At 70.2% G+C, this 115,343-nt stretch carries 89 protein-coding genes and 1 tRNA gene (2 of these 90 running past the window's edge); 52 read left to right on the top strand and 38 right to left on the bottom strand.

Going from position 1 to position 115,343, the window contains the following annotated elements:
* The 5 genes in view from OWM54_RS37590 to OWM54_RS37610 are tightly spaced (at most 8 nt apart) and all read left to right on the top strand, a layout consistent with a single transcriptional unit that may run on beyond the window.
* On the top strand, positions 1–332 hold the end of the coding sequence (locus tag OWM54_RS37590; protein WP_324289170.1) for an ATP-binding cassette domain-containing protein. Its footprint begins 2,404 nt before the window's first position; only the last 332 of its 2,736 coding nucleotides appear in the window; its start codon lies off the left edge, out of view; the stop codon is at positions 330–332.
* Positions 329–2,440 carry an ABC transporter ATP-binding protein gene (locus OWM54_RS37595; RefSeq protein ID WP_223747488.1) on the top strand — a complete coding sequence of 704 codons (2,112 nt, stop codon included), beginning with the start codon at positions 329–331 and terminating at the stop codon, positions 2,438–2,440. Before OWM54_RS37590 ends, OWM54_RS37595 begins: the two co-directional genes overlap by 4 nt.
* Complete coding sequence (locus OWM54_RS37600) at positions 2,437–3,930, top strand: TolC family protein (protein WP_267700495.1); 1,494 nt, start codon at positions 2,437–2,439, stop codon at positions 3,928–3,930. The genes OWM54_RS37595 and OWM54_RS37600 overlap by 4 nt, the downstream gene beginning before the upstream one ends.
* 6 nt (positions 3,931–3,936) lie before the next feature.
* On the top strand, positions 3,937–5,685 hold the full coding sequence (locus OWM54_RS37605; RefSeq protein ID WP_267700496.1) for a hypothetical protein: 1,749 nt from the start codon (positions 3,937–3,939) through the stop codon (positions 5,683–5,685).
* Positions 5,686–5,693: 8 nt separating this feature from the next.
* Entirely contained in the window at positions 5,694–6,707 is a 1,014-nt protein-coding gene (locus OWM54_RS37610; RefSeq protein WP_141330216.1) for a phosphotransferase enzyme family protein, read from the top strand.
* Positions 6,708–6,758: 51 nt separating this feature from the next.
* On the opposite strand, the gene asnB is transcribed toward OWM54_RS37610, so the two are convergent.
* From asnB to OWM54_RS37625, 3 genes are read right to left on the bottom strand one after another with little or no spacing between them, the layout of a single operon-like run.
* Entirely contained in the window at positions 6,759–8,516 is a 1,758-nt protein-coding gene (asnB, locus tag OWM54_RS37615) for an asparagine synthase (glutamine-hydrolyzing) (protein WP_267700497.1), read from the bottom strand.
* Between the two features lie 16 nt (positions 8,517–8,532).
* The gene (locus OWM54_RS37620; protein ID WP_223747492.1) at positions 8,533–10,515 is read right to left on the bottom strand and encodes a glycosyltransferase; all 1,983 of its coding nucleotides are present in this window, start codon (positions 10,513–10,515) and stop codon (positions 8,533–8,535) included.
* A 30-nt stretch (positions 10,516–10,545) separates the two neighbouring features.
* Positions 10,546–12,318 carry a DUF692 domain-containing protein gene (locus tag OWM54_RS37625; protein ID WP_267700498.1) on the bottom strand — a complete coding sequence of 591 codons (1,773 nt, stop codon included), beginning with the start codon at positions 12,316–12,318 and terminating at the stop codon, positions 10,546–10,548.
* A 527-nt stretch (positions 12,319–12,845) separates the two neighbouring features.
* On the opposite strand from OWM54_RS37625, the gene OWM54_RS37630 reads away from it, so the two are divergent.
* On the top strand, positions 12,846–13,679 hold the full coding sequence (locus OWM54_RS37630; protein ID WP_267700499.1) for a hypothetical protein: 834 nt from the start codon (positions 12,846–12,848) through the stop codon (positions 13,677–13,679).
* 63 nt (positions 13,680–13,742) lie between these two features.
* On the opposite strand, the gene OWM54_RS37635 is transcribed toward OWM54_RS37630, so the two are convergent.
* The 3 genes from OWM54_RS37635 to OWM54_RS37645 form a co-directional block, all read right to left on the bottom strand.
* The gene (locus tag OWM54_RS37635; RefSeq protein WP_267700500.1) at positions 13,743–15,737 is read right to left on the bottom strand and encodes a S8 family serine peptidase; all 1,995 of its coding nucleotides are present in this window, start codon (positions 15,735–15,737) and stop codon (positions 13,743–13,745) included.
* Between the two features lie 143 nt (positions 15,738–15,880).
* Positions 15,881–17,350, bottom strand: coding sequence for a GTPase HflX (hflX, locus tag OWM54_RS37640; RefSeq protein WP_267700501.1), 1,470 nt, complete (start codon positions 17,348–17,350; stop codon positions 15,881–15,883).
* Between the two features lie 58 nt (positions 17,351–17,408).
* Positions 17,409–17,789, bottom strand: coding sequence for a hypothetical protein (locus OWM54_RS37645; protein ID WP_267700502.1), 381 nt, complete (start codon positions 17,787–17,789; stop codon positions 17,409–17,411).
* 571 nt (positions 17,790–18,360) lie between these two features.
* Here OWM54_RS37645 and OWM54_RS37650 point away from each other — a divergent pair.
* The 3 genes from OWM54_RS37650 (at position 18,361) to OWM54_RS37660 (ending at position 24,405) form a co-directional block, all read left to right on the top strand.
* Positions 18,361–19,167 (top strand): hypothetical protein, encoded by an 807-nt coding sequence (locus OWM54_RS37650; RefSeq protein WP_267700503.1) that lies wholly within the window; start codon positions 18,361–18,363, stop codon positions 19,165–19,167.
* Positions 19,164–21,647: a kelch repeat-containing protein gene (locus OWM54_RS37655; protein WP_267700505.1), complete on the top strand. Its 2,484-nt coding sequence runs from the start codon at positions 19,164–19,166 to the stop codon at positions 21,645–21,647. The genes OWM54_RS37650 and OWM54_RS37655 overlap by 4 nt, the downstream gene beginning before the upstream one ends.
* 154 nt (positions 21,648–21,801) lie before the next feature.
* Positions 21,802–24,405 carry a type VI secretion system Vgr family protein gene (locus OWM54_RS37660; RefSeq protein WP_267700506.1) on the top strand — a complete coding sequence of 868 codons (2,604 nt, stop codon included), beginning with the start codon at positions 21,802–21,804 and terminating at the stop codon, positions 24,403–24,405.
* A 9-nt stretch (positions 24,406–24,414) separates the two neighbouring features.
* Here OWM54_RS37660 and OWM54_RS37665 read toward each other — a convergent pair whose 3' ends face one another.
* The 8 genes from OWM54_RS37665 to OWM54_RS37700 all read right to left on the bottom strand — a co-directional run bounded on the left by OWM54_RS37665 (position 24,415) and on the right by OWM54_RS37700 (position 38,525).
* On the bottom strand, positions 24,415–25,227 hold the full coding sequence (locus OWM54_RS37665) for a HEAT repeat domain-containing protein (protein ID WP_267700507.1): 813 nt from the start codon (positions 25,225–25,227) through the stop codon (positions 24,415–24,417).
* A 35-nt stretch (positions 25,228–25,262) separates the two neighbouring features.
* The gene (locus OWM54_RS37670; protein WP_267700508.1) at positions 25,263–28,664 is read right to left on the bottom strand and encodes an RHS repeat-associated core domain-containing protein; all 3,402 of its coding nucleotides are present in this window, start codon (positions 28,662–28,664) and stop codon (positions 25,263–25,265) included.
* A 53-nt stretch (positions 28,665–28,717) separates the two neighbouring features.
* Positions 28,718–29,623: a PAAR domain-containing protein gene (locus OWM54_RS37675; RefSeq protein ID WP_267700509.1), complete on the bottom strand. Its 906-nt coding sequence runs from the start codon at positions 29,621–29,623 to the stop codon at positions 28,718–28,720.
* Complete coding sequence (locus tag OWM54_RS37680) at positions 29,616–30,863, bottom strand: tetratricopeptide repeat protein (RefSeq protein WP_267700510.1); 1,248 nt, start codon at positions 30,861–30,863, stop codon at positions 29,616–29,618. Before OWM54_RS37680 ends, OWM54_RS37675 begins: the two co-directional genes overlap by 8 nt.
* A 202-nt stretch (positions 30,864–31,065) precedes the next feature.
* Positions 31,066–32,844, bottom strand: a complete 1,779-nt coding sequence (locus OWM54_RS37685; RefSeq protein ID WP_267700511.1) for a tetratricopeptide repeat protein — start codon at positions 32,842–32,844, stop codon at positions 31,066–31,068.
* Between the two features lie 133 nt (positions 32,845–32,977).
* Complete coding sequence (locus OWM54_RS37690) at positions 32,978–34,240, bottom strand: TolC family protein (protein ID WP_267700512.1); 1,263 nt, start codon at positions 34,238–34,240, stop codon at positions 32,978–32,980.
* Positions 34,237–37,407 (bottom strand): efflux RND transporter permease subunit, encoded by a 3,171-nt coding sequence (locus OWM54_RS37695; RefSeq protein WP_267700513.1) that lies wholly within the window; start codon positions 37,405–37,407, stop codon positions 34,237–34,239. Before OWM54_RS37695 ends, OWM54_RS37690 begins: the two co-directional genes overlap by 4 nt.
* Complete coding sequence (locus tag OWM54_RS37700) at positions 37,350–38,525, bottom strand: efflux RND transporter periplasmic adaptor subunit (protein WP_267700514.1); 1,176 nt, start codon at positions 38,523–38,525, stop codon at positions 37,350–37,352. Before OWM54_RS37700 ends, OWM54_RS37695 begins: the two co-directional genes overlap by 58 nt.
* Before the next feature lie 138 nt (positions 38,526–38,663).
* Between OWM54_RS37700 and OWM54_RS37705 the strand changes: the two genes are divergently transcribed.
* A complete protein-coding gene (locus tag OWM54_RS37705; protein ID WP_267700515.1) occupies positions 38,664–40,163 on the top strand; it encodes a sensor histidine kinase in 1,500 nt (499 codons plus the stop codon).
* Positions 40,160–41,509, top strand: a complete 1,350-nt coding sequence (locus OWM54_RS37710; protein WP_267700516.1) for a sigma-54-dependent transcriptional regulator — start codon at positions 40,160–40,162, stop codon at positions 41,507–41,509. The genes OWM54_RS37705 and OWM54_RS37710 overlap by 4 nt, the downstream gene beginning before the upstream one ends.
* Positions 41,510–41,516: 7 nt before the next feature.
* Here OWM54_RS37710 and OWM54_RS37715 read toward each other — a convergent pair whose 3' ends face one another.
* Positions 41,517–42,167, bottom strand: coding sequence for a DUF4349 domain-containing protein (locus tag OWM54_RS37715; protein ID WP_194869249.1), 651 nt, complete (start codon positions 42,165–42,167; stop codon positions 41,517–41,519).
* Positions 42,168–42,281: 114 nt separating this feature from the next.
* The gene (locus OWM54_RS37720; protein ID WP_223747511.1) at positions 42,282–42,482 is read right to left on the bottom strand and encodes a hypothetical protein; all 201 of its coding nucleotides are present in this window, start codon (positions 42,480–42,482) and stop codon (positions 42,282–42,284) included.
* Positions 42,483–42,625: 143 nt separating this feature from the next.
* Here OWM54_RS37720 and OWM54_RS37725 point away from each other — a divergent pair, with 143 nt between their 5' ends.
* The 6 genes from OWM54_RS37725 to coaBC all read left to right on the top strand — a co-directional run bounded on the left by OWM54_RS37725 (position 42,626) and on the right by coaBC (position 50,205).
* Complete coding sequence (locus OWM54_RS37725) at positions 42,626–43,237, top strand: hypothetical protein (protein ID WP_223785542.1); 612 nt, start codon at positions 42,626–42,628, stop codon at positions 43,235–43,237.
* A gap of 52 nt (positions 43,238–43,289) precedes the next feature.
* Complete coding sequence (locus OWM54_RS37730; RefSeq protein ID WP_141326421.1) at positions 43,290–43,802, top strand: FHA domain-containing protein; 513 nt, start codon at positions 43,290–43,292, stop codon at positions 43,800–43,802.
* A gap of 61 nt (positions 43,803–43,863) precedes the next feature.
* Complete coding sequence (locus OWM54_RS37735; RefSeq protein WP_141326419.1) at positions 43,864–45,150, top strand: Stp1/IreP family PP2C-type Ser/Thr phosphatase; 1,287 nt, start codon at positions 43,864–43,866, stop codon at positions 45,148–45,150.
* Between the two features lie 100 nt (positions 45,151–45,250).
* Positions 45,251–45,784: a hypothetical protein gene (locus OWM54_RS37740; RefSeq protein WP_267700517.1), complete on the top strand. Its 534-nt coding sequence runs from the start codon at positions 45,251–45,253 to the stop codon at positions 45,782–45,784.
* Between the two features lie 143 nt (positions 45,785–45,927).
* Positions 45,928–48,906, top strand: a complete 2,979-nt coding sequence (locus OWM54_RS37745; RefSeq protein ID WP_267700518.1) for a carboxypeptidase regulatory-like domain-containing protein — start codon at positions 45,928–45,930, stop codon at positions 48,904–48,906.
* 66 nt (positions 48,907–48,972) lie between these two features.
* Positions 48,973–50,205 carry a bifunctional phosphopantothenoylcysteine decarboxylase/phosphopantothenate--cysteine ligase CoaBC gene (coaBC, locus tag OWM54_RS37750; protein ID WP_267700519.1) on the top strand — a complete coding sequence of 411 codons (1,233 nt, stop codon included), beginning with the start codon at positions 48,973–48,975 and terminating at the stop codon, positions 50,203–50,205.
* Positions 50,206–50,208: 3 nt separating this feature from the next.
* Here the strand turns inward: coaBC and OWM54_RS37755 are convergent, their stop codons facing one another.
* The gene (locus tag OWM54_RS37755) at positions 50,209–50,646 is read right to left on the bottom strand and encodes a PaaI family thioesterase (RefSeq protein ID WP_223785546.1); all 438 of its coding nucleotides are present in this window, start codon (positions 50,644–50,646) and stop codon (positions 50,209–50,211) included.
* 259 nt (positions 50,647–50,905) lie between these two features.
* Here OWM54_RS37755 and OWM54_RS37760 point away from each other — a divergent pair, with 259 nt between their 5' ends.
* The 3 genes from OWM54_RS37760 to OWM54_RS37770 all read left to right on the top strand — a co-directional run bounded on the left by OWM54_RS37760 (position 50,906) and on the right by OWM54_RS37770 (position 54,225).
* Complete coding sequence (locus OWM54_RS37760) at positions 50,906–51,976, top strand: uracil-DNA glycosylase (RefSeq protein WP_267700520.1); 1,071 nt, start codon at positions 50,906–50,908, stop codon at positions 51,974–51,976.
* 25 nt (positions 51,977–52,001) lie between these two features.
* Positions 52,002–53,009: an alpha/beta hydrolase gene (locus tag OWM54_RS37765; protein ID WP_267700522.1), complete on the top strand. Its 1,008-nt coding sequence runs from the start codon at positions 52,002–52,004 to the stop codon at positions 53,007–53,009.
* 184 nt (positions 53,010–53,193) lie between these two features.
* Entirely contained in the window at positions 53,194–54,225 is a 1,032-nt protein-coding gene (locus OWM54_RS37770; RefSeq protein WP_223747518.1) for an L-erythro-3,5-diaminohexanoate dehydrogenase, read from the top strand.
* 22 nt (positions 54,226–54,247) lie between these two features.
* Here the strand turns inward: OWM54_RS37770 and OWM54_RS37775 are convergent, their stop codons facing one another.
* Positions 54,248–54,868, bottom strand: coding sequence for an ankyrin repeat domain-containing protein (locus OWM54_RS37775; RefSeq protein WP_267700523.1), 621 nt, complete (start codon positions 54,866–54,868; stop codon positions 54,248–54,250).
* 81 nt (positions 54,869–54,949) lie between these two features.
* The gene (locus OWM54_RS37780; protein ID WP_141324215.1) at positions 54,950–56,482 is read right to left on the bottom strand and encodes a catalase; all 1,533 of its coding nucleotides are present in this window, start codon (positions 56,480–56,482) and stop codon (positions 54,950–54,952) included.
* A gap of 260 nt (positions 56,483–56,742) precedes the next feature.
* On the opposite strand from OWM54_RS37780, the gene OWM54_RS37785 reads away from it, so the two are divergent.
* The 10 genes from OWM54_RS37785 (at position 56,743) to OWM54_RS37830 (ending at position 64,880) form a co-directional block, all read left to right on the top strand.
* Positions 56,743–58,293 carry a lysine 5,6-aminomutase subunit alpha gene (locus tag OWM54_RS37785; RefSeq protein ID WP_141324214.1) on the top strand — a complete coding sequence of 517 codons (1,551 nt, stop codon included), beginning with the start codon at positions 56,743–56,745 and terminating at the stop codon, positions 58,291–58,293.
* Complete coding sequence (locus OWM54_RS37790; protein ID WP_046714529.1) at positions 58,290–58,766, top strand: hypothetical protein; 477 nt, start codon at positions 58,290–58,292, stop codon at positions 58,764–58,766. Before OWM54_RS37785 ends, OWM54_RS37790 begins: the two co-directional genes overlap by 4 nt.
* Before the next feature lie 4 nt (positions 58,767–58,770).
* Positions 58,771–59,556 (top strand): OAM dimerization domain-containing protein, encoded by a 786-nt coding sequence (locus OWM54_RS37795; protein WP_141324213.1) that lies wholly within the window; start codon positions 58,771–58,773, stop codon positions 59,554–59,556.
* Positions 59,553–59,951, top strand: coding sequence for a hotdog fold domain-containing protein (locus tag OWM54_RS37800; RefSeq protein WP_141324212.1), 399 nt, complete (start codon positions 59,553–59,555; stop codon positions 59,949–59,951). Before OWM54_RS37795 ends, OWM54_RS37800 begins: the two co-directional genes overlap by 4 nt.
* Complete coding sequence (locus tag OWM54_RS37805) at positions 59,948–60,775, top strand: 3-keto-5-aminohexanoate cleavage protein (RefSeq protein ID WP_141324211.1); 828 nt, start codon at positions 59,948–59,950, stop codon at positions 60,773–60,775. The genes OWM54_RS37800 and OWM54_RS37805 overlap by 4 nt, the downstream gene beginning before the upstream one ends.
* Before the next feature lie 153 nt (positions 60,776–60,928).
* A complete protein-coding gene (locus tag OWM54_RS37810) occupies positions 60,929–61,705 on the top strand; it encodes an SDR family NAD(P)-dependent oxidoreductase (protein ID WP_267700524.1) in 777 nt (258 codons plus the stop codon).
* Positions 61,695–62,489: a class I SAM-dependent methyltransferase gene (locus OWM54_RS37815; RefSeq protein ID WP_248545269.1), complete on the top strand. Its 795-nt coding sequence runs from the start codon at positions 61,695–61,697 to the stop codon at positions 62,487–62,489. The genes OWM54_RS37810 and OWM54_RS37815 overlap by 11 nt, the downstream gene beginning before the upstream one ends.
* A gap of 102 nt (positions 62,490–62,591) precedes the next feature.
* Positions 62,592–63,125 carry a hypothetical protein gene (locus OWM54_RS37820; RefSeq protein ID WP_248545268.1) on the top strand — a complete coding sequence of 178 codons (534 nt, stop codon included), beginning with the start codon at positions 62,592–62,594 and terminating at the stop codon, positions 63,123–63,125.
* A 136-nt stretch (positions 63,126–63,261) separates the two neighbouring features.
* Positions 63,262–63,660 carry a hypothetical protein gene (locus OWM54_RS37825; RefSeq protein ID WP_267700525.1) on the top strand — a complete coding sequence of 133 codons (399 nt, stop codon included), beginning with the start codon at positions 63,262–63,264 and terminating at the stop codon, positions 63,658–63,660.
* Positions 63,661–63,989: 329 nt separating this feature from the next.
* Entirely contained in the window at positions 63,990–64,880 is an 891-nt protein-coding gene (locus tag OWM54_RS37830) for a hypothetical protein (RefSeq protein ID WP_267700526.1), read from the top strand.
* Between the two features lie 54 nt (positions 64,881–64,934).
* On the opposite strand, the gene OWM54_RS37835 is transcribed toward OWM54_RS37830, so the two are convergent.
* Positions 64,935–66,491 (bottom strand): ChaN family lipoprotein, encoded by a 1,557-nt coding sequence (locus OWM54_RS37835; protein ID WP_267700527.1) that lies wholly within the window; start codon positions 66,489–66,491, stop codon positions 64,935–64,937.
* 117 nt (positions 66,492–66,608) lie between these two features.
* On the opposite strand from OWM54_RS37835, the gene OWM54_RS37840 reads away from it, so the two are divergent.
* On the top strand, positions 66,609–69,590 hold the full coding sequence (locus OWM54_RS37840) for a TonB-dependent receptor plug domain-containing protein (protein ID WP_267700528.1): 2,982 nt from the start codon (positions 66,609–66,611) through the stop codon (positions 69,588–69,590).
* Positions 69,590–70,429, top strand: a complete 840-nt coding sequence (locus OWM54_RS37845) for a 5'-nucleotidase C-terminal domain-containing protein (RefSeq protein ID WP_046714520.1) — start codon at positions 69,590–69,592, stop codon at positions 70,427–70,429. Before OWM54_RS37840 ends, OWM54_RS37845 begins: the two co-directional genes overlap by 1 nt.
* A gap of 26 nt (positions 70,430–70,455) precedes the next feature.
* Here OWM54_RS37845 and OWM54_RS37850 read toward each other — a convergent pair whose 3' ends face one another.
* Both OWM54_RS37850 and OWM54_RS37855 read right to left on the bottom strand, forming a co-directional pair.
* Entirely contained in the window at positions 70,456–70,734 is a 279-nt protein-coding gene (locus OWM54_RS37850; RefSeq protein WP_141324203.1) for a TIGR04563 family protein, read from the bottom strand.
* A gap of 7 nt (positions 70,735–70,741) precedes the next feature.
* Entirely contained in the window at positions 70,742–70,945 is a 204-nt protein-coding gene (locus OWM54_RS37855) for a TIGR04563 family protein (protein ID WP_015350409.1), read from the bottom strand.
* Between the two features lie 499 nt (positions 70,946–71,444).
* Here OWM54_RS37855 and tilS point away from each other — a divergent pair, with 499 nt between their 5' ends.
* The 8 genes from tilS to tsaE all read left to right on the top strand — a co-directional run bounded on the left by tilS (position 71,445) and on the right by tsaE (position 81,121).
* Entirely contained in the window at positions 71,445–72,761 is a 1,317-nt protein-coding gene (gene tilS / locus OWM54_RS37860; RefSeq protein WP_267700529.1) for a tRNA lysidine(34) synthetase TilS, read from the top strand.
* 176 nt (positions 72,762–72,937) lie between these two features.
* On the top strand, positions 72,938–74,854 hold the full coding sequence (gene ftsH / locus OWM54_RS37865; protein WP_223747530.1) for an ATP-dependent zinc metalloprotease FtsH: 1,917 nt from the start codon (positions 72,938–72,940) through the stop codon (positions 74,852–74,854).
* Positions 74,855–74,985: 131 nt separating this feature from the next.
* Positions 74,986–76,224, top strand: a complete 1,239-nt coding sequence (gene folP, locus OWM54_RS37870) for a dihydropteroate synthase (RefSeq protein ID WP_267700530.1) — start codon at positions 74,986–74,988, stop codon at positions 76,222–76,224.
* 230 nt (positions 76,225–76,454) lie between these two features.
* On the top strand, positions 76,455–77,849 hold the full coding sequence (gene glmM, locus OWM54_RS37875; RefSeq protein ID WP_141324199.1) for a phosphoglucosamine mutase: 1,395 nt from the start codon (positions 76,455–76,457) through the stop codon (positions 77,847–77,849).
* Positions 77,850–77,957: 108 nt separating this feature from the next.
* Entirely contained in the window at positions 77,958–78,683 is a 726-nt protein-coding gene (locus tag OWM54_RS37880; protein WP_141324198.1) for a pyridoxine 5'-phosphate synthase, read from the top strand.
* Between the two features lie 6 nt (positions 78,684–78,689).
* Entirely contained in the window at positions 78,690–79,070 is a 381-nt protein-coding gene (gene acpS / locus OWM54_RS37885; RefSeq protein WP_141324197.1) for a holo-ACP synthase, read from the top strand.
* A 4-nt stretch (positions 79,071–79,074) separates the two neighbouring features.
* Positions 79,075–80,610 (top strand): NAD(P)H-hydrate dehydratase, encoded by a 1,536-nt coding sequence (locus OWM54_RS37890; RefSeq protein ID WP_223785558.1) that lies wholly within the window; start codon positions 79,075–79,077, stop codon positions 80,608–80,610.
* 31 nt (positions 80,611–80,641) lie between these two features.
* Positions 80,642–81,121, top strand: a complete 480-nt coding sequence (gene tsaE / locus OWM54_RS37895; protein WP_267700531.1) for a tRNA (adenosine(37)-N6)-threonylcarbamoyltransferase complex ATPase subunit type 1 TsaE — start codon at positions 80,642–80,644, stop codon at positions 81,119–81,121.
* A 2-nt stretch (positions 81,122–81,123) separates the two neighbouring features.
* Here tsaE and OWM54_RS37900 read toward each other — a convergent pair whose 3' ends face one another.
* The 5 genes from OWM54_RS37900 to OWM54_RS37920 form a co-directional block, all read right to left on the bottom strand.
* Positions 81,124–81,984: a class II glutamine amidotransferase gene (locus OWM54_RS37900; protein ID WP_223785560.1), complete on the bottom strand. Its 861-nt coding sequence runs from the start codon at positions 81,982–81,984 to the stop codon at positions 81,124–81,126.
* Between the two features lie 88 nt (positions 81,985–82,072).
* A complete protein-coding gene (hutI, locus tag OWM54_RS37905) occupies positions 82,073–83,338 on the bottom strand; it encodes an imidazolonepropionase (RefSeq protein ID WP_267700532.1) in 1,266 nt (421 codons plus the stop codon).
* A gap of 4 nt (positions 83,339–83,342) precedes the next feature.
* Complete coding sequence (locus tag OWM54_RS37910) at positions 83,343–84,083, bottom strand: hypothetical protein (RefSeq protein ID WP_267700533.1); 741 nt, start codon at positions 84,081–84,083, stop codon at positions 83,343–83,345.
* Between the two features lie 14 nt (positions 84,084–84,097).
* A complete protein-coding gene (hutU, locus tag OWM54_RS37915; protein WP_267700534.1) occupies positions 84,098–85,753 on the bottom strand; it encodes a urocanate hydratase in 1,656 nt (551 codons plus the stop codon).
* A 180-nt stretch (positions 85,754–85,933) separates the two neighbouring features.
* The gene (locus tag OWM54_RS37920) at positions 85,934–87,091 is read right to left on the bottom strand and encodes a BON domain-containing protein (protein ID WP_267700535.1); all 1,158 of its coding nucleotides are present in this window, start codon (positions 87,089–87,091) and stop codon (positions 85,934–85,936) included.
* Between the two features lie 233 nt (positions 87,092–87,324).
* Here OWM54_RS37920 and OWM54_RS37925 point away from each other — a divergent pair, with 233 nt between their 5' ends.
* Both OWM54_RS37925 and OWM54_RS37930 read left to right on the top strand, forming a co-directional pair.
* On the top strand, positions 87,325–89,703 hold the full coding sequence (locus OWM54_RS37925) for an FdhF/YdeP family oxidoreductase (protein WP_267700536.1): 2,379 nt from the start codon (positions 87,325–87,327) through the stop codon (positions 89,701–89,703).
* Positions 89,704–89,718: 15 nt separating this feature from the next.
* Positions 89,719–92,655, top strand: a complete 2,937-nt coding sequence (locus tag OWM54_RS37930) for a hypothetical protein (RefSeq protein WP_267700537.1) — start codon at positions 89,719–89,721, stop codon at positions 92,653–92,655.
* Between the two features lie 3 nt (positions 92,656–92,658).
* Here OWM54_RS37930 and OWM54_RS37935 read toward each other — a convergent pair whose 3' ends face one another.
* Positions 92,659–94,050, bottom strand: coding sequence for an MBL fold metallo-hydrolase RNA specificity domain-containing protein (locus tag OWM54_RS37935; protein ID WP_267700538.1), 1,392 nt, complete (start codon positions 94,048–94,050; stop codon positions 92,659–92,661).
* 34 nt (positions 94,051–94,084) lie between these two features.
* Between OWM54_RS37935 and OWM54_RS37940 the strand changes: the two genes are divergently transcribed.
* Entirely contained in the window at positions 94,085–95,464 is a 1,380-nt protein-coding gene (locus tag OWM54_RS37940) for a sigma 54-interacting transcriptional regulator (RefSeq protein WP_267700539.1), read from the top strand.
* Here the strand turns inward: OWM54_RS37940 and OWM54_RS37945 are convergent, their stop codons facing one another.
* The 3 genes from OWM54_RS37945 to OWM54_RS37955 form a co-directional block, all read right to left on the bottom strand.
* Positions 95,465–96,796 carry a serine/threonine-protein kinase gene (locus tag OWM54_RS37945; protein WP_267700540.1) on the bottom strand — a complete coding sequence of 444 codons (1,332 nt, stop codon included), beginning with the start codon at positions 96,794–96,796 and terminating at the stop codon, positions 95,465–95,467.
* Positions 96,797–96,849: 53 nt separating this feature from the next.
* Positions 96,850–101,151, bottom strand: a complete 4,302-nt coding sequence (locus OWM54_RS37950) for a protein kinase domain-containing protein (protein WP_420715363.1) — start codon at positions 101,149–101,151, stop codon at positions 96,850–96,852.
* Positions 101,152–101,445: 294 nt separating this feature from the next.
* Positions 101,446–101,721, bottom strand: coding sequence for a helix-turn-helix domain-containing protein (locus OWM54_RS37955; RefSeq protein ID WP_267700542.1), 276 nt, complete (start codon positions 101,719–101,721; stop codon positions 101,446–101,448).
* A gap of 248 nt (positions 101,722–101,969) precedes the next feature.
* Between OWM54_RS37955 and OWM54_RS37960 the strand changes: the two genes are divergently transcribed.
* From OWM54_RS37960 to OWM54_RS37985, 6 genes are all read left to right on the top strand, one after another.
* Positions 101,970–102,377, top strand: a complete 408-nt coding sequence (locus OWM54_RS37960) for a (deoxy)nucleoside triphosphate pyrophosphohydrolase (RefSeq protein ID WP_141328948.1) — start codon at positions 101,970–101,972, stop codon at positions 102,375–102,377.
* A gap of 37 nt (positions 102,378–102,414) precedes the next feature.
* Entirely contained in the window at positions 102,415–103,311 is an 897-nt protein-coding gene (locus OWM54_RS37965; RefSeq protein ID WP_267701202.1) for a hypothetical protein, read from the top strand.
* A 149-nt stretch (positions 103,312–103,460) separates the two neighbouring features.
* Positions 103,461–105,506: an ATP-dependent zinc metalloprotease FtsH gene (gene ftsH, locus OWM54_RS37970; protein ID WP_223785584.1), complete on the top strand. Its 2,046-nt coding sequence runs from the start codon at positions 103,461–103,463 to the stop codon at positions 105,504–105,506.
* Positions 105,507–105,614: 108 nt separating this feature from the next.
* Positions 105,615–105,857 carry an RNA polymerase sigma factor region1.1 domain-containing protein gene (locus tag OWM54_RS37975; RefSeq protein ID WP_046714502.1) on the top strand — a complete coding sequence of 81 codons (243 nt, stop codon included), beginning with the start codon at positions 105,615–105,617 and terminating at the stop codon, positions 105,855–105,857.
* A gap of 98 nt (positions 105,858–105,955) precedes the next feature.
* A complete protein-coding gene (locus tag OWM54_RS37980; RefSeq protein WP_223747547.1) occupies positions 105,956–106,591 on the top strand; it encodes a nucleotide exchange factor GrpE in 636 nt (211 codons plus the stop codon).
* Positions 106,592–106,652: 61 nt separating this feature from the next.
* Positions 106,653–108,110 (top strand): trypsin-like peptidase domain-containing protein, encoded by a 1,458-nt coding sequence (locus OWM54_RS37985; protein WP_141328950.1) that lies wholly within the window; start codon positions 106,653–106,655, stop codon positions 108,108–108,110.
* Between the two features lie 22 nt (positions 108,111–108,132).
* Here the strand turns inward: OWM54_RS37985 and OWM54_RS37990 are convergent, their stop codons facing one another.
* Complete coding sequence (locus tag OWM54_RS37990) at positions 108,133–108,771, bottom strand: DUF6066 family protein (protein WP_267700543.1); 639 nt, start codon at positions 108,769–108,771, stop codon at positions 108,133–108,135.
* Positions 108,772–108,939: 168 nt separating this feature from the next.
* Between OWM54_RS37990 and OWM54_RS37995 the strand changes: the two genes are divergently transcribed.
* Positions 108,940–109,299, top strand: coding sequence for a PilZ domain-containing protein (locus OWM54_RS37995; RefSeq protein WP_046714499.1), 360 nt, complete (start codon positions 108,940–108,942; stop codon positions 109,297–109,299).
* 160 nt (positions 109,300–109,459) lie between these two features.
* On the opposite strand, the gene OWM54_RS38000 is transcribed toward OWM54_RS37995, so the two are convergent.
* Positions 109,460–111,010 (bottom strand): Glu/Leu/Phe/Val family dehydrogenase, encoded by a 1,551-nt coding sequence (locus tag OWM54_RS38000; RefSeq protein WP_223747550.1) that lies wholly within the window; start codon positions 111,008–111,010, stop codon positions 109,460–109,462.
* Positions 111,011–111,323: 313 nt separating this feature from the next.
* Here OWM54_RS38000 and OWM54_RS38005 point away from each other — a divergent pair.
* A tRNA-Thr gene (locus OWM54_RS38005) sits at positions 111,324–111,395 on the top strand.
* A gap of 637 nt (positions 111,396–112,032) precedes the next feature.
* Entirely contained in the window at positions 112,033–112,614 is a 582-nt protein-coding gene (locus tag OWM54_RS38010; RefSeq protein WP_267700544.1) for a hypothetical protein, read from the top strand.
* A 75-nt stretch (positions 112,615–112,689) separates the two neighbouring features.
* On the opposite strand, the gene OWM54_RS38015 is transcribed toward OWM54_RS38010, so the two are convergent.
* The 5 genes from OWM54_RS38015 to OWM54_RS38035 form a co-directional block, all read right to left on the bottom strand.
* A complete protein-coding gene (locus tag OWM54_RS38015) occupies positions 112,690–113,031 on the bottom strand; it encodes a hypothetical protein (RefSeq protein WP_267700545.1) in 342 nt (113 codons plus the stop codon).
* Positions 113,032–113,163: 132 nt separating this feature from the next.
* Positions 113,164–113,487, bottom strand: coding sequence for a hypothetical protein (locus OWM54_RS38020; protein ID WP_141328936.1), 324 nt, complete (start codon positions 113,485–113,487; stop codon positions 113,164–113,166).
* Between the two features lie 118 nt (positions 113,488–113,605).
* Complete coding sequence (locus OWM54_RS38025; RefSeq protein ID WP_223785570.1) at positions 113,606–113,929, bottom strand: hypothetical protein; 324 nt, start codon at positions 113,927–113,929, stop codon at positions 113,606–113,608.
* Positions 113,930–113,972: 43 nt separating this feature from the next.
* Positions 113,973–115,112, bottom strand: a complete 1,140-nt coding sequence (locus OWM54_RS38030) for a hypothetical protein (protein WP_141328932.1) — start codon at positions 115,110–115,112, stop codon at positions 113,973–113,975.
* Positions 115,113–115,164: 52 nt separating this feature from the next.
* On the bottom strand, positions 115,165–115,343 hold the 3' portion of the coding sequence (locus OWM54_RS38035; protein ID WP_223747556.1) for a hypothetical protein. Its footprint extends 727 nt past the window's final position; only the last 179 of its 906 coding nucleotides appear in the window; its start codon lies off the right edge, out of view; it ends in the stop codon at positions 115,165–115,167.

Raw genomic sequence — 115,343 nt, forward strand, 5'->3', positions numbered from 1 at the left:
TGCTCGCCGAGTCCCGGCGGCTCTGGAAGGACATCACGCTCCTCTGCGTCACCCACGACGTCGAGCACACCCAGGAGTTCGATCGCGTGCTCGTGGTCGAGAACGGCCGGATCCTCGAGAACGGGTCGCCGAAGGAGCTGCTCGCGAACCAGGAGTCGCGGTACGCCGTGCTCCTTCGCGCCGACCAGGAGAATCGCACCCTGCTGTGGGGCGGCGGGCGCTGGCGCCATTGGTGGCTGTCGGGAGGCCAGCTGGTGGAGAAGCCAGCGCCCAAGCCGGTGGAGACGCCTGCCGCGAAGCCCGGCTCGGGCGGGTTGGAGCTGGTGGGATGACGCGCGCGAACTCCGACCTGTTGTGGCCGGTCGAGCGACTGCCGGACGCGCTGGAGCAACTGGCGCAGCGGCAAGGCTATGGCAGGGCCGGGGGCGAGATATCGCCGCCCGCGGCGGCCGTCGAGCCGAGCCGGGTCTGGATGTTCGCGCTCGGAGACCGGCTCGGCGTGGAGCTCGAGCCGATCACACCGCTCTACCATGAGCTGCCCGACGTCCTCGCGCGCGCCGCGCCCTGCATCCTCCAGGTCCGGCGAGACGGCGTCCCGTCCTATCTGGTGCTGCTGGGGACACGGCGCGGGAAGCTGCGCCTGCTCGCGTGCGACGGCACCGCCGTCCTGGTCCCGAAGAAGAGCGCGCTCGCGCTCCTGCGCGAGGAGCAGGAGGCCACCGCCGCGGAGGTCGACCAGCTGCTCGGCGGCGTGGAGATGTCGCCCCGCGCGCGCGAGCACGCCCGCTCACAGATGCTGCTGCAGCGGCTCGGCCAGGCGCAGCTGCGCACCGGCTGGATCATGCGCCCCCGGCGCACCGCGAGCCGGCGGACGCTGCTCGGCGACATCCCGTCGCTCATCGCCGGCATCCTCGTGAGCCACACGCTGCTCTCGCTGGTGCTGGCCTTCTCGTTCTGGCTGCTCGGCCGGGCCGCGCTCCAGGCCCACCTGGAGACCGGCTGGTTCCTGGGGTGGATCGCCGTCATCGCGTGCGCGATTCCGCTGCGCATGCTCGAGGTGTGGTGGCAGGGCGTGTTTTCCATCCGGCTCGGGACGCTGCTCAAGCAGCAGCTCCTCACGGGAACCCTCAAGCTGACCCCCGACGAGGTGCGGCTGGACGGCATCGGCCGTCATTTCGGCCGCGTCGCCGAGTCCGAGGTCGTCGAGCAGCTCGCGGTCGGCGGCGCCCTGCTCGCGGTGTTGTCGCTCGTCGACCTGGTCCTGGCGGGGGGCATCCTCGTGCTCGGGGCGGGAGGGTGGCCCCAGACGCTGGTGCTCGTGCTGTGGGTCGTGGTCGCGTTCGTCCTCGCGCGCCGTCACTACGGCGTCCAGCGGGCGTGGTCGAGCGCGCGCGTCGAGATCACCCACGACCTGCTCGAGCGCATGCTCGGCCATCGCACGCGGCTGGCGCAGCTCCCCCTCGAGCGCTGGCACGATGGCGAAGACATCCGCTTGAGCGCCTACTCCGAGGTCTCGAAGGTCATGGACCGCCGGACCATGCAGCTGACCGCGCTGCTGCGCGACGGCTGGTTGGTGCTCGCCCTGCTGACCTTGCTGCCGGCGTTCAGCACCGGGACGGCCAATGCCAGCGCGCTGGCGGTGTCCGTGGGCGGCATCCTGCTCGCGCTGCGGGCCTTCGACGAGGTCGCCGTCTACTTCCAGCAGGTCTCCCAGGCGGCGGTGTCGTTCGAGCAGATCCGCGACCTGCTGGCCGCGGTGGGCCGCCCCGAGCTCGAATCGAAGGTCCCCCTCGAGATGGAGGGAGGCAAGCCCACGGACGCCGACAGTGGGACGCTCATCGAGGCGCGGGGCCTGACCTTCCGGCACGACGCGCGCACCCGGCCGGTGATCGAGAACTGCTCGTTCCAGATCGCGAAGGACGACCGCATCCTGCTGGAGGGCCCCTCCGGCGGTGGCAAGTCGACGCTGGTGTCGCTGCTCACGGGCCTGCGCTCGCCGCAGGGCGGTGTGATGCTGCTGCACGCGCTGGACCGCGCGACGTTCGGCGCCTCGGGCTGGCGCAAGCGTGTCACCGCCGCGCCGCAGTTCCACGAGAACCACGTCCTGTCCGGCAGCTTCGCGTACAACCTCCTGCTCGGGCGCGAGTGGCCGACGTCGCCCGAGCTGCGGGCCAAGGCCGCCGCGCTGTGCAAGGAGCTCGGGCTGGACGAGCTGATCGCCAAGATGCCCGCCGGCCTGGAGGAGATGATCGGCGAGACCGGCTGGCAGCTCTCGCATGGCGAGAAGAGCCGGCTCTACATCGCGCGCACGCTCTTGCAGGGGGTCGAGCTGGTCATCCTCGACGAGAGCTTCGCCTCACTTGATCCGGAGACCATGAGGGTCGCGCAGCGCTGCGTCCTCAACCACGCGAAAGCCCTCGTGGTCGTCAGCCACCCATGAGACTTCGACTCCCGCTCGCCCTCCTCGCGACGACCTTCTCCGGTTGTGGGCTGGTCCGTCCCGTCGTCGTCACCCCGCCACCGGCGCCGAGCAGCTACTCGACCGCCATCGAGCCGCGCACCGAGCCGCCCGCGCCGTCCACCGCACCCGAGGGCGGGGTTCCAGACCCGCGGCCGTCGAAGGAGGGCGGGCCCGCGCGGCCCGCCGAGCACGTCACCCAGGACGAGGTCTGGTGGTCGGCGTTCGCCGACCCGGCGCTCGACGCGGCCATCCAGGAGTGCTTCAGCAACAGCCTGGTCCTGCACGACGTGCGGGACCTCATCTACGAGAACCAGCTCGACCCCAACGTGCCGCAAGGTTGGTGGTACCCGCTCCAGGTCGGCGTCCTCAACCCGGCGGGGCTGAGTCAGGTCGTCGCCATCGTCCCGCCCGCGCCGGCGACCCAGGCCCGGTACAGCATCGCCACCGCCGATGTCGGTCTGACCTACCAGGTCGACCTGTTCGGCAACCTCGCCGCGCAGCGGAGCGCGGGCTTGAACTTCGCCGAGCAGCAGCGTCAGCTCACCGAGGCCCGCGTCCAGGACCTCGCGCAGCGCATCGCCCAGGTCTGGTTCGACATCCTCGAGGCCCGCGCGCTCAGGGACCTCACTCAGCGGCAGATCGACTACAACAAAGAGCTGCTCCGCCTGATTCAAGCGCGGTTCGAGCAGCACCTCACGCCCCGGCTCGCGGTGCTGCAGCAGGAGCAACTGCTCTTGAACCTCGAGGCGCAGGTGCCGCTCATCTCCGCCCGGAACGCGCTCTTGAACTCGGAGCTGAAGGCGCTGCTGGGCCGGGTCCCCAGCCCCGCGGACGACATCGTTCCCCTCGAGCGACAGCTTCCAGATCTCCCGCCTTCGCCCAACCTCGGAACGCCAGGAGACCTGAACGCGAACACGCCGGAGATGCGGCTCCAGGAGCTGCGCGTCGCCGAGGTCGAGCACCGCATCAACGCGAACCGGGCGAGCTGGCTTCCGGTGATCCAGCTGGTGGGCAGCGTGGGCGCCGCGAAGGTCGGCCTCTCGGAGCCGGTCCTCCACCAGTCCGTCGTCGGCGTGAACCTGACCTGGGCGATGTTCGATGGCAGGCGCTTCACCGAGCACAAGCGACTGCCCATCCAGCTCCACCGTCGCCACGTCCAATACGAGCTCGCGCTGAACACGGCGATCGGCCGGGTGCAGGATGCCGTGGTCCAGGAGGAGACCGGGGCGACGAGCCTGCGCGCCCTGCGTGCGCAGGTCCTGCTGGGGCAGCAGCTCCTGGACGAGGCGAGGCGGCTCTTCGAGCAGGGGCGCTCGGACTACCTGACGGTGCTCTCCGCCCTGACGAACCTGGTCGGGCTCGAGCGCGCGAGTCTGCAAGCACAACGGCTGCTGCTCAACCATCGCGTCGCGGTCTATCGTTCGCTCGGCGGCACCTGGTCGCGCGACGTCACACTGAAGCGGGAGTGAGAAGCCATGGCACAGCTGCAAGCGGATGAGATGCTCTACATTCCCAATCGAAGGCGGCTCACGCACGACCGGCTCGACGCAGGCGATGGCCAGAAGGTCCTGCACCTCTTCTATGGCGAGGTGGAGCTCATCTTCGACGAGCCGGACATCGCGCCTTTGGGCGAGAAGCTGCTCCAGGTCGAGCAGTTCCAGGCCTCCGACGCCATGGCGTGGTCGGACGGCGCGCCCCATTCCTGGGAGAAGATCCGGGACCTGCTCGAGATGTTGATGGAGCAGCGGGTGTTGCGGCGGGTCTCGGATGGGCCCGCGAGCCGCGCCGCGGTGTCCTATCCCGAGCGGTTGGGGGAGGTGCCCGCCGGGCGTGAGCCGCTCACGTTCAGCGCCCACGACAATCGTTGCCCTGTGCTGACGGAACAGGCGTTCGGACGGGCCTTCGAGCTGTCGAACCTCGAGGTCGTCGTGCCGGTCTACCGCGTGGCGCATCCGGCGGTCGACGGTGATGGCCGGCAGGTGGGCGAGAACAACGTCACACCGCGCACGTTGTTCCTCGACCTCCCGACCGTGCGCAAGCAGTGCCACTACGCGGGGAGCCGCTATCAGAGCGAGCTCCCGATGAACGTGACGGCGATGAAGGCCATGGCGCGTCAGTGGCCGGAGCTGCTCTCGCTGACCGAGCAGTTCCGCCGGGCCTTCCTCGCGCGCATGCCGCCTCGGACCCCAGGCGTGCTCACCGCGGGCGAGCTCCACATGCAAGTCGTCTGCACGCTCGCGTCGGTGGGGTACGTGATGGTGCGGGGAGTCGATCCGGCGCGGAACGGCGAGCTCGACAGCGGACTGGCGGCCATGTTCCGGTTGATCGACGGCGTCCGCCTGGTCACCAACGACCTGGTGCGCGACGCCCCCGAGCAGCCCGTCACCGCGCAGACCATCGTGGACTACGCCGAGCGACACGCGGTCTTCCATGGTCCGCACGGCGTGTGCGCCGGACCGCCGGCGCTGATCAACGAGTACATGCAGGTGTTGACCGGCCTGGCCCCGGCGCCCATCGATGTCCAGCCCGACATCGCGGCGCGCCTGGGCGATCTCGACGCCGCGCTCGATTACGGTCTGCTCGGGCAGCGCGTCGAGGCGGTGGTCCGCTTCCTCGGGGCGAGCCAGGGACTGCTCCACGAGCGGCTCCGGGCGGCGTTCGCCGGGCACCTCCCGCGCACCGCGCTGCAGGAGTTCGTGGAGGCGCCCATCGACGTCGCGCGCTACCCGCTGCTCCGGGACGATTTCCCGCTCGCCGAGACCTACCAGCGGGAGATCAACCTCAGCCGCTGGTTGTTCGCGCGCATCGGCGAGGCCCTGCCGGGCACGCCCCAGGGTGCCTCGCTGGACGTGCTGGCGAAGCTGGACCCCGCGGAGCAGGCCACGAGCCAGCGGCGACTGGCCGAGTTCTTCGCGCATGGGCTGCCGGCGGACAAGGTCGTGGCGGAGCCGCTCCGCGGTGAGCTCGCGGGGGTCGTCGCCAGCGCGTTCGCCCTGGAGCGTCGGTGCCTGGGCGTCGTCGAGCGCGAGCAGTCGATGTTGAACCAGCGGCTCCGGCGCTCGGACCACCCGCTGACGGGCGCGGACCTGGCCGCGTTCACGCGGCCGCGCAATGGCCCCCCGTTGGCGGAGACCCTCGCGCGCGGCCTGGGCATCTCGGTCACCAGCCACGCTGCCTCGACCGTGCTGAGCCACGGTGAGAGCAGCCTCACGTTGAAGGACTAGAGGGTTCGATGCATCCAGAGCTCGTCCGCCGCTTCCATGAACCGATTCGCGATGAGGCCGCGCGCCGGTACGGCCTTTCGCCCGAGCAGCTCACCGAGCTCACGGCCTTCGAGAACTTCGTCTACGAGGCGGAGAACGAAGACGGCGAGGGCTTGATCCTGCGCATCTCGCACAGCACGCGGCGAACCCTCGACTACACGCTGGGGGAGGTCGAGTTCGTTCGCTACCTGGCCGCCGCGCGCATCCCCATCGCCTCGCCGGTCCTCTCCGAGTCGGGGCAGTTCGTGGAGCGCATCGAGGACCGCGAGCCCGGCAGCTACTTCGTCGCCACCGCGTTCGAGCGCGCGCCGGGCATCGTCTTCGACGACGCGCCTCCGCTCAAGGAGCGCTACTGGAAGCCCCCCCTGTTCCGCGACCTGGGCCGGCTGTTCGCGCGGCTCCACAACCGCGCCCAGACCTACGCGCCCTCGAACCCCCGGCTCAAGCGCCAGGAGTGGCATGAGTACGACGTGGTCGACATCGACCGGTTCGCGCCCCCCGAGGAGAAGCTCGTCCGCGAGCGCACCGCGGCGATCATCGCGCGACTGAACCAGCTGCCGCGAACTCCGGAGAGCTACGGGCTGATCCACGCCGATCTCCACATGCACAACTTCTGCTTCGCTGAAGGGAAGATCACCGCGTTCGACTTCGACAACTGCGAGTACGCGTGGTTCGTCAAGGACATCGCGGTCCTGCTCTTCTACATCGCGCGAGGCGAGGAGCGGGATGCGCGGGACGCGGCGGTCACCGCGTTCCTGGGGCCTTTCCTCGAAGGGTATCGGGAGCACCGCCGGATGGACGCCGAGTGGCTCGCGGCCGTGCCGGACCTGCTCGCGCTCCAGCGCTCGATGAACTACGCGCTGTTCCACCAGTATCGCGACCCGGCCGTGCTCGACGAGAGCACGCTCGACCGGTGGGGGCGGTTCAAGCGCGACATCGAAGCGGACACCCCCGTCCTGCAGATTGACTTCACGCGCTTCTAGCGTGAGGGAGGGGGCCCCTGTCGAGAGCGTGCCGCGCGAGGCGCGCGCGCTTCAGCCGGCGGCCCGCGCGAGCGCCGCGAGGAGCTCTTCGCGGTACGCGCCATAGAGGTCCTCCGTGCGAAAGCCCTCGGGCAGCCTGCCTCCTTGTCCGACGAAGAGGAGGATGAACAGGTCGAGCCGCAGCAGGTCGATGGGACGGGCGCAGTAATGGCCGAAGGGATGTCCCTCGTGGTGCTCCGCCGGAACGAGCGTCTCCGCGAGCCGCCTGATCTGCTCGGAGGCACCCGCCACCGCGGAGGGCGCCGCGAGCTTCGGACGCTGGATGATGTGCTCGGCGATGGACGCGGGCAGCACGCGTCGGGCGACCTCGCGCAGCAGCACCTTCCGGGTCTCTCCTCGCAGGCGCCAGGACCACGGCAGCGCGAGGGCCAGGTCGCGAACCCGGGTGTCCAGGAACGGCACCCGCACCTCCAGGCCATGCGCCATGGAGCCGTGGTCCCAGACCCGCAGGTGGGAGTAGCGCAGCGGGCTGTCGAGGAAGAAGCGGTGGACGGCCTCGCGCAACACCTGCGGCTCCCGCGTCGACAGGGTGGAGAGCACCGCCTTGGTCTCGCGGCACTCCTCCGGCGCCACCCGGCGGGTGCGGATGAGCCGGTTGTAGTTCTCCATCGAGGAGCGGACCCACGGCTCGGGGGAGGCATGGACGGCGTAGCCGGCGAACAGCTCGTCCGCGCCGTCGCCACAGAGCACCGTCTTGACGTGGCCTCGGATGTGCGGCGCCGCGCTCTCCACGAGGGAGGCCTCCATGGGCGCCTCCAAGGTGACGATGGTCTCGGGCAGCGCCCGCACCAGCCGCTCGGAAGAGAAGAGGTGCTCGTGGTGCTCGGTGCCGAGCAGCGCCGCGAGCTCCCGGCTCGCCCGCACGTCGGGGTGGTCCACGGACTCCGCGGCGGTGAAGGTGTGGACCGGGGAAGCCCCCTGCGCGGTGAGCAGCGCGGTGAGCAGTGAGCTGTCGAGCCCGCCGGAGAGGAAGACCCCCACCGCGTGGTCCGCGACCCGCTGCCCCTCCACGGAGGCACGCAGTCGGGAGAGCAGCGCCTCCACGAGCGCCTCGGGCTCCGTGGGCAGCTCCACGGGCCGCGTCCCTCCGTGCCGGCCCTGCTCGAGCTGCAACACCCCCTCCGGACCGCGGCGCACCGTGAGGGTGCCCCCGGCGGGCAGCTCGCGGACCGCGTGGAAGAAGGTCTTGTCCCCGAGCACGTTGTGGAGCGTGGACCACTCGAAGAGCGAGGCGCGGTCCAGCTGGCGAGGCACCGCGGGCTCCTCCAGCAGGGCCTTCAACTCCGAGGCGAAGACGAGCCGCCGTCCTCCATCCACCAGGGCGTAGAGGAGCGGCTTGATACCGAACGCGTCCCGGGCCAGCCAGAGCTGCTCGCCATCCGTCGCCGCGAAGGCATACATGCCCTCCAACTCCTCGACGCAGCGCAGCCCCTCGTGCTCGAAGGCGCGCAGCACCACCTCCGTGTCGCTGCGTCCCTCGAACCGGACGCCTCGCGCCTCCAGCCGGGAGCGCAGCGCCTGATGGTTGTAGAGCTCGCCGTTGTAGACGAGCACGGGCTGGCCCGTCCGCCCTCGCATGGGCTGGGAGCCCGTCTCGAAGTCGAGCAGGCTCAGCCGCGTGCTGGTCAGGCCCGCGTGGCCCAGCACGGCCGTGCCCGAGCCATCCGGCCCCCGGTGGACGAGGCGTTGCCTCATCCGCGAGAGCACGCGCTCGTCCACCCCTCCGAACATCCCCGCGATGCCGCACATGCCAGGTCGCTCGGGCTCAGGCGTGACTGAACGCCACGTTGATGGAGCTGTCCGGCGCCGAGAGGACGATGAGGCCCTTCTGATGGAAGAGCTGCAAGGCCTCGAGCAGGGGGCGCTCCAGCTCCTCCGCGGGGCGCCCTGTCCGCGCGGCTTCCGCGTCGAGGAGCGCCTGCGCCGTCTTCGTCCCGTCGCACCGCTCGAGCAGGCCCGCGGTCCAGGTGTTCACCCGGAAGTGGTGGCCGTTCATGTTGGGCTGCTTGTGGAAGACGACGATGCACGCGCCGGGGCCGGAGCCCTCCCTGCCGGGAGGGAGCCCGGGCGGCAGCACCTCGAACCGCTCGATGCGCAGCAGGTTGGAGCGCGTGGGCACCAGGCGGAGCATCGCCTGGATGGGCGCGTTCCGATTGTCGGCGCCCCACCGGTCCACGCGGTCGTAGAGGGGCAGGCGCTCCTCCTCGGCGCGGGTCGTCCCCAGCCAGACGAGGCGCTCGCAGTAGCGGGCGACGTCCCGCAGCTGCGCGTCCCCTTGTGTCTGGTGGTTCAGGACCCACTCGCAGAAGGCCGCGGCGTCCGCGAAGCAGCCGGCCCCGGGGCTCGGGTGCGCCGACACGAAGGACTCCACCGCGGCGCCGGCGCGCGCCCCGAGCGCCTCGAAGAGGGCGGGGACGAGGGTGCGCAGCGCCTCCTCCCGCGTCTCGGGCAGTCCCCGGTCCGCGAGGGGCAGGGTGGAGGGACGACCGCCACGCCGCTCGAGGACGTCCTGGAAGATGGGCTCGTAGCCCCGGCCCGCCGGCTGCTCCTCACGACCGTCGACGAGCAGCTCCGCGCCCTTCTGGCCGATGCTTGCCGCCAGCGCCGCGTCGTCGATGACCAGTCGCAGGGCATTGGCCAGGTCCGCGTGCACCTTGGGGTCGGGGACGACCAGCGCGTTCTCCCCCGCGATGATGCGCTCGCGGAAGCGCTGCTTGCTGGCGATCTCCCCCGACAGGATGAGGCAGGTCCCGGAGGCGAGCACCTCGCGCGGGACGGTGGGCGCGTGGAAGGTGATGGGGAAGTCGCGCTCCAGGAAGCAGACCGCGCGGCAGGCGCGGATGAAGCGGCCGACCTTCCAGTGCGGCACGAAGGGCAGCACCCAGGTGCTGGCGGCCAGCCCCAGCTCCTCGAGGACCCGGAAGTAGGTGTCCATGTTGCGGCTGCGCGCCAGCGCGACGAGCTGGAAGCGGCGCCCCTCGGCCTTGAGCCGCGCGAGCGCGCGCAGCAGATCATACGAGCCCTTGGCGATGCCGAGCTTGCCGTACACGCCGATGATGGGGACGGCGGGGTCGATGGGGCGCGCGTTGGAGACCAGGTGCGGATGCTCGCGCTGCATGCGCGCCGCATGCAGGGGGATGTCCAGCGGGACCACCTGGGGGCTGAAGCACGAGCGTGGCAGATGGGAGGGAGGGCCGCGGTAGAGCGCCTCGGGGCGAACGCCCATGCCCAGATAGGGATAGGGGCTGCCCGAGCAGATGCCGTCGGCGCGGCGAAGGACCTCGCGGTAGGTGGTGGCCAGGCCCAGGTGGTTCATGAGCCGGCCGACGTCGCTGCCCGCGTTGCGCACCAGATAGGGCACGCCCGTCCAGGACGCCGCCAGGTGCGCCGCCACGCCGTAGGGCTCCAGGTAGTAGCTGTAGATGAGGTCGCAGCCATATCGACGGACCACCTCCGCCGCGCTGCCGGCCAGCTTGCCCGTGAAGGGATTCGACTGGGGGATGTGCGTGAGCGTCGGGGAGAGCGGCTCGGTGCCGTGGAGATGCACGCGGCCCTGCCCGAAGGCGGGCGCCAGCCACTCCCGGTCATCCTCGTCGAAGATGATGCGGTGCTCCGGCTCCACCTCGTCCGCGTTGGTGACGACGTGGACCTCGTGGCCCGCCTCGGCCAGTCCTCGTGCCATCCAATAGGACTGGGCGCTCACCCCGCCTTGGATCGGCGGGTACTTCATGACGGCACAGATGCGCAAGTGATGCTCCTGGTGGCGGGCGCCCGACCTTCACTGCTTCAAGCCCAAGTCCAGCATGACGGCGCCCAGGCGATGGAGGTCCCGGATGAGCTTGAGCCCCCCCGCCTCGGTCCGGTCCTTGTCCCCTGGCGAGCCCCGCGACGCGAGCCGCGCGAGCAGCTCCTCGGTGGTGCACTGGCCATCGCACAGCGAGAGCACGGTGGCCGTGCGCTCGTTGATGCCCAGGGGCTGCACGTTGCGCCAGCCTGGCGCCTTGAGGAAGAGGATGAGGGTGGGCGTGGTGGCGACGTCCTCCAGCGAGGCCCCGCTCGTCACCCGGCGGATGGCTTCGATGACGTCACACCCGAAGCGCTCCACCCGTGTGTGGGCACCCAGATGGGGGCGCGCCGTGAGCAGCTCGGCGTCGGTGGGCTCCGGGCGCGCGTCCCGAGCGGCGCGGGCGGCCAGCGCGCTCTCCACCGGGGGCCGCGTGGAGTAGAGGCTCAGCTGGGCGCGCTCGAAGCGGGCGATGTCTCGCAGGTGCGGAAGCTGGAGCTCGCCGTCGGTGAACAGCTGCTCCACCAGGTCCAACAGCCAGAAGCCGTCGCGCACGGAGCGATTGGGATACTCCCGTGACTCGCGCGGCAGGTACGTGGCGACGAAGCGGGTGGTGAGGCCGTGCAGCAGCCGCTCCTTCTGGAGCAGCTTGAGCGTCGCTGGCGCGATCTTGGCCAGCAGGGCGAAGCGCTTGGCGGCGACCTCGCGCCCGAACAGGTCGATGTGCGCCGGGCCCGCCTGGAGCAGGGCCTCGGTGGCGGGCGCGCTCAGCTCCAGCGCGGCGCACGTCGCGGCCGGCGCCTCCAGGAAGCGCTGGCGCAGGCCCGGGTCCACGATGATGCGGGCCAGCGCGGCCTGGAAGCGCGGCTCATCCACGGGCAGGGGCGTGGGGGAGGCGTCCAGGTCCAGCGGACGGGCGGCGGGGAGCGGGGGCTCCACGGTGCCCCGGCGTCCGAGGATGTCCCGGGCGTGCTCGATGTCCTGGAGCATCTCCTGGAACTCCTCGGGGAAGTTCTGGTCCCGTTCAATCAGCACGGCGCGCACCGGGCTGCGAGCCACGACGTACTCCAGCAGGCGCCACACCTCCGGATGCGCGTCGACGGACTGGCTGTGGCTGTCCACCCAGCGTCCGCCGTGCTTCTCGCCCCCCGCCAGGTGGATCTGGATGACGCGCTCCAGGGGGAGCGCCTCCAGGAAGGCGTACGGGTCGTACCGGTGGTTCTGGGAGTTGATGAAGACGTTGGTGAGGTCCAGCAGCAGGCCGCAGTCCGCCTCGGTGACGACCCGCGACACGAAGGCCTGCTCGGTCATCGGGCTGGGGAAGGCGAAGCTGTAGGAGACGTTCTCGAGCAGGAACGGCACGCCCAGCATCCGCTGGATGTCGCGGGCCTTCCGGGCTGCTCGACGCGCGGCGGCCTCCGTGAACGGCAGCGGGGTGAGCTGGCCGATCTCGAACCCCCCGGCCTTCGTCATGCACAGATGGTCGCTGTAGAAGGGCGCGCGCAGCGTGCGCACCAGCTCCGCGACCTCGTCACAGTAGGCGGGGTCCAGCGGCCCCTCGGTCCCGACGGACAGCTCGAGACCATGGGGCACGAGCGCCTGACGGCCCTTCATGGCCCGGGCGCGCTCGATGCTCTCGGGCACGGAGCGCAGGTAGCGGTCGGCGATCAGCTCGAACCAGTCGATCCGATCCAGATGCCTCGACTGCTCCTTCTGCAGCTCCGGCCGGAAGCCGATGCCGACGCCGAGGAATGGCAGTTCACGCAAAGAGACCACGGGGCGTCGGCGTCCGGGCGTTGAATCAGGCGGAGGGGTCGGACGTGCCCGTGCAGCCACACAGACAGCCGCTGCCACAGAAGCAGCTGAAACAGACCGCCTCGCTGTTGGAGTAGGTATAGCCAGGGCCGCAGTCGAGCATTTCCAGCTTGAACTCTTCGGTCTCGACGTTCTGCGGAGACCGAGCCGACTGAGACTTGGGGAGTGAGCTGAGATTGTTCATGGTGAAGAGGAATCTCGCCCGCAGTGCGACTCTCTGTCAAGAAGGATTCACTGGGGGAGGGGTCGTTCCTGAACCAGGCTCGCTCGTGGACGGCAATCCCTGCCGTCCCCCGGCGGGCCTTGCCGCGCCCAGCGCACGCATTCACGGCAACGCTTGCTGGAGGAAGGAGGTGCTCCGAGGGCGCGCCCGCTGGCACCCCCGTTGCTCAGGGGCCAACCCGCTCTGTCCCGCTGCGCCGCATCCCGTGGCGTCACGCGAGGAGCGTTCCGATGTCTCTCTGGAAAGGGTTGGGACGATGAACCGGATGACTGTGATGAAGCGCTGGTGTCTGGCCATGCCTCTGGCGGCCTTCGCGGTGGGCTGTGGCGTGGAGCAGGAGGCTCCAGGCACCGAGGGCGCCGCCGCGCCCGTGGCGGAGGAGACGGGCGAGACCACGCAGGCCGTCGGCGTCGAGAACGCCTACTGGTGGGGGACCACGGCCAACGGCTACACGTCCACCAACATCGGGCCGACGACGGGCCGCACGTGCTTCCTCTCGGGATTGCAAGGCAACCTGAAGCCCGCGGTGGCGGGCCGCTGGGCCACCGGTGGCGTGCTCCAGTCCGCGGGCGACTACATCCTCTTCGTGAGCCACAACAACAGCAAGGCGTTGGGAGTGGGCGTGCAGTGCATCTACACGTCGGCCGGACGGACGACGGAGATGTCCTGGGCCCAGGGCCAGGCGGCCCGGCTGCTCGGCGCCGTGACGGCGCAGCGGCGCTGCTTCCTCACGCAGGTGACGGCGTCCGGCGGCTTCGCGTCGAACTCCGACTACGTGCGCGTGTGGAACGACGGCCTCAACTGGTACCTGGGTGGCAACCTGTCGGGTGCCGGCGGCGGCCGGGCCGTCTGCGTGAACGTGCCCGAGGACCATGGCGGCTGGCTGTGGATCGCCGGGGACCCGGGCGGCTTCACGGAGACGCTGGCGTACAACCCGGGCGGCGTCGCGTGCGCGCTCTCCGGCGTGGGCGGGAAGTTCGATGACAACAGCTTCACGGATGGCGTGAGCGTCGACTACAACGCGGGCACGCGCTACTGGGAGATGTCCGTCATGAACGGCAAGCGCGGCTGGGGCAACTGCGTGAAGTAACGCGCGCCCAGGGATGCCGGGCCTCCGCCCTGGGAATCCCGGCGTCCTGTGTGCGTGCTCGCCTCAGAGGCTCTGGAAGCCGTGGATCGTGGCGCCCAGGGAGCTGCCCTCGGCGTTGGTACACTCGACGTGCCAGCGAATCAGGTCGAAGGGCCCGGGCGCCGGCAGCGTGGCCGGGTTGCCCAGCAGGAGCGTCCCGAAGTCGAGCGACGGGGGATAGGTGCCGCTGCTCCACAGCTCATGAGGGTCCCAACCGAAGTTCCTGAGCCCCGTGGTCGTCACCACGCACGCGTCGGCGCCCACGCTCTCGTAGCGTTGGGACACCATCGTGTCAGGGGCCCAGGAGAACCGGTTCGTGTCGATGCGGACGCTCGCCCCGGAGAACTCCTGCGGGACATTGCCCGTGCTCGTGCTCTTGATGACCCAGACCACCTTGGTGATGCCCCGAACGATGGTCGCCGTGATCTGGCTGGTGGCCAGGCGCGTGTTGGCGGCGTTCGCGCACTCCAGCACCCACCGGTACTGGCCCGGTGTCTGCGGCGCCGTGGGCACCGTGCCGTTGGGCGTGAGGTTCACGGCCTGGGATTGGAGGGCGTTGTTCCGATAGGTCTTGATGGAGCAGCGCGCCGCGCCGCTCGAGCCGTAGCGCAGGATGAACGGGTCGCTGTTGTACTGCTGGAAGTGGCCGGCGAGGCCGTTGTTGCCGAGCGCCACCGTAGGCTGGGCGATGACGGACTGAAGCTGCAGGTTGGGCACCGTCGCGGTGGAGCCGGAGTTCGTCACGTGGCGCGCCCGGACCGCCTGTTCGATCTGCGCGGGGGTCGTCAGTCCTTGCGATTCCGCGAGGAACGCGGCGAGGCCCGCGACGTGCGGCGCCGCCATCGACGTGCCGGACAGGTCGGCGTAGCCTCCGGGCCACGTCGAGCGGATGACGTTGCCGGGAGCCCACGTCTCCACGCACCGGCCGTAGTTCGAGCCCGCGCCATCGCCCGCGAGCGGCTGGTTGCGGATGGCGTTCACGCCCGCCAGCAGCTGGACAGGCTGTGCGTTGCTGTCGATGGCGCCGACGACCATGATTCCGTCGCTGGGGCTGGGCGTGTTGAACGAGGAGTTGCACGCATCCCGGTGGTCGTTCCCGGCGGACTGGGCGATGAACGCGCCGGGATATCCCACGGACGGGTTCGGGGTCGCGAGGACCCGCATCTTGTCGCCGAGCGTCCTGCCCTCCTTGAAGTCGGGGCCGTTCATCGAGATGTTGATGATGCCGACGGTGCCGGAGGCGAGGATGCGCGAATAGATGAGGTCCAGCCCCAGCCCGATTCCCACATAGGTCCCCCCGGACGAGCAGGTCGTGACGCCCGGCTCATTCTGTCCGACGGCCACCGAGACGATGCGCGCTCCCTTGTTGACGCCCACCACTCCGCCCTGGGGCGTGGGCCTGGCGCCGATGATTCCCGCCACATGCGTCGCGTGCGGATAGCAGCCCGTGGGGGAGTTGCCGGGCATGGCCACGAGCCGCTCGAGGAACGGGAGGTTCGTGTGAGGCGCCACGCCGGTGTCGAGCACATAGACGGTGCGCGAGCCATTGCTCGTCTGTGAACCGCCGACGGCCTGGATGCCCCAGGGCGTGACGGTCGTCGTCCCGGAGTTGCTCCACACGGCGCTGAAGTCCACGGGCGCGTCCTCGGTGAGCCGCTTGACGCGAGGGTCCTTGCTCAGCCGCTCCACCTGCTCCTCGGTGAGATAGGCCGAGAAGCTCTTCCCGACGTGACTGACGAGGTGCGTGGGCGTGACGGCGTGCGCCAGACGCAAGTCATTGACCAGGTGCCGGGTCGGCAGGTCGTGGTGGCTGTCGAAGCCGTCGGCCGGGGGCGCTGCCTTCGCCAGGAACGCGTGCGTCGCGGACTCCTCCAGGTCGACGAGGTAGAGGGTTCGGCCACGCTCGTCGCGAAGCTGCCCCGCGCGGCCCTGCTCCGCGCGGAAGACGGGCGCCTGCGCGAGCGAGGTGGTGCTCCACAACCCCGCGACCAATGCGACGACACTTCTCCAGTGAGACATCGGGAACCCCTTTTCAAGGTGGACCCGGATTCCTAACAAGAGGAATGCACGGACAACCATCCGCCAGATGAACGCACGGTCCGTCTGTTGAATCGTTGCCCTGTTTTCTCAATGGCCGAGTGTCACGACGTACTGGATGGGAATCAGCCTGGCTCCGTCTGTTCCGCGGGAAAGGCGCGCGTGAGCCTTGCAATCGCGGCGGGCAGGCCGCGCACGCGCAGCTTCCGGCCGTGCTCGTCGTACTCCTCGGCCAGCACGGTGGTGTGCTCATACACCTCGCCGAGGCGTCCCTGGCTCGAGTACGGGATGTTCAACTGGGCCTCCACCATGGACGCCTCGAAGAAGCGGAGGATGTCCAGGCGCAGGCTGGCGACGTCCTCGGGGCGGTGGGCGGACAGCAGCACCGCGTCCGGGTGCTCGGCGCGCAGGGCGTCGCGAGCGGCCTCCTCCAGCCGGTCGCACTTGTTGAGCAACAGCTTGCTCGGCACCACGTCGGCGCCAATCTCACGCAGCACGGTCCGGGTGACCTCCAGCTGTGAGGGCCACGTCGGGTCGGAGGCGTCCACCACGTACAGGAGCAGCGACGCCTCCAGCGCCTCGTCCAGGGTGGAGCGGAACGAGGCGACCAGGTCATGCGGCAGCTTCTGGATGAAGCCCACGGTGTCGGAGACGAGCACGCGGGGGCGTGTCTCCGGATGCAGCGCGCGCACGGTGGTGTCCAGCGTGGCGAAGAGCTGGTCGGCGACCAGGACCTCGCTCCCGGTGAGCGCGCGCATCAGGGAGGACTTGCCCGCGTTGGTGTAGCCGACCAGGGCCACCCGGAGCTGCTCGCGGCGGGCGTACCGGCGCTGGTCCTGCTCCTTCTCGATGGCGGCGAGGCCCGCGCGCAGCTCCGCGAGCCGGTCTCGAATCTTCCGCCGGTCCAGCTCCACCGCGGAGTCTCCCGAGCCGCGTCCCTGCTGTCGCTCGCTCCCGCCCGAGGACTCCCGGAGCCGGGGCGCCAGGTAGCTGAGCCGGGCGATCTCCACCTGCATGCGGGCCTCGTGGCTGCGCGCGTGCCGGTGGAAGATGTCGACGATGACGCCGGTGCGGTCCATCACCGGGACGCCCGTGGCCTTCTCCAGGTTGCGAAGCTGGCTGGGCGACAGCTCGTGGTCCACCACCACCATCGTGGGCCTCGGCCCGCTCGTGTCCAGCCCGGCCTCGGTCGTCTCCTCATCCTCCGCGTCGAAGTCCTCGTCGTCCTCCACGGGGGCGCCCGCTTCCTCGGTGGCCTCGCCCGTCGGCACGGGGGCGGCGTCCTCGGCGCCTTCCTCCTCGGCGGCCTCCCACTTCGCGCGGGCCTTGCTGGTCCTGTCACGCGCGCCCGACGACACGACGCCCGGGCCCCCGGTGAGCGCGGCCAGGTCCTTGAGCTTCCCCTTGCCGAGCACCGTCCCGGTGGCGAGCGCGCCCCGGCGCTGGCTCACCGTCGCCACGGCGTCGTAGCCCAGGGTGTGCACCAGTCGCGTCAGCTCCGCGAGGTCGGCGGCATGCTCCGTGTCCGACACGCTGGGGAACTGGACGCCCACGAGAACGACAGGAGGGCGGGGAGGGGGCGGCGTCTTCGACATGGGGCCCCTCGTAGCACGGTGGGCCCGGGGTGGGGTGGTGCTGATGCTGCTGGTTCTCCTACCAAAGCAACTCGACCTTGGCTTTCCGCAGTTTCATGAATCGTGAGAGTTCTGTCGGTGAAGCGAACTGCAGCTTGTTGCAAGAGACCTCCGCGCCGCTTTCAAGAATCTCATTCCAGTCGGCTTTGCCGGTTGGCGAGGGCAGCACGTCAACAACGGCTCGAACGCCGCGAAACTCGATATCGGCGTCTGTCTTGCTTCGTCGGACGTGAAGCCGACCAATACTGGCTGCCTTGCGTTTGGCCGCGGCCGCGTTCACCGCCTTGATGAGAACGATGTTCTCCCAGACATCCAAGGCGGCACGACGGGCACGCGCCTTCGGCACGATCACCAAGACGATGTGGGCCGAAAACCACTTCTCGCGCGCACGCTTAGCCACGGTGGCCTCGACAGGACTCCTTGCATGCCCCGGCCAGTACCGCCATGACTCCCATCAACAGGGCAACCCGGTTCGTCACAGCGTCTCCAAGGCAAGACTTCGTGAGGCTTTGTCCAGTAGGTTGCATATCGCCTCCTTTGCATGCGGGTTAATCAATCCTTGTATTGGCTCGTCACGCATGTTTGCCATCGCGATACGCATGCGTCGGGTGAACGCGCCTCCGCCGAGAGGGGACACCCGCTCCTCCGAGGTGCCCGTCACGCATTCTCGGCGCTTCGAGTCCTCTTGGCAGCTTCGCCCGCCCTTCCTCCAGCACCCACTCGCGGGCCACCTTCGACTCGTCGACAGCCGCCATGGCGTGGACGTCCGCGCGGAGGCGCACGACGCAGCGGAGGACCGGGACCAAGGTTCGAAGGAGGCATTCTGTCTGGGGCCGAGCTTTCTCCAGACACGGAAGACCGGAGTCGGAGTTTCTGTCGGAATCACGACAGTCCCGCGGGCCCCTGTCGCCAGCGTGCCGGTGTCTGTCTTCAGCTGGGGCTTCACGACGGATTGAATGCCCGTGGAGCCCATGAAGACCTCTGTGCGGACGCGTCCCCTTCACGTGGTGGTGATGTGCCTGACGTTGGGGGGCGCGCTCGCGCCCGTCCCGGGGCGGGCGCAGGAGCAGAGCGCGGTGCGGCCCTATGTGCTGGCCGCGACCCGCCTCTACAACGACCTCGAGTACGAGCAGGCGCTGGAGCAGATCTCCCGGGCCAAGCGGCTGTCGAAGAGCCAGTCGGACGACGCGCTGTTGTCACTCTACGAAGGCGTCATCCTGGCGGACCTCGGGCAGCCGGACTCGTCCGACGCGGCATTCAAGGCGGCCCTGTTCCTCCAGCCGGACGCGAAGCTCCCCCTCTCCGTCTCGCCCAAGGTCTCCGAGCGCTTCGAGTCGCTGCGAGGACGGGTGAAGCGTGAGCTGGAAGCGGCGGCGCCGCCACGCGAGCCGGAGGGCACGCGACTGGCGACAGCGGAGGTGTCGGATGCGGTGGGGTCCGGGCAGGGCGCCGCCATCCCGCGGCGGGTGTGGTTGTCGGGCGCGGTGGGCGGAGGGCTGCTGGTCGGCTCGGGCGTGACGTGGATGTTGGCCCGAGGGCAGCATTCCAAGCTGACGCAGGCGTCCGGTGCGCCCGCGACGATGTCCGAGATGAAGGACACGGCCTCGCGGGGAAGGACCTACCAGACGGTGAGCGCGGTGCTCGCGGGCGCGGGCGTGGTGGGGCTGGGTGTGGCCGCGGGCCTGTATCTCTGGGGAGGCGCGTCGCGGCCCCGGGAGCCAGGGCTGGTGTTGGGGACGGATGGCACGTCGGCCTTCGTCTCCGGGAGGTGGCCGTGAAGACGCACGCCTGGTTCGTCGCGCTGTTGTCGGGCGCCCTGATGCTCCTCGCGGGCTGCGTCGACTTCGACGCGGGCGAGAAGACCTGGTGCCAGCGTCACCCGGAGGTCTGCACGCCCTCCTTCGAGCAGGTGCCCCCCTCGGTGCTCTACGTGGAGAAGAAGGGGGTGTTGCGGCTCCAGGCGGGCGCGAAGGACCCGGCGGGTGAGCCGCTGCGGTTCACCTGGTCCTCGAACGTGGGGAGCCTGGGCCAGGCGCGCGACACGGCCACGACGACGGAGGTGGAATGGACCGCGCCGGAGTGCATCCCTCCACCGGCGGCGACCTTCACGCTCACCGCGAGCAGCAAGCTGGGGGCATCCACGCAGGTGACGTTCTCTGCCATCGGCATCCCGGAGTGCCCGACCATGAGCGGCACGGGCAGGCTCACGGTGGCGCGCTCGGGCCACACGGCGACGCTCTTGTACACCGGCGTGGTGCTGGTGACGGGAGGCGAGTCCTCGGGGGGCCCACTGGATGTCGCGGAGGGCTATTCCGCCAGGGCGCAGACCTGGGCCGCGGCGGGGAGGATGTCCACGCCGCGAGTCGACCACGTGGCGGTGCGGCTGGTGACGGGCACGGTGCTGGTGACGGGCGGGCGCAACGCGAGTGGCGTGCTGAAGAGCGCGGAGCTGGTGAGCGAGGACTTCACCTGGACCGCCGCGGCGAGTCCCTCGACGGCGCGCCATGGCCACGCCGCGGCCCTGCTGGAGAGCGGCAAGGTGCTGGTGACGGGTGGCTTCGATGGCAACTCGGTGGTCACCACCTCGGAGCTGTACTTCCCGGGGCATGAAGGCGACCCGGTGCCCAAGTGGAGCACCACCGCCAGCGCGCCCGTGGCCCGCAACCACCCCGTGGCCACCGTGGTGGATGCGGGGAAGAAGGTGCTGGTGACCGGAGGCACGACGGAGGGCGGCGGGTATCCGACCAGCGCGGATGTCTACGATTCGGCGACGGAGACGTGGACGCAGGTCGACGCGGTGGGTGAGGGGCGGATCGACCACACGGCGACGTCGCTCTCCCCCGGGCGGGTGTTGGTGACGGGCGGGAGGCATGCGGGAGGGGCCCTGGGCTCGACGGTGCTGGTCGATGTGGCGCAGCGGGCGGCGACGCCGGGGCCGGCACTCTCGACACCCCGCTACGGCCACACGGCGACGTTGCTGCGCTCCGGCCAGGTGCTGGTGGCGGGTGGGCTCGGTGCGCGCGGTGAGGCGCTCGCGTCGACGGAGCTCTTCGACCCGGAGACCGGGACGTGGTCCCAAACGGTGCCGCTGGCGGCGGCCCGACATGGCCACGAGGCCATCCTGCTGGATGCGGGGAAGGTGCTGCTGGTGGGGGGGCAGGGGGCGGGAGGCGAGCTCGCATCGGCCGAGGTGTATGACCCGGGGACGAAGACGTGGACGAACGCGGACCGTCTGCTCGTGCAGCGCGGGAACCATACGGCCACGCTCCTGCCGAGCGGCCAGGTCCTGGTCGTGGGTGGCAGCAACCGGTTGGTCTCCTCGGGCGCCTATCTCTCCGCGGTCGAGCGGTATGACTCCGTGGCGGGGACCTGGCGCGCGTTGGCCCCGCTTCGCGTGGCGCGTGATGGCCACACCGCGACCCTGCTGGCCTCGGGCGGCGTCCTGGTCGTGGGCGGCTACAACGGAGGAGAGCACGTGGCGGAAGTGGAGCGCTTCGACCCTGTCCGGGAGGAGTGGCTGACCGGAGGCCGCCTCGAGAAGGGACGGGACCTGCACTCAGCGACGCGTCTGGCCTCCGGCAAGGTCCTGGTCGCCGGTGGGCATGATGACCATGGAACACTCGCCACGGCGGAGCTGTATGACCCCGTCCTGGGGACGTGGTCACGCACGGGGCCGATGGCGACGGCGCGTGCCGCGCACACGGCGACCCTGCTCCCCTCGGGGAAGGTGTTGGTGGCGGGCGGCTTCGCGCATGCGTCGGGCATCTCGGCCCCGCTCCAGAGCGCGGAACTCTACGACCCGGCGACGGAGCAGTGGACCTCCGCGGGAGCCCTGGTGTCTGGGCGCGGCGCGCACACGGCGACGCTGCTGCAGAACGGAGACGTGCTGGTGGCGGGAGGCTATGCGGAGCAGATGGGGAAGGGCTCGCTGGCGACGGCGGAGCGCTATGACCCGGCCAAGGGGACGTGGACACAGACGCCACCCTTCGCGGAGAAGCGCGGGGCCCACACCGCCACCCTGCTGCCCTCCGGAAAGGTGCTCATCGCGGGAGGCTACGGGGGGTACCAGGACCTCTACTTCCTCTCGCCGTGCGAGCTGTATGACCCCGCCACCGGACAGTGGTCGTCCACCAGCGGCGTGTTGACGCCTCGCTCGAATGCCACGGCCACGCTGCTGCCCCTGGGCAAGGTGCTGGTGGTGGGCGGCTATGGCTACAACGACGAGGTCCACGGAGAAGCGGAGCTGTTCATGCCGTGACGATGCCCTTCGCGGGGTTGTCTTCGCCAGCCGCGGTGCAATCCCTTGCGGGTCAGCTGGGGCGCGCAAATGCTTGCGCCACCTTTTTCGCCAGCGCCCGCTGCGATATGACAAGCGTCGCAGAAGGCTCTCGAAATCCACGGGGGGATGCCGCGTGTCGGATTCATCAGACGACGTGCTGCGCCATGTTGGAAAAGCGGCGCAGGGAGTCCAGGACGCGGAGACGGCCGCCCGTCAGGCTCGAGCCGGTGTGCTGCCCGCCCAGGCGGTGCAGCCACTGGAGAGTGCCTTGCGGCAGGTGCCAGGGGTTCAGCAGGCGACACAGCAGGTTCAGCGCATCCAGCAGGTCGCGGCCGTGGCGCAGGGGGCCCTGGGCGCCGTGGGCGGGGTGGAGGCCCTGTCTGGGCTGGTCCAGGCACTCGGTGGCCAGGCGCCCCTGGACAAGGTGCGCTTCTCCTTCCAATCCAGCGCCGCGCCCGGCGCTGGCTGGCGCGTGGTGTCCTTGCATGCGCGGGAAGGGCTCAGCGAGCTCTACACCTGCGTGGTGGACCTGGCCAACGAGCACCTGGACGCGGATGTGGATGGGCTGCTCGGCTCGTCGGCGGAGGTGCTCATCGCCCACGAGGCGGGCGCGCGCCGCCTGTGCGGCATCGTCCACCGGGTGGAGCACCTGGGCACCCAGGCGGGGCACCTGCTCTCGCGCGCGCACGTGGTGCCGGCGCTCTGGTCGCTGTCGCTGCGCAAGGACCAGCGCATCTTCCAGGAGAAGACCGTCCCGGAGGTGCTCGAGGAGGTGCTCACCCAGGCGCTGCAGCCCTTCGAGCGACCCTTCCGGCTGGAGCTCAACCGCGAGTACCTGCCGCGCGAGTACTGCGTGCAGTACCGGGAGTCGGACCTGGACTTCGTCCAGCGCCTCATGGAGGAGGAGGGCATCGTCTTCTACTTCGACCATTCGGGGGAGAAGGAGGAGCTGGTCCTCATCGAGGAGAACGAGCAGTCGCCCGCGTGTCAGGCGGTGATGGGGACGCCCATCACGGTGAAGGGACCGGAGGCGGCGACCGCCTCGGATGAGTGTCTTCGCCACTTCGACTATTCGCAGCAGCTGCGCACCACCAGCACGGTGGTGCGGGACTTCAACTGGACGCACCCCGACTACGACTTGACGCGTGAGTCCCGGAGCAAGGACGAGCTGGGCCGGGAGCGCGAGTCCTACGAGTACCCCGCCCCGCTGCTGGGCCCGTATGACGCGAACGAGAAGAAGTACAAGTACGAGCCGGCCCAGAAGCAGGAGCTGCTGCGCCGTCAGGCCTTCCTGGCCGACGGCAAGCGGGGCCTGGGCGAGGGCTACGTGACAGGCTTCACGCCGGGCTACATGTTCGAGCTGACGGGACATGGGCACGCCGCGCTGGACCAGTGGTACCTGCTCACCCGGGTGGAGCACCACGGCGACGCGTCCGAGGAGCTGACCCAGGACTCGCTGTCGTTGCGCCCGCCGGGCGAGCAGCGTGAGCGCTATCGCAACACGTTCGAATGCATCCCGCTGGATGTGCCCTTCAAGCCCGCGCGTCGGCGTCCTCGCGCGAGGATGGCGGGCTTGCAGACGGCCACGGTGGTGGGGCCGGCCAGCGAGGAGATCCACACCGACGAGCACGGCCGCATCAAGGTGCAGTTCCATTGGGATCGGCAGGGCAAGCGGGACGAGAAGAGCTCCTGCTTCCTGCGCGTCGCGCAGGCGTGGGCGGGCCTGGGGTGGGGCTTCGTGTTCCTGCCGCGCATCGGCATGGAGGTGCTGGTGGACTTCCTGGAGGGGGACCCGGACCGGCCGCTGGTGGTGGGCTGCGTCTATAACGGGAAGAACACGCCCCCGTACGCGCTGCCCGAGCACAAGACGCGCAGCACCATCCGCACGTCGAGCTCCAAGGACAGCGACGGGTTCAACGAGCTGCGCTTCGAGGACGCCAAGGACGCCGAGGAGATCTTCCTGCACGCGCAGAAGGACTTCAACGAGGTGGTGTTGCACAACCACACCACGTCGGTGAAGGCGAACCAGACGAACGCGGTGGACGGCTCCCAGACGGAGACGGTGGGGGGCGACCAGTCGATGTCGGTGACGGGCAAGCGCACCAAGTCCGTGGACAAGGACGAGACGACCACCGTCAAGGGCAAGCGCACGGAGACGGTCGACAAGGACGAGGACATCACCATCAAGGCCACCCGCACGGAGAGGGTCACCGGGAAGGAGACCCTCACGCTCAGCGCGGGCCGGGAGGCCACCGTCAACACCCTGGAGAAGCTCACCGTCACGGGGAACCGGCAGGAGGCGATTGGCGGGAAGGACACGCTGGAGGTGACGGGTGACAAGTCCGTGCACGTCACCAAGAACTACGTGATGACCGGCGACGTGCAGCTCCAGGCCGTCCAGGGCGAGTGCAGCATCACCCTGAAGGAGAGCATCAGCGTGGAGGGGACCAGCAAGAAGGTGGCCCTCCACAACAGCTCCGGACAGATGGTCTTCGACGGCGGCAAGGTCGAGGTGACGTGCACGGGCCAGGAGCTGAAGCTCGTGTGTGGCAACGCGAGCATCCTGCTCAAGAGCGATGGAACCGTGTCCATCAACGGCTCCAAGGAGGTGGGGCTGGGCGCTCAGTCGAGCACGGTGAAGCTGGAGGCCGCGGGGGCCACCATCTCCGGGCCCAAGGTGACCTCCTCGGCCATCGGCGTGCACGAAATCACGGGCGCGCTCATCAAGATCAACTGAACCAGGGGCTCACGCGCCCTTCGCGCTGAGCGCCTGGAGGTTGTTCTCGAGCGCCTCTCGGGTGATGGCGTTGGTCTCCACTGCCAGCGCCGCGCGCAGTGGCTCGATGACCGAGGGGTCCCCGAGCACGCGCAGCGAGTGGGAGGCGCGCATCCGGACGTCTGGCGACGTGTCCTTCAAGGCGGCGACGAGCGGGTCTCGAAGTATCTTCTTCGCGGCCGCGGGGACCCGGCCCTCGCCGCCGAGCATGGCGGGGCCCACCACGGCCACTGCGCGGACGGCCTCCACCTTGTCCTTGAACCGGGGAACGACGCTCTGGCTTGCCTCGTAGCCAGCCAGGGCCCATGCCGCGATGACCGCGCGAAGGCGCGTGAGCTGCCGCTTGCTCTCCAGCAAGGGAAGGACGTCCGGGTAGGCACGAAAGTCGGCCAGGTATCGCCCCGCGATGCCGGAGAGCGCGACGATGGCCTTCTCCACGACCAGGGGGTCCTCGTCACGCAGGGCCACGGTGAGCGCCTCGGTGGTCCTGGGGTCCTTCAGCCACGCGGCCCGCTCGCGGGACTCCTCCGCGAGCGCCGCCTTCGCGATGGTGTCGGCGGCCTCGCGGCGGGTCGCGACGTCCTTGGCCCTCAAGTCCTTCACGGTGCCGGACAGCTGCTTCTTCAAGAGGCCCTCGACAGGGAAGAGCTCCTCGAACGCGGCCTGCGCCCGCGCGTCCAGGGTGGGCCCATAGGCGGCCTTCAACAGCAGGTCGCGCGCGGCCTCGGTCTCGTCGTTCTCCAACAGCTTCCTGGCTCGAGTGATGGTCTGGGAGTCGGTCATGGCGGAGGGGAGTGCGTCGGGTGCCCAGTCGCACCCTACCTGGGAAGGGTGATGATGTTGTTCCCGAGCTGTTGAAGGGTGGCGCTGGCTGACATGAGGGGGCGGGTCGTGTCTCCGTTGTTCCGGTAGCTGTGCCAGTAACCGCCGTCCAACCGGGTCCGGTTCAGGAGCAGCGGAGGGGCCGGTGGGGGCACGGCGAGGTGGAAGAGTGCCGAGCCTTCGATGTTGCGCGCCGCACGCCGGTCCGAGAGCCCCGTCGCGACGACACGCATGTGGTCGAAGCTGCCAGGAGAGTGCCCGCTGCGGTGTTGGCTGAGGCGCTCGTGGGGATGTTGGTTGGTGATCCCCACGTAGACGACCTGCGGTGGCTCACCCCGGGTGAGCACGTACACACTCCACCCAGAGGTCCTGCTGCCGCACCTCAACCCGAAGGGGTCATCCCAGCCGATGGGGTTCGGCGCATAGAGGAAGAGGTTCGGTCCCCCCGCGAAGCCGGTGGGGTCGGCGGAGATGAACTGCCCGGCGGCCGGGTCGTAGTACCGGGAACGGTTGTAATGGAGACCGGTCTCTTCATCCCAGAACTGACCGGGAAGCCTCAGGGACGGCGCCCGCGCGCTGCCCTCCTGGTGGACCAGGTTCCCCCACGCATCGTACTCCCCGCGCCAGACGCACTGCCCGGCTTCGTCGAGCAGCTCACGGGGGACTCCCAACTGCGACACGATGGCATGGCGCAGCTCCCCGTCTTCCCAGAGCGCGTGAAGCCAGAAGTTGTCGATGGCGTAGTCCGTGACGCCCCGAGGCCCCTGTTCGCTGAGCAGGTCGTTGCCCGCCCAGTAATAGGACGTCCTGCGTCCCTCGTGCTCCTTGAAGACGCGCCGCCCCGTTCCGTCATAGCCATACGTCGTCTTGCTTCCGTCAGGATGTTGGACCTCCCGGAGCTGGTCCAGGGCATCCCAATGGAACCGGGTCTGCTGGTCGCCCTCGGTGGCGCGCAGCCGTTGCCCGTTGGGGCCGTGGGTGAAGCGGGTCGCTCCATGACCGACGAGCACCCCGCCGGGGGCGTAGCTCAGTGACTGGTGGCCCTTGCGCGTCAGGTTCCCCAGCTCATCGTAGGCGTAGCGTCCGGCGATGCTGGAGGGCCCGTGAGCCGCCAGCAGTCTTCGGCCCGGATCGTACTCGAAGCCTCGGGACCCCCACTTCGCATCCTGGACCCCGAGCAGCTCCCCGTTGCGAGCGTAGACGTAGCTGCGCTCGACGAGCGGCTCCTGGTTCGGGGCGTGGACGCTTTGCCCTACGAGGTTGCCTCGCGCATCACACCGCACGTCCTCCCGGGCCGGCCCCAGCTCGCGGCTCGTGATGTAGTCCCGCGCGTCGTAACGGAAGGACTGGAACGTCCCGTGCTCCGTTCCCATCGAGCGCAGTCGCCCGCGGAGGTCGTAGTCCAACACGAGCGGCTCCGCGCGAGCCCCCTCGAACTCCCGCCGCGCGACGCCGCCGCTCGGGTGGTACGTGTACTGGACGCGCAGCCCGTTCTGGACCTCCGCAGTCACCCGTCCGAGCAGGTCGCGCTCGAACCGGACGGTGGCATCCGGCGTCCAGCTCTCGACGAGCTGCCCGTGGGCCGCGAACTTCTGTCGCAGCAGGTCCTGGGTGCCCGAGGTGAGCTGGAGCAGGTTGCCGGAGATGTCATAGGTCGACTCGACCACCGTGCCGCCGGGCTTGTGGTGCCGCAGCACGTTGCCGCCCAGGTCGTATTCGAAGCGCTCGGTGGCCCCATCGAAGCGCTGCTGCGCGACCAGGTTCCCCACGCTGTCGTATTCGAAGGTGGCCAGCTCTCCGGCGGGGTTGCGCACCCGCGTCAGTCGCCCCTCGGTGTCCCAGGTGTATTCGGAGACGAGGCCATTGGGGTCGATGGCGCGGACGCACTGCCCGAAGGCGGAGTGCTCGAGCCGATGCACGTACTCCGCGCCATCGACCCGCCGGGTCAGCAGTCCCTCGGCGTCGTAGGTCATCCGCTCCGTGGCGCCGTCGGGTTGTTCGACCTGGACCAGCCGTCCCAGGACGTCGTAGCGCAGGCGCAGGAGCGCGCCGCTGGCGTCCTCGATTTCGGTGGGGTTGAGCCGGGCATCCAGTCGGCGTCGCTCGATGAGCCCGTAGCCGTCGGACAGCCGCGTCTCGGTCCATGACGGGTCCCGCGAGACGAGGATGCGATTGCCGCCGGGCGTATGAATCGCGACGACGTCGTTGTTCGCGTCGCGCACATAGAGGCGCTCGCCTCCGAGCGGCTCCAGCACGTGGACGAGCGCCCCGCGCTCGTAGCGCATGCGCCAGACGGCGCCGCCGGACTCGGTGATGGACACCGCCTGGTGGTGCTCGTCGTACTCGAAGCGGGTGGTGGTGCCGTCGGGCCAGAGCTTCGTCGCGACGTCTCCGCGGTCGTCGTAGACGTAGGTCGTGACGTCCTTGGCCAGGCCCACCTCGACGACGGGGCGGCCGTGTTCGTCGTACTCCGTCGCGCGGATGCCTCCGTTGGGGAGGATCTCCCGCTCGACCTGTCCCCGGGCGTTGTATTGGTACGCGGTGACGTGGCCGAGGCTGTCGGTGACCTGTGTCAGCCGCGCCACGGCGTCGTACTGGAAGCGGCGCAGGTTGTAGCCACCTTCGCCCGCAGCCTCGATGCAGCGCCCCTGGGCGTCGTACTTCATGAAGTAGGCGCCGCCGGCGCGGTTGCGCTCCTCCGTCAGCCGGTCCTCGGCGTCATAGCCGTAGGTCATCGGCACGTCCGCGGCGTCGTGGACGGCCACCAGCCTGTCCCTGGCGTCGTAGACGTAGCGGGCGACGGTGACGGGCGGCGGCGCGTCCGCTCCCGGCATGGCGAGCTGGAGCATGGCCAGCCGGCCGCTCGCGTCGTATTTCAGGTGCACCGCGCGGCGCTCCGCGGACTGCGTCACGGAGGTCAACCGCTTGGCGCGGTCATACTTCAGCAACAACCCGTGGCCGGAGGGAATCTCCAGCGCGCGCAGCAGCATCGGGTCGCCGTCGTCCGCGGAGAAGACGTAGCGCTGCACGTCCGTCTCCAGGTCGTGCCAATGATAGACGACGAGCCGGTCGCCCTCGCGGCGCAGCTCCATCGAGTCGCCGAGGTTGAACAGGGACGCCCCGGTGTCGAGGCGCCCCGACGGGTCGTCGAAGAACACCTCGAGTCCGCCATGGCCGACGAAGCGGAATCCCTCCAGGTCCCGGCTCAGGCGAGCGTCCAGGTTGTGGAGCCAGCCCCGGCCCAGGATGGACGCGGGCTGGTCCAGGAGGTCCGTGCTGTACGTGCGGCGGAAGATGAGGGGCACGGTGCCCCAGAGCTCCACGTCGTGCGCCGCGGTGAACTGCACGCCAGAGGCGACGTCCACCGGGTGTCCCACGGCGCGCCGTCCGGTCTGCATGGCGCCGCCGCGGCGGTCGACTCCCTCGGAGGTGGGCTGTGGGGACGGCGGGCTCAATGGTTCCTCCCGGAGTTGCGACGACCCCGGCGTGCGCCGGCGCGGGCCCGCAGGCCCTTGACGAGCTTCATCAGTCCTCGCGCGACGTTCATCCAGCTGGGCATGGGGAACCCGCCGATGAGCACATTGGGCGCGCCCAGGGTGACGGCGCCCAGCGTCCCCGGGGGGACACAGGCGTCCTTGCCCATGGTGGCGCCCATCGCCATGGCGAGCGCGTCGGCGGCCATCTGCGCCGCCATCATCCCCGCGCTCATCCCCAAGGCCCCCGCCATGGCGGCATCGCCCTCCGCGCTGGCGCCAGCCGCCTCGACGGCGTCGCCCGCGATGGAGGCCACCTGCGCGGCCATGCCGGCGACCATCATGGCCTTGCTGGCCGCTTGCAGTGCCGCCGCGGCGCCCCGCGCGGCGGCTCCAGCGGGTGGGACGGGTTTGCAGTGGTAGGTCAAATCCAGCAGCCGCGCCGCGCGCGCTCCGCCGATGAAGACCTTGGACGAGCCGGTGAAGACCTCGAAGATGGGCGGCAGCCCGCAGCAGGTCGGCGTGAAGCCGAGGTCTCCACACCGCGCCGCGGGCATCCCGTTGATGAGCACCTGGACCGAGGTGCCCAGGGCGATGGCGCCGAGCACGGGCATGGGCGTGGGCGGCACGGGCGGGGGGCCGCTGGGCGGATGCAGCACGTGCGCGTGCGGGATTCCCACGGCCATGGACCCGAGCGTGGCGGCGGGGAACGAGGGGAGCGCCTGGGAGACGGAGTTGGTGGCCAGGGCGAAGCCTTCGTTGAGCAGGTTGATGCCCATGGAGGGCAGGCCCGCCACCATGCCGAGTCCTTCCGACAGGGTGTGGAGGGCATTGCGAGGCCGCTCCGGTGAACGGTAGCGAGGCGCGGGGGGAACGTTAGGCATGGTGGGGTCCCTCGCGTTTGAGGTGCGTGAGCTCGGTCTCGACCCCTGACAGGCGCTCCTTCATGCGCAGGTGTCGATACGTGCGGCTCAGGTGCTCCAGGTTCGCGCAGAGGTTGAAGTGCAGGCCGACCTTGCGGCTGAGGTGGGCCGCGGCCTCCCAACGCAACACGGCCTGCTTCGCGTCGCCCTGTTTCTCGCGGCAGAGCCCGAGCCACTCGAGCGCCCGGGCCTTGCCCTCGGGGTCGAGCATGCGAGCGGAAACCTGCTCCAGTCCCTCGAAGTAGCGCTCCGCCTCGCTGTAGCGCTTGCGTTCGAAGGCGAACTCGCCCAGGGACTTCACCACGACGGACAGGATGACGGGCGCCTTCGACGCGATGGCGGGGACCAGCGCGCATTCGTACCAGTGCTGGGCCTGGTCATGTGTCTGCGTGCGGCGGAACACGTCACCGATGCCATGCATGACCATGGCTTGCATCGAGTGGTTCTCGGTCTCCTGATAATAGCCGAGCAGGGTGGTGTACTTCGCGGTGGCCTCCTTGTGTCGACCGTGCGCGTAGTCCAGACAGGCCAGGGTCATCAGCGCCTGCATCCGCTCCGCGCGGGGGCGCTCGTCGTCCTCCATGTCCTTCTGGAGGCTGGCCTGCACCGCGTCGGGGCCGAGGTCGACGGGGAGGGTGCTGACACGCGGGAGGAGGGGGGCGTTCTTGTCCGTCCCGGTCGGGAGTCTGGGGTCCCTGAGAATCAATCGCAGCCCCTGCATCCAGGGTTGGATTCCATGTCGGGGCACCAGCGACGCGACGAGCGCCGCGTAACCGGCGGCGTCGGAGATCTGCTCGGGGAGCATGACCCACACCAGCCGGTGGCCTCCCTCTCGGGGGAAGAGGGAGCGCGCGAAGCCGATGGCCTCCTGGAGGAGCTCCCGAGGAGGCCGGGAGGGACTCAGGAGCGTCTGGGGAAAGTCCGGGAGGGGAGGCTTGCCGGCGTCGAGGAGCGCTCGGGATGCCAGGCCATGCTGCTCCTGGAGTTGCTCGATGGCCTCGCGAACGAACTGTCGCGGTTGATGAAAGGCGTTGCTGAAGAGAAGAAAGACGTCGACGTCCGAGGCCTGTTCCTGGTCGCGCAGGAGCTTGAGGAGGATGGCCGTGTCGTTCTCGGAGCACTGGACCAGGAGCAGCAGGTCCTCGCGTTGCTCGATGAACTCCTCGAGGCGCTCCTGTAGCTCCTGAAGAAGCCTGCGCATCGCCTTGTTGCCCCCCCGGCACCGAGCTTCATGACCGGAGTCCGCACACTAACGCCGCCGGCAATCTTTTCTCAACCGGTTGGCCGACCAGCTCCCGCCCGGTGGCCCTACCTGGATGGGATTGGGTCCGAGGCCCACACCCGGGGCCATGCACGGGGGCCATGTCTTTCAATGGCCGCCCGTGCCGAGGCTCCTCGCGGCCTCAAGGTCCTGCGTTGCGCTCGATGTGCTCGCGGCGCTGCTCGAGGGCCGTGCGCTCGGTGTCGGGCAGCTCGGGCAACTGGAGCCAGGCGCAGACCAGGGCGTACTCGTAGCTCGCGTAGTCCTGGGTGTGCTGGTCCAGGGACTGGAAGAGGGCGCGGACCTCGGCGCGAGCCTCGGGGGTCGTCCGTGCCACGTGGGCCAGCGCCACGAGCGCGGCCTCCACCGTCCAGTCCATGGGGCCCTTCGCCAGGGCGAGCAGGAGCGTCCGTCGCCGCGAGTCGAGCCAGCCTTCCTCGCGGGTCGCGATGACGAAGGCCGCGGCCAGCTGGACGCGCTGCAGCCACGCCCAGGTGGAGTGGCTTCCTCGCGGCGGCGGTGGATGCACCATGGCGCGGGCGATGCTCTCCAGCTCGTGGGCGCTCAACGCGCGGGACGTCCGTGCCGCCTCACGCCACCAGTCCTCGAGCTGGAAGGGCGCGCTGGCCAGCTCCGCGAGCGCCGTGCCCACCTCCTCGGGAGGGGGCGGGACCGCGCGCGTCGGACGTGTGTCGGTGTAGCTCCACAGCGTGAGCTCCACCGGCTCGATGGGCTGGCGCGGGTCGGGCCGCTGTACTTGCTGGACGACGACGTCGACGACGCAGGGGAAGCCACGCCATTCGCGATGGAGCTCCCACGCCAGCTGGACGCTGGGCGCCTCGAGCCACTGGGTGGTGAACTTCACCTTCGGCGGTGTGTTCCCTGACGCCGCGGGGGGCTGGAGGCTCATCTGCCGCAGGGCGTGGATGCCCGCATCGACTCTCTGCGGCAGGTAGTCCACCCAGGGCACGAACTCGCGCGTGACGGAGGCCGCGAGCTGGCTCTCGCGCGAGGGACCGGACGTCGTGTCCGCCACCGACAGCAGGCGCTCCAGGGTCGCGCGCTCCTTGCTCTCACGGAACTGGAGGGCGGCCACGGAGGCCTGCGCCCAGGCGCTGCCCGGCTCATGGCTCAACGCCGATTGATACCAGTTGAGCGCCTCGTCGAAGCGCTCCTGTTCACGCAGCATGTCCGCGATGTCCAGCCGCGTGGCGTTCTGGGTGGCGTCGTGGCGCAGCGCGGCCTGATAGGCCTCGAGTGCCTGGGGAACACTGCCTCGTGCGCGGTGGACGTTGGCCAGGAGCATGGCCGTGAGCCAGTTCGGGATGGTGGCATGGGCCTCGGTGGCCACGGCGAGCGCCTCGTCCAGCCGGCCGAGGCGGTGGAGCAGGGTGCCGCGCAGCCACGCCACGGCCGAGTGGGTTCGATGCCGGATCGAGAGGCGCTCCAGCACCTGGAGTACCCGGGGCGGCAGGCCCGGCTCGGAGGGCGCCAGCCGCGTGAGGATGACGCTCAGCAGGCTCAACGTGGGCTCGATGGGGGCCTGTTCGGCGACCCCCTCGGCCTCCAGCCAGGGGAGTCCCCAGCGCACGAAGTCCGTGTCCCGCTTCGCGTGGACCACCTGGGAGAGCAGCTCGAGGGCCTGTGCGGGCTGACCTTGTTCGTGGATCATCCACGCGCGCACGGCGACGGTGGCGAAGGACACGCGCCCCTGGAGGGGGACGATTCGCAGCGGGTCGGGGCCCGCGTCCTGCTTGATGCGCCGCAGCAGGTCCAACCATTCAGGGCGGGTGACGTCCGTGCTCAGCGCGCAGCCCACATGGTACGCCGCGTGGGGGAGGTCGCCCGCGAAGAGCGCCTCCGCGGCGAAAGAGGCGTCCTGCTCCGGCGTGGGTCGAAGTGAGGCGTGTTGGCAGTCCATGTCGAGGACCCACCGTACTTCGCCGACCCTGCTTCCGCCACGGCTGGAGCGTCCCAGCGCGAGCTTCCGCTCTTCGACAGGAATTGAGACATGCCGTGCCCGCGAGGAGGAGCGCTCGCGGGCACGGCTCCTCTCAAGGCACCTGGGTGAGCGTCTCCAGTCCTGAGGCGAAGAGCACGGCCGCCTCCGCCTGCTGCACCGCCTCACGCTGCTCCAGGTGTTGCAGCCGCAGGTCCTTCAGCGAGCGGAACGCGTCGAGCAGCTCCAGGATGCTCCCGCGTCCTTCCCGGTACGCGTCCTCCGCCATGCGCCGCAGCGTGGGCAGGCGCTCCACCACGTCCCGCTCCAGCGTGGCCAATGCGCGGTGCCTGCCCGCCAGCACTGCGTGCGCGCGGGTGAGCTCCGCCCGGGCCTCGGCGACCTCCGCGTCCAGCGCCCGGGTCTCCGCGTCCACCTCCGCCGAAGCGCGAGCAATCGCCCCCTGGTTCCGGTCGAACAGTGGCATCGGCAGCGACAGCCCCAGATACCCGATGGTGCTGTCCTCCCGCCGCGTCACCACCGCGCCCGCCTCGAGCGAGGGCACCGGCATCCGTTCCCGCTTCGCCACCGCGAGCCCGCCCTGCGCCACCGACTGCCGCTGCCGCGCCGCCACCAACGACGGCCGCTGCCGCACGCTCGCCTCCCACAGTCGGCCCAGCTCCGGAAGGGGGCCCGTCGCCCCCAGCGTCCCCGAGGCACGAGGGCTCCAGCCCGGTCGACCGAGCAGCGCCGCCAGCCGCCCCGCGGCATCGTCGACGCTGGCCTTCGCGTTGAGGACCTCGACCTCCAGCGTGCGTCCCTCCACCTCGATGCGCTCCACGTCGTACCGGCTGGAGTCACCCGCGGCCGCTCGCCCCTTCACCACCTTCTCCACACGCCCCAGGTCCACGGAGGTCTCCTCCAGCAACCGCAGCGCCTCCTGGCTCGACAGCAGGGACGCGAAGGCCTCGCGCACCGACAGCTCCCGCTCCGCGAGCGACGCCGTCACCCGCGCCTTCTCCGCGGCCACGCTCCGCTCGGCGAGCTCTCGTCGGACGCCGCGCTGCCCGAAGAGCAGCAACGGCTGCTCCACCGTGAACTGATGCGACATCGACGAGCCCGTGTTGGCCCCGTGCAACAGCCGCTGTCCGCCATAGTTGAACGACGGATTGGGCAGGATGCCCGCGGCGATGCGCTCCGTCTCCGCCACGCCCACCCGGGCCTGCTCCGCCGCCATCCACGGACTGTCCTTGGACAACAACTCCAGGGCCTGGGGCAGGGTGATGACCTCGGGGGGCACGGCGGCCGACTCCTCCGCGCGAGCCCCCACCGACGTCAGCGCCCAGCACAATCCCCACATCGACACGAGGCGCTTCATGCCGCCACCCCCTCGGCCTTGCCCGCTTCATGGCCCGCGCCCGGCACCACGTGCGTCACGCCCGAGTCCCCGGCGTCCTCGTCCTCCTCCGAGGAGGCCGTGGGGCTCCGGTTCCCCACGATGACCGAGTAGAACGCGGGCAGCGCGAACAGCGACACCAGCACCGCCGTCACCAGTCCGCCGATGATGACGATGGCGAACGGGCGCTGCGTCTCACTCCCCGCGCCGCTGGAGAGCGCCGCCGGCATCAACCCCAGCATCGCGAGCAGCGCCGTCATCAGCACCGCGCGGAACCGGCTCGCCGCGCCGCGCGGGAGGGCTGTCTCCAGCGCCTCGCCCAGCTTGCGCCGGTCATCCACCGCGCTCACCACCAGCAACGACGCGAGGCACACCTGTCCCAGCAAGGTGATGAACCCCACTGCCGCGCTGACGGACAGCGGAATCCCCGTGAGGGCCAGCGCCAGCACGCCGCCGCACATCGCGAACGGCGCGCCGGCGAGCACCGCGCCCGCGCTGCGCATGGAGCCCAGCGCCGCGTACAAGAGCGCGAACACCACCAGGAACGACAGTGGCACGATGACCGCCAGTCGTCCGAGCGCGCGCTCCTGGTTCTCGAACTCGCCGCCCCACTTGAGGAACATGCCCTCGGGAATCGTCACCTCGCGCTCCACCGTGGCCATGGCCTCCTGAATCGTGGAGCCCATGTCACGTCCCTCCACGTTGAACTTCAGCGCCAGCGTGCGGCTGTTCGCCTCGCGGTTGATGCTCGCGCGGCCCAGCGCCTTCTCCAGCCGCGCCACCTCGCGCAGCGGGACGTGTCCTCCGCCCGCGGTGGGCACGAGGATGTCGCCGATGCGCGACTCGTCTTCCTTCTCGGTGCCGGGCAACAGCACGCGCACGGGCACGGGCCGCTCCTGCTCCCACAGCTCCGTCACCACCTTGCCGCCCAGCGCCGTCTCGACCAGGTCCTGCGCCGTGGACACGTCCACGCCCGCGCGGGCGAGCGCCTGCCGGTCCAGCACCACCTGGAGCTGCGGCACGCTCGAGTCGCGGTAGAGCCCCAGGTCCACCACGCCCTCCACGTCCTGCAGCGCCGTGACGGCGCGCTCCAGGGTGCCGCGCATGGCCTCCAGGTCCGTGCCGAAGACCTTGAGCACCACCTTCCCGCGCACGCCGCTGATGGCCTCCTCCACGCTGTCCTTGATGGGCTGCGAGAAGTTGAAGCTCACGCCCGGAATCTCCAGCAGCGACGCGCGCATCTCGCGCACCAGCCGCTCCTTGTCCCAGCCCTCCCGCCACGTCTCCGACGGCGTGAAGCGCACGAAGGTCTTCCCCATGTTGACGGACTCGTTGTCGGTGCCGTCCTCCGGGCGCCCCTGCTCGACGAGCACCTCCTTCACCTCGGGGAAGTCCAGCAGGCGCTTCCTCACCTCCAGGAGGATGTCCGCGCCCTTGGCCAGGGAGATGCTCGCGGGCATCTCCACGAAGACGTTGATGTCGCCCTCGTCCAGCTCGGGCAGGAACTCGCTGCCCACGCGCGAGCCCACGACTCCAGTGAGCACCACCAGCGCCGCCATGGAACCGAACACGAGGGTCCGGCGCGGCATCAGCCAGGTCACCGCGCGCGCATAGGACTCGCGCAGGGTGACGAGCAGCCGGGGCTCCTTCACCTCGGCGTCCTTGGGCCTCAAGAGCAGGGCGCACAGCGCGGGCACCACCGTGAGCGCGAAGACGAGCGCCCCCACGAGCGCGAAGCTGTACGTCAGGGAGAGAGGCCGGAAGATGCGGCCCTCCACGCGCTCCAGGGTGAAGACGGGGATGAGGGCCGCGATGATGATGGCCATGGCGAAGAAGGTGGGCCGGGCCACGTCGAGCGCCGAGTGGATGATGAGGCCCAGCATCTCGCGCCGCTTCCGGGGCCGCTTCACGCCCGCTTCGTGCAGCACGTTCTCCACCAGCACCACCGCGCCGTCCACGAGGATGCCGAAGTCGATGGCGCCCATGGAGATGAGGTTCGCGGGCAGCCCCACCATGCGCAGGCCGATGAAGGCCGTGAGCAGCGCCAGCGGGATGACGGACGCGACGATGAGCGAGCAGCGCATGCTGCGCAGGAACAGCCACGCCACCGCGACCACCAGCAGCGCGCCGTGCAGCAGGTTGTGGTGCACCGTGGACAGCGTCTGGCCCACGAGCACGTTGCGGTCATAGAACGGCTCGATGCGCATGCCCTTGGGCAGTACCTGCCCGTTGAGCTCCTTCACCTTGGCGTGCACGCCCTCCAGCACCGTGCTCGGGTTCTCACCCCGGCGCAGCAGGACGACGCCCTCGGTGACGTCCATGTCCAGGTCGTGGCTCACCGTGCCCCGGCGCGGCGTGTGGGAGGCCACCACGCGCGCGACGTCGCCCACCGTCACCGGCGTGCCGTCCTCGCTCTTGAGCACGATGTCCTGCACGTCCTTGGCGCCCTTGAGGTAGCCCACGCCGCGGATGAGCAGCTCCTGGTCGCCCTGACGCAGGAAGCCTCCGCCCACGTTGCGGTTGGAGCGCTCCAGGGCCTCGGTGACGTCCGCCAGCGTCAGCTCGTGCGCGAGCAGCCGCGACGGGTCCACCTGGACGTGGAACTCCTTGAGGAAGCCGCCCAGGCTGAGCACGTCGGCGACACCCGGCACCTGGCGCAGGTGCCGCGCGATGCTCCACTCCATCTCCGAGCGTGTCTCGGTGAGGGTGTGCCGGTCGCTCAGGACGCGGAACTGGTACACCTTGCCCAGGGGCGTGGCCTCCGGCGCGAGCCGCACGTCGGCCTCGTCGGCGAGGTCCGCGTTGGACAGGCGCTCACCGACGATGGTGCGCGCCTTGAACGGGTCCACGCCGTCGTCGAAGGTGAGGAAGATGAGCGACAGTCCGAAGAGGCTCTCGCTGCGCATCTGGAGCATGCCCGGGGTGCCGTTGAGCACGCGCTCCAGCGGCACCGTCACCTGGCGCTCGATCTCCTCGGGGGCGAGCCCCGGCATCTGCGCGATGACGTTGACCTGGAGGTTGGTGACGTCGGGGAACGCCTCGACGGGCGTGTCCAGGTAGGCCTTCACGCCGAACAGGCCGATGCCCAGGGTCAGCAGCAACACGGGCAGGCGGCTGCGGACGCAGAATTCGATGAGTCGTTGCAGCATGGGGTGGGGTCTCCGCTAGAGCAGCTGGTCCGCGGCGCCGTCGAGCAGCAGCGCGCCTCGGGTGACGACAGGCTCACCCGCGGACAGCCCGGCGATGACCTGCACGCGCCCATCCACGGGCGTGGCGACGACGACGGGCCGGCGCACGAAGGTGCGAGCGTCCTGCCGCACGTACACCACGGAGTCCTTCCCGTTGCGCAGCAGCACCGCCTCCACCGGGGCGTCAGGCTGGCCTCGGCCGCGTCGATGCGCGCGCGGCCGAACATTCCTGGACGCAGCCCCTTGGCCGGGCTGTCCAGCGCGATGCGCACCGGCGCCGTGCGCGAGCCGCTGGTGACCACCGCGCCCACCGAGACGACCTGGCCCGTGAGCGGCTCGTGCAGCGAGGGCAGGGTGACGCTCGCCCGCGTGCCCTCGCGCACCTGCGGCAAATCCCGCTCGAACACCTCCGCCACCACCCAGAGCGCGGAGGCGTCGCCCACCTCCACCAGCGGCTCGCCTCCGGGCTGCACGGAGACACCCTCCGTCGCGGTGCGCGCGAGCACCGTGCCGGCCAGCGGCGCGCGCAGGACGACAGTGGTGCCGCTCCCCGCGCCCACGAAGCCCACGGAGGCCTGGGCGCGCGCCAGCTCCGCGCGGGCCTCGGCCAGGCGCGTCTCCGCGGACAGCCGCTCGCGCTCCGTGCTCACGCCCTGGTCGAACATGCGCCGCTCACGCTCGAAGCCGGACTCCGCCTCGCGCAGCGCCGCCGCCGCCGTGGCCACCGCCGTGCGCGCCGCCGCGGCCTCCGGGCAGTCGAGCGTCACCAGCGGGTCCCCGGGCTTCACCACGTCGCCGGTGCGCACGTGCACGCCCACCACGCGGCCGGCCAGCGACGCGCCGAGCCGGGACACGGCCCCGTCCCGGAACGCCACGCGCGCGGGCGCCTGGAGCCTCGCCCCGCCGGCATCGGGCTGGACGGGGGTGACGGTGACGAAGGCCTGGGAGGCCTCGGCCAACTGCACCACCCCCTCCTTCAGCGTCTTGGGAGGAGGCCGCTCCGGGGTGGCGGTGGTCGCGGCGGCGCTGGAGCAGGCGGAGGAGAGGGCCAGCAGGCCCAGGAGCACGGTCCTTTTCATGGCGGGGCACCAGGGCAAGTCCTGGTCCAGCGTGTCGCGTACTCAACTCATTGAAATCACAGGGAGTGAACTCGCCCAGCGGGCAGGTAGGAGCGAGGCGAATTGAATCACCTGTGCACTTTCGCCACAGTGGGCGGCGTGCGCATCGCCACCAAACTGGGGCTCTGGCTGACGCTGACCAGCGCCCTCATCCTGGGGTCCTACGGCTACCGACAGCTCCAGCGGGAGGAGCACGAGCTGCGCACGGCGACGGAGGAGTCCTCCCGGCTGTTGGCCACGGCGCTCCAGGTGGCCATGGAGAACGCGCTGCGGGACGGGCAGGGCGCGGACGTGCGGGAGATGCTGGAGTCGTTGGAGGTGAAGGACCCCACGGTCGACGTCTTCGTGTTCGATGCGAAGAAGGGGCTGGTCGCCCGCTCGTTGGGGAGCTCGCGCACGTTGCCGCTCGTCGAGGCGGAGGCGCTCCGGGTGATGGAGGCGCACGGCGTGACGTCGCGCTTCGAGGGGCCGGAGGGCCTGTCCCACCTGTCCGTGGTGGTGCCGCTGCGCAGCGACGAGGGCGGGACGGTGGGGGCGCTCGCGGTGGTCAATCCGCTGGATGGGCTGCGCATGGATTTGGAGCGCACGCGTCGGTCGACGCTGCTGTCCGTGCTCACGCTCATCGCGGGCATCTCGGTGGTGGGGTGGCTGCTCTTGTGGCTCCACCTCCAGCGTCCGCTGGAGCGCGTGGTGCGGGCGATGCGCGCGGTGCGCGGCGGTGACTTCTCCGCCACGGTGGTGGTGGAGCGCGAGGACGAGGTGGGGGAGATGGCGCATGCCTTCAACGCGATGGTGAAGGAGCTGGGCGAGGCGCGGGGCCGGCTCAACGTCGAGACGGAGGCGCGCATCTCGATGGAGGCGGGGCTTCGCCGCGTGGACAAGCTCGTCACGCTCGGACAGCTGTCGGCGGGACTGGCGCATGAGATTGGCTCGCCGCTGCTCATCCTCGGTGGGCGGGCGCAGGCGCTCGCGTCGAGGACGGAGCTGCCCGACGACGTGCGCCGCAACGCGGGCATCCTGGTGGAGCAGTGCGAGCGCATCACCCGGACGGTGCGACAGCTCCTGGACCTCACGCGCCGCAAGCCTCCGCGTCGGGAGGTGCTCGATGTCCACCAGCCCGTGCGCGCCGTGGTGGAGCTGCTCGAGCACGACGCTCGCAAGCGGGACGTGACGCTGGAGTTCCAGGTGGAGGCCCCGCTGCCCCGCGTCCTCGCGGATGGGGACGGCGTGCAGCAGGTGGCGCTCAACCTGCTCACCAACGCGCTGCGCGCCACGCCTCGCGGAGGTCGCGTGCGGGTGACGCTGGCGCCGTCCGTCTTCCGGAGCGCTCCCGGGCTGTCCGAGCGCCGAGGGGTCTGCCTGTGCGTCGAGGACACGGGCGTGGGCATCGAGGAGGAGCAACAGGCGCGAATCTTCGAGCCCTTCTTCAGCACCTGGACGGAGCTGGGCGGCACGGGGTTGGGGCTCGTGGTGGTGAAGTCCATCGTCGCGGACCACGCAGGCGCCGTCTCGGTGACGTCCCGAGCGGGCGAGGGCAGCCGGTTCCTCGTCCAGCTCCCAGCGGCCGAGGACGAGGACATGAAGGAGGAGGCAGAATGAGCGCGCGTGGACAGCGGATCCTCGTCCTGGATGACGACGCGGCGGTGGTGGACTTCCTCTGCGAGAGCCTCACGGAGCGCGGCTACGTGACGGTGGGGATGACGTCCCCCGAGGAGGCCCTGTCTCGCTGCGCGGAGGAGGCGTTCGACCTGGTCATCTCCGACGTGGAGATGCCTCGGATGCGGGGGACGGAGTTCCTGGAGGCGGTGCTCGCGCGGAGGCCGGGGCAGCTCGTGCTGCTCATCACGGCGTTCGGGAGCATCGAGCTCGCGGTGGCGGCGGTGAAGGCGGGGGCCTGCGACTTCGTGACGAAGCCCTTCAACATCGACGCGCTGGTGCTCTCCATCGACCGCGCGTTCCGCGAGCGTCAGCTGCGCAGGGAGATTGTGCGGCTGCGCGCGGCGGTGCCCACGGACGCGCCGGGGGGACTGGTGGCGCGCAGCCCCGCGATGCGCAAGGTGCTGGAGATGGCGCGACGGGCCGCGCGCACGGACTCGACGGTGTTGCTCACGGGGGAGACGGGGACGGGCAAGAGCGCGCTCGCGCGGCTGGTGCACGAGTCCAGTGCCCGGCGCGCGGAGCCCTTCCTCCAGCTCAACTGCGCGGCGCTGCCACCGGGGCTCGCGGAGAGCGAGCTGTTCGGCGCCAGGCGTGGTGCGTTCACGGACGCGCGTGAGGACCGCGCGGGTGTCTTCGTGGCCGTGGGCGCGGGGACGCTGTTCCTGGACGAGGTGGGGGAGCTGTCGCTGGAGGTGCAGGCCAAGCTCCTCCAGGCGCTGGAGACGGGGAAGGTGAGGCCGCTGGGCGCCAGCGCGGAGGTGACGGTGCGCGCGCGGGTGGTGGCCGCGACGAACCGGCCGCTCGAGGAGCTGCTGCGCGACGGGCGGTTCCGGCCCGACCTGTACTACCGGCTCAACGTCATCCGCCTGGAGGTGCCCCCGCTGCGCGAGCGGCGCGAGGACATCGTCCCGCTGGTGGACTTCTTCCTGGGGCGGCTGGGAGGCGCGCAATCGCGCGAGGTGCTCGGGGTGTCCGCGGCGGCGATGCGCAGGCTGGTGGCGCACGCGTGGCCGGGCAACGTCCGGGAGCTGGCGAACCTGCTCGAGCGCGCGGTGGCGCTGGCGGACCACGACACGCTCGTGCCCGAGGACTTCGACCTGCCGGGTGACAACGGCGGGATGCAGGCGCTGTTCACCCGGGCCAGCGGCGAGGAGCTGCCCCTGGAGGACGTCGAGCGGGCCTACGTGCGGCGAATCGTGGACGCGCAGAACGGCAACAAGGCCGCCGCCGCGCGCATCCTCGGCATCAACCGCCGCACGCTCTACCGGAAGCTGGGCGAGGAGTGACGCCTCGTCAGTCCCAGACGAACAGCCACTTCACGGCCTTCCCCAGGCCGTAGAACACCCAGCCCACGGGGCCGGGGCGCACGGGGCGCTCGAAGTCGAGGTTCACGGTGGACAGGGCGACCTCGCCCTCGAGCCCCTCCAGGCGCGCCTTGAGCGTCTCGTACTCCACCGTGATTCGCTCCAGCTCCTTCTCCACCTTGAGCGTGTCCTCGACGCTGACGGCGCGCTGGAGCAGCTCCAGGTAGCGCTCCCGGATGCGCGTCACGTTGGCCAGGCGCACCTTCAAGTCCCGGTGCACGTCGGTCACGTCGCTGGCGGAGACGCTCTTGCGCTCCACCTCGCCCAGCGCGGGCACCGCGGCCAGGAAGCCGTCCAACCGCTCGGCGGGGATGCGCACCACCGCGGAACGGGTCGTCACGTGCTCGGCGTAACCCCCATGCGTCTTCGCGAGCTGGACGGCCTGCGCCGGCCCCGACTCGGGCTCGTCCCGCTCCAGCGTCAGGGACGCCCGGTGGATGATGGAGCGACTCTCCAGCGGCACGGCGGTCCCCGGCGCACCTCCGGCCGCCAGGCCCTCGGCGAACGCGACGCGCTCGTGGGCTCGGTGGGTGGAGCAGGCGGTGAGGGTCAGGGCGAGGACGACCAGGAGCGAGCGCACGCGGGTTCCTTGTGAAGGGGAGAGGTCCGTTGAACCGGTCCTCTCAGGACACACCCGCCGGGCTCGACGTTCCAGCTCGACGGCCCGGAGTCGGGCCGGAGCCTGGACGCCCCTTCAGGACGCGCGGGGCGCCGCGGGGAGGGGACGCACGCCGTCGCCCTCGTAATAGATGCTGGCGCAACCCTTCTCGTAGACGACGAGGACGCGATCACTCTGCTCGAGCAGGTCGGAGGCTTTCTCCGTGGCCTTGCGGACGAGGGTGTCGAACCTACCCGAGCTCTGCTTGCTGCTGGCCCGGACTGTCACGACTGGCATGCGGTGTCCCGCTCCTTGTGCCCCACGGCAGGTGGCTCCAGGTACGACCTGGCTCCGGGCCCATCCGCAGGTAACGAACGCGTCATAGCCAAACGAACACTTCGTTGACAAGCGCTCCGCTCCGTGGCGCAAAGATGGATTCTATGCACCGCAAGCTCCTCTTTTTGCTGGTTTTCACGCTGGGTCTGGTCTCCACGGCGCAGGCGCAGACGATGACGAGCGCTCCTCGTCGCGTGCACACCTCGCCCACGCCCTTCTGGCTCCCGCGTGGCGCCTTCCTGGGGACCTCGTACAACGATGCGCTGCTCACGCCCCGGCTGAAGGTGCAGTGGGAGCTGACCTTCTTCCAGGACCGCAAGGACGCCTTCGTCTTCCTGGTGGAGGGCGGACTGGGGTGGGGGGCGCGCATGCCCACGCCCAAGGCGGGCAAGCCCGAGACCAACCTGGGCGCCTACTACGAGCACACCGCGCAGGTGGGCTTCGGCTACCGCAACCAGCTGCCCAACGCCGCGCACTGGGGGTTCCAGGTGACGGGCGGCCCGGTCTTCTATGGCGCCAAGTTCGACGGCGGCCCGCTGCCGGACAAGAACGTGGCCGGCATCGTCGAGGGCCGCATCCAGATTGGCTACCAGTTCGACAAGGTCGCCGCCGGCGTCGCCGTGGGCTACGGCGAGCCCTTCGGCCTCAAGCGCCGCTACCTGGGCCGGGGTTTCGTGGGTGGCCCGATGGTCGGGTTGTTCATGGATTGGCGCTGAAGTCCGCGTAGACTGGGGTGCGCGGGAACCTCCCCCTTCCCGCGCCGCCCTTATGCCCGAGCTTCTGAGCGCCCATGTCTCGCGGTACCTGCGCAACCGGGGCGACCTGGAGCGGCAGCTGCCGCCCGGGCTGCTCCTCTTCTCCCCCTCGCCCGCCGACGACAGCCCGGTGGAGCAGGAGGAGTACCGTCTCAAGACGGTGACGAACGCGGGGCCCCCGACGCTGGGGGCGAGCGAGTCGGTGGTCTTCCCGGTGGTGAAGGCCCGCAGCAACGCCTTCGGCCGGGGCATCACGGTGGGGCGCACGGGCAACAACGACGTGGTGCTGGATGACGGCAGCGTGTCGCGCTTCCACGCCTGGTTCGCCCGGGACGAGGCCCAGGCGGGCTTCCTGCTGACGGACGCCGGCTCCAAGAACGGCTCGTGGATGGGGGGCGTCCGGCTCACCCCGCGCAAGCCCGTTCTGCTGGAGGATGGCGCGCGGTTGCGCTTTGGACAGGTGGAACTCGCGTTCTACACGGCAAGCGGTTTTGTCCGGATGCTCTCCGTACGGATGGCTCCCTGAGCCTTGCCACGTCTCAAGTGGCCTGCGTAACGTACGAAGTCGCCTACAGTCACACACGGGAGTGTTCGCGGTGGCCTTGACCACAGAAGCCTTCGGACTGACCGACGTCGGCCGCAAGCGGCAGCACAACGAAGACGCGATGCTGGTGGACGTGTCGCTCGGGTTGTACGTCGTCGCCGATGGCATGGGCGGGCACGCGGCCGGCGAGGTCGCCAGCAATCGCGCCACCGAGGTCGTCAAGCAGCACATCACCGCGAACCGGCACCTGCTCAAGGACCTGGGCAACAACCCCACGGCGGACAGCCGCTCGGCGGCGGCGGCGCTGGTGGAGGTGGCCGTGCAGCGCGCGTGCGCGGACATCTACCGCACGGCGATGTCGGACTCGACGAAGCGGGGCATGGGGACGACGTTCGTGTGCCTCGCGGTGGGGGGCAACAAGGCCGTCATCGGTCATGTGGGTGACAGTCGCGTCTATCTGGTGAGGCACGGCCAGTGTCACCGGCTGACGGAGGACCACACGCTGGTCGCCGCGCAGCTGAAGGCTGGCACCATCACCAAGGAGCAGGCGGCCACCTCGCAGTACCGCAACGTGATTACGCGCGCGGTGGGCATCCAGGAGTCCGTCCAGGTCGACACGCTCATCGTGGACCTGGTGCCCGGGGACATGTTCGTCCTGTGCTCGGACGGCCTGCATGGGTACGTCGAGGACGAGGAGCTATTGCCGCTGGTGTCGGGGCTGGCGCCGGGGGATTTGCCCAAGCGGCTCATCGACATCGCGAACGAGCGGGGCGGCAAGGACAACATCACCGCGGTGGTGGTGAAGATCGCCGGGGACAGCGCCGCGCTGGCGAGCGAGGAGTCGAGCGAGGCGCAGTCGCGGATGGAGGCGCTGCGCAAGATTCCGCTGTTCCGTCACCTCACGTACAAGGAGCAGACGGCGGTGCTGTCCATCGCGACCACGCGCACGTATCCGGCGGGGCGTGAAATCGTGGTGGAGGGGCAGCCGGGCGAGGAGCTGTTCGTGGTCATCCGGGGCCGGGTGGCCATCGAGAAGAACGGGGTGGAGATCGCCGAGCTGCGCTCGGGCGGCCACTTCGGGGAGATGGGGCTCATCGACAACGCACCGCGCTCGGCGACGGTGAGGGCGACGGAGCCCACGCGCACCATGGTCATCTCCCGGCCTGATTTGATGGGGCTGATGAAGCGCGAGTCCATCCTCGCGGTGAAGATGCTCTGGAGCTTCGTGCAGGTGCTGAGCGATCGGCTGCGCGCGACGAACTCCGAGTTGAGCGAGGCCCGCCAGGAGCTCGCGGTGGCTCAGGCCATCCAGCCCTTCGCCGAGGAGTGAGGGAGGCCACGCCATGAGCACGCGCACCCGTCGTCCGAGCACCGCCAGCTCACGTCAGACCCGCCGCGTAAGGTCCCGTCAGGATGTCACGGGAGGTCGCATGGCGAGGGCGGCGGGCAGGGACGTGATGGTGAAGTTGATGGGTGAGGTGGTGGAGCTGCGCGAGGAGATGAAGTCCTCGCGGATGCACACGCGCATCCTGGCCTCGGGCATGGGCTCCATGCTGAAGAACATGGGCGAGATGCGCGAGAGCATGTCCGTGACGCAGGCGAACATGGGCGCGATGCAGGCGAACATGGGCGCGATGCAGGCGAACATGGGCGCGATGCAGGAGGCCATCACCGCGACGCAGGCGGCCTTGAGCGAGACGCAGGCGGCCCTGCGCGCGACGCAGGTGTCCTTGAGCGCGACGCAGCTGTCCCTGGGCGCGACACAGGAGAGCATGGGCTTGATGATGACGACCATGGAGTCCGTGGTCGGCGTCGTCCGGACGGTGTCGGACGGTTTCCATCGGATGGAGACGAGTGTCGGGCGCATGGCCCGGCTGTTGGGCTCGTTGGCCGAGACGACGAACGAGCGCTTCGAGCGGGTGGAGAAGCGCCTGGACGCACTCGAGGACGACACGAAGCAGTGATGGCTGCGTGACGTTGTCGCCCCACTGCGCTGGGGACGACGTGGAGTGGGGGAGAGCGTCGGGGAGAGGACTGGGTCCGGAATTTCCGGTGGGAATCGGCCGTTGCCGGGCCCGCCGCGGGCTAAGGTCCTCGTGACGAGCGCATGCGCAACTGGATTCTCATAGGGGTTCTGTCCGCCCTCGTGGTGGCTGGGGCCGCCTGGCTCTGGTCTCGCTCGGAGCGAGCGCCTGGAGACTTCCGCGCGTCCGCGTCCCTGGGCGCGACGTCCAGGTCACTTCCCGAGTTCTCCGCCGTGGAGGTCACCTCCGGGAGCCAGGAGGGCCTGTCGCTCACCGGCCGTGTCCTGGATGCCTCGGGGCGGCCCGTGCCGGACGCGGAGGTGTTCCTCTCGGCCAGCGCGGAGCGCACCCTGGTGGACGTGCGCTGTGACGAGTGCGACCAGGCGCTCCTGTCCTGTCCGGCGCGTGAGTCGACGCTGCACACGCTGGCCTTCTTCGAGCAACAACGCGGCTTCCTCAGTCCCCGGGCCACGGCGCGGACGGACGGCGAGGGACGCTTCCGCTTCGAGCACCTGGTCGGCGTGTCCTTCTCCGTGTGGGCCCGCGCGCCCGGCCTGGGTGTCGCGCTGAGGGACCGCGCGGCGCCGGGTGACCCGGTGGAGCTGTTCCTGCCGCCGCTGCGCTCCATCCTCGGCCAGGTCGTGGACGAGTCCGGACAGCCCTTGCGCGAGGCGCGCGTGTACGCGGTGTCTCGACGGGTACCGCTGCCCTTCGAGGCGCGGTCCGGAGCGGATGGTGCCTTCTCGCTGGAGGGGCTGGGCGAGGGCCCGTTCTACGTGCTGGCCATGGCGGAGGGCTACCTGCCCGCCGTCGAGTCCCAGGTGGAGGCGGGCTCCCAGCCCGTGCGCCTGCAGCTGACACCGTCGAGGACGCTGGAGGTCCGCGTGACCCGCGAGGGCCAGCCCGCGGCCGCGACGGTGCGAGTGCGCGGCGACCACCTGTCGCGCGACCTGCGCACGGAGGGTGAGGTCGTCCGCTTCACCGGCCTGTATCCGGATGAGCTGGTGGTGACGGCCGAGGCACCGGGACTGGGCTCGATTCCGCGCACGCTGACGCTGGAGGCGCGCGTCACGCAGGTGACGCTGGAGCTGGAGGAGGCCGGCAAGCTGCTCGTCACGGTGGTGGACGAGGCGGGCGAGCCCGTTCCATCGCCGGAGCTGCTCTTGCGCACCGCTCGCGGAGATGTCGTCCGCCGGGAGCGCGCGAGCACGGGCGCTCTGGTGGAACTGGGGCCGCTCGCCGTCGGCGAATACGTGCTGGAGGGCAAGGCGGAGGGCTTCCGCGAGGCGCAGCTCCCCGCGCGGGTGGGCAAGGGCGAGACCTCGCTGGAGCTGGAGCTGGAGCGCGCGACGCTCATCACCGGACGGGTGATGGACGTGTACGGCCGTCCCGCGCCGCGCGTGTCGGTGCTGGTCCAGCCGACGGGGGAGACGGTGCTCGCCGATGGGGACGGGCACTTCTCCGCGTCGGTGCCCACGCCGGGCCTGTACGAACTGCACGCGCACCACTCCGAGTGGGGCGGTGGACAGGTGAAGGTGACGGCACCCGCGAAGGACGTCGAGCTGCCGCTGGAGCCGCATGCCTCCGTGGAGGTGACGGTGTCCTCCGGGGGCCGACGCGTGGAGGGCGCGGACGTGGTGCTCTGGGTGGACCAGGAGGGCATCTTCCGCAGCGACCGCTCCTCGGGGCCCGACGGCGTCGTGCCGATGCGCGGGATGCCGGAGGGGACGTACTCGATGGTGGCCTCGCATCCGGACTTCCAGCCCTCCGAGCGCAAGCAGGTGACGGTGACGGAGGGGCAGACGCTGAGGCTGGAGGCCGAGCTGAAGCCCGGAGCGCCGCTCACGGGCGACGTGGTGGACACGCAAGGGGCGCCGGTGGCGGGGGCCGCGTTGTCGGTGGTGCCTCGCGGCGCGGATCCCGTGGTGAGCGACGCGCGCGGCCACTTCGAGTTCCGCTCGCTGCGGCCCGACCGGGGCTACCGGCTGGAGGTGAAGCACTCCGGTTACGACCAGACGGAGCGCGCCGAGGGCAAGGCGGGCGGGCCCCCGGTGAAGGTGGTGCTCAAGAAGCGCGACATGTTCCGCGGCCGCGTGGTGGGCAATGACGGCGCGCCCGTGCGCCGCTTCCGCATGGACGAGCATCAGGTGGACAGCCCCGACGGTCGCTTCGAGCTGCCCCTGCCCACGGCGGGAGACCGCGTCATCGTCGCGGTCGATGCCTCCGGCTACGAGCCGCTGATGGTGGACCGTCCGGTGTCTGCCGAACTGGGAGACCTGGTGCTGGAGAAGCTGCCGAGCATCAGCGGGAGGGTGCGGGACGCGAGCGGCGGACCCGTGGCGGACGCCGTGGTGTCCTGTGAGGTGTGCGACGAGTCCGTGATGTCGGGCCCGGACGGCACCTTCACGCTGGCGAGTCCGCCGTATGTGGCCCGCTACACCGTGTCCGCGCGCAAGGGGCGGCTGAGTGGGACGCAGGCGGTGGAGCGTGGGAGCCGCGCCGCGCTGGAGCTGACGCTGAAGCAGGCGACGCGGCTGAGTGGTCGCGTGTTCCTGCCGGGAGGCCAGCCCGCCGCGGGCATCGGCATCGAGGCGGTGAACGGAGACCGGGGCGAGCCGCTCAACATCGTCACCGGGCCGGATGGGGCCTACTCGGTCGACGTGGCGCCCGGCAGCTATCGCTTCATGCTGGGCACGGGACGCGACTTCGCGGGCGAGCCCGCCCTGGTGGTCCAGGTGGGTGGCGCGCAGATGCACCTGGACCTGGGGCCCGCGCCGGGCAGCGCGTCGCTCACCGTGCAGCTCAAGCCCGAGCGAGGCAAGGCGCTGTGGGTGGTGGCCGGGGACGTCCCGGTGACGAGCAACCCGCCCGCGCAGGAGTTGATGCGCTCACGCTGGGCGCACCTCATCTACCAGCCACGCTCCGAGCAGGTCGTCGTCACTGGCCTGCCGCCCGGGCGCTACACGCTGGTGTGGGGGGCGTTCCATGTGGAGACGCCGGGAGGTCCCGAGGTGCGGGTGGTGGACGTGCCGTCCAGCGGTGAGGTGACGCTGGGACGTTGAGGCGCCGGGCCTGCTGCTCGTGCGGCTCGGGTTGCGAGCCGGCATGCGGGCGCATTAGGAAGCCGCATGGACGTGACCGCGTTGAAGGGCCGTCGCATCGTGGTGGGTGTGGCCGGTGGTATCGCCGCGTACAAGGCCTGTGAGCTGGTGCGCGAGTTGGGGCGCGCGGGCGCCGAGGTGCGGGTGGCCATGACGGAGGCCGCTCGGCAGTTCGTCACCCCGCTGACCTTCCAGGCGCTCAGCGGGCATCCGGTGCTCACCGACTACTTCGACCCCTCGCAGGAGGGGAACTTCGGCCATTTGGACCTGGCGCGCTGGGCGGAGGCGTTCGTCGTGGCGCCGGCCACGGCGGACCTGCTGGCGCGGGTGCGCGCGGGCATGGCGAACGACGCCGTGACGACCTCGCTCCTGGCCTTCCGCGGGCCGGTGGTGCTCGCCCCGGCGATGAACGTGGCCATGTGGGACAACGCGCAGACGCAGGAGAACGTGGCGGCGCTGGCGGCGCACGCGCGCTTCAGCTTCGTGGGGCCGGGGGCGGGGCTGCTGGCCTGTGGCGACGTGGGCGAGGGGCGACTGGCGGACGTTCCCGCAATCGTGGCGGGAGTCGCCGCGCGCTTCGCGCCGGGGCCGCTCGCGGGCAAGCGGGTGCTGCTGACGGCGGGGCCCACGCGTGAGTTCCTGGACCCGGTGCGATTCATCTCCAATCCCTCCACGGGGAAGATGGGGCTCGCGCTGGCGCATGCGGCGCGTGCGCTGGGGGCCTCGGTGACGGTGGTGTTGGGGCCGGTGGGCGCGGTGGACCGCACGGGGCTGGAGGTGGTGGACGTCGTCTCCGCGGAGGAGATGGCGCGCGAGGTGCTGAGCCGGGTGGCCGACTCCGACGCGTTCATCGCCACGGCGGCCGTGAGTGACTGGCGGCCGGAGACGCGCGCGCCGCAGAAGGTGAAGAAGGGCTCGATTGCAGGGCCGGAGACGCTGAAGCTGGTGCGCACGCCGGACGTGCTGGCCGAGGCCTCGCGGAAGGTGGCGGAGCAGGCGCGGCGGCCGGTGCTGGTGGGGTTCGCGGCGGAGACGGAGCGGGTGGTGGAGCACGCGCGCGAGAAGCTCGAGCGCAAGGGGCTGGACGCCATCGTCGCCAACGACGTGACGGCGCCCGGCGCGGGCTTCGGCACGGACACGAACCGGGTGACGGTGTTGACCCGGACCGGCTCGCCACGGGAGCTCCAGGGCACCAAGGACGCCGTGGCCCGGAGCCTCCTCGAGCTCCTGCTGGTGCAGCGCGCGGCGTCCGGCGTGTGAGCCTCAGGGCGTCCGGGGCTCGACGACGGCGAGCGTGACGGTGGCCTTGGAGACGCGCTGCTCCTGGCCTCCGGCGACGGTGTGGACCTCGGACTCGACGACGATGAGCCGGCGGCCCGCGCGCAGCACCCTGGCCTTGCAGCGCAGCGCCTCGCCTCGTGCCGCCTGGAGCAGGTGGAGCGTGAAGTCCACGGTGAGGACTCGCTGAGGGCGGGGCACGAGGGTGAAGGCGGCGCCGCCCGCGGTGTGGTCGGCCAGCGTCGCCTGGACGCCCGCGTGGATGACGTCGTCCTGTTGCAGGTGGCGGGGCTGAACCACCAGTCGTGCCTCCACCTCGCCCGGGAGGATGGAGACGGGCTCGATGCCGAGGTCGGTGACGAAGGGGGCCGCGCGGAAGAGGGCCTCCGTGTCCTGACGGTAGTCCGGGTTCTGTGGATTCATGGGGAGCAGGGTAGCCCGCCATCAGGGGGACCCACCCGGGGGGCCGGCGCGCGGGTCGACCCGGTGTGCGGTGAATCGAACCCGCGGCCCGTGGCTCCGGAGGCCCACGACGGAGGTGTGAAAGGCCGGCCGTGACGCGGTGTGGTGGGGAACTTGACGCTGTGAGGGAGGTCCGGGCCGCCCCGTGGAGGAGCGTCCGCCCAGGATGGATGTCCGCTTCCTTGCGCCCGGGCCTGCCCTCCGATACCGATCGGTCATCGTGAACGACGATTCGCCCGAAGCCACGCAGGAACTGAGCGCCGTGCTGGAGGATGTGCGCCGTCACCTGCTCTGGCAGGAGGACGGTGGCGGGCGTCAGCTGATGATCGACGCCAAGGCGGCGGCCGAGCTCCAGCGCCTGACGCCCTCCTTGCGCTCCCGGTTCGCCCGTCCCGGACCAGCGACCGAGCCCGCACCGGCCGAGCGCAAGCCCGCTCCGTCCACGGCGACCACGCCGATGTCGCGTCCGGGCGACGCGCCGCCGGGCCCGGGCACCTCGCGCTTCGAGCGGCCCGTGGGCGCCGCCAGTGCTCCGAGCCAGGCGACTCCCTTGCCATCGAGCCGTCCACTGGCCCCCTCGGAGCCCGCTCCCCGCGCGCCGGGCCCCGCGCCCCTCGCGGCGCGGGGGACCACCGCGCCTTCCGCCTCGAACGGGATGCTCCTCGACGTGCCGAGGTCGTCCTCCACGGGCAGCGGACCGCTGCCGGGCGTGGTGGACGGCGAGCGGCCGACGCTGGACCAGGTGCGCCGGGAGCTGGGCGACTGCCAGCGCTGCAAGCTTTGCACGGGGCGCAAGAACATCGTCTTCGGCTCGGGCAACCCCCGCGCGGAGCTGGTCTTCGTGGGCGAGGGGCCGGGCGAGAACGAGGACCTGCAGGGCTTCCCGTTCGTGGGCGCGGCGGGAGATCTGCTCACGAAGATGATCGAGGCGATGGGCTTCCGTCGCGATGACGTCTACATCTGCAACGTGGTGAAGTGCCGGCCCCCGGGCAACCGGAACCCGGAGCCGGACGAGATCGCCGCGTGCGAGCCCTTCCTGCGCGCGCAGCTCGCGGCCCTCCAGCCGAAGGTGGTGGTGGCGCTGGGCAAGTTCGCGGCGCAGACGCTGCTTCGAGATTCGACGCCCATCACCCGCATGCGCGGGGCCTGGCGTGTCTACGAGGGCATTCAGCTCATGCCCACCTTCCACCCCGCGTACCTGCTCCGCAATCCCGCGGAGAAGCGCAAGGCGTGGGAGGACCTGCAAGCCGTGATGAAGATATTCGGCAAGAACCCGGGCTCGCGCGCGTAGCGCGGCCGCGAAGGGGGAGACTCGGATGAAGGGATTGCTGGAGACGCGCGAGGTGCAGTCGCCCGCGCTGGAGTCCAACCCGCTGGGCGACCCGGCCCGGCGCAAGCTCACCGTGTACCTGCCGCCGGGGTACGCCGAGTCGGACCGTCGCTACCCGGCCGTGTACTTCCTGCACGCGTTCGGCAACAGCGGCGGCACGTGGACCAACGCCTCGGGCTTCGCGCCGTCCGTGCCCGAGCGGCTGGACGCGCTCATCGCGTCCGGCGCGGTGCCCCCCGTGGTGGGCGTGTTCCCCGACGCGTGGACGTCGCTGGGCGGCAGCCAGTGGATCAACAGCGACGCCATCGGCCGGTACCGTGACTACCTGGCCAAGGACATCGTGGGCTTCGTGGACCGCACCTTCCGCACGCTGCCCAAGGCGGCGTCGCGCGCGGTGCTGGGGCACAGCTCGGGTGGCTATGGCGCGCTGGTGATGGGGCGCTACCATCCGGAGCTCTTTTCGCTCCTGGGCGCGCACTCGGCGGACGCCTACTTCGAGTACTGCTACCTGCCGGACCTCCCGAAGGCGGCCAGCTCGCTGCTGAAGTCGGGCGGCATCGAGTCCTGGCAGGGAGAGTTCCGTCAGCGCGTGCGCGAGACGAAGATGCGCGGGGACGACTTCCCGGTGGTGAACACGCTGGCGATGGCGGCGGCGTACTCGCCGAAGAAGGGCGAGCCGCTCAACCTGGAGCTGCCCTTCGACGCGCAGACGGGCCGGCTGAAGCTGGACGTGTGGAACCGGTGGCTGGTGCATGATCCGGTGCGCTTCGTCCCCAAGTTCCTGGATGCCTTCCGCAAGCTGAAGGGCGTCTTCCTGGACTGCGGCACGCGCGACGAGTTCAACCTGCGCTGGGGCACGCGCATGCTGGCGGACGACCTCAAGAACGCGGGCGTGGACCTGGTGCACGAGGAGTTCGAGGACGGTCACTCCGGCGTGTCCTATCGCTTCGAGCGCTCGCTCTCGGTGCTGCTGCCCAAGCTCTCCCAGGAGTAGCCCTTCACCCAGGCTCGCGCGGTGCTGTGTCCGGAAGGGCCCTCTTGCTGACAGGAGTGCCCTCGGGAGTGGGGGCCGCGCGACGTGACGCTGGCCATCCCCCCGGCGGAGCGGATAGACGCAGGACTCCCGCGCGACAGGCCGCTCGGCTGTGGGCGCGGATGGACCTTCAGGGAGATGGAACATGAGCAACGACCTCTACGGGCTGTCCCGCGTCGTCGGCGAGAAGGGCGTGTTGCCGCAGCGCGCGCGCAAGCTGGACCCCTCGCTGCCGTGCCGTGATTCGGAGGTGCTCATCGACGTGGAGAGCCTCAACATCGACGCGGCGTCCTTCAAGCAGATCAAGGGCGAGGTGGGCGGAGACCCGGCGCGCATCGGCGCGCGCATCCAGGAGATCGTCCTGGAGCGCGGCAAGATGCAGAACCCCGTGACGGGCTCGGGCGGCATGTTGATTGGCCGCGTGAAGGAGATCGGCGCGAAGCACCCTGCGCGGGGGCAGCTCCAGGTGGGCGACCGCATCGCCACGCTGGTGAGCCTGACGCTGACGCCGCTGGTCATCGAGGAGGTGAAGGCGGTCCACGTGGACATCGACCGCCTGGACATCCGCGGCCACGCGCTGCTCTTCGCCACGGGCATCTACGCGAAGCTGCCGGCGGACCTCCCGGACACGCTGGCGCTGGCGGCGCTCGACGTGTGTGGCGCGCCCGCGTTGGTGGCGCGCTACGTGCGGCCGGGCATGACGGTGGCCGTGCTGGGCGCGGGCAAGAGCGGCGCGCTGTGTCTGGCCCAGGCCCGGCGCAACCTGGAGAGCCGGGGACAGCTCATCGCGATGGACGTGTCGCAGCCGGCGCTGGACGCGCTGACGGCCATCGGCCTGTGTGACGTCGCGCTGAAGGTGGACGCGACGCAGGGCGTGGACGTGATGGAGGCGGTGAGCCAGGCCACGGGCGGTCAGCTCTGTGACCTGGTGGTGAACTGCGCCAGCGTGGGCAACACGGAGATGGCCACCATCCTCTCGGTGAAGGACGGCGGCACGGCCATCTTCTTCTCCATGGCCACCAGCTTCACCACGGCCGCGCTCGGCGCGGAGGGCGTGGGCAAGGACGTCACCATGCTGGTGGGCAACGGCTACGTGCCCGGCCACGCCTCGCTCACCCTGGCCCTGCTGCGCACCGAGCCCGCGCTGCTCCAGCTCTTCGCCACGCGCTACGTCTGAGCGGCGGTCTCCCGTCGCGAGGCTATCTCGCGGCGGCGGTGTCCTCCGGTGACATGGGGGCGGGCGCCACGGGGGCCTGAGGCGCGCTCTGCGTCCGGGCCCAGTCGGCCGCGCTGCGACCGCTGGCGTCCTTGAGCTCCTCGGACGCGCCCTTCTGTCGGAGCGCGTCCACCACCTCCTGCCGACCGAACAGCGAGGCGAACATCAGCGCCGTCTGGCCCAGGCTGTTGGCCTGGTCCACGGCGCACGGCTGCGCGTTGAGCAGCGCGACGATGTCCGCATGGCCCTTGAAGGCCGCGCCCATCAACGCCGTGTTGCCGCGCTTGTCCCCGGCGCACGCGTCCACCCCGGCCGAGAGCAGCACGCGCACGGTGTCCAGGTGCCCGTGGTAGGCGGCGAGGATGAGCGGCGTGAAGCCGCGCTCGTCCCGGGCCTCCGCGGAAGCGCCCGCCTTCACCAGACCGGAGACGATCTCCGTGTCACCGACACGTGCGGCGGCGAGCAGGTATCGCTCCGCCTCGTTCGCGGCGAGCAGACGTCCCTGGGGCACGGGCTCGGCCTTCAGTGAGTACCACGCGGCCGTCACCACCCCGCACACCAGCACCAGCAGACCGAGGGCTCCGAGGAGCAGCTTGCGGAACATGTCCATCCTCCAGGCGGACGAGAGGGGAGGGGCCCGCGCCGGCATCCAGGCACGGGCCCCGGTGCTTCACTCAGGAGCGCTTCAGCGGGTGGCGAGCGGCGCCACGGCGGCGCGGGCGTCATCCACCTTCACGTTCACCGCCTTGGCCAGCCTGGTGCCGAACTCCTCGTTGGCGACGAAGAAGTGGCCCACCATGCGCGCCTTCACGCGGGCGTCACGCACCTGGCCCAGGTCCCCGGCCAGGTTCTTCACCAGGCGCTCACGGGCCGCCGGGTCCAACGCCACGTAGAACGCGCCCGCCTGCGAGAAGTTGTCCGTCTTCTCGATGGGCTGCTGCTGGGAGGTGCCGGACAGGGGCAGTCGCGAGAACAGATGCTGGGGGGCCTCCTGCGACTCGCGGGCGATGCTCGGCTCGTAGTTCACGTCCGACTTCGTGTTCGCCACGTTCATGGCGCCGGCCTGGTTGTTGTTGTTCACGGAGGCGCGCGCGCGGTTGACGGGCAGCGACTGGTAGTTGGCACCCACGCGGTAGCGCTGCGTGTCCGCGTAGGAGAAGAGCCGGCCCTGCAGCAGGCGGTCCTCGGACGGCTCGATGCCGGAGGGCTGCACGCCGGGGGAGAACGCCGACTGCTCGGTCTCCTCGAAGAAGTTGTCCGGCAGCTTGTTGAGCGTGAACCTGCCCAGCTTGACGGAGGGGGCCTTGTCCTCGGGCCAGACCTTCGTCGGGTCCAACGGGTTGAACGCGAAGCTGTCAAGGTCCTTCGGGTCCAGCACCTGCGCCGACAGCTCCCACGAGGGGAACTTCCCCGCGCCGATGGACGCGTACAGGTCCGTGGTGGCGTTCTGGTGGTCCTCGCCGGCGATGCGCGAGGCCTCCTCGTTGGTGAGGCTCTTGACGCCCTGCTGCGAGGCCCAGTTGAACTTCACGTACTTGTACTCGCCCTTGGCGTTGACGAACTTGAACGCGTGCACGCCGTGCCCGTTCATCTGCCGGTAGTTCGCCGGGATGCCGATGTCCGAGTACAGCTGCGTCAGCATGTGCGTCGACTCGGGGATGTGGGAGAAGAAGTCGAAGAAGCGGTTCGGGTCCTGCTTGTTGGTGACGGGCGACGGCTTGAGCGAGTGCACCATGTCCGGGAACTTGATGGCGTCGCGGATGAAGAAGACCGGCAGGTTGTTGCCCACCAGGTCCCAGTTGCCGTCGTCCGTGTAGAACTTGAGCGCGAAGCCGCGAGGGTCTCTCAGCGTCTCCGGCGAGCCGGACGGGTGGATGACGGTGGAGAAGCGCACGAACATCGGCGTCTTCTTCCCCTTGTTGGCGAACAGGGACGCGCGCGTCAGGTGGGAGAAGTTGCCGTAGCTCTCGAAGACGCCGTACGCACCCGCGCCGCGCGCATGCACCACGCGCTCGGGGATCCGCTCGCGGTCGAACCGCGCCAGCTTCTCGATGAGGTGGAAGTCCTCCAGCAGGATTCCGCCGCGCGGACCCGCCGTCTTGGAGCTCTGGTTGGTGCCCACGGCGGCACCCGTATCCGTGGTGAGCGGCGGCGGATTGGCCGCGAGCGCGGGACCACTCAGCAGTACGGCGGACAGCAGCAGCGAACGCGTCTTCATGCGGAAACTCCTCTCGGGGGATGAGGCGGAGCCGCTCCAAAGCACGCACCGTGCCGTCTCTTGGAATCCAATAATTCCGAGCGCTTGAAGGTGGTTGGAAGGCCAGGCTCACCGGTATTTCGGTGGCGGCACCGCTCCCTCGGTGGGGTGGGCGCTGTTATTTCGGTGTCGGGGTTGGCCAACCGATAATGCGGTGCGGCAGCGCCATTCCGGTATGCTTCAGCGCTTCCTGTAGGCGTTCGGGCGGGTAAGGTGCGCCCATGCCAGGCCCGTTCATCGACGACGCGCAGATTGCGCATGCGCGCACTCTGGCGGAGGAGATCGTCAATCCGATCTTCGACCTCATCCGCCGTAACACCACTGTATCGATTGAGCGCACCGTGTTGCGCTTCTTCGGAATCTCCGGAGCAGGCGCGCGAGGGGTGCCGCTCGCCAACCTGATGGTCGACAAGCTCAAGGCCGCGGGCGTCCTCAACCGGGGCGCCGCCTATTGGTATGGCCGCGCGCTGCACCTGGGCGCCAAGAGCCCGCTGGAGGCCGTGGAGCGGCTGACGGCGCTGCCCACCGACAAGCTGGGCCCCCTGTCCCCCGACGTCGAGCAGAACCTGCGCGACGAGGTCCGCTCCGAGGCCCGCTCCGCCTTCGAGGACATGAAGGCGCGCATCACCGCGCGCGAGGAGCTGCGCAAGCAGTTCCCCATGTCGCCGGCGCCGCACAAGTACGTCATCGTCGCCACGGGCAACATCTACGACGACGTGGACCAGGCCCGGGCCGCGGCCCAGGCGGGCGCGGACGTCATCGCCGTCATCCGCTCCACCGCGCAGTCGCTGCTCGACTACGTGCCCCACGGCGCGACGACGGAGGGCTACGGCGGCACCTACGCCACCCAGGAGAACTTCCGCATCATGCGCGAGGCCCTGGACGACGAGAGCCGCAAGCTCAAGCGCTACATCCAGCTCACCAACTACTCGTCCGGCCTGTGCATGTCGGAGATCGCCTTCTGCGCGGCCTACGAGAAGCTGGACATGCTGCTCAACGACGCGATGTACGGAATCCTCTTCCGTGACATCAACATGCGGCGCACGTTCATCGACCAGTACTTCAGCCGCCGCATCTGCGCCCTGGCCGGCATCATCATCAACACCGGCGAGGACAACTACATCACCACCGCGGACGCGTACGACGCGGCCCACACCGTCATCGCCAGCCAGTTCATCAACGAGTGCTTCGCCAAGCGCGCGGGCCTCAAGGACTGGCAGCTGGGCATCGGCCACTCGTACGAGATCGACCCGTACCGCGACGACACGCTCCTCTTGGAGCTGTCCCAGGCGATGCTGGTGCGCCGCTGCTTCCCGGACGCGCCGCTCAAGTACATGCCGCCCACCAAGCACAAGGAGACGGACATCTTCTTCAGCCACGCGTACGACGTGATGGCGGACCTGGTGGCCATCTGGACGCGGCAGGGCATCCAGCTGCTCGGCATGATGACCGAGGCCATGCACACGCCGCTGCTCGCGGACCGCTACGTGGCGCTCAAGTCCGCCAACTACATCCACCGCGCGGCGCGCGGCATCGACGAGGAGTTCACCGTCCGCGAGGACGGGAAGATCGCCAACCGGGCGCGTGAGGTGTTCGCCCAGGCGATGAAGCTGCTCCAGGAGTGCCGGGATGAGGGCATGGTGGCCGCCATCGGCAAGGGGCACTTCGGCGACGTCAAGCGCGAGGAGACCGGCGGCAAGGGTCTGGACGGCGTGCTGGAGAAGGCCCCCGATTACTTCAATCCGTTCCTGGAAATCCTGGAGGCACAATGATTGTCGGTACCATCCTGACGGTGGTGATGGCGGCGGGTGGCTCGGCGGACGCGCTGACGCAGTTCCAGGTCAAGAACGTGGCCGTGCAGGTGCCGGCCGCGTGGACGCGCTCCAACGAGGACGGGACGGCGAAGTTCACGGCGCCCAGCGGGGACGCGTACTTCCTGGTCGACGTGGGCGCGGTGCAGACGGCGGGCATGAAGGCGCAGGTCTGCGTGGACAAGATCGTCACCGGCAGCGGCGGCACGGGCTGGGAGAAGCTCAAGGTCGGCGGGCAGCCGGCGGCGCGGCGGCTGGACACGGACGCGTCGACGAACGGGGCGCTGGTGGACACCTGGACGTACGTGGGCTGTGACGGCCGCACGACGTGGTCCGTGGTCTTCCACCTGGAGCAGGGCAAGAAGGAGCGCTTCGCGCCCCTGGCGGAGAAGGTGGCCGGGAGCGTGAAGTTCCAGCGGGCGCGGGGGAAATGACGCGATGGTGAAGCCGAGCAAGCAGATCATCCGTCCCTACGGAGACCGGCGGGACGACGGCGTGGTGCAGCTGTCGTTCACGCTGCCGGTGCCCCTGTCGGAGAAGGCCAAGGAGGCCGCCGCCGTCTTCACGCGCAAGATGGGGTTCACCGACGTGAAGGTGGCCGCCGCCGAGCGCGCCGCGGACAGCTACACGTTCTTCATCGTGTACGCCCGCTCGGGCGTCACGCTGGACTACGCCGAAATCGACGTGCCCGAAGTCGTCGTGAAGAAGATGTCCTTCGACGACCTCAACGCCTTCATCAAGGAGAAGGTCGCCCGGCGCATCGTCGTGTTCGGCGCGTGCACCGGCACCGACACGCACACGGTGGGCATTGACGCCATCCTGAACATGAAGGGCTACGCGGGCGACTACGGCCTGGAGCGCTACCCCGGGTTCGAGGCGTTCAACCTGGGCAGCCAGGTGCCCAACGAGGACCTCATCAAGCGGGCCATGGCGAAGAACGCCGACGCCATCCTGGTGAGCCAGGTCGTCACCCAGCGCGACGTGCACAAGGACAACTCGCGCCAGTTCATCGAGGCGGCCAAGGCGGCGGGCATCCACGGCAAGGTGCAGCTGCTCTTGGGCGGCCCGCGCGTGGACCACAAGCTGGCGCTGGAGCTGGGCTTCGACGCGGGCTTCGGTCCGGGCACCAAGCCCTCCGACGTGGCCAACTACATCGTCCATGCGCTCCTGAAGAAGCTGGGCAAGGAGCCCCAGGACATGCACTACCAGGGAGAGCCCTCATGAGCACGGGAACCAAGGCCATCATCCGCCTGCGCATGAGCAGCCACGACGCGCACTACGGCGGCAACCTGGTGGACGGCGCGCGGATGCTCGGGCTGTTCGGCGACGTGGCCACGGAGCTGTGCATCCGGGCCGACGGCGACGAGGGCCTGTTCCGCGCGTACGACTCGGTGGAGTTCCTGGCGCCGGTGTACGCGGGGGACTTCATCGAGGCGGAGGGAGAGATCGTCAGCGCGGGCAACACGTCGCGCAAGATGCGCTTCGAGGCGCGCAAGGTCATCCGCCCGCGTCCGGATGTGAATGACTCGGCGGCGGACCTGTTGCCGGAGCCCATCGTCGTGTGCCGTGCTTCGGGCACCTGCGTGGTTCCCAAGGACAAGCAGCGAGGTCAGCGATGAGCACTCCCATGGTCATCACCGCGGCGATGGTGGGCGCGGAGACGACGCGCGAGCAGACGCCGCACCTGCCCATCACCGCGGAGGAGATCGCCGAGGACGCGGCGCGCTGCCGCGAGGCCGGCGCGGCCATGGTGCACCTGCACGTGCGCACGCCCGACGGCAAGCCGTCCCAGGACGCGGAGCTGTTCCGGGCGGCCATCCGCGCCATCCGCAAGCGCACCGACGTGCTCATCCAGACGTCCACCGGTGGTGCGGTGGGCATGACGGTGGACCAGCGCTGCGGGCCGCTCACGCTGACGGGGGAGGACCGGCCGGACATGGCCACGCTCACCACGGGCACCGTCAACTTCGGCGAGGAGGTCTTCTGGAATCCCCGCCCGCTGGTGCGTGACATCGCCAAGCGCATCCGCGCGCTCGGGCTGCGGCCGGAGCTGGAGTGCTTCGACGTGGGCATGATCGACGAGGCGCGCTACCTGGCCAAGGAGGGCCTGGTGGACCTGCCCGCGCACTTCGACTTCGTGCTCGGGGTGCCGGGCACGCTGCAGGCGCGGCCGGAGGTGCTGGACTTCATGATCGCCTCGCTGCCGGAGGGCAGCACCTGGACGGTGGCGGGCGTGGGGCGCTTCCAGCTCGCGTTCGTGGACGAGGCCGCGAAGCGCGGCGGCAACGCGCGGGTGGGCCTGGAGGACAACATCTACGTGTCCAAGGGCGTGCTCGCGAAGGGCAACTGGGAGCTGGTGGCCGAGGCCGCCAGAAGGGCCCGGGCCCACGGCCGGGAGCCCGCGACTCCCGAGCAGGCTCGCAAGCTGCTGCGACTGAGCTGAACCCCGCCGCCGACACACTCAAGTGTGTCGGCGGTTTTCTTTCCAGAACATGTCAGCAACCTGGGCCCCTTCGCGTCGGCGTTCGCCGGACGCCGCTCGTTCGCCCGGACTCCGGCGCGTGAGGGTCCCACTCACTTCCGAGGAGTCGTACGCATGGACACGGAGCTGAAGGGGCAGGGCGTCCTGGTGACGGGCGGCGCGGGTGGCATCGGCACGGCCATCGTCCAGGCCTTCGCCGCCGAGGGCGCGAAGGTAGCGGTGCACTACCACTCCCGCGAGGCCAAGGCGCGCGAGCTTGCGGGGAAGGTGGGCGGCGCGGCGGTGGGCGCGGACCTGACGGTGGAGGCCCAGGTGGACGCGCTGGTGCCCGCGTCGGTGGCGGCGCTGGGCCGACTGGACGTGTTGGTGTGCAACGCAGGCGTGTACCCGGCCCCGGACGTGCCGGTGTGGGAGATGTCGCTGGAGCGCTGGCGCCGCACGCTGGCGGAGAACCTGGACAGTGTCTTCCTGTGCTGCCGCGCCTTCCTGCGCCACGTGAAGACGACGGGCGTGGGCAACATCGTCATCGTCAGCTCGACGGCGGGCCTGTTCGGCGAGGCGGGACACGCCGACTACGGGGCGGCCAAGGGCGCGCTGGCGAGCGGATTCCTGCGCAGCCTCAAGAACGAGCTGGGCCGCATCGCGCCGGGGGCCCGCGTCAACGCGGTGTGCCCCGGCTGGACGGAAGTGGACCGCAACCGCGACAAGCTGAAGGCGGAGGGGTTCGTGAAGCGGGTGACGCGCACCATGTCGTTGCGCAAGGTGGGCCAGCCCGAGGACGTGGCGCGCGCGGTGGTGATGCTCGCGTCGGATTTCGTCTCCGGCCACGTGACGGGTGAGGTCGTCACCGTCGCCGGAGGCATGGAAGGACGGGTGCTACATGACGACTGATGCCATCGATGTACGGAAGCACAACCGCGACGCCTGGAACCGCCAGGTGTCCCTGGGCAACCGGTGGACGGTGCCGGTGGGGCCGGAGGTCATCGCGGCGGCGCGCAAGGGCGAGTGGGGCATCCTGCTCACGCCGACGAAGATTGTTCCTCGCGAGTGGTTCGGCGAGGTCGCTGGCAAGCGCGTGTTGTGTCTGGCGGGCTCCGGTGGACAGCAGGCGCCCATCCTCGCGGCGGCGGGCGCGAAGGTGTCGGTGCTCGACAACTCGCCGGCGCAGCTGGGGCAGGACCGGCTGGTGGCCGAGCGCGAGGGACTGACGCTGCGACTGGAGGAGGGGGACATGAGGGACTTGTCCGTCTTCGAGGACGGCGGCTTCGACCTCATCTTCCACCCGTGCTCCAACGGCTTCGTGGACGACATCCAGCCGGTCTGGCGCGAGGCGTTCCGCGTGCTGCGGCCCGGTGGCGCGCTCCTGACGGGCTTCTGCAACCCGCTCATCTTCCTGCTCGATCCGGACCTGCAAGAGCAGGGCGTGATGCAGCTCAAGTACAAGATGCCGTACTCGGACTTCACCAGCCTCACGGAGGCCGAGCGGCGCCGGTACACGGACAAGCACGAGCCGCTCAGCGTGGGCCACTCCCTGGAGGACCAGATTGGCGGACAGCTCCGCGCGGGCTTCGTCCTCACCGGCTTCTTCGAGGACGGCTACGGTCCGGGCGACAAGCTCTCCGAGTACATCGATGGCTTCATCGCCACCCGCGCCGTGAAGCCCCCCCTCCCGTAACCGTTCGTCCCAGGAACGGGGAAGTTCATTGCGCCGTGGAGTCCGAGGGGACTCCCATGCGGGCTGTCCTGGATGCCCCAGGACGTCCCGCAAGGAGCGCATATGCGTACCCCCAGGAATCTCTCCTCGTTCTGTGTCGTGAGCCTCGCGCTGCTGGGCGTGGGGTGTGAGCCGTCGGCCTCGCCGGTGACGTCGCGGGAGGGCGTGGCGCTGGAAGAGAAGAAGGACCGCGCGGTGGGTGACGTGCGGCTGTACTGCGAGACGACGCAGGACGGGAGCTACTTCGAGTTGAAGGAGACGGCGACGGGGTTCGAGGGCGTGGTGGCGACGCTCGAGTACGACCCCTGGGACTGCCGCTGCATCCGGTTGAAGCGCGAGGTGGTGGGGCAGTACACGTCCTGCAACTTCGCGGCGTCGGACCCGCGCATCGCCAACTGCTGGCGTCGTGACGCCAACGGCTCGACGACGAAGGCGTTCATGTCGTCGGCGAAGCTCACCCGGCAGTCGCTGGTGTTCGCCAACCCCATCGAGACGTCGGACCAGTTGTTGGAAGTCACCGTCGTGAACCAGGACCCGGGGCAGACGCCTCGGCATGACCTGTCCTTCCCCCTCAACGACTGCGTGGCGGAGCAGTAGCAGACCAGGCGGGCAGGCCCGCTCCGGTGTGGCGCCGGGGCGGGATTTAACCTTCGCTTTCGCGTGGGGTTCTCCAAGGCAACAGGGCGCGAGCAGGGCTGGACTCGTGCTCCTCGAACCCACGGAGCGTCTCACCATGCGTCAGAATTTCCTCATGCGGTCCTTCGTCACGGCGTCGCTGTTGCTGGCCACCCCGGTGTTCGCGCAGAGCGCGGCGCCCGCGGCGGAGGACAAGGCGGCCGAGTGCGGCGAGCGGCACGGCCGTCATGGCAAGCGGGGCATGAAGGGCGAGCGGAAGCTGGCCCGGATGGAGCACCGGTTGGACCGCGCGGTGGTGGACGGGCGGCTCACCCAGGCGCAGGCGGACCAGTTCAAGGCCGAGGCGAAGCAGCTCCAGGAGGAGCGCAAGGCGATGCGCGAGGTCTCCGGCGGGAAGCTCACCGAGGAGCAGCGGCAGCAGGGCCGCGAGCGCTTCCGCGCCTTCCACGAGAAGGTGAAGGCCGCGCTGAAGGCCACCGCGCCCACGAAGACTTGAGCGGTGCGTCTGCGACTGTCGCGTGTCGGGCCATACCGGACCGCGTCGAGGTCCTGACGCGGTGGTCGGACACCGTGACGTCTGGCAGGGGACGGTGGTGGAACTCGAGGTGAAAGGGGCGCCGAGAGCCTTGGCCGTGCGGATGACTCCCGCGGCACGCGAGGCCTCTTTCATCATCGTTTCATCATGGCCTCGCGAGCATTCGTGATGAACCACGCCGTGGCTGAGACCCGCTCATCATCGTTTCATCACGTCGCCGCGGACACGATGACGCTGCCGGGCGCGTCCCTCACACTGAAGGACCTCGACAACTTGGAGCGAGGTCTCTCATGCGCATGCTGGTGGTCGTGTCGTTCGTCTTCTTCGTCGTCTTCGGTTGTGGGGCTCCGGCGAGGAGTGTGTCCCCGGGTGATGTGAAAGCGCGGTCACCCTCACGGGCTCGGGTCGACGACGCGGAGTTGATGCGTGTGCAGGCGCGCGCTCGCGCCATCGTGGCCGCGGAGAACGCGGCCATCGCCGCCACGGATGCCTTCCTGGCGACGAAGGACCACGGGGTGGAACCGGCTCGGAGGCGGATGAATGTCACCGCGTCTCATGGAGGAGCCTGGTACGGGCTCTTCGGAAGCCTGGATGAGAACGAGGACTTCATCCCGTCGCTCGCCTGGAAGGCACCACTCGAAGAGCCCGCTCGGATGGAGCGCGTTCCCGTCGAGTCGCTTCCCAAGGACTTCAGTCCGCAGGCTCGCGCGGTGGCGACCGCGCAGCGCATCACGGTGGAGACCTTCGGACGGAAGAGGGTGAACCCCGTGGTGCTCGGCGAGGAATCGGGAGAGCTCACCGTCTACACGCTCCAGGGAACCCGTGAGCGGGGGATGCTGTACTTCGGTGGCGACTTCCGGTTCCGCTTCTCCGCGGATGGCCGGCGCGTGGTCGAGCAGGTGAAGCTCCACACGAGCGTCCTGGAGGTCGACTCCGAGCAACTGCCAGGAGGCTCGGACAAGGGGGTCGCGCACGACCATCTGCTCTTCGAGGGACCGCTCGAGACGGAGCTGGCGCTGATGATGCTCTACCCCGGGTTGCTCGGCGTGCTGGTCGTGGTCTCCCTGGAGTCGAACACGGCCTATGTCCTGACGGGAGAGGGAGCGGTCCACGTCGTCAGCGTGACCGAGGAGAAGATTGTCCGCGTCCTCAATCCGGATGGCACGCTCGAGACACCTTGATGAAGGCCGGCGCCCGTCACCCTGGGAGAAGGGGATGCCGGGCGCCACCGCCTCTCAGTCGCGCAGGCGCTCCGCCCAGGTGAAGTACGCGGCGCGCGCGTCCACGAACGGGTCGCGGAAGAGGGCGCGGACCTCGGCCTTGTCCACCTGTCCCGCGTCGAAGGCGCGGTAGAGCTTGTCGCCGAGCAGGTACCCCAGGCCGTGGCTGACGCCATGGAACAGCCGGTCCTTGCGCAGGGGCAGCAGCTTCACCGCCTCCTCGGGCGCCTCCAACTCGGCGGCCGCGTGGGCGAGCACGAACGCGGAGACCTGTCGGTCCACGCCTCGCGTCTCGCCGAAGCGCCGCACCCAGTCCGCCAGGTTCAGGCACGTGCGCCGGGGATTGACGAGCCGCGAGCCGAAGAAGCCCAGCGCCTCCTCCATGCACCGCGCGTAGAACGCCTCCGACGCCGTGCGGGGCTCCTCCATCGCGCTGCCCACCGCGCAGTGCCGCACGAAGTGCGCGGCCTCCTCCGCCGCGTGGTTCAGCGACAACGAAGCGAGGTACGCCGTGCGCGCGCGCGGGATGTAGCTGCTCTCCCGCGACAGGATGTGCCGACGAAGCTGCGACAGCTCCGTCTGCGTGAAGCGCCCCCGACGCTGGATGCGCGCCAGCACGTCGCCGTCCGCCACCGTGGTGACTTCCACCGACTCCAGTGCGCGACCCACCGGCACACCCGCCAGTCGACCGATGAGCGCCGCCATCTCCCGGAACCGCTCCGACGCGCCCCGGTCCATCAACGGCGCATCTCCCGCCTCGGCTTCCAGGTAATCCAGGAAGCTCTGCTGACAGACGACAGGGGAGGCGTTGAGCAGGCACAGGGTGTCGTCGGCCAGCTCCACCGCCTCGGCCGAGCCCATCTGCCCGTCGCGGGCCAGCTTCCACCAGACGCCTTCCGCGTTCTGGTAGACGACCAGGCCCCGACGCTGGGTCTCACCCAGGGCCCGCTCCACCTGCGCGGGCAGGTGGCACGGCGCGATGTGGTACTGGCCCACCAGGACGAGGATCAGCGGACGGTCCTCGGCGCGGGCGGCGCGGGCGATGCGCTCGGCGGCGTAGGCATCGCGCAGCGCGAGCGAGCGCTCACCCTGGGCCCGCCGGTCGATTCCGAGGACCTCCAGGCGGTGCTTGCGGGCGAAGGCGAGCAGGCCACGCGGCGCGCTTCCTGGGCCGAAGCCCGCACCCTCCGTGCCAGCACCCAGGCGTGCGAAGAGGGAGCGCTCCGACAGGCGCCCCGAGCCCCACGCATCGATGGAGGCCTGGTGACGCCCCTCGATGCACTCGAGGGCGAGCACGACGCGGCGGCCCGAGGACAGGGCGCGCTCCGCGAGGTCCAGGTACGTCTGCTGGGCCAGGGGCAGCGTGTGGTAGTCGCCCACGTACACCACGTCCGAGGCGCGCACGCGCTGGTGGACGTCGCTCAGCGGCAGGACGCGCCGATAGCTGGCGGTGCGCCGCCGGTAGCGGGCCTCGTAGGAGCGGAAGGCATCTGTCTGCCCGTCCACCACGCGGGCGATTTGTGCCCGCTGTCGACGGAAGAGGGCAAGGTGCAGGGCGAGCGAGTCGCGCATGGAGTGCGGCGATCCCTCGCACGGCCTCGGAGACCCGGCAAAAAATCGGCGGCGCTCTGGCCCTCGGGCCCCCCTTCCTTGACTCGGGGAGGGCCTCAATGGACCATCTGCGTCAGCTTGAAGAACACACTCGCTCGCGCGACCCTCCTCAGCCTCGTGCTCTTCCTGGCGGTGCCTGTCCGTGCCGAGGAGCCTTCTCTTCTCCACTCCGCTCCGGCACGCGCGGAGGCCAACGTGCCGCTGCGGCTCGACGGCACCCTCGTGGAGGGCGCACGCATCCTGGAGATGCAGGTGCGCTACCGGGGCCCGGGAGAGCCGTTCGCCCGCGTGCCGATGGAGCGCCAGTACGGCGACCTGTATCGCGCCGTCATCCCTCCCGAGCACATGGTGCCTCCTGGCATCGAGTACTACGTCGAGGGCCTCACCGCCGACGGCGAGCGCATCGCCATCTTCCAGTCCGCGTCGCGGCCCGCCCGCGTGCTCGTGGCCGGAGAGGCGCCGGCGTCCGCGCGCAAGCCCGGCGCGTCCGAGCCTCCTCCGTTGGCCACCGTCGACGAGCGTCCCAGCACGCGGACGCCGGCCACCCAGGAGCGCCCGCGTCCGTCGTCCTCCGATGACGATGACTCGATGGCCGCGCTCACCGCGGACCTGAACGAGGGGGTTCCACCGCCGACGCCCAAGAACTCCCGGGACTCGCGCGGGTCGTCCACGCCTCCGCCGAAGGGGACGTCCGCGACGTCGCGCGATTCCTCGCGTGCGTCTCGCGATACCTCATCGACCTCGAGAGACGCGCCCACGCGCGAATCGCAGCCGTCGCGCGAGTCGCCCTCACGCGATGCGGTGACCTCGCGCGAGTCGCCCTCACGCGAAGCCGTGAGCGCGCGCGAGCCGAGCGTCACCCGGGAGTCGCCCACGCGCGACACGTCCCGTGACACGGGCTCCTCGCGTGGCGAGCCTGCGGCCCCACAGCGCACAGAGCTGGAGGACGACCTGGCCCTCTACAGCGCCGAGGACACGCTGGCGCTGGCCACGCGTCACGAGGAGAAGGTCCGCAAGGTGCCGGCCATCGGCGCGTCCTTCAACCGCGAGCAGATCAGCGTGCTCGGCGCGCGCACGGTGGCGGACGTGCTGGACGTGGTGCCCGGCCTCACCGTGAGCCGCGACGTGCAGGGCTTCCACCGCACGGCGGTGCGCGGCCTGCGCAACGACGCGGAGGTGCTGTTCCTGCTCAACGGCCACCGGCTCAACAACTTCTTCGACGGCAAGGCGCTGATGAACCTGCCGGTGGAGAACCTGGAGCGCATCGAGGTCATCCGTGGCCCGGGCTCCGCGCTGTACGGCGCGGGCGCGTTCCTGGGCGTGGTCAACATCGTCACGGACACCTCGGACGGAGTCCGCACGGCCGTGTCCGCGGGCGGCTTCCCGGAGAAGGACGACCGGTTGGCCGTCACCGTCAACGGGCACGCCTCCGCGGGGCACACGTTCGGGGACCTGCGCCTGTTCGCGGACGTGGACGTGTGGAACCAGTCCGGCGACGCGAACATCATCGAGCACGACGGCCTGGATGACGAGTCCACCTCCCAGGGCCTGCGCTCGGTGGAGGACCCCGCCGGCAGGACGCGCGATGACCGCTTCCTGCTCAACGTGGGCGGCGGCGCGACGTACTCCATGGGCGACGCCGGACGGCTGGCCGCCTCCGTGCGCTACCTCTCCGAGAACCGCACCGCGCTGCTGGGCCTGTTCGACGTCGTGGCCGAGGACTCCGAGCTGAAGTGGAACGTGCTCATGGCGGACGTCCACTGGGAGAAGAACATCGGCTCGTCGATTCTCCTGCGCGCCCGCGCCGGCTTCGACCAGCAGACCACCGACCGCCTCTTTCAAATCACGCCTCGCAACTTCCGCACCGGTCCGGACTCGAACCAGCTGTTCGACAACGGCCTGCGGGAGCAGACGCAGATTTCGGTGCGCTCGCTCACCGGCGGCGTGGACGCGGACATCGTCCTGTCGTCCAACAACCGCCTGTCCGTGGGCGCGGTGGTGGAGCAGCAGTCGCTGGGCGACTACACCTACGAGACGAACTACACGCTGGACGCGCGCGTGCGCCCGGGCGGCTTCACCACGCCCGAGGGCCTGGCGGACCTGCTGGAGCTGGCCGGCGGCGCGGCGTCCCGTCGGCTGACGGTGGGCGCCTTCGCGCAGGACCAGTGGACCGTCATCGCCCCGCTGACGCTGACCTTCGGCGTGCGCGTGGATGCCACGCAGCTGCCCACCGTGGGGACGAGCGGCGACATCACCGGCACCCGCTTCGTGGCGCGCGTCAACCCACGCGTGGGCTTGGTGTTCTCCGCCACGGACGCGCTGGTGCTCAAGGCCCTGTACGGCCGCGCCTTCCGCGCGCCCACGCTGCAGGAGCTGGTCGAGCGCATCCCCGACACTGACTACAACCAGGGCCGCTTCGAGGGCAACCCGAGCCTGCAGCCCGCCATCGTGGACACCTTCGAGCTGGGCGCGGACCTCATCCAGTCCGCGGGCGAGGCGCGCGTGCGGCTGCGCGCCAACGCGTACCTGGAGCTCTTCTCGTCGCCCATCGTCCCGGTGGACACGTCCGGCAACATCGTCCCGCTGCGCAACCGCGAGCTGGGCGTGCGCGTGTACGGCATCGAGGGCGAGGCCCGCCTGGAGGCCTCCAAGCGCGCCAACGCCTGGTTCAACGCGAGCATCTCCCGCGCGCAGGACATGGAGCTGCCCTCGCAGTCGCGGCTGCTCACCGACACGCCGCAGGCGCGCTTCAACGCGGGCGTGTCCATGCCCATCGGCGCGTGGGTGAACTTCGACGTGGTGGTGCGCACGGGCGCCGAGCGCCGCAACAACAGCCGCTCCGTGCTGGAGCTGGTGCGCCGCTACAAGATCCCCGCCTACAGCCTGGTCACCGCGCAGATTCGCACCGAACCCATCCTGGACATCTGGGAGGTCTCGCTGGTGGCGCACAACGTCTTCGACCACGACCTTCGCGACGACGTGCCGCGGCCCGACCGCGTCACCGGGAACCTCCCGCGCGAGGGCATGTCCGGCTACCTCACCGTGAGGGCTCACTTCTGATGCCACTGCCCAAGTCCCTCGTCGCCGCGCTCGCGTGCGCCCTGGCCTCGCCCCTGGCCGGGTGCATCTCCTACAACGACTCCTGCCAGCCGCTCGTCGCGGACCCCGACGCCGTCGTCGGCTACCTGGGCCAGGACGTCCTGCTCGACAAGCCCTTCGTCTGGCACGACAACAACGCGCTGGCGCAGGCCGCCGCGGATGCGTTCCGCCACGCGGAGGACGGCTCGGCCCGGCCCGCGGTGCTGGGCGTCATCAACGGCGGCTCGCTGCGAGCAGAGGGCCTGTGCTTCACGCGCCAGGCGCTGCGCAAGGGCCCGCTCACCGACGGTGTTCTCCACGAGGTCATCCTCTTCGAGAACCTGGTGGTGTCCGTGGACCTCACCGAGACGGAGCTGGTGAAGATGATGGAGAACAGCGTGGGCAGCCTCTACCGGGAAGGGGAGCTCATCGCGTCGCCGTCCGGCGCCTTCCTGCACCTGTCGGAAGGCACCACGATGCACGTCAACTGCGCGAACCCCCGGGGCCAGCGCGTGGAGGCGCTGACGGTGAACGGGCAGAGCGTGCCCCTGCCGCCGCGTGACGACGCGAGCATCCGCTACCGCGTGGCCATGCCCAGCTTCCTGCTCGGAGGCGGTGACGGCTACGGGGAGGCGTTCGGCAACGCGGGACAGAATCCGGACCGCTTCCCGGTGCAGGCGCGGAAGCTGGGAGGAACGGACGCGAACATCACCTCGGCGTACCTGCGGGAGATGCACCCCTCACCCGAGCAGTCGCTCACCGAGAAGCCGCGAATCACGTTCTCGAACTGCGCACGACCCGCGCGGCCCGCCGGAGGTTGAGTGCCGGGGGCCGTTCGCGGGGACCTTCAGGACTTCGGCTCGTCCGGGTTCGGAGCGGCCGCCACCAACGTGGCGGTGGCCGCGGGCGTCGCCGCCGGGCTCGCCGCGACGGCGGCGGGACGGGCAGGCGCGCTCAGCACGTCGTTGACCGACGGCATCCTCCGAATCTCGGCACGCGCCACCTTCCACGCCTGCTGGACGATCCACGACAGGGAACGGTCCTGCCGCGTGGCCTCACGCTGGATCTCCTCCAGCATGTCCTCGGGGAAGTAGAGGCTTTGCTTGCGATGGTCGGTGGTGGCCATGCCTGCGCTACTCCTCGCGCGGGTCCTGGCGCTCGTCGCCAGTCACGTCGTTGACGGCGGGGAACGACTTGATGCGCTCGCGGGCGATCTTCCACGCCTGCTGGACAACCCAGGAAAGAGAGCGGTCCTGTCGGTTCGCTTCTTCCTGAATCTCCTTCAGCATCTCCTCGGGGAAGTACAGCGACTGCTTGCGCTTGTCGGTGCCTGCCATACTTGAGTCTCCGGGGCGGATTCGAGGTGACGACCTGAACACACCGGTGCCGTTATCCGACAGACGCCCAAGAGGGTCAACGGTTTAGGACGACTCATTCCGCGCCCGTCGGCTCCCTGCTCGGACATGTTCAGTGCCGCCTGACGTATCCAGCCGGGCGCGAAAAAGGAAACGCCCCGGGCCTCGCGATGGGAGGACCGGGGCGTTTCGGAAAGAGGGACCGCCGGGAGTGGATCTCCCAGCGGACCCGTGGACCCAGAGGGGGAGGGGGGGGACCCCTAGGTCCAACACCTTGAAAAGTCGACCGTCCCCTCAACAACGCCCGGTGTCGCGCATATTTCCGCTTCCGCGACCGCGCCCATCCGGTGTGACGATCATAAGAACCGACCCCCCTGCCTTCAACCGCGCGCGCCTCTGTAACCCTGTTACCCGACATTCCATTCCGCCCCCGCAGATGTCACCCACTGGACCCGCGACGCAGTTGCTGAAGAGGACGCTGATGGACACGTATGCGCGCCTCGGACTGGAGGGCCGGTCCGTGTTGTGCGCCGTGTCCGGAGGCGCGGATTCGGTGGCCCTGCTCGTCGGCACGGCGAGCGTGCGCGAGCGGCTGCGGCTGCGAGTGGAGGTCTGCACGGTGGACCATGGCGTGCGTCCCGAATCCCGAGCGGAGGCCCGGGCCGTGGGCTCGCTCTGCGAGCAGCTGGGCGTGCCCTGTCACGTGCGGACGCTGGCCCTGGCGCGGGGCCCCGGACTCGAGGCCCGCGCGCGGCAGGCGCGCTACGAGGCCCTGGAGGCGGTGCGGCGCGAGCGGGGCCTGTCCCTGGTGGCGACGGCCCACTCGGCGAGCGACCAGGCGGAGACGCTGCTGATGCGGCTGGCGCGGGGCGCGTCGACGCGGGGCGCGGTGGGCATCCGCGAGGCGCGGGGCACGCTGGTGCGGCCGGTGCTGTCGCTGACGCGGGCGGAGCTGGTGGCCTCCTTGAAGGAGCAGGGCGTCGGCTATGCGACAGATGAGATGAACGACGACCCCGCCTTCCTGCGCGTCCGGGTGCGACACGACGCGCTGCCGGCCCTGTCGCGCGCGGCGGGCTTCCCGGTGGACGCGCGGCTCGCGTCGTACGCGCGGCTGGCGGCCGAGGACGACGCGCTGCTGAGCGACCTGGCGGACGCGGCCTGGGCGCGCGTGCGGCTCGCCGACGGCGCGCTGGACGCGGTGGCGGTGCGCGCGCTGGAGGTGCCCTTGCGGCGCAGGGTGCTCGCCAGGCTGCTGGCCGCGCACGACGTGGTGGCGGACGCGGCGATGGTGGAGCGCGCGCTGCGGGCGGTGGAGCAGGGAGGCTCGGCGACGGTGGGGCGCGCGCTGCGGCTCCGGGCCACGGGCGGGCGGGTGCGCTGCGTGGCGTCGTCGGAGGTGAGGACGCCTTCGGTGCGGGCCATGGTGCTGACGGGGCAGGGGGCCTCCGGCGTCCTGGAGGGCACGGGGTGGTGCTTCAGCGTGGAGTCGCGCGAGCCACCTCCGGGCACGCACGGGCTGGCGCTGGCGCGCGATGTCCGCTGGCCGCTGACCGTGCGGACGCGCAGGCCGGGAGACCGGGTGCGCGCGGGCGAGAAACAACGCCGGCTGCAGGATGTGTTGGTGGATCTTCGGGTGCCCGCGGAGTCGAGGGATTCGCGGCCGGTGGTGCTGGACGCCGAGGGCACCGTGGTGTGGCTCCCAGGGCTGTGGACACCTCCGTCACGGGCGGAGGTTTCCGGACACTACCTGTGGGCCGCACCCGTGGGTCCGAGCAATCACCAGGACCCTTCGTTATAGAGTGGAATGAGTGTTGTCGGGGGTTGGCCGTGCCCCCTAAATAGTTGAGGGCTTTTTGCTGTTGCTGATACGGTCCGACGACTGGGAGCTCGCCTGGTGTCGGGCAAATGATTGAAAAGGCTGGGTTTCTCCCGGCACGGCCCTCACCCGCCGAGTACCGAAAGGGCAGCTGACACGTGCGTTCGACCTACAAGACCATCGGGCTCTGGGTCATCCTGATCGTCCTCTTCGTCGCCTTCTACAACTTCTTCTCCCAGGGCAACGACCAGGTCCAGGAGCCCTCCTTCACCCAGCTTCTGTCGAAGGTGGAGGAGAAGAAGGTCAAGGAAGTGGCGGTCAAGGGCAACACCTACTCCGGCAAGTTCGTGGACACGAGCGAGCGGTTCCGCACGACGGGGCCCGCGCCGGATGCGGCGATGCTCAACCAGCTCCGCAACAACGGAGTGGACGTCAAGTATGAGCGGGAGGAGCAGAACAGCCTCTGGCTGACCATCCTCGGGCAGTGGATGCCCGTCGTCTTCCTGTTCCTCTTCTTCATCTTCTTCATGCGTCAGCTGCAGGGCGGCAGTGGCAAGGCGATGACCTTCGGGAAGTCGAAGGCCAAGCTGCTCAGCGAGAGCCACAACAAGGTCACGTTCGCGGACGTGGCCGGCGTGGACGAGTGCAAGGAAGAGCTCGAGGAGATCGTCGCCTTCCTGAAGGACCCCAAGAAGTTCACCAAGCTCGGCGGCCGCATCCCCAAGGGCGTGCTGATGATGGGTCCTCCGGGCACGGGCAAGACGCTGCTGGCTCGCGCGGTCGCCGGCGAGGCGGGCGTGCCGTTCTTCTCCATCTCCGGCTCGGACTTCGTGGAGATGTTCGTGGGCGTCGGCGCCAGCCGCGTCCGTGACCTGTTCGAGCAGGGCAAGAAGAACGCCCCCTGCATCATCTTCATCGACGAAATCGACGCCGTGGGTCGTCACCGCGGCGCCGGTCTGGGCGGCGGTCACGACGAGCGTGAGCAGACGCTCAACCAGCTGCTCGTGGAGATGGACGGCTTCGAGTCCAACGACGGCGTCATCCTCATCGCCGCGACGAACCGTCCGGACGTGCTGGACCCCGCGCTGCAGCGCCCGGGTCGCTTCGACCGCCGCATCGTGGTTCCGCGGCCGGACCTGAAGGGCCGCCTGGGCGTGCTGAAGGTGCACACCCGCCGCGTGCCGCTGGCGCCGGAGGTCGACCTGGAGGTCATTGCTCGCGGTACGCCGGGCATGACGGGCGCGGACCTGGAGAACCTGGTGAACGAGTCGGCGCTGATGGCCGCGCGGCAGAACAAGGAGCGCGTGGACCTGAGCGACTTCGAGGCCGCCAAGGACAAGGTCTTCATGGGCCCCGAGCGGCGCTCGATGATCATGACCGAGAAGGAGAAGAAGAACACCGCGGTGCACGAGGCGGGGCACGCGCTGCTCGCCAAGCTGCTGCCGGGGTGCGACCCGCTCCACAAGGTCACCATCATCCCGCGTGGACAGGCGCTCGGCGTCACGTGGAGCCTGCCGACCGAGGACAAGGTCAACGGCTACAAGAAGCAGATGCTGGACCAGATCTCCATGGCCATGGGTGGCCGTATCGCCGAGGAGCTGCTCTTCAACGAGATGAGCAGCGGCGCGGCGAACGACATCGAGCGGGCGACGGAGACGGCGCGCGCCATGGTGTGCCGCTGGGGCATGAGCGAGAAGCTGGGGCCCCTGGCGTTCGGCAAGAGCGACGGTGAGGTGTTCCTGGGCCGCGACTTCAACTCGTCCAAGGACTACTCCGAGGACACGGCGCGGCAGATCGACGCCGAGGTGCGCGGCATCGTCGTCGGCTGCTACGAGAAGGGTCGCAGCCTCCTGACGGAGAACCTGGAGGCGCTCAAGCGCGTCTCCGACGCCCTGGTGGAGTACGAGACGCTCGACGCCGAGGACGTGAACATCCTCCTGCAGGGTGGCCAGCTCACCCGTGAGCGTCCGCCCCCGCGGGTGAATGCTCCGCCGAAGGCGACGGAGAAGAAGGACAAGCGGAAGATCCTCGACGCGCTCGAGGGCCTGCCGAAGATGGAGCCGAACAAGGCGTAGTTTCCGGCCGCCGCCACGCGGCGCTGAACGAAGGCCCTTCCCACCCCGGGGAGGGCCTTTTCGTTTGTGGGGAGGCGGGCGGCGCCAAGGGGGTAGGGTGGACGCCACGTCCCTCGCAGGAGTCCTCGCCCATGCTTCGCGCCCGCCCCATCAGCGTCGACCGTCCGGAGGACCTGACGCTGGCCTTGCGTCGCATGGGGCTGCCCACGCCCGCGCGCGAGTACCTGTTGGAGAAGGTGCCGCATGGCCAGTGGCTGCTCACCGGCGTCCCGAAGGAGGTCGGCCAGTTCCTGCAGGGCCTGGCGGAGCGCTCGAACGCGCCGGGCCGCGAGGAGTTCCCCTCCTGGGTCTCGGGCGATGTTCGCACCCGCCCCGGCGCGGGCCTGTTGTCCGGGCGCCGTGAGCAGGTCGAGCGGCTCATCGCGCTCGCCCGCGTCGAAGGGGGCGAGTTCATCGCGCTGGCGGGCGCGCTGGAGCGGGCCCTGGGCGCTCACGTGGCGCCGACGCCGCTGGTGCTCGGCGAGCGCACCTTCGAGTGGGGCTCGCGTACGTACCTCATGGGCGTGGTCAACGTGACGCCGGACAGCTTCTCCGACGGAGGTCGCTACCGGGATGTCGACGCGGCCGTGGCGCATGGGCTCGCGCTGGCGGAGGCGGGCGCGGACCTCCTGGACATCGGCGGTGAGTCCACGCGTCCCGGCTCACGGGCCGTCCTGGCCGAGGAGGAGGTGGCCCGGGTGCTGCCGGTCATCGAGGGCCTGCGGGCCCGCACCGCCGTGCCCCTGTCGGTGGACACCACCAAGTCGGCCGTGGCGCGCGAGGTGCTCCAGGCGGGCGCGCACCTCATCAACGACATCACCGGCTTCCGCACGGACCTGGAGCTGCCCCGCGTGGTGGCGGAGTTCGGCGCCGCCTGTTGTCTGATGCACATCCAGGGGACCCCCAGCACGATGCAGCAGGCGCCGTCGTACGAGGACCTGGTGGACGAGGTGCTGACGTACCTGGAGGACTCCTCCGCCGTGGCGGCGGCCGCGGGGGTGCCGCGCGAGCGCATCCTGCTGGACCCGGGCATCGGCTTCGGCAAGACGTTCGACCACAACCTCTACCTGCTGCGACGGCTGGGGGAGCTGCGCGTGCTCGGGCTGCCCCTGCTGGTGGGCACCAGCCGCAAGGGTTTCCTCGGCGCCCTGACGGGTGGCAAGCCGGCGGGCGAGCGTCTGGCGGCGACGCTGGGCTCCGTGGCGGCGATGGCGGTGCTGGGCGGCGCGGACATCGTCCGGGTGCACGACGTGGCGGAGGCTCGCGACGCGCTCCTGGTGGCGGATGCGATTCGCGTGGCGCGCGACGGAGGGACCCTGCTCGGACGCTGAGCCGGCGTGGGCCGCGCGCCACACGGCGGCGGTGGAGCCGCGTGTAGGCGTGGGGCGGGGGCTGGTATCGTTTTCGCACTGACCTTCAACGGTGATACAGCCTGCAAGCCCGGGCCGTTGCCGGGGGAGCATCGGGGCCCTACCTTCGAGCCCCGGCGGTGGGCGGGGTATAAGCCCCGACGTCGAGCGACCGGCGAAGGCCCGGCGTGGGAAAGGTGGAGCGGAAAGCCATGGCGTACAGGATGAACATGCCTCCCAAGGAGGAGCGCGCGTCGCAGAAGCTGTTCGGCACGGACGGGGTTCGCGGAAAGGCGAACGTCTACCCGATGACAGCGGAAGTCGCGATGCAGCTCGGCCGGGCGCTCGCGTACCTCATCCGCAATGGACCGCACCGCCACCGCGTCATCGTGGGCAAGGACACGCGACTGTCGGGCTACATGCTCGAGCAGGCGCTGGCCGCGGGCCTGACGTCCATGGGCGTCGACGTGGAGCTGGTCGGTCCGCTGCCGACGCCGGGCATCTCCAACATCACCACGTCCATGCGCGCGGACGCGGGCGCGGTCATCTCCGCGTCCCACAACCCGTACGAGGACAACGGCATCAAGTTCTTCTGGCGCGACGGCTTCAAGCTGCCGGACGAGACGGAAGGCAAGATCGAAGAGCTGCTGTCCACGGGCGCCATCGACTCCATCCGTCCCACGGCGACGAAGATTGGCCGCGCGTTCCGCATGGAGGACGCGCGGGGCCGCTACATCGTGTTCCTCAAGGCGACCTTCCCGCGCGAGCTGACGCTCGAGGGGATGACCATCGTCGTCGACTGCGCCAACGGCGCGGCCTACAAGACGGCGCCCGCGGTGCTGGAGGAGCTGGGCGCGAAGGTCATCACGCTGGGCGTCTCGCCGGACGGCAAGAACATCAACCACAAGTGCGGCGCGCTGTACCCGGAGAACCTGGCGCGCACGGTGCTCAAGCACGGCGCCCACCTGGGCATCGCGCTGGACGGTGACGCCGACCGGCTCATCGTCGTGGACGAGAAGGGCAAGGTCGTGGATGGCGACGCCATCATGGCCATCTGCACCGGCGAGCTGGTGGCGCGCAAGCAGCTCAAGAAGAAGGTGCTGGTCTCCACGGTGATGAGCAACGTCGGCCTGGAGCGCGCGGTGGCGCGCTGGGGCGTGAAGGTGGCTCGCACGCGCGTCGGTGACAGGTACGTCGTCGAGGAGATGCGCAAGAACGGCTACAACCTGGGCGGCGAGCAGAGCGGCCACCTCATCTTCCTGGACCACACCACGACGGGGGACGGCACGCTGGCGGCGCTCCAGCTGCTCGCGGTGATGTGCCGCGCGGGCAAGCCCCTGAGCGAGCTGGCCTCCATCTTCGAGCCCGTGCCCCAGACGCTGGTCAACGTGGTGGTGAAGCAGAAGAAGGAGCTGGGGGAGCTGCCGGACGTGATGAAGGTCATCAAGTCCGTGGAGCAGAAGCTCGGAAACTCCGGCCGCGTGCTGGTGCGCTTCTCCGGCACCGAGCCCAAGGCGCGCGTGCTGGTGGAGGGCGAGGACGCCGCTCGCAACGAGGCCTACGCGAAGGACATCGCCGACGCCCTGGCGAAGGCGCTCAACCGCTAGTCGGCGTTCACGACGGTTGACTTCCGGACGCTGGCCGCGATTAGAGGGGCCAGCGCGTGCCGGGGCCCCCGACAATCCCGGCACCGCGCGTCAAGCGAGGTGCGGTCGATGGGACAGCGACTGGGTGTCAACGTGGACCATGTGGCGACGCTGCGGCAGGCGCGGCGCACCACGTATCCGGATCCGGTGACGGCGGCCGCGCTGGCGGAGCTGGCCGGCGCGCAGCAGATCACCATCCACCTGCGCGAGGACCGCCGCCACATCCAGGACCGCGACCTGCGCATCCTGCGTGAGACGACGCAGACGCTGCTCAATCTGGAGATGGCGGCCACCCCGGAGATGGTGAAGATCGCCTACGAGCACAAGCCGGACGTGGTGACGCTGGTGCCCGAGCGCCGCGAGGAGCTCACCACCGAGGGTGGGCTCGAGGTCGCCGGCCAGCGCGAGCACGTCGCGAAGATCATCAAGAACCTCAAGGACGGCGAAATCACCGTCTCGCTGTTCATCGACCCGGACCTGGACCAGGTGCGCGCGTCGCACAAGGTGAACGCGGACCGGATTGAATTGCACACGGGCCGCTACTGCGAGGCGCGCAACGAGAAGGAGCGCGCGCGGGAGCTGGCGCGCATCGTCGACGCGGCGAAGGCGGGCACCAAGCTGGGCCTGGGCGTGGCCGCGGGCCACGGGCTCAACTACGACAACGTGCAGCCCATCGCCCGCATCGCGGAGATCGACGAGCTGAACATCGGCCACGCCATCGTCGCGCGCGCGGTGCTGGTGGGCTTCGACCGGGCGGTCCGGGAGATGCTCGACCTGATGCGCAACCCGGGATAGCGCGCCATGGGAATCCGGGGCCTGGGTCTGGACATCTGCTCCATCTCCCGCATCCAGCGCATCCTGGACGGGCCTCGCGCGGAGCCGTTCCTGAACCGCGTCTACACCGAACACGAGCGCGCCCTGTGTGGCCAGCGTCACGACGCGGCCAGCGCCTACGCCGCGCGCTTCGCGGCCAAGGAGGCGCTGGTGAAGGCCCTGGGCGCGCCGCCGGGCATCCGCTGGAAGGACATGGAGGTGCGTCGCGAGGGCGGCGCGCCGTACTTCGGCCTGTCCGGCGTGGCGCTCGAGGTGATGGAGGCCCGGGGGCTGGAGGCCTTCCTCGCGTTGACCCACGACGCCGACGTGGCCGCCGCCACGGTGGTGCTGCAGTCGAAAGGGGAGTGAAGCCATGCTGCGCGTCCTCACCGCCGCCCAGATGCGTCAGGCCGAAGAGGCCGCCGAGCAGCGCCACGGGATGCCCTCCGCGCTGCTGATGGAGAACGCGGGGCGGGGGCTGGCGGAGGTGGCGCGCAAGCTCGCGGGGCCTGATGGCCGCTTCGTGGTGGTGTGTGGACCGGGCAACAACGGCGGCGACGGGCTGGTCGCGGCGCGCTTCCTCCTCGAGGGCGGCGCGCGCGTCTCGGTGACGCTCGTGGGCGACACCGCGAAGCTGACGCCCGAGTCGAAGCGCAACCTGGAGGCGCTGCGGGGCTTCGGTGGTTCGGCGCTCGCGCTGGAGTCGGTGGAGCCTCCCTCCACGGGCGACGTGGTGGTGGACGCGCTGTTCGGCACGGGGCTGAGCCGGGCGCCGGCGGGCGCGTTCGCGGAGGCCATCTCCGCCCTCCACCGGTGGCGACGCGCGGGCGCGAAGGTGGTGGCCGCGGACGTGCCGTCCGGTCTGCGGAGCGACACGGGCGAGCCCTTCTCTCCCTGCGTGGAGGCGGACGCGACGGTGGCCTTCGGCTTCCTCAAGCCGGGCCAGGTCCTGGAGCCCGGGGCCTCGCTGTGTGGCCGCGTGCACCGCGTGGACATCGGCATGGGGGGCGCGGCGTCGCGCGACATCACCGGCGCCGAGCTGTTCGTGGTGGAGGAGGCCGACGCGCGCCGCACGCTGCCCGCGCGCAAGGCGGACACGCACAAGGGCACCTACGGGCACGTGCTGGTGGTCGCCGGCAGCCGGGGGAAGACGGGCGCCGCGGCGCTGGTCGCGAAGGCGGCGCTGCGCTCCGGCGCGGGGCTCGTCACGGTGGCCACGCGAAGCGACGCGCTGGAGTCCGTGCAGTCGCACTCCGCCGAAATCATGGGCATCCCCCTGGACGGCTCGGGCCCGCTGGGGCTGGGGGATCTGGACGCGCTGCTCGCGGCGGCCGAGGGCAAGGACGCGCTCGTGATGGGTCCGGGCATCCCCCGGGGCCCCGAGACGGGCCGGCTCATCGGCGAGCTGCTCTCGCGCGTGGAGCTGCCCGCGGTGCTGGACGCGGACGCGCTCAACGCGGTGGCGGAGGACCTCTCCGTGCTCCGCCGCGCCAAGGGGCCCGTCGTGCTCACGCCCCACCCGGGCGAGATGGCGCGCCTGACGGGCAGGTCCACCAAGGAGGTCCAGTCACACCGGTTGGACCTCGTGGGTCGACTGGCGGCCGGGCTCAACGCGACGGTGGTGCTCAAGGGGGACCGCACGCTCACCGCGCACGCGGATGGCCGGGTGTTCATCAACACCACGGGCAACCCGGGCATGGCCACGGGTGGCTCCGGGGATGTGTTGTCCGGCGTGTGCGGCGCGCTCCTGGCGCAGGCCTTCCCGCTGCCCGACGCCATCTGGACGGCGGTCTACACGCATGGCCTCGCCGGAGACCTGGCGGCGGCGCGACGCGGGCAGCTGGGCCTGGTGGCGGGGGACCTCATCGAGCAGGGGCTCTGCGAGGTGTGGCTGCGGTGGGAGCGATGAGCGACACGGTGCTGTCGAGCGAGGTGCGGCGATGAGCGAGGCCAACACGGTGGAGCGGCGCGTGACGCTGGCCTCGCCCGAGGAGACCCATCGGCTCGGAGTCCGGCTGGGCGAGCTGCTCGAGCCGGGGGACTTCGTGGGCCTGATTGGCGATTTGGGCGCGGGCAAGACGCACCTGGTGCGCGGCGTGGCCGAGGGCGCGCGCGTGCCTCGCTCCGAGGTGGCCAGCCCCACCTTCGCGATTGTGTACCCGTACTCCGGCCGCATCCCGCTGTACCACGCGGACCTGTACCGCCTGACGGGCTACGACGACCTCTACGCCACCGGCTTCATGGACCTGGTGGGCGGCGAGGGCGCGGTGCTGGTGGAGTGGTTGGACCGGGTGCCGGAGGCCGCGCCTCGCGAGCACCTGCGCGTCACGCTGGCCCACGCGGGCGAGGACTCGCGCACCCTGGAGGCCCAGGCCTTCGGGGCCCGGGCCTCGGCGCTGCTGACGTCCTGGCTGCCCTGACGTCAGGCGGCGTGCTGGCTGGGGCCCGGCGTGGGCGGCGGGACGACGTCGCCCGCGAGCTCCGGCACCCGCCAGCGGTGGAAGACGAGCCCGGCGTCCACGCCGATGACGTCCTCCTCCTGGACCGGCGCCCAGTGCGGCCCGCCGCACAGCGCCTCGCTGGAGACGATGAGCTGCTCCAGCCGCGTGCCCGCGACGGGCAGGCCGCCCAGCTCGCACCGCGCGCCGCCCACGGAGACGAAGAGCGTCCGGTTGCGCCGCGAGGCCACCATCACCTCGCCGTTGGTGACGAGGAAGTTCATCGCGGAGCGCTGCTGCGCCTGCGAGTCATCCGTGATGGCCGCCACCAGCCCCATCGTCTCCGCGAGCGCCCGCGCGACGTCCTCGACGGGGACCGAGCCGACGATGGGATGCCTGGCCGCCAGGCGGGTGAGGAAGAGGTAGAAGCACCGCTCGCTGTCCGTGGTGCCCCGGATGCCCACGCGCAGTGTCGGACAGATGAGCTCCTCCACCGCGGCGCGGTGCCGGGCGAAGTCCCTCAACGTCCCATTGTGGACGAACGTCCAGCGGCCGTGGTGGAAGGGGTGGGAGTTGCGCAGCTCCACCGCGCCCACCGACGCCAGACGAATGTGCGCCACCACCGTGTGTGAGGACACACGGCTGCTGACACGCTCGAAGTCGGGGTCACTGTGCGCGGGCCCCACACCGTGGGCCACGACAGGCGCCGCTTCGGCGCCGTAGGCGGCGATTCCCCATCCATCCTTGTGCTCGCGTGACTGGATGAGGAGCGAGTTCTTCTGCGTCACCAGCGAGGGGTGGACCGCGGAAGGGACTGACGATCTGAATCCAAAAAGTCGGCACATGGCTGCAGTTGGTACTTATAACGGCCGGCCCCGACGGGAAGTTCTCCTGCACTCCCGTGCGACGCACGTGTCACCCATCGACGTCGCTTCACCCGCAGGAATTCAGCTCCTGCTGGACGACGACACGCCCGGCCTTCACCACCGTGCGCGCGTGCCCTATTCCTAGATGGTAGGGCAGATGACGGAAAGACGCACAGCTGAACAACACCAGGTCGCCTGCATCACCCACGGCCAGCCGCCCTTGTCGTTGCAGTCCCAATGACAGCGCGGCGCCACGGGTCGCGGCCCAGTAGGCCTCCGCTGCGGAGAGGCCGTTCTCCAGACACGCGAGCCCCAGCGCCAACGCCGTGTTTTCACTCATGGCGGAGCCCGGGTTGACGTTGGTGCCCAAAGCGACATTGAGGCCCGCGTCGCGGATGCGACGCCCCGGCGCGTAGGGGCGCATGCGCAGGAAGAGGGTGGAGGTGGGCACGAGCACCGCGGTGACGTTGGCGGCGGCGAGCGCGCGCAGGCCGGCGTCGGTGACCTGCTCCAGGTGGTCGGCGGTGGCGGCGCCCAGCTCGGCGGCGAGCTCGGAGGCGCCGAAGGCGGTGAGCTGGTCGGCGTGGAGGCGCGGCTGCATCCCCAGCTCGCGGCCGGCGGTGAGGATGCGGCGGGCCTCGTCGACGGTGAAGGCGCTGTCCTCGACGAAGACGTCGCAGAAGCGCGCCAGGCTCTCTTGGGCGACGGCGGGCAGGATTTCGTCGATGCAGAGGCGGACGTAGTCCTCGCGGCGCTCGCGGTACTCCGCGGGGATGGCGTGCGCGCACAGCAGCGTGGGCACCAGCTCCACGGGCGTCATCGTGTTGAGCCTGCGCACCACGCGCAGCATCTTCAGCTCGGTCTCCACGTCGAGCCCGTAGCCGCTCTTCACCTCCGCCACCGTCACGCCCTGCGCGAGCAGCCGCTGCACGCGGGGCAGCGCCAGCCGCACCAGCTCCTCCTCGCTGGCCGCGCGCGTGGCGCGCACGGTGCTGACGATGCCGCCGCCGGCCTTGGCGATTTCAAGGTACGTGGCGCCCTGGTTGCGCAGGTCGAACTCCGCGGAGCGCTCGCCGGCGAAGACCAGGTGTGTGTGCGGGTCCACGAAGGCGGGGCCCACGAAGCCGCCCTTCGCGTCGAGCACCTCCGTGCCCGTTCCCACGCTGCCCGGCGGCAGCGTGGCCTCCGCGCCCACGTACGCGATGCGACCGGCGCGGATGCCCACGCAGGCGTGGGGACGCGAGGTGAGGGCGGCCTCGGCGGGCTCGCGGTGCGTGCCCTCCAGGGTGAGGACCTCGGACGTGTTTCGGACCAGCAAGTCCAGCGCTTCCATGACGTCAACGACCTCCACGCACACCCACGATGGGAACGTTCCAGCTGGTGCTGTCTCCGACCCGCGCGCGACCGAAGCCCCCCGACAGCTCCAGGGTGTCCAGCCATCCCCACGTGAAGCGCGCGGCGACGACACCGCCGTAGTACAGCGAGCCGTTGCTCACGCCATGCGACGACAGCGTGTGCACGGCGACGAAGGGGACCAGGCCGACCGACACCCCGGGCTCCGGCGAGAAGCTCAGGGCACACGTCGCCTCCGCGCCCGCCATGCTGCCCGGTCCGCCCTTGCTCGAGGAGATGCCGAAGTCGGACGCCCCGCGCACCGCGAGCGACGGCGCGAGTCCCAGCTGCTCGGAGCCGATGTAATAGGACATGCCCGCGTAGACGCCGTAGCCGGGCACGGGCAGCGGCAGGAACATCTCGCCCTGCAGGCCCGTGTGCAGGTGCAGCCGCTCGGTGAGCGGCCACGTCATCGCGGCGTCGAAGGCGAGTCCCCACTGCTGGGTGGAGAAGCTCGCGTCGTCGCCGCGGAAGCGGTCATCGGTGCCGACGGAGGGCACCGTCCCCGCGATGGGCGCGCTGAGCCGGGGGCCGGTGCGGATGCCCGCCTGGAGCATCCGCTGCTGGGCCGAGCCGGGCCCCAGGCGCATCACCATGGGGCCGACGGCGGAGGGCGCACACGCCGCGAGCGCTCCGAGAGCAAGGGCGAGCAACAGCGTCAGGCTCGGGCGCGCGGGGTGGGCCATGGCGAGGCACAAGGCTACACGGTGATGCCCGGAATCTTCACGCCCCGCTCCTTGGCCACCTCGATGGCCTCGGGGTAGCCCGCGTCCGCGTGGCGCAGCACGCCCATGCCGGGGTCGCTGGTGAGCACGCGCTCGATGCGGCGCGCGGCCTCGGCGGTCCCGTCCGCGACGATGACCTGACCGGCGTGCAGCGAGTAGCCCATGCCCACGCCGCCGCCGTGGTGGAAGGACACCCACGACGCGCCATTCACCGCGTTCACCAGCGCGTTGAGGATGGGCCAGTCCGCCACCGCGTCCGTGCCGTCCTTCATCGCCTCCGTCTCGCGGTTGGGCGACGCCACCGAGCCGCAGTCCAGATGGTCGCGTCCGATGACGATGGGCGCCTTCACCTTGCCCGTGCGCACCAGCTCGTTGAACGCGAGGCCCGCCTTGGCGCGCTCGCCGTAGCCCAGCCAGCAGATGCGCGCGGGCAGGCCCTGGAACGCCACGCGCTCCTCCGCCATGTTCAGCCAGCGCTGCAGCGAGGCCTTCTGCGGGAACAGCTCGCGCACCACGCGGTCCGTGACGCGGATGTCCTCGGGGTCTCCGGACAGCGCCACCCAGCGGAACGGGCCCATGCCCTCGCAGAACAGCGGGCGGATGTACGCGGGCACGAAGCCGGGGAACTCGAACGCGTTCTCCATGCCGCCCAGCTGCGCCTGACCGCGCAGGTTGTTGCCGTAGTCGAACACGTGGCAGCCGGCGGCCTGGAAGTCGTTCATCGCCTCCACGTGTTCAATCATGGACGCGCGCGCGCGGCGCACGTAGCCCTCCGGGTCTCTCTTGCGCAGCTCGGCCGCGGCCTCCAGCGACAGGTCCGTGGGGATGTAGCCGTTGAGCGGGTCATGCGCGCTGGTCTGGTCCGTGACGAGGTCCGGCTTGATTCCGCGGCGGTACAGCTCGCGGAACACCGAGGCCGCGTTGCCGATGACGCCGATGGAGCGGCCCACGCGCTTGGCTTGAGCCTCCTTCACCATCGCCAGCGCCTCGTCGAGGTCCTTGGCGACGACGTCCAGGTAGCGCGTCTCCACGCGGCGCTGGGCGCGCCACGGGTCGATCTCCACGCCCAGGAACACGGCGTTGTTCATGGTGGCCGCGAGCGGCTGCGCGCCGCCCATGCCGCCCAGGCCGCCGGAGAGGATGAGGCGGCCGGAGAGGTCGTCGGTGCCGAAGTGGAAGCGGCCGGCGGCGGCGAACGTCTCGTAGGTGCCCTGGAGGATGCCCTGGGTGCCGATGTAGATCCACGAGCCGGCCGTCATCTGGCCGTACATCATCAGGCCCTTCTTCTCCAGCTCGTGGAAGTGCTCCCAGTTGGCCCAGCGGCCCACGAGGTTGGAGTTGGCGATGAGCACGCGCGGCGCGTCGGGGTGCGTGCGGAAGACGCCCACGGGCTTGCCGGACTGGACGAGCAGCGTCTCGTCGTCGGCGAGGCCCTGGAGGCTGGAGACGATGCGGTCGAAGGAGGGCCAGTCGCGAGCGGCCTTGCCGGTGCCGCCGTAGACGACGAGGTCCGCGGGATTCTCGGCGACCTCCGGGTCGAGGTTGTTCATCAACATCCGGAGCGCGGCCTCCTGGACCCAACCCTTGCACGAGAGGGTGGAACCACGGGGGGCGCGGATGACGCGGGACATGAACGGACTCCTGAGGAATGGCTGACGGAAAGGCCCGGCACACTACCCGAACCCGTGGAGCGCGGGGGTAGCACCGTGAGGGCCTTCGCGCGCAGTGTCCGCTGGAGGCTTGGGGTGCGCCCCGTCCCCGAGGTGGGGACGGGCACGCTCCGTCCATGACGCGCGGGGCCGAAGCCCGCTTCAGGAGTGCAGTGAGCCGTCGTCGTCCGGCACCTGGAGCGGCGCCTGGGAGGTGGGAGGCCGCGCCACGCCCTCGCTCCGGTGGAGGCGCAGGTGGTTGAGGACCTCCTTCACGCCGAGCACCGACTCGGTGACGTCCTCGATGGCGCGCTTCTCGTCGCGGCTGCGCACGCTCCCGGCGAGCGTCACCACGCCATCCAGCACCTGCACCCCCACGTCCGAGGCGTCCATCCACTCCTGCATCAGCCGGTCGCAGATGTCCGCGCGGATGCGGTCATCGCCTCGCTGGTAGCCACGGGGCCCGCGTCCCTGGGGCGCGCGGGGGCGGACGGCGCCTCCGGCGTAGCCTCCATGGCCCAGGTCGTGGTCGTCCGCGCGCGTCGTGCTGGTGGAGAACCCCACCCGGGGCGGCGCCATGTTCTCCACGCCCGGTCCGTGGCCCGAGGGCTGCGTGCCGCCCAGTCGCACATCCGCCTCCGCGGGCCGCTCGCGAGGGCGCAGCTCCCGCAGTTCGTCCATCCACGCCTCGGGTTCATCCCAGGTGTCCGCGCCGCGTCGGCCATGGCGTGAGTGGCCCGGGCCCACGTCCCCGCCGCGGAGCGAGTCCGACGGCGCGTCCCTCCCGCGGCCCCGGTGCGCGCCGCCCCGGTCGTCGGGCGGGCCGTGGCGTCGTGGCGCATCCTCGTCGAGCGCGCGGAAGGTGCCGCTCGGGCTGTAGCCCGGTCGTCGGGCACTCCGCTCCGGGTCGAAGTGCCGGGCGCGGCGGTCCATCTCGCGGTCGCGGTCGAAGTCCCGGCCATACTCGTGGGCCCGGTCCAGCGCCCTGGCCGCGTCGCCGAAGTCCCGGTCGATTTCATAGTCGAGCGAGTCCCGGTCGCCTCGGAGCGTGCGGTAGTCCCGGTCGCGGTCGAGGTCCCGGGAGGGGTGCTCGAAGTCGCGCCGGGCGTCCCAGTCCGAGCGGTGGGAGTCGCGGCCCGGACGAGCATGGTGCTCATGGTGCTCGTGACGGGGCGGGCCCCGGTGGTGGCCCGGGTCCCCGGCGCGCCAGGCAGGGGGGCCCTCGTGTTCGCTGCGCGGGTGGCGTCTGCCTTCGTGCTCTCCGCGGCCGTGTCGCTCTTTGCCCCGTCGGTCGGGGTCATCATGGCGCCTTCCACTCATGTCATCCGCCTCCTTGGATTCCGGCTCGCGCGTGGGGTCCTGTCCTCCAGAGGGTTTTGACCGCGAGCGTTCCCGGCAACGCCGCCTCGCCTCGTCGGTCGTCCGGGCGTGGGCCGGGCGGGGAGCGGGGGCCCGACGGGCTTCGAGCAGGCGTTACCGCGAGGCCCGGGAGCGGTAGAGTCGCGCGCGCCACGAGCGGACGGTCGTCCGGAGGGCACCAGGAGAGGGCGGGCATGGCCGAGACACAGCGGGACGACGAGGACACCCGGAGCGGGCAGGGCGCGGCGCTGGCCCGGCCCCTGCCACCCGTCCAACCGCCCGACGAGCCGAGACCTCCCCTGGTCAGTCTCCCTCCCACCGTGGCGGGTGGCGTGCCCGCCATCGTCTCCTCGATGAAGCACGCGTGGGGCGAGATGGGCCCGGTGCGCGGCACGTTCCTCCTGCACAAGGTGAATCAGAAGGACGGTTTCGACTGTCCGGGCTGCGCGTGGCCGGACCCGGGGCATCGCTCGGTGGCGGAGTTCTGCGAGAACGGCGCGAAGGCGGTGGCGGAGGAGGGCACGAAGGAGCGCGTGACGCCCGACTTCTTCCGGCAGTGGAGCGTCGCGGCGCTGTGCGCGCAGTCGGACCATTGGCTGGGCAAGCAGGGGCGGCTGACGCACCCCATGGTGCTGCGCGAAGACGCCACGCACTACACGCCCATCTCCTGGGACGAGGCCTTCGCGCTCGTGGCCGAGGAGCTCAACGCGCTGGAGTCGCCCGACGCGGCGTGCTTCTACACCTCCGGGCGCACGAGCAACGAAGCGGCGTTCCTGTACCAGCTGTTCGTGCGGCAGTTCGGGACGAACAACCTGCCGGACTGCTCGAACATGTGTCACGAGTCCAGCGGCACGGGGCTCGGCGAGACGATTGGCATCGGCAAGGGCACCGTCACGCTGGAGGACTTCGAGCAGGCGCAGGCCGTCTTCGTCATCGGCCAGAACCCAGGCACCAACCACCCGCGCATGCTCTCCACGCTCCAGGCCGCGGCGCGCCGGGGCTGCGAAATCGTCAGCATCAACCCGCTGCCCGAGGCGGGGCTCAATCGCTTCCGGCATCCGCAGGAGGTGTTCCAGTTGTTGGGCCCGGGAACGGCGCTCAACAGCCAGTTCCTCCAGGTTCGCATCAACGGGGACGTGGCGCTGCTGCAGGGGTTGGGCAAGGCGCTGCTGGAGATGGAGGCCGAGCGGCCCGGCACGGTGGTGGCGCGCGGGTTCATCGAGGACAAGACGCTCGGGTTCGACGCGTACGCTCGCAACGTGAGCGCGGTGAGCTGGGACGACGTGGTGGCGCGCAGCGGGGTGCCGCGACCGCAGATTCAGGCGGCCGCGGAGCTGCTGGCCCGCTCCGAGCGCATCATCTTCTGCTGGGCCATGGGCCTGACGCAGCACCGCAACGCGGTGGCCAACATCCAGGAGATCGTCAACCTGGCGCTCCTGCGCGGCAGCATCGGCAAGCCGGGCGCGGGCCTGTGTCCGGTGCGCGGGCACAGCAACGTGCAGGGCGACCGCACCATGGGCATCTGGGAGCGGCCGAAGCCCGAGTTCCTGGACGCGCTCGCGCGAGAGCTCGACTTCGAGCCTCCCCGGCACCATGGCAAGGACGTGGTGGACACGCTGCACGGCATGCACGAGGGACAGGTGCGGGTGTTCTTCGCGCTCGGGGGCAACTTCCTGTCGGCCACGCCGGACACGGAGTTCACCGCGCGGGCCCTGCGGCGCACCCGGCTCACGGTGCATGTGTCCACCAAGCTCAACCGCGCGCACCTGGTCCACGGACGGCGCGCCCTCATCCTCCCGTGCCTGGGAAGGACGGAGCGGGATGTGCAGGCGGGGGGGCCTCAGTTCGTGACGGTGGAGAACTCGATGGGCGTGGTGCACGCCACGCGCGGCGCGGTGGCCCCGGCGTCCGAGCACCTGCTCAGCGAGCCGGTGATCGTCGCGCGGCTGGCCACGGCGGTGTTGGGCTCGCGCTCGAAGGTGCCGTGGATGTCATGGGTGGAGGACTACTCCCGGGTGCGGGACTTGATTGCCCGGGTCATCCCGGGGTTCGCCGACTTCAATCGGCGCGTCCAGGAGCCGGGCGGGTTCTACCTGCCGAACGGGCCTCGGGAAGGGCGCTTCACCACGGCGAGTGGGAAGGCGCACTTCACGGTGCACACCATGCCGGGCGAGGAGTTGGAGCCCGGGCAGTTGATGATGATGACGCTGCGCACGCATGACCAGTTCAACACCACGGTGTATGGATTGGATGACCGCTACCGTGGCATCAAGGGTGGGCGGCGCGTGGTGTTGATGCATCCCAAGGACATCCAGGAGCGCGGGCTCACCGAGGGCCAGGTGGTGGACCTGACGAGCCACTTCCGGGGCGAGACGCGGGTGGCGAGGCGATTCGTGGTGGTGCCGTACAACATCCCCCGGCGGTGCGCGGCGACGTACTTCCCGGAGACGAACGTGCTGGTGCCGGTGGACAGCTTCGCGGAGAAGAGCCGCACGCCGGCCTCGAAGTCCGTGGTCATCACCGTGGCGCCGTCGGTCGAGGCGCCTTCCCTCGTCGAGGGTTCGACTTCATGAGGTCCGTGAGCGCGCATGCACCCGCCCGGTGAAGCCGCGTGGCCGGAGTCTCTCCGGCCGCTCTACGAGGAAGTCGCGAGCACTCCCGCCACGGAGGCGGTGGAGGCGTCCGCGCGCTGGAGCACGTCCTTCGCCGATTGGGTGCGCGGGGCGTCGCTGGAGGAGCGGACGCTGGCGCAGCTCGCCGCCTGGGAGCGGCTGGCCCGGGGAGAGCGCGGGCTCGGCGAGCTGTTGTTCCTGGTGGGCTCGTGCAGTGAGCTTCTGTGGCCCTATGCGGCGCCGCCGGCGGGCTTGCTGGAGCGGTTGTTGTCGCGGCAGGGCGCGATGCTGGAGATCCTGCGGGGCACGGGTGAGCCGGAGGTCGCGGCGCGGGTGCTTCGTGAGAGCGAGGCCGCGCTGTCGACGGTGCTCACGCGGTACCTGAAGCGTCACCCGGACTCGCTGCTGTCGCTGGTGGGGAACGTGCCGTGTACGTATGACGGGCATGCACTTCGCTTCCTCGACTCGGTGGAGGTGGACCTCAAGCGGGTGATGGCTTCGGGGAACAAGGCCATCGGGATGCTGGAGCAGCTGCGCATGCTGCTGCCGGCGACGGCGGAGGCAGGGCGCGACAAGCTGGCGGACTACATCCGAACGCGGGCCTCGCGGATACCGTGGCAGGAGGCCTCGGAGGTGCTGGCCGAGCGGCTGTTCGCGCTGGCGACGTCTCCGGATGGACGCGGGGCGATGCGCGGGTTCCTGGCGTGCTACCCGAACGGGCGCAAGGAGCCGGAGTGGTGTGCCCGCGCGGGGGTGTTGCTGGCGCGCACGCTGGAGGTGGGTGGGGCGCCCGCGGTGGTGGAGAACCTGTGCGAGCTGCTGGCGCGCTTCGATGCGCCGCCGGTGGATGGGCTGCGCGGGGCGTTGGGCGCGTTGGTGGGCAGTGACTTCGACACGCTGACGGACCTGGGGCCCGTGCGCTTCGTGCTGGACCACTGTCAGGCGAACCTGCGCAAGGGTGAGCCGGGGCTGGTGCTGACGCAGGTGTGGCTGGAGGAGCGGCTGTTCCGCGCGTCGGTGCGCAAGGGCTTGTCGGACGCGTTCGAGCGGCGCAAGCGGATGCGGGCGAAGCTGGAGCCGATGGCGACGGGCTTCGCGCACCTGTGCTGGCTGGCGGAGGAGTGCGCGGACTTGTGGCCCAAGCTGGGGTCGGAGAATCGGCCCGGGTTGGACGAGCTGGCGGCGTGGCGGGACGAGGTGGCGGAGCGGATTGCTCGCAAGCCCATGCCTCGGAAGGCGGCCATCGAGTTCTTCCTGTGGTGTGCGCCGGACGCGGCGTCGTCCGAGGCGGAGCTCGTGGTGCTGTCGCTGGCGCGGACGGAGACGGACCGGCGACAGGTCCGGCGGCTCAAGGCCCATCCGTCGTCCCGGGTTCGGCTGCGCGTCCGGACGTTGCAGCGCTGGTTCCAGGGGGCCACGGCGAAGGATGGCGCGAAGGCTCCGCTGCCCACGGGCGCGGTGGCTCCGGCGTCGCTCACGGATGCGTTGAGGCATCTGCACGTGACGCGTGCGGTGCCGCTGAGTGGCCGGACGTGGCTCAGGGACCGTGACCTGGAGGAGCTGCTGTTCGGCGCGGTGTCTCGCGTGGAAGCGGACTTCTCGGCGCGCTATCCGGAGCGGTTCCGTGAGGACACGGTGGAGCTGGTGGACTCGCTGCTCGAGGCGCTGAGTGGCGAGCTGGGCCGCGTGAAGGCGGACCTGTTCTCGTTGCTGGCCCAGGGCCAGCCGCCGCCGCTCGATTTTGAGCTGACGGTGCGACGTGTCGCGGAGCGGGTGGTCGAGGCGCCGAAGCCCTCGAGGCGAGGACGGGGGAGGGCGCCAGCCGCGCCCGTGGCCACCGAGGTGGGGCCGGTGGGCGTGTTGGACATGTCGACCTCCTGGGCTCCCGTGGTCGAGTCCGTGATGGCCGAGGATGAGAGCGCGCGGAGTGGGGACGAATCGCTGTCGATGGAGGACGAGGTCTCTCGCCTGTTGGAGGCGGAGGCGCTGTCGCGGGTCGAGGCTTCCGACGAAACGTCGCTCGCGGAGGTGAACGAGGGGCCTTCTGACGGACTGGCCGTCGGGGAGTCTGTGCCTGCCGCCGATGCACGGGGCCCGCGGGAGGTGGAGGCCGTCGTCGAGAGCGCCTCCTCCATGGTCATCGCCACGCCGGCCGCTGATGGCGTGGTTGACGGCGGCTCACAGGTCGACGCCTCTGCAGCTGAGCCCTCGGCCGCCGCCGAAACGGCCCATGCGGAGGTTGACGGCGGCTCACAGGTCGACGCCTCCGCAGCTGAGCCCTCGGCCGCCGCCGAAACGGCCCAGGCGGAGCCGCTGCCTCCGCTGGTCGCGCCCACGGAGACCTCCGCTTCCGAATCACGTCTCCCCGACGAAGACCCCTCCGCACGCTCGCGGCGCGGCCGAGGCAGACGAGGCTCGTCGGACCGGGTCCCGGACTCACGCACCTCGGGCACCGAGGTGGCGTTCATCATGAACGCCGAGGTCGACGGCTTCGTGGACACGGAGCGCGCGGTGCTCGTCCAGGTCGTGAAGCTGGAGCAGCGTGGAGAAGGCCAGTGGCTGCCCCACTTCCGGCTCGGCCGTGAAATGGTCGATGGCCTGCTGTCACGCACCGACTCGGCCTACTGCCTCTTCCTCGTCCCGCCCATCCCTCGCGCCGAGTGCTGGATGCTCCCAGCCCGACTGGTGCGTGACCTGATGGACGCCCAGCGCTCCCTCACCACCGTGTCCCGGGACTCCGTGGCCCGCGCCGCGCGCTCCCTCTCCCAGTGGTGGATGGGCGACTTCGTGAACCTCTGGACCGGAGACGAGCGGACCGCGTTCCTCGAACACGTCTCCCCCGAGTCCCCGAACGCACCGGACTTCGTCGTCCGGTGCTCCTTCCACTCGGGGGCCCGCACGCCGAGGCCTTGAGCGTCAGACCGCCAGCTCCAGCTCCACCTTCTCCAGGTAGCCCGGCACGTACGCCTTCCAGCCCTTCGACTGCACCCGCCGCCGGAGGGCCTCCAGCGCGTCCGGCTCGCCGTGCACCAGCAGCGTCTGGCGCGGCGGCGAGTCGAACCCCTCCATCCAGCGCATCGTCTCCGTCCAGTCCGCGTGCGCGGAGAACCCGCTCACCGTCCGGATCTCCGCGCCCACCGGCACCACCTGCCCGTGGATGCGGCATTCCTTCTCCCCATCCAGCAGCTTGCGCCCACGCGAGCCCACGGACTGGTAGCCCACGAACAACACCGTGTTGCGCGGGTCCGGCAACCGGTGCTTCAGGTGGTGCAGCACGCGGCCTCCCGTCGCCATGCCGGACGCGGAGATGATGATGGCCGGCCCCTCGTGCAGGTTCAGCCGCTTGCTCTCCTGTGCCGACGTGACGAACCGTGTCCGCTGCGTCGCCAGCGGTGAGGCCCCACGCTCCACCAGCGACTTCATCACCAGGTCGTGCTCCTCGGGGTGCGCCAGGTACACGGGCGTCGCGTCACAGGCCATCGGCGAGTCCACGAACACATCCACCACGGGGATCTGCTTCGCCTCCTCCAGGTTGCGCAGGTGGAAGAGCAGCTCCTGCGTGCGCCCCACCGCGAACGCGGGAATCACCACCACGCCCCCACGGTCGAACGCGCCCTTCACCGCGTCTCGCAGCGCCTCCATCGGCTTCTGCTCGCGGTGCTGCCGGTCCCCATACGTGCTCTCGACCACCAGCGTCGTCGCCGAGTCCACGCTCTGCGGATCCCTCAAGATGGGCGCCTGATAGCGACCCAGATCCCCACTGAAGACCACGCGCTGGCGCGTGCTCTTCAAGTCGAAGACACAGACAGCCGAGCCGAGGATGTGTCCCGCCCGATAGAAGGTCAGGGTGATGCCCGGGAGGATCTCCTTCGGCCGCTCGTAGCCGAAGGTCTCGATCATCCTCACCGCGCGCTCGGCGTCCGGGACCGTGTAGAGGGGCAGGGCGGGGTGGTGCTTGGAGTAGCCCTCCTTGTTCGCGTAGCGCGCCTCCTCCTCGTGCAGGTACGCCGAGTCCGGCAGCAGCAGGGCCGTCAAATCCCGGGTGCCGGGCGTGGTGTAGATGGGGCCGTCATAGCCCTCGCGAATCACGCGCGGCAGCCCACCTGTGTGGTCGATATGCGCGTGCGTGAGCACGATGGCGTCCAGCTCGCGCGCGGGGAGCGGGAGCGGTTGCCAGTTGCGCTGTCTCAGCTCCTTCTGTCCCTGGAAGAGCCCACAGTCCACGAGCACCTGCTGCCCGTCATGCTCGAGGAGGAACTTGGAACCCGTCACGGTTCCGGCGGCGCCGAGGAAATGGAGGGAGGCCATGGCCCCGAGTCTACCGTGCTAGCGTGGGATGCTCATGAGTACCTCCGAGCGTCCCCCCGGGGCAGACCGCTTACCCTCCAAGGGCGAGGACGCCCAGCAGACCCGACCCACGGGTACCGGACGCCCCGGCTTCATGGGCGCGGTCCGCCGCTTCCGGGTCACGCTCCTGGAAGGCCCCCAGCCCGGCGTCTACAAGGACTCCAACGCGGACACCTTCTCCATCGGCTCGCACGGGCTCAACGACTTCGTCATCGACGAGCCCACCGTCTCGCGCTTCCACTGCGAGGTGCGCATCGAGCGTGATGGCGCCCGGGTGCGGGACCTCGACAGCCTGAACGGGACGGTGCTCGACGGCGTCCACGTGCGCGAGGCCTACCTGCGCGGAGGCAGCGTGCTGCGCCTGGGCCGCGTCAGCCTTCGCTTCGACTTCAGCGCGGAGAGCAACCGGCTCCTGATCTCCGAGCGCACCGCCTTCGGCGAGCTGGTGGGCACCTCGGTCGTCGCGCGCGCCAGCTTCGCGCTCATGGAGCGCGCCGCGGCCAGTGATGCCACCGTGCTCCTGGAGGGTGAGACGGGCACCGGCAAGAGCCGCGCCGCGCTGGCCATCCACCGCGCGGGCTCGCGTGCCGCCGGTCCCTTCCTCACGGTCGACTGCGGCGCCATCCCCGGCAACCTGCTGGAGAGCGAGCTGTTCGGGCACGAGAAGGGCTCCTTCACCGGCGCGCTCCAGCGGCGCATCGGCGCCTTCGAGGAGGCCGACGGCGGCACCATCTTCCTCGACGAGGTGGGCGAAATGCCCGCGGAGCTGCAACCCAAGCTCCTGCGCGTGCTGGAGCAGCGCGAGATTCGCCGGTTGGGCGCGAACACGTATCAGCCCGTCAACGTGCGGGTCATCGCGGCGACCCACCGGGACCTGCGCGCGGAGGTGAACGCGAGCCGCTTCCGGCCGGACCTCTTCTTCCGCCTCGCGGTGGTGCGCATCCTCATCCCCTCGCTGCGCGAGCGCCCCGAGGACATCCCCGCCATCGCCGAGCGCATCCTCGCGGGTTTCGGCGCCGCGCCCGAGCAGGTCTCCGCGCTCAACACGCCCGAGTTCATCAACCAGCTCCAGCACGCCGCGTGGCCCGGCAACGTACGCGAGCTGCGCAACCACCTGGAGCGCTGCCTCGTGTTCCAGGACGCGCTGCCGCCCGAGACCGAGACCGTGGGCGCCCAGGGGGTCATGGGGAGCCTGGTGGACCCGAAGCAGCCCTACGCGGATGCACGTCGCAGGGCGCTCGAGATCTTCGAGCGCGAGTACCTGGACGCGCTGATGCAGCTTCACCACGGCAAGGTGTCCCAGGCCGCCACCGCGGCGGAGATGGACCGCGTGTACCTCTACCGGCTGCTGCGCAAGCGCGGACTGCGGACGTAGCTAGCGCGCCGCGTGCTCGGTCACCTGGCCGGGCACGCCACCCGTGGTCCAACCCTCGAGCCGGGCCAGGGGACTCCCCGCGAGCTGCCGCGCGCCTCGCGCATCCATCGAGAGCGCTCCGGGCTCGGCGTGCAGATAGACGCGCGTCTCGAGCTCCGTCCCCGCGAGCTCCAGGACACGCGCGAGGAGCCGCTCGGCGAGCTGCCGACAACCCCGTTGCTCCAGCGCCCGCGCCGGCGCCTCGTCGGACAGCGCGCGCCACGCGAGCAGGGCATTGCCTCCCTCCAGCGCCAGGGTCCACCCCTCGGACTCCAGCAGCTCACGGCCCGCGTCGAGCGCGGCGTCCCTCGCGTCGAGCGCTTCGTCCGTCGGGTCCACGTCCGAGGTCGCGAAGCGCAGGTCCAGGTACAGCGCCGAGGCCCAGGTGTTGGAGTCGGAGGATGCGATGAGCGCCGCGCGCAGCGCCGCGAGGAAGCTCGTCACGTCCGGCCAACGCTCCTCGGGCCTCTTGGCCAGACAGCGTGAGACCACCGCCTCCAACGCCGCGGACACCCGGACGTGTTCGCTCAAGCGGGGCGGAGGCGCGTGCAGGTGTTGCTCCTCGACCTCCACCGCGCTCTCGCCGTCGAACGGGGGGCGTCCCACGAGCAGCTGGTAGAGCAGCACGCCCAGCGCGTACAGGTCCGTGCGCGTGTCCACGGGGTGGCCGAGGATCTGCTCCGGCGCCATCGCCACCGGAGTTCCGAGCACCGCGCCCGCGGTGGTCAGCGCCGTGCCTCCGGACAGGGGCGCCACCTTGGCGATGCCGAAGTCCACCAGCTTCACCGTGAAGCCCTCGGGGCGCGGCAGGAACATCACGTTCTGGGCCTTCAGGTCGCGGTGCAGGATTCCCTGCCCATGTGCCGCCGCGAGCGCGCTCCCCAGCTCCTCCATCACCGTGTGGGCCTCGGCGAGCGAGAAGGGGCCTTGCTGGGAGAGCCACCGGTCCAGGCTCTCTCCCTCCAGAAACTCCATGGCGAGCCAGGGCCTTCCGTCTCGCAGCTCCCCGTACTCCAGCACGCGGACGATGTGGGGATGGTCGAGCGCCAGGAGGGTGTCCGCCTCCTGCCTGAAGCGCAGGAGGACCTCGCTGACGTGGTTGAGGTGGGCCCGCACGACCTTCACGGCGGCGGGCGTCCGGGTGTCCAGGTGGATGGCGCGATAGAGCGACGCGGTGATGCCGGAGTGGACCCGCCGCTCCACCATCCACGCGCCGACGAGGGCTCCGGGCTCCAGCTCGTCGCCGTACAGGGCGACCTGGGCGTTGCCCTCGCGCTTGTCCCACTCACTCATTCCGGCCCTCCATCCGCTGCGCTCGCGTCCTTCCAGGACGTCCCATCGGGTGCCTATGGACCTGTCTTGGCACGCGTGCTCGCGGGAGCGCCATCCGGCCACTGGCCCTTCACGGCCGACTCGAGCCCTCGCACACGCGAGGTCCAGAGTGGAGCCTCATGCGCGGTCTGCTCGACCTCGGCCACCCGGGCACCCAACGCTTCGTCGTCGCCCGCCGCACGGGCCGCTCGCGCCGCCCAGACGAGGACCTCCATCCGTTCATCGGGCGGCATCCGTGTTCGCGAGGCCTCCACCTGGGCCTCCCAATGCTCGCGGGAGTAGGGCACCGAGGCCGAGGACTCGGCGACCACGCGGCGCACCACCTCGCCCATGAGCTGGTCCGCCGACGTGAGGCGCACGCGTGAGGCCTGTTCATCGAGCCACGCGAGCTGCTTCGTGGCCTCGGACAGGTCGCCCAGCTCGCAGCACAGGCGCGCCACGAGCAACGCGTCCTGCGCCATGGAGTGGGGGAAGCAGCGCTGGCTGAGCACTCCCGCGCGTCTGGCCAGCGGCAGGGCTTCTTCCGCGAGGCCCTGGTAGCCCAGGAGCACGGCGAGGTTGAACGCCGAGGTGCGCTCTATCTGCACGTTGCCGAGCTCGCGTCCCAGGCTCACCGCGCGTTCCAGGTCCGTGCGCGCCCCCGCCACGTCGCGACGCTGGACGTGGAGCACCAGGCGGTTGTTGAGCGCGACCCCCAGGTGCAGCGTGTCTCCGGTGGACTCGCAAAGTGCGATGGCCTCGGCGAAGCGGCGCTCGGCGTCGTCGAGCTGCCCCGTCCAACCCAGCATCGCGCCGAGCATGGCCAGGGCGATGGCCTCCGTCTCCTCGTCGCCCGTCGCGCGTGCCAGCGTCACGGCTTCTTCGAGGGGCGCGATGGCCCCCGTGATGTCCTCCCGACGCACGAAGGCGCGCGCCTTGGCCAGGGCGTGGCGCGCGGCCAGCTCGGAGGGGACGGGCTCTCCGAGCAACTGGAGCGCCTGTTCCTGCAGGGCGGTGGACTCGTCCGTGTCGTCCCGCCAGTCGAGCGCGGTGGCTTCCTCCAGGAGCAGGTCCGCTTCGCGCAGCACGGCGCCTCGCGAGACGGCGATTCGCCGCGCCTCACGCAGGTCTTCGAGGGCGTCGTCGATGCGCTGGAGCCGGTAGCGGACGCGGCCCCGGCCCGACAGCAGCTCCAGTCGACGCACGTCATGCTCGCGAGGCGCGCACTCCAACGCGGCGGAGAAGTGGCGCTCGGCCTCGAGCAACCGGTGTCCACGGCGGCTCGACTCCGCCAGGGCGTGGTGGAGCTCGAGCGCCAGGATTGTCTCGCCCGCGCCCTCGGCCCATCGGGCGCGCCGGGGCAAGGGGGCGTCGGGCAGGGACTCCAGGGCGGCGGAGGAGATGCGGCGACGGAGCGCTCCAGGCAGCCTCGCGGCGAAGGCCTCGCGCAACAGGGTGTGCTCGAAGCGCCAGCGGCGGGGGCCTCGGGGCTCGAGCATCCCGAGCCGCGCCAGTCGCTCCAGTCCGACGCCCGGGTCCAGGGAGAGGTCCAGCGCTTCGCTCCCGTCGAGCCGGGTGAGCGTGGCGGACAGCTCCTCCCAGCGCACGTCTTCGCCGAGCACGGCCGCCACCTGGAGCAGCGCGCGCAGCCCGGAGGGCAGGGCGAGGAGGCCGCGCTCCGCCACGCGCTCGTCCGGGCTCTCCACGGCCAGCGCATCCAGGGCCTCCGCCGCGAGATAGCCTCCTCCTCCGGCGCGAGTCCGGATGGCGCCGGCGGCCCTCAGCGCGCGGACCGTCTCCACCAGGCGCAGCGGCGAACCGCCACAGCGCTCCACCAGCTCACGGAGCATGCTCTCCGCGGGGACATCCACGGGACTCAGGAGCTGCCGCAGCACATGGCTCGCGGCTTCGTCATCGAGGGGCGCAAGCGTGCGCCGGGCGCTATCCGCCGCGCGCTCACCGAGGTATGGGCGCAGCTCCAGGAGTCGAGGGCGTCCAGTGAGGACGATGCAAAGCGGCGAGGTGAGGCCGGAGAGCGTGGCCAGCTCCAGCGCGTCGAGCGCGGTGGGGTCCAGCGTCTCCGCATCGTCCACGAGCAGCACCAGGGGGCGCTCCTCGGCACGGCGGCGCAGGTGCGACGCGAGCGCTCGTGCGAGGTGCTGTCTGCGCGCCGCGGGATGCGCGGTCGCCAGGTCCAGCGTCGTGTTCGTGCTCTCGATGAGCCTGCTCACCCCTTCGTCAGAAGAGGTGGTTGGCGGCAGGCCGAGGAGGGTGGAGATGAGGTGACCCAAGCCACTCTCGGTGGCGCTGCCTTCGTCCCGCTGCGCTCCCACCAGCAGGGTGGACAGAGTGCCTGCTGTCAGCAGCTCACCGTGGAGCTCGGTCAACAGCCGCGTCTTGCCGAGCCCCTCGTCGCCCAGCAGGGTCAGCAGCATGGGCGAGCGCTGCTCGCGCACCTTCGTGATGCGCGCGCGCAGCCAGTCCAGCTCCGCGTCGCGGCCCTGCACGGTGGCGATGGGGAGGGGGGCGAGGTCCGATGGCGTGGGTGTGCTGACAGGGTCGAGCGCGCCGAGTCCTTCACGCGCTTCGGCGGTCAGCAGGAGTGTGTCGGATGGGGCCGCGGGCTCGGGCCACCACCTGCCCACCTGTTCGAGCGCGACGCCACCGAGAACCCATCGGCCACCTCGCTCGCGCACGCGGAGCCGTGCCTGGTGCACGACGCGCATCGAGCCGGGAGGAAGCTGGCTCGTCAGGGCTTCCGCGGCCTTGAGCGCGGCGCGCAGCCCCGACTCGACCTGGGGCTCATGGGGAAACGCGAAGATGGCGAGCCCCGGCTCCATGCGCGCCAGTTCCGCGCCGGTGCTGGTGAGCAGTCCGCGCAGCGTGGGGACATCGAGCGGCGTCTTGACGCCCAGCAGGGCGACGTCCCTGGCTCGTTGTGCGGAGGTCTCCGAAAGGCCCGGGGGGCTCTCACCCGTCGTGGCGACCGTGCGCGGTTCGGGAGACTCCAGCACTGGCGCGGAGGTCCCCATCAGGACCCCGTCCGCGTCTTGCGTCGCGCTGAGCAGTGGCGGGGTTGCGGCCCTCGAAATGGTCTCGGCGTTGAGCGCATCCGCCACGTCCGCCCGTTGCGTCGAGCTGAGTTGCGGCGGTGCGGAGGTCCTCGCCCAGGTCTTGGCTTCGAGCGCATCCGCCACGACCACCCTTTGCGTCGAGCTGACTTGCGGCGGTGCGGAGGTCCTCGCCCCGGTCTCGGCATCGAGCGCATCCGCCACGACCACCCTTTGCGTCGAGCTGACTTGCGGCGGTGCGGCGGTCCTCGCCCCGGTCTCGGCATCGAGCGCATCCGCCACGTTCGCCCTTTGCGTCGAGCTGAGTTGCGACGGTGCGGAGGTCCTCGCCCCGGTCTCGGCATCGAGCGCATCCGCCACGTCCGCCCGTTGCGTCGAGCTGAGTTGCGGCGGTGCGGAGGTCCTCGCCCAGGTCTCGGCATCGAGCGCATCCGCCACGCCCGCTCCCTGCGTCGCGCTGCCCCGTGGCCTCCCAGAGGTCCCCTTCCGCGGCACGGCTTCGAGCGCATCCGCCACACCCGCCGCGCCGGGCCCGCGCTCCTCCGGGGCCTTCGCCAGCAAGCGGGACACCAGGGCATCCAACTCGAGCGGCACCGCCCACGGCGCCAGCTTCGAGAGCACCGGTGGCCTCCGGGCGACATGCGCCTGGAGCACCGACGCGGTGTCTCCCACGAACGGCGGACGCCCACACAGCAGCTCGAAGAAGACGACGCCCAACCCGTAGAGGTCCGCGCGCGCATCAATGGCTCGCGCATCGAGGCACTGCTCGGGCGCCATGTACTCGGGCGTGCCCAGGCGCTGCCCGGTCCTTGTCACCGTCGGCGCGGGCGCCGCGTCCCGCTCCGCGCCCAGGCGCGCCAGCCCGAAGTCCACCAGGACCAGCCGCTCTCCGGAGAGCATGATGTTCTCCGGCTTGAGGTCGCGGTGCACCACTGCCGCGGCGTGCACCCGCGCCAGCGCGCGCGCCAGGGCGAGCATCACCGGCCTCGCCTCCTCCCACGGCATCGCGCCCGACCGGGGCAGCTCCGCCAACCGCTGCGCGAGCGTCTGCCCGGCGATCAGCTCCATCACCACCACGGGCTCACCCGTCAGCGTGCGGGCCTCGCCCAGCAGCTCCGGCGTCACGGGCGGGCCGATGCGTCGCAGTGCCTCCAGCTCCCGCGCCAATCGTTCCGCGGCGAGCGGCTCCAGCACCTTGAGGGCCACGGGCCGGCCGTCGGACTCCCGCCGCGCGGCGAGCACACGCCCGAAGCCGCCTCGTCCCACGGAGACGCCCCGCTGGTACCCCGGGACGTCCGGAAGGGGGGCCGGGGGGACTCTCGGCGGGAGCTCGGCCGAGGGGTGGAGGGGACAGTGCTCCACCACACGGCGATGACAGGCGGGACAGCGCATCGATGGCGGCGGCGAGGGGGGAGAGAGAGTCCGACGTGCGAGCGGGCCCGTCGAAGCATCGCCTCTCGGCGGCATGGACGGAAGACCTCCCCCGATACGCCCCCGTCCATCCGTCAGGCGCCGGTCGGGGCCATCAGCCCTCGTCCCGGCGCGCTTCCGGACGCATCCTCAGTCACTCATCTCCGGCAGCTCCTCCGGCAGATTGTCCGGATCCAACCGGAGGATGATGCACAGCCGTACCAGGGTGGAGATGGTGGGCACCATCACCCCGCGTTCCACTCGGGAAAGAACCTCCACGGGCATCTCCAGGCGCTCGGCGACTTCCTCCATGCCGAACCCCTTCGCCTGGCGGGCGGCCTTCAGTGCCGCCCCGAGCACCTCGGCCCTTTCCGCGCGACTCGTCTTCATGGATGCGAGCATGACGCCATCCGGCCCGCTCGTCATCCAATTCACCACATGCTTTGTCGCCGACGCCCGGCCTCCAACACTGACGTGGGGCTGGAGTCGGAGCCGGGGAGGCCTCGGCCGGCGGGGTGCCCGGCGCAGGGTGGAGTGCCACCCTGGAGGAGGGCTGGGCGCCTGCCTGGGGCGTGCCTAGGCTGCCTGAATGGGGGCTGTGGCATTGGCGCCGGGCGAGGGCTGTGTTAGGCCGCCCCTCCCTCGTTGGCCTGCCCAGGAGTCAGGAGAAGCGAATGGCCCGTCGCCACGTCCGCGTCGTCGGTGCGATGCTCGAGAACGAGCAGGGACGCTACCTCATCACCCAGCGCCCCCCCACCGCGTCGCTCCCCCTGCTGTGGGAGTTCCCCGGCGGACGGGTGGAAGAGGGGGAGAGCGACCCCGAGGCGCTCATCCGGGAGATCCATGAGGAGATGGGAGTGGCCGTGGAGGTGCTCGACCAGGCCATGCACACCCGCCACGAGTATCCCACCTACGACATCGACTTCCGGGTGTTCCGCTGCCGTCTGGCCGAGGCCGAGCACCACATCCGCCACCTGCGCGTGCATGACCACCGCTGGGTGACGCTGGAGGAGATGTCGCAGTACCGCTTCCCCGACGCGGACGCCAAGACGCTGGCGAAGCTGTTGGACCTGGACTCCTGACGTGTGGCCCCGCTGGACCTGGGCCCTCCTCGTGGGGATGGGGCTCGCCGGTTGCTCCAGCCCCAAGCCCCTGCCGCCCGACTCGGGCGTCGAGGACGCCGGCGCCCAGCCCCCGGCGACGGGCCTGCCCGGGTGCACCTGGTACGGCGTGCCGCTGCGCACCGGTGAGGTGCCCTCCGAGCTGCCGGAGCTGTCCGGCCTGGCCGCCAGCCGCCGCTTCCCCGGCGTCTTCTGGGCCCACAACGACTCCGGCAACGACTTCGAGCTGTTCGCCATCGACGAGACCGGCCGCGTGCGGGCCCGGCTGAAGCTCACCGGCGCCCAGCCCCGGGATCTGGAGGACGTGGCGGTGGGGCCTTGCTCACCCGGGGAGACGCGCACGTGTGTCTTCCTGGCGGACACGGGCGACAACTTCGAGATTCGCGACCAGGTGCGCCTGTACCGGCTGCCGGAGCCGGACGCGCTCGGCGACGCGACGGTGGCCGTGGAGGTGCTGGCCTTCACCTATCCGGACGGCGCCCATGACGTGGAGGCGCTGGTGGCGGACGCGCGCTCGGGGCGGCTCATGGTCCTCACCAAGACGCGGCGCTCGCTGGGGGAGGTCTTCGCGCTGGACGGCCTGAAGCCCGGCGCCGCCATCCAGGCGACGAAGCTGGGAGCGCTGGAGGCGCCCGGGGGCGTGGACCGCGCGACGACGGGCGCGTCGCTGCAGGCCTCCGGACAGCGGATGCTGATTCGCACCTACTCGCGCGTGTGGGAGCTGCGCCAGCCGGGGGCGGAGGATTTCGAGTCGCTCTTGAAGGGCTCGCTCGTCGAGGTGCCGGCCGGACCCCAGGCGCAGGCCGAGGCGGTGTCGTACCTGTCGGATGGCGAGGGGTATCTGCTGGGGACGGAGTTCACCGGTCAACCGTTGTGGCGCGTCGGGTGTCGCTGATCTCGCGACTCGGGTGCGTCCGGGGTGCAGGGAAACCGTCCAGCGGGTTGACGCTCTGGCGCCGGTGAACATCTTTGCCCGGCTGAGTGTGACGCCATCCGGGCACGGGGCCCGAATGAGCGGGGAGGGGGAGGGCGAGCGTGCCGACGATGAAGCCACAGGAGCTCCCGCCGGGTGTGGGCCCGCGGGGAAAGAAGTCCGACAAGCCAGGGACGCCGGGCAAGGGGTTCAAGTTCGGCTCACCGCTGGGCTACATCCTGCTGCTCGTCCTGGGCTTCCTTCTCTTCCGGAACGTGTTCCAGGACGCGGGCGTCCGCCGGGTGAGCTACAGCCAGTTCCGGGACGCGGTGGAGTCCGGCAACTTCAGCCGGGTCCAGATCTCCAACGAGTGGGTGAAGGGCTTCCTCAAGGACACCGCCCAGCCGCCTCCGCCGGCGCAGGGTGAGCGTCCGCTGCGAGGCGAGCCCAGCGCGTTGCCGTGGATGGCCTACCGCGTCCAGGGGGACGAGTCGCTGGTGCCGCTGCTCGAGCAGAAGGGCGTCCAGTTCGAGGCGGTGCCGCAGTCCGGGTTGGGCGAGGCCCTGTGGATCTGGCTGTTGCCGCTGGGGCTGTTCTTCCTCTTCTGGAGCTTCATGATGCGCCGGGTGGCCGGCGGCATCGGCCAGGGCCCGCAGAGCGTCATGAGCTTCGGGAAGACGCGCGCCAAGGTGCAGGCGGAGGCCGACACCGGCGTGGGCTTCAAGGACGTGGCGGGCGTGGACGAGGCGGTGGACGAGCTGCGCGAAATCGTCGAGTTCCTCAAGACGCCGGAGAAGTTCCGCCGCCTGGGTGGCCGCATCCCCAAGGGGGTGCTGCTGGTGGGTCCGCCGGGCACGGGCAAGACGCTCTTGGCGCGCGCGGTGGCGGGCGAGGCGGGCGTGCCGTTCTTCAGCCTGTCCGGCTCGGAGTTCGTGGAGATGTTCGTCGGCGTGGGCGCGGCCCGCGTGCGCGACCTGTTCGCCCAGGCCACGGCCAAGGCGCCCTGCATCATCTTCATCGACGAGCTGGACGCCATCGGCAAGAGCCGCAACTCGGGCGTGGCCGGCGGCCATGACGAGCGCGAGCAGACGCTCAACCAGCTGCTCGCGGAGATGGACGGCTTCGACAGCCGCGCGGGCCTCATCATCCTGGCGGCGACCAACCGTCCGGAGATCCTGGACAGCGCGCTGATGCGGCCGGGCCGCTTCGACCGGCAGGTGCTGGTGGACCGTCCGGACAAGCGCGGTCGCGAGCGGGTGCTGGAGATCCACGCCCGCGGCGTGAAGCTGGGCCCGGACGTGGACCTGAAGACCATCGCCTCGCGCACGCCGGGCTTCGCGGGCGCGGACCTGGCCAACGTGGTGAACGAGGCGGCGCTGCTGGCGGCCCGACGCAACCGCGACGCGGTGATGCGGGCGGACTTCGAGGAGGCCATCGAGCGCGTCGTCGCGGGCCTGGAGAAGAAGAACCGCCGGATGAACGAGCGCGAGAAGGAGATCGTCGCGCACCACGAGGCGGGCCACGCGGTGGTGGGGTGGATGCTGCCGCACGCCGAGCGGGTGACGAAGGTCTCCATCATCCCGCGCGGTCTCGCGGCGCTGGGCTACACCATGTCGCTGCCCCTGGAGGACCGCTACCTCATGTCGCTGGACGAGCTGCGCGACAAGATGGCGGGGATGATGGGGGGCCGCGCCGCGGAGGAGATCTTCATCGGCGAGGTGTCCACCGGCGCGTCCAACGACATCCGGCAGGCCACCGAGGTCGCGAAGATGATGGTGCGCGACTACGGCATGAGCACGCTGGGGCCCGTCGCGCTCAGCGCGGACCACGGCCCCAACTTCCTGCGCTCCGCGGGCCTGCCCGAGTCGCGGACGTACTCGGAGCAGACGGCGCGGATGATCGACGAGGAGGTGCGCAAGCTCGTCAGCGAGGCGCTGGACCGGGCCCGGGAGGTGCTCAGCAAGCACCGGGACAAGGTGCAGGCGCTGGCGGCCCGGTTGCTGGCGGTGGAGGTGGTGGAGGAGGACACGATGGTGACCATCCTCGGCCCCAAGGTGCTGGCGCAGCGGGGGCTGTTGCACCCCGAGGCCCGCCAGGTCATCTCCGCCCACCCGGTGGGCAGCAACGAGGAGCCGCCTCCGCCGACGCAGCACGCCGACAAGCCCCTGGACTCGTAGCCGACGTCCGGGCGCCTGCTCTCCGGCCTGGCCCACGCCCCCCGCCACCGCGCATTCCTGCGGTGTCCGGGGGGCGAAATTATCTTGAGACCTAAAGGAGGCGTCGCCGTGGAGAACAGGATCGGCAAGAGCTACATGGCCCGGAAGGCCCTCTTCGCGAAGGGGCTCAAGGAGGGGCGGCTCACGGTTCAGGAGATAGAGGAGGCGCTGCCGGCGGGGACGTTGACGGCGGCGGAGCGCTGGCTCCTCTACTACTCGCTGCGGGCCGCCCAGGTGGAGATCATCGACGAGGTGACGGGACAGGTCGACCATGGGTTCATGGCCGAGTCCCCCGCCGCCCAGGAGCACTAGCTCCGCTCGTTGACACGCACTCGCGCGCGGTTAGGTTGCGCCTGTTGACGCCTACCCGCGCGTGAAGCGCGCTCTTCCACCTCGACTTCAGGTTCGACATGTCCGGTCCTTCGCACTCCGACCCCTCCCAGGAATCCCAGCACGCCCAGTCCGCCAACGGCGGAGGTCCGCCGGGCCCGGAGGCCGGTGCGGCGGGCGAGGCCGAGGCCAGGACGCCCGCCGATGACGTGGTCTCCGAGGCGGCCGACGCGGAGAAGGAGCGGCTGCGCGCCGACCTGGAGTCCTCCCGGCGCCGGGTGGACGAGCTGGCGCGCGCCTACCAGGCGGTGAACAAGGACCGCGAGGAGTTCAAGCAGCGGCTCACCCGCGAGCGCGAGCGGATGATGGACGTGGAGCGCGGCAACGTGGCCGTGGCGCTCCTGGAGGCCATCGACGAGCTGGACCGGGCGCTCTCCATGAGCGGCCAGGACAACTCGCCCCTGGCGCAGGGCGTGCGGATGATCCGCGACTCGCTCCTGAGCAAGGCCCAGGGCATGGGCATCGAGCGCATCAGCGTGACGGGGCAGCCGTTCGACCCCAACGTGGCCGAGGCCACGGACATGGAGATCACCACCTCGCCCGACGAGGACCAGAAGGTGGTGGCGGAGATTCGCGCGGGCTACCGGCTCAAGGAGCGCGTCATCCGCCCGGCCCGGGTGAAGGTGGCCAAGTACGTGGCGCCCGCCCAGGCCTGAGGACGTCCCCACCGGAAAACGAGGAAGACGGCGGCGGGGCGGGTTGTTCCCGTCGCTCGTCATGCGCCGCCGTATAAGCTGCCACCTCGTGGCTTCCCGACTGCTCTTCGTCCTGTTGTCCGTGGCCGTGCTCCCCCTGACGGCGTCCGCCGAGGAGGGGCCGGTGGGGCCCTGGCTGCAGGCGCGCATGCGAGAGCACGCCGCCTGGTTCTCGTACCAGGGCTCGGGTGAGGCCCGCCCCGGCGGCGCGCTGGGCCTGTGGCGCGAGCGCCCCGCCGGGGAGACGGGCCTGCCCGCCTTCGTGCCGCCCACGTCGCTGGCGCCGTTGATCCGCGCGGTGGAGGCGGGCGTCGTCAACATCACCACGGTGAGCCCCCGGGACAGTGGCCTTGCCGGGATGAAGCGCTCGACGGGCTCGGGCTTCGTGCTGACGCCCGACGGGCTGGTCGTCACCAACAGCCACGTGGTGTCGGGGGCGAGCAAGATCGCCGTGCGCCTGTCGGACGGCCGAGAGTTCTCCGCCGAGGTGGTGGGCCGCGACGCGTCCACGGACGTGGCGCTGCTGAGGCTCAGCGGCTCGGAGATGGGGGACCTGCCCGCGCTCTACCTGGGGGACTCGGACCGGCTGGAGGTGGGGGACTGGGTGGTGGCCATCGGCAACCCCTTCGGCCTGGACCACTCGGTGTCGCACGGGATGATTTCGGCCAAGGAGCGCGTGCTGGGCGTGGGCCAGTTCGACGACTTCATCCAGACCGACGCGCTCATCAACCCGGGCAACTCCGGCGGGCCGCTCTTCAACATGAAGGGCGAGGTGGTGGGGGTGAACACGGCCATCATCAGCCAGGGGCAGGGCATCGGCTTCGCGGTGCCCATCAACCTGGTGAAGGACCTGCTGCCGAACCTGCGGGAGAACGGGAAGCTGACGCGCGGCTGGCTGGGCGTCATCGTCAACGACGACCGGGAGAGCGCCGAGCGCCGGGCCCCGCTGGTGAAGGACGTCTACCAGGGCAGCCCCGCGGCCGCGGCCGGCATCCGCTCCGGGGACCGGCTGGTGGCGGTGAACGGGCGCACCATCGGCTCCTACCTGCAACTGCTCCGGAAGGTGGCGCTGCTGGCGCCCGGGACGGAGGCGAAGCTGACGCTGCTGCGCCAGGGGACGACGCAGGAGGTGGCGGTGCGGCTGGTGGAGCGCCCCGCGCAGGAGGCCGCCGAGGGGCTGGTCCAGCGTGTGACGAGCGACGAGGACCTGGGGCTGACGCTGCGGGATTTGACGCCCGAGGTGGCCGCGCCGCTCAACCAGGTGGCCTGGGACGGGGCGCTGGTGTCCGCGGTGTCGCCCCGAAGCCCCGCGGAGGCGGCGGGGCTGCGCATGGGCGACGTGGTGACGGAGGTCAACCGCAAGCGGGTGAAGGACGCGGCCGGGGTGCGCGCGGCCCTCTCCAAGGGGAGCTCCGGGGCCAGCATCCTCCTGCGCGTCAAGCGCGGGGACTCCCAGCAGTACCTGGCCATCGCCCGGTGAGGGAGCCCCCGAGGACGTCCGCCTAGCGGCTGGCGTTGGCGTCCTTGCCGTTGAGCCACAGGCCGAGCGGGTGGCCCGTGCGGCCCTCGGTGAGGATGAGCCCGTCGATGCGGGCCGTCACGCCGTGGTTCTTCCCGCCGCCCTTCTTCGGCAGGGACCACACGGCCTGCGGCGTGAAGACGACCTGGGCGCGCACCTGCCGCATGGAGAACATGCGCGAGAAGAGCGAGCCGTTCCACCCCTCCGGCAGCGTGCCCGTGACGGTGAGGAAGGGCAGCACCGGGTTGCCGTTGCCGTCCTGCTTCTTCGGAGCGCCGTGGGTGAGCGCGTAGCGGCCGCCCGGGAAGAACGGGGTGATGTTGATGGTGTACTCCCCGGCGCCCGGGTTGTACGGCCCCGGCGACAGCATGGTCGCGTCGTCCTCGCCGATGATCATGTACAGCCGCTTGCCCTGGTACTTCTTGCGGAAGGCCTCCGCGTCCGACTTGCACTTCGGGTCCACCAGCGCCCCTTCACACGCGCCGATGTACTTCTCGAGGAAGGCCCCCAGGCCTCCCAGCGGCTCGGCTTCGTCGCGCAGCTTGGCGAAGCGCGGGTCCACGTCGGCCAGGGCCAGGGTGGGCAGGAGGAGGGCGACAGCGGCGACCAGAAAGCGGCTCAAGACGAGGGGCTCCGGGGTACGGGGGGAATCCGGATGGTGCCATGTCCCGCGCAACAGGGAGCAGCCTTCTCGTAGGTGCGTGGGAGTAGATGTAGGTAGATAAGTTGCCTACATGTAGCCACCATGTAGGGTGTGCCTGTCACCACCTGTTGCCGGGAGGCACCCCCAGTGTTCGAGCGTCCGCAAGAGCGCCGCAGTCACCTGCGCTTCGACAAGGTCTTCACCGTCTACCTCACCACCCAGGACGGGATGATGAGGGGGGTGGGTCGCAACATCAGCGCGCGAGGCATGTTCGTGGAGGTCCGCGACGCGGTGGGGCTGGGGGAGAAGCTGAAGGTGACGTTCGCGGGCGAGGACGGCACGGAGATGACGTGCCTGTGCGAGGTGCGCTACCAGGTGGCGCTGGCGTTCGGCCGCAAGGACGGGCGCGAGGGCTCCAGCCGCGGGGTGGGGCTGCGAATCGTGGCGTACGAGACGCACGACGACGCGCCGCTGCTCCTGGTGGACCGCGAGCGGGTGATGCACTGAGGTTCGTAGCGTGGCCGCCTGGCTGAGCGGCCCGGTGGCCCGACGACGCTCCCGGGACAGGGGGCCGCCTGGGGCCGCCACAGCGGGCGCCACGACATGACAAGGGCACGGTCCTCACGAGGAGAACCGTGCCCTTGGTGCTTTCAGGAGGCGGGAGGGCCTACTGCGAGAAGCCCTCGAGCAGGTAGTGGGCCTCGATGCGCTTGAGCGCGAGGATCATCGCGGCGCAGCGGCTGTCCACGGCCTCGCCGACGCAGTACTGGCGGCTGTCGTGCATGTCCGTCTTGCGCGGCTGGTTGCGGGAGATGTCGCGGATGATGCGGTAGTTGCGCTTCATCGCGCGCTCCAGGCGCTGGTCGACCTCGGCCTCGCTCCAGCGCTCCATGCGCTTGTTCTGGATCCACTCGTAGTAGCTCACCGTCACGCCGCCGGCGTTGGCGATGATGTCCGGGATGAGCTCGATGCCGCGCTTCTGCAGGACGCGGTCGGCCTCCGGGGTGGTGGGGCCGTTGGCGCCCTCGGCGATGAGCTTGACCTTGAGGCGCTCGGCGATGTCCGCCGTGATCTCTCCACCCAGGGCGGCGGGGACGAGGATGTCCGCCTGGACATCCCACAGGTCCTTCTTCTCGATGCGCTGGGCGCCCGGGAAGCCGAGCACGCTGCGCTTGAGGTTCTTGGGGTCCTGCACGTAGGCGGTGAGCGCCTGCACGTCGATGCCGTCACCGTTGTAGATGGTGCCGTCCGCGTCGTTGACCGCCAGCAGGCGCGCGCCCATGCCGCCCAGGATGTTGGCGGCGTGGCTGCCCACGTTGCCGAAGCCCTGGATGACGAAGGTCTTGCCCTTCACGCTCTCGCCACGGTCCGCGTAGTAGTCCTCGATGCAGAACGCGACGCCCTGGCCGGTGGCCTTGCCGCGGCCCTCGGAGCCGCCGATGCGCACGTCCTTGCCCGTGACGATGCCGCGCAGGTTGTGGCGCTCGCGCTCACCGTCGGAGAACTGGCGGTACAGGAGCGCCATGATCTCCGGGTTGGTGCCCACGTCCGGGGCCGGGATGTCGATGTTCGGCCCGATGAGGCTCTTGAGCCGGTACATGAAGCGCAGGGTGATCGCCTCCAGCTCCTCGCGGCCGTACTCGCGCGGGTCGATCTGGATGCCGCCCTTGCCGCCGCCGAAGGGCACCTCGGCGATGGCCGTCTTCCAGGTCATCTCCGCGGCCAGGGCCTTGAAGAGGTCCAGGGACACCTCGCGGTGGTAGCGCAGGCCGCCCTTGTAGGGGCCACGGGCCTGGTTGTGCTGGACGCGGTAGGCCTTGAAGCGCTGGGACTCGCCGGGGACCAGTTGGTAGACCTTGCCGTCCGGCAGGCGCAGGTGGCCCTGGCGGATGGCCACGTCGGAGCCCAGCAGGGCGCGGCCGTTGAGGATGATGCTGCCGTTGGCCAGGGCCTCCAGGCCCTCCTTGTTGCGCACCTGCGTCTCCGGCAGGTCCGCGAACTGCTTGGCGCGCTCCGGGATGAGCGGCACGAGGCGATCCTTCAGCTTCGCCGTCACATAGAAGATGTGCTCGTAGTCGGGCTCCTCGAGCTCCAGCCGGACGCGCTTGTCCAGCTTGATGAGGTCGGCGGCCCGATGGAAGATCTCCATCGCCTCGGTGTAGACGGTGCGCTTCGGCGTCGGCGCCGGAGCGCGCATGAAGTTCTCTTCGCTGGCCATGTCGAAAACGGCTCCTTGTGGTCCCAGCCACGCTCGGGCCGGGGACGCGGGGATAGCGGCGCCCTTATGTGCATATGCGCCAACCGAGTTCAACCGCCGTGGCGCCACGCTTCCTCCCGAAAAACCGGAGCGATGACGGGGACTTATGGCAACGCGCTGTGTCACCGACGGCGGATGCACCGTGTCATGGATGTCACGGTGGGGTGGGGTTGTTCGTTGGGGAACGAAGCACCTGGGCCGGATTGAAAACGGGAGGGCCTTCATTTCGGCTTGCCCTACCCGGAACGCCATGGTACTTCCCGCGCCGCCTTGCGCCGACATAGCTCAGCGGTAGAGCAACTGATTCGTAATCAGTAGGTCCCCAGTTCAAGCCTGGGTGTCGGCTAGAGAGTTGAGAAGGGCCGGTTGCGAAAGCAGCCGGCCCTTTTTCTTTTCGGCGTGCTGCTCGCCGGGCGGCCGGGTTCCCGTGCTTGCCTCATCGCCCTGGAGGCGGGCGGGCTTGCGCTCGAGGCTCCGGGATGGGGGGCTCCGCGCCTCCGTGCGTTCCCGCGGTCGTTGTGTCCGGAAGCCGCCGCGCGGGGCTCCACACCTCCAGGTCTCTTCGAAGCGGGGGCGAGCACGACGCGCTCGCGGACGTGGCGGCCGGAGCAGGTGAGGGCCGCGCCAGGGCGCTGCATCCGACGTGGGGTTCCAGGCTCGAAGCATGGTTCCGCGTAACCCCACTGGGAGGTTCGGGTGTGTGTCTTTGAGGAGTCGTCTGGATTTTTCCACGGCTCTCGATGTCTGACTTGATGAGTGTCCGCGAGCGGACGAATCCACGGTTCTCGAATGACACCTGGGTGCGCCGCTGACCCATCCGTGGCGTTCTTCCAGGTCCGGGCAATGGCAGACAAGTGCTGATTGGAATCCTCCATTTTAACTGGAAATGCGTGTTTTCCTTGTTGTGATTTGCAATGAAAGGGAGCCCGATGTTAGGAAGGTTGCGGCTCAGGCCAACACCAGACAACACAGGAGAAATACCCATGACGAGGAACGTGAAGCGTTTCCTGGCCGTCTCCCTGCTGTCCCTCGCGCCGTCCGTCGCCGCCGCCGAGCAGTTCGACTTTGGTGGGCTGGAGTTCTTCCGGGGTGAGTACGTCACCGCGGTGAAGACGGAGACCTTCGAGCTGAAGGCGCGTCACGCCGAGGGTGGCGCGTCGCTCCTGGCGAACCCTCTGCAGACCTTCGCCGTGGGCAACTGGACGGGCGTCAATGTCAGCTTCGGTGGCACGCTTTCCGGCGTCCGCCTGCCCATTCCCCCTCCGAACCCGCTCGGCCCCGTCGCGAAGCCGTCGGTCAACGGCGTCTTCCAGATTGAGGTTGCTCCGGCCACCTCGGTGACGCAGACGTACTACTACACGACCAATCCGGCGGACCCGACGGGCGCGGCGAAGACGTGCCTCTGGCAGCTGGCGGTGACGTACAACGCCGGCACCGCGACCTGTTCGGCCACCATCGGTCAGGCGGCCTACGGTACGCAGGGCGTCCTCTGCTACCTGGACAATGCGCAGTCGTGGATCAACCCGACCACGTGTGACGCGCAGGTCGTCTCCGCCATGGAGTGAGCCGGGCTTCCTTCCGCGGGTGGCGCGCTCGTCGCCACCCGCGGTGGGGTTCGTTGCTCAGGGTGGAGTAGAGGCTCAGTAGTCCCAGGCGTTGAGCCGGATGGCGCTCTCGAACTGGGAGACCTCCGGATGAGTCTCCTTCAATGCATCCATGATCTGTTGGACCCACTGCTGGAGCTCGGGGCTGTTCTTCCGGACCTTCGCCCCATAGATGAAGACGTACTCGATGGTCCCCGACGAGTTCATGTCTGGCATGGCCCTGTAGAGTGATAACCTCAGGACTCCGTCGTCGTTCTCGTCCGCCTCGTCCGCCTCGTCCGCCTCGTCCGAGGGCGTGAAGTAATGATGCTTGGCGAGGTAGTCATTGATGAAGGACATCGCGGTGGTGGCGACGGTATTGATGTTCGCGGAGTTCATTTGAAGAGACCTCATGAGCCTGCTTTCACGGCGCTTGGGGCTGCGCTGTCCGCCGTGCCCAGAGTGCGTGGTAGGCCCGCTTCAGGCTTTCTTCTCGATTGCATGGACTGACCGGCCCAGCAGCGCGCTTGCTCAATAGTCCGATGAATTCAGCTCGATGACGCTCTGGTACTGGGAAACCTCCGGATGGGTCTCCTTGAGCGCGACCATGATCTGCTCCAGCCACTGCTGGAGTTCGGGATCATCCTTCTCGACCTTCGACCCGTAGATGAAGGTGTACACGATGGTTCCCGGTGACGTCTGGTCCGGCATGGCTCTGTAGAGCGAGAGTCGCAGAGCGCCGGGATCCGATGAGTCAACCTCCTCATCAGGCGTGAAGTTCCCATGTTGGGTGAGGTAGTCGTCGATGAAGGACGTGGCGGTATCTGCGACGGTATCGATTCTCGTGGGGCTCATTCGAGGAAAGTTCCGAATGTGGCTTCCTGTAGGCCCTCCGTCGGCGGCTATGGCGATCTGGGGTCTGCAGGCGATGTAGGCCGCGTGATGGGGCTCGCGGCCCGCATTGAATGGGCCTTCAGTAGTCCCAGGCGTCGAGTTCGATGGTGCTCTTGAACTGAGAGACCTCGGGATGAGCCTCCTTCAGCGCGGCCATGATCTGCTCGACCCACTGCTGGAGCTCGGGACCGTCCTTCTCGACCTTCGACCCATAGACAAAGGTGTACACGATGGTTCCGGGCGAGGTCTGGTCCGGCATGGCTCTGTAGAGCGAGAGCCGCAGGGAGCCGTCGTCGTTCTCGTCCAGTTCATCAGATGGGGTGAAGTACTGGCGCTGGACGAGGTAGTTGCTGATGAAGGATGTGGCTGTCTCGGCGACGGTATCGATTTTCGTGGGGCTCATTCGAGGGGACCTTTGAAAACAGGTTGAAATAGAGGGATGACGCTCAGCGCGCACTGCCCTTGGTTCGCGGAGGCCCTGCTCCAGGGTCGCCGCGCAGGCGCGAGGCCTGTTCAGCCCGGCAGCGCCCCCTCCGGAAGGTATTGGCTGCTCGCCGCGCCCTGGTGACTTCCGCCTTGGCCGCATCCTCTCCGGGCGTTCCCCGTGCGGCTTCTCGGTTGGCGGTGGCATTGTGGACGTTCTGGTCCAGATGAGCCTGGTACTGGTCCTGGCGAGAAGGCGGTGGCGGCGAACCCGTGAATGAGGCGGGAACGGTGCTGTCCCGCTCATGTTTGGCCATGTCATCCGCCATCTTCTGCTTCATCTGTGCTTCGGCCTTCTTACGCCAGTTGTTGATGCACTTGGCGGCGGACTTCCCATCAACGACGTCGGCCGGAGGACAGGTTGGGGACTTCACTGAGCCCAGGCCCGCGCCCGCGGCGCCTCCTGGCCCTCCCGAGGCGCTGGCCGAGCCTCCTGCCCCCGTCCCACTCGCCCCCGCAAGTCCTGGAGGTTGTTGGTTCGCCTCGCGTTCGGAGGTACGCCACCGCTGCCGGTGTTCCCTCACGTACTGGTTGACGCGTTCGTCTTCATCCGCGTGTCGTTGGCGCTGGCTGTAGTCTGTCTCCGGCCGACCTGTCTCGGAGTTCTCGTAGCGCCGCCGTTGGGTGTCCGCGTTCTCCCGGCGGGTATGACGTCCGTGCTCCATGTTCTCGGAGGCCATGCCTTGCTGGGGAACAGCGGGTGCGCGATTCGACTCATAGCCGTCGATGACGTTCCGGCAGGGGTCTCCGCGCGCATCATTGCCCATGTCATCCGAACCGCTCTCCCGGAAGTTGGAGTCACGGACAAGATGGCCTGACTGGCAACTGGCGAGATAGCGGTCACCAGCCGTGGGCCGCTCCAGCGGAGTCCCGTCCTTCATCCCCGCGGCATGCTCCGCGGCAGTCGCCGTGTCCCAACGGTTGCATTTGGCCCGTGCCTCCTTGTTGAGCTTGGCGACGTGGTCATACGAGCCGAACCAGTCCGGGTTCAGCTTGGCCTGGATGAGCAGTTGCTGGCACTGCCGGGAGAAGAAGCTGCTGCCGCCGCCCTCGAGATAGTTGACGGGTGTGTGCGGTGGTGGCGTGGGCGCGCTGGCTGTCATGTCGGGTCCCCCTCGAACGGACGGCTTCGCTGACCTTCGTGAATCGAGTCTCTCACCACTTGCGTGGAATGTCCTGGACGCAGGCGACGAAGTCCGCGAGCGGAATGGTCCGGAACTCCTTCGCGTCCTCGGTGTCGACCAACCCCTCCGACGTGGCCATCACCAGCCGCTTCCGGGTGTCCAGGCTCAGGGGCTTCACAGGCGCCTCCACCTCCTCGAGCTGATTGCCGC

This window comes from Myxococcus sp. MISCRS1 (assembly GCF_026626605.1).
In the GTDB taxonomy this organism is placed as follows: Bacteria; Myxococcota; Myxococcia; order Myxococcales; family Myxococcaceae; genus Myxococcus; species Myxococcus fulvus.

Coding starts and splice junctions, on each gene's coding strand:
- hutI (WP_267700532.1), bottom strand. CDS start 83,338: ATGGAAGCGCTGGACTTGCTGGTCCGAAACACGTCCGAGGTCCTCACC.
- OWM54_RS37775 (WP_267700523.1), bottom strand. CDS start 54,868: ATGTTCCGCAAGCTGCTCCTCGGAGCCCTCGGTCTGCTGGTGCTGGTG.
- OWM54_RS37680 (WP_267700510.1), bottom strand. CDS start 30,863: ATGCGCAGGCTTCTTCAGGAGCTACAGGAGCGCCTCGAGGAGTTCATC.
- OWM54_RS37825 (WP_267700525.1), top strand. CDS start 63,262: ATGCGTCAGAATTTCCTCATGCGGTCCTTCGTCACGGCGTCGCTGTTG.
- acpS (WP_141324197.1), top strand. CDS start 78,690: ATGGGAATCCGGGGCCTGGGTCTGGACATCTGCTCCATCTCCCGCATC.
- OWM54_RS37845 (WP_046714520.1), top strand. CDS start 69,590: ATGCCACTGCCCAAGTCCCTCGTCGCCGCGCTCGCGTGCGCCCTGGCC.
- OWM54_RS37910 (WP_267700533.1), bottom strand. CDS start 84,083: ATGGCCCACCCCGCGCGCCCGAGCCTGACGCTGTTGCTCGCCCTTGCT.
- OWM54_RS37790 (WP_046714529.1), top strand. CDS start 58,290: ATGATTGTCGGTACCATCCTGACGGTGGTGATGGCGGCGGGTGGCTCG.
- OWM54_RS37740 (WP_267700517.1), top strand. CDS start 45,251: ATGGCGAGGGCGGCGGGCAGGGACGTGATGGTGAAGTTGATGGGTGAG.
- OWM54_RS37795 (WP_141324213.1), top strand. CDS start 58,771: ATGGTGAAGCCGAGCAAGCAGATCATCCGTCCCTACGGAGACCGGCGG.
- OWM54_RS37965 (WP_267701202.1), top strand. CDS start 102,415: ATGGGGCTCGCCGGTTGCTCCAGCCCCAAGCCCCTGCCGCCCGACTCG.
- OWM54_RS37635 (WP_267700500.1), bottom strand. CDS start 15,737: ATGTCTCACTGGAGAAGTGTCGTCGCATTGGTCGCGGGGTTGTGGAGC.
- OWM54_RS37920 (WP_267700535.1), bottom strand. CDS start 87,091: ATGAGTGGAAGGCGCCATGATGACCCCGACCGACGGGGCAAAGAGCGA.
- OWM54_RS37780 (WP_141324215.1), bottom strand. CDS start 56,482: ATGAAGACGCGTTCGCTGCTGCTGTCCGCCGTACTGCTGAGTGGTCCC.
- OWM54_RS37695 (WP_267700513.1), bottom strand. CDS start 37,407: ATGCTGCAACGACTCATCGAATTCTGCGTCCGCAGCCGCCTGCCCGTG.
- coaBC (WP_267700519.1), top strand. CDS start 48,973: ATGGACGTGACCGCGTTGAAGGGCCGTCGCATCGTGGTGGGTGTGGCC.
- OWM54_RS37805 (WP_141324211.1), top strand. CDS start 59,948: ATGAGCACTCCCATGGTCATCACCGCGGCGATGGTGGGCGCGGAGACG.
- folP (WP_267700530.1), top strand. CDS start 74,986: ATGCTTCGCGCCCGCCCCATCAGCGTCGACCGTCCGGAGGACCTGACG.
- OWM54_RS37730 (WP_141326421.1), top strand. CDS start 43,290: ATGCCCGAGCTTCTGAGCGCCCATGTCTCGCGGTACCTGCGCAACCGG.
- OWM54_RS37770 (WP_223747518.1), top strand. CDS start 53,194: ATGAGCAACGACCTCTACGGGCTGTCCCGCGTCGTCGGCGAGAAGGGC.
- OWM54_RS37955 (WP_267700542.1), bottom strand. CDS start 101,721: ATGACGAGCGGGCCGGATGGCGTCATGCTCGCATCCATGAAGACGAGT.
- OWM54_RS37685 (WP_267700511.1), bottom strand. CDS start 32,844: ATGGACTGCCAACACGCCTCACTTCGACCCACGCCGGAGCAGGACGCC.
- OWM54_RS37670 (WP_267700508.1), bottom strand. CDS start 28,664: ATGCAGACCGGACGGCGCGCCGTGGGACACCCGGTGGACGTCGCCTCT.
- OWM54_RS37630 (WP_267700499.1), top strand. CDS start 12,846: ATGAACCGGATGACTGTGATGAAGCGCTGGTGTCTGGCCATGCCTCTG.
- OWM54_RS38010 (WP_267700544.1), top strand. CDS start 112,033: ATGACGAGGAACGTGAAGCGTTTCCTGGCCGTCTCCCTGCTGTCCCTC.
- glmM (WP_141324199.1), top strand. CDS start 76,455: ATGGCGTACAGGATGAACATGCCTCCCAAGGAGGAGCGCGCGTCGCAG.
- OWM54_RS37835 (WP_267700527.1), bottom strand. CDS start 66,491: ATGCGCGACTCGCTCGCCCTGCACCTTGCCCTCTTCCGTCGACAGCGG.
- OWM54_RS37755 (WP_223785546.1), bottom strand. CDS start 50,646: ATGAATCCACAGAACCCGGACTACCGTCAGGACACGGAGGCCCTCTTC.
- OWM54_RS38000 (WP_223747550.1), bottom strand. CDS start 111,010: ATGGCCAGCGAAGAGAACTTCATGCGCGCTCCGGCGCCGACGCCGAAG.
- OWM54_RS37985 (WP_141328950.1), top strand. CDS start 106,653: ATGCGCCGCCGTATAAGCTGCCACCTCGTGGCTTCCCGACTGCTCTTC.
- OWM54_RS37650 (WP_267700503.1), top strand. CDS start 18,361: ATGAAGACCTCTGTGCGGACGCGTCCCCTTCACGTGGTGGTGATGTGC.
- OWM54_RS37940 (WP_267700539.1), top strand. CDS start 94,085: ATGAGTACCTCCGAGCGTCCCCCCGGGGCAGACCGCTTACCCTCCAAG.
- hflX (WP_267700501.1), bottom strand. CDS start 17,350: ATGTCGAAGACGCCGCCCCCTCCCCGCCCTCCTGTCGTTCTCGTGGGC.
- OWM54_RS37725 (WP_223785542.1), top strand. CDS start 42,626: ATGCACCGCAAGCTCCTCTTTTTGCTGGTTTTCACGCTGGGTCTGGTC.
- OWM54_RS37700 (WP_267700514.1), bottom strand. CDS start 38,525: ATGAAAAGGACCGTGCTCCTGGGCCTGCTGGCCCTCTCCTCCGCCTGC.
- OWM54_RS37960 (WP_141328948.1), top strand. CDS start 101,970: ATGGCCCGTCGCCACGTCCGCGTCGTCGGTGCGATGCTCGAGAACGAG.
- OWM54_RS38020 (WP_141328936.1), bottom strand. CDS start 113,487: ATGAGCCCCACGAGAATCGATACCGTCGCAGATACCGCCACGTCCTTC.
- OWM54_RS37785 (WP_141324214.1), top strand. CDS start 56,743: ATGCCAGGCCCGTTCATCGACGACGCGCAGATTGCGCATGCGCGCACT.
- OWM54_RS37605 (WP_267700496.1), top strand. CDS start 3,937: ATGGCACAGCTGCAAGCGGATGAGATGCTCTACATTCCCAATCGAAGG.
- OWM54_RS37945 (WP_267700540.1), bottom strand. CDS start 96,796: ATGAGTGAGTGGGACAAGCGCGAGGGCAACGCCCAGGTCGCCCTGTAC.
- OWM54_RS37665 (WP_267700507.1), bottom strand. CDS start 25,227: ATGACCGACTCCCAGACCATCACTCGAGCCAGGAAGCTGTTGGAGAAC.
- OWM54_RS37595 (WP_223747488.1), top strand. CDS start 329: ATGACGCGCGCGAACTCCGACCTGTTGTGGCCGGTCGAGCGACTGCCG.
- OWM54_RS37810 (WP_267700524.1), top strand. CDS start 60,929: ATGGACACGGAGCTGAAGGGGCAGGGCGTCCTGGTGACGGGCGGCGCG.
- OWM54_RS37850 (WP_141324203.1), bottom strand. CDS start 70,734: ATGGCCACCACCGACCATCGCAAGCAAAGCCTCTACTTCCCCGAGGAC.
- OWM54_RS37925 (WP_267700536.1), top strand. CDS start 87,325: ATGGCCGAGACACAGCGGGACGACGAGGACACCCGGAGCGGGCAGGGC.
- OWM54_RS37815 (WP_248545269.1), top strand. CDS start 61,695: ATGACGACTGATGCCATCGATGTACGGAAGCACAACCGCGACGCCTGG.
- ftsH (WP_223785584.1), top strand. CDS start 103,461: ATGAAGCCACAGGAGCTCCCGCCGGGTGTGGGCCCGCGGGGAAAGAAG.
- OWM54_RS37710 (WP_267700516.1), top strand. CDS start 40,160: ATGAGCGCGCGTGGACAGCGGATCCTCGTCCTGGATGACGACGCGGCG.
- tilS (WP_267700529.1), top strand. CDS start 71,445: ATGGACACGTATGCGCGCCTCGGACTGGAGGGCCGGTCCGTGTTGTGC.
- asnB (WP_267700497.1), bottom strand. CDS start 8,516: ATGTGCGGCATCGCGGGGATGTTCGGAGGGGTGGACGAGCGCGTGCTC.
- OWM54_RS38025 (WP_223785570.1), bottom strand. CDS start 113,929: ATGAGCCCCACGAAAATCGATACCGTCGCCGAGACAGCCACATCCTTC.
- OWM54_RS38030 (WP_141328932.1), bottom strand. CDS start 115,112: ATGACAGCCAGCGCGCCCACGCCACCACCGCACACACCCGTCAACTAT.
- OWM54_RS37980 (WP_223747547.1), top strand. CDS start 105,956: ATGTCCGGTCCTTCGCACTCCGACCCCTCCCAGGAATCCCAGCACGCC.
- OWM54_RS38015 (WP_267700545.1), bottom strand. CDS start 113,031: ATGAACTCCGCGAACATCAATACCGTCGCCACCACCGCGATGTCCTTC.
- hutU (WP_267700534.1), bottom strand. CDS start 85,753: ATGTCCCGCGTCATCCGCGCCCCCCGTGGTTCCACCCTCTCGTGCAAG.
- OWM54_RS37855 (WP_015350409.1), bottom strand. CDS start 70,945: ATGGCAGGCACCGACAAGCGCAAGCAGTCGCTGTACTTCCCCGAGGAG.
- OWM54_RS37720 (WP_223747511.1), bottom strand. CDS start 42,482: ATGCCAGTCGTGACAGTCCGGGCCAGCAGCAAGCAGAGCTCGGGTAGG.
- OWM54_RS37800 (WP_141324212.1), top strand. CDS start 59,553: ATGAGCACGGGAACCAAGGCCATCATCCGCCTGCGCATGAGCAGCCAC.
- OWM54_RS37600 (WP_267700495.1), top strand. CDS start 2,437: ATGAGACTTCGACTCCCGCTCGCCCTCCTCGCGACGACCTTCTCCGGT.
- OWM54_RS37935 (WP_267700538.1), bottom strand. CDS start 94,050: ATGGCCTCCCTCCATTTCCTCGGCGCCGCCGGAACCGTGACGGGTTCC.
- OWM54_RS37675 (WP_267700509.1), bottom strand. CDS start 29,623: ATGCCTAACGTTCCCCCCGCGCCTCGCTACCGTTCACCGGAGCGGCCT.
- OWM54_RS37745 (WP_267700518.1), top strand. CDS start 45,928: ATGCGCAACTGGATTCTCATAGGGGTTCTGTCCGCCCTCGTGGTGGCT.
- OWM54_RS37610 (WP_141330216.1), top strand. CDS start 5,694: ATGCATCCAGAGCTCGTCCGCCGCTTCCATGAACCGATTCGCGATGAG.
- tsaE (WP_267700531.1), top strand. CDS start 80,642: ATGAGCGAGGCCAACACGGTGGAGCGGCGCGTGACGCTGGCCTCGCCC.
- OWM54_RS37820 (WP_248545268.1), top strand. CDS start 62,592: ATGCGTACCCCCAGGAATCTCTCCTCGTTCTGTGTCGTGAGCCTCGCG.
- OWM54_RS37890 (WP_223785558.1), top strand. CDS start 79,075: ATGCTGCGCGTCCTCACCGCCGCCCAGATGCGTCAGGCCGAAGAGGCC.
- OWM54_RS37830 (WP_267700526.1), top strand. CDS start 63,990: ATGCGCATGCTGGTGGTCGTGTCGTTCGTCTTCTTCGTCGTCTTCGGT.
- OWM54_RS37900 (WP_223785560.1), bottom strand. CDS start 81,984: ATGTGCCGACTTTTTGGATTCAGATCGTCAGTCCCTTCCGCGGTCCAC.
- OWM54_RS37880 (WP_141324198.1), top strand. CDS start 77,958: ATGGGACAGCGACTGGGTGTCAACGTGGACCATGTGGCGACGCTGCGG.
- OWM54_RS37930 (WP_267700537.1), top strand. CDS start 89,719: ATGCACCCGCCCGGTGAAGCCGCGTGGCCGGAGTCTCTCCGGCCGCTC.
- OWM54_RS37690 (WP_267700512.1), bottom strand. CDS start 34,240: ATGAAGCGCCTCGTGTCGATGTGGGGATTGTGCTGGGCGCTGACGTCG.
- OWM54_RS37765 (WP_267700522.1), top strand. CDS start 52,002: ATGAAGGGATTGCTGGAGACGCGCGAGGTGCAGTCGCCCGCGCTGGAG.